We start from the raw sequence: 115,343 nt of genomic DNA on the forward strand, positions 1-115,343 counted from the left end.
CGGCAACGGTGACGAGACGAGGCAGGGCAGAGCCTGGGGAAGCCTGTTCTGGAGCAACTCCGTCAACGGTGTCGAGCAGACGACCACGCCGTCCCTCGGCGCCGTACGCGGGAAGATCGTCCTGCTCGGGTTCCGCGGACCGGCCGGCGGCATCTACGGCGGCTACGGCATCGGGCAGCTCTACCCCGCCGGCGGCTCCTACGAGGGCTACGTGCAGGACAACTTCACCGTCACCCAGGTCAGCGACATCGACGACAAGTGGGAGAGTGTTCGGACGCACCTGCGCAAGACCAACGGGGTGTGGGACGCCAACCGTGGCGAGCAGACCCGACACGACCACGAGCCGGGCTCGCTCTACATGAACTTCACCAGCGGCACGGGCGGCCTGGCCCATCCGTACACGGTCGCCGGTGGCACCCCGACGGCGACCGGGGTCAACGAGTTCCTCATCCAGTGCCTGCGGGCCAGCAACGACAGGTGCCCGGAGTTCTACCCGAACCGCGCGGGCAACTTCGGTGGACGCCAGACCATGGACCGGCTCGGCATCGTGATGATGGACTTCCCGGGCGGAAAGCTGATCGACGAGATCGTCGCCCGCAATCCCGCCGGCCGGGCCGGCGGCAGTCGCAACGGCGGGGCCGGCGACCCGATGGAGCAGCATGCCGGCGGTGACAACGGAGGCACCCGACCGGTGGTGCCGACCGACCATGCGCAGTGCCGCCCGGACGGCATGATCCCGACCGCCGGTACCACCACCCCCTACTGCCGGGTCTACCAGGGCGACGGCCGGGAGTGGCTCGGCCAGGGCCGGAGCCGCCGAGTGATCGGCTACTTCAACGGCAGCCGTACCGGGGCCGACGGCAAGCCCTCCTACCTGGTCAAGAACATGCCGTGGTCAAAACTGACCCACATCAACTACGCCTTCGCCCGGGTCGAGAACAACCGGATCTCGGTCGGCGCGGATGGCCCGAACAACCCGGCAACCGGCATGACCTGGAACGTTCCCGGCACCGAGATGGACCAGAGCCTGCCGTACCGGGGGCACTTCAACCTGTTGACCACCTACAAGCGTCAGCACCCCCGGGTGAAGACGCTGATCTCGGTGGGCGGCTGGGCGGAGAGCCGCGGCTTCTACGGCATGACCACCAACGCCGACGGTACGACCAACCAGGCCGGAATCAACACCTTCTCCGACTCGGTCGTCGACTTCCTCGGCCGGTACGGCTTCGACGGCGTCGACATCGACTTCGAGTACCCGACCGTGCTGGACGACACCGGCAACCCGAACGACTGGAGCGACGCGCGGTCCCGCCGCAAGGGACTGCCGACCTCGTACACGGCCCTGATGAAGACGCTGCGGGAGAAGCTGGACCGGGCATCCGCCACCAACGGTCGCTACTACCTGCTCACCTCCGCCACGTCGGCCTCCGGCTACCTCGTGCGGGGCATGGAGAACCAGAAGGCGCTGCGCTACCAGGACTACACCAACCTCATGGCGTACGACTACCACGGCTCCTGGAACGAGGTGGTCGGTCCGAACGCCGCCCTGCACGACGACGGCAAGGACCCGGAGCTGAGTGACCTGTACTCCACGCCGGAATATCAGAAGATCGGCTACTTCAACACCGACTGGGCCTTCCACCACCTGCGCGGTGCGATGCAGGCCGGGCGGATCAACATCGGCATCCCGTACTACACCCGGGGTTGGCGCAACGTCACCGGTGGCAGCAACGGAATGTGGGGCAGATCCGTCGGCAGCGACTGTCAGCCGGGTACCGGCCTGGTTCGTCCGTGCGGCGGCGGCGCGGTCGGCATCGACAACATCTGGCACGACCGCGACGCCAACGGTGGGGAGGTCGGCGCGGGGGTCAACCCGATGTGGCACGCCAAGAACCTGGAACGCGACCTCACCCCCCGCTACGCGAAGTCGGTCGGCCTCACGCCGGACAGCGACCCGAGCGACAGGCGCACCGGCACGTACGACCGGCACTGGGACGCGACCACCCGCACCGCCTGGTTGTGGAACCCGGAAAAGAAGACCTATCTCTCCATCCAGGACACCGAGGGCCTGGACCACGTCGTGGACTACGTCAACCGCAAGGGCGCGGGTGGCGTCATGATGTGGGAACTCTCCGGTGACTACGAGTGCCCGGCCGAGGCGACCACCGACAACCCCTGCGTGATGGGCTACACCCTGACCAACCGGTTGCACGAGCGGCTCCAGGGCGCCGCCGCGTACGGCGACAGCCGCGGCGCCGGCAGTTCGGTGCAGCGTCCGGCACTGGCCCTCGACGTGACAGTCGACCTGATCCGCTACCCGACCGACACGGCGAGTCTATGGCCGCTGACCCCGACCGTCCGGATCAGCAACAACACCGGGGTGACCATCGGTGGCGGCAGGGACAACGTCATCTCCTTCGACCTGCCGACTTCGACACCCCCGCTGATCAAGGACGGCAACTGGCAGGCCGGCGCCCAGGGCGGCCGGTGGAAGGTGCAGGCCGGGCACACCGGCCCGAATGTCGGCACCGGGCTCTCCGGCGCCTTCCACCGGGTCAGCCTCACCCTGGACTACTGCCAGATCATCCCGGCCGGGCAGAGCCTGGACGTGCCGATCATCTACTACATCCCGGCGACCGGGCCGGTGAACACCACCCTCAAGCTGGGCGGTACCACGTTCGCCTCGGTGCCGGAGCAGAACCGGGGTGCCGCGAAGGTGATCCCGGCGACCGGCGGATGCTCGGCGCCGGCCTGGGACGCCAGCAAGGTCTACAACCCGGCGACCCAGTCGGTGGAGAACATCAGCGTCAAGTACGCCGGAAAGGTCTGGCAGGCCAAGTGGTGGACCCAGGGCAACGTGCCCGGCACCGGGGCCAACTCGGACCTGGAACCCTGGCGGCTCATCGGTCCGGCCAGCTAGCGGCAGTGTGAGTGCCACCCGTCCGGGTCCGGCGAGGCCCTGGACGGGTGGCACCGTCCGGTAACGCCCGTCAGCGGTCCACGACGCCGCCCAGGCCCTCGCGCAGCGCCGCGCCCGCGATCTCCACCCGGCTGCGCATGCCGAGTTTCGCGAGGATCCGCGAGATGTGCGTCTGGGTCGTCCGGCGGGTGAGAAACAGGTTCTGCGCGATGTCCGACGTCGAACGGCCCGCCGCGACAAGCATCGCGACCTTCCGTTCGGTTGGCGTCAGCGCGGCCCAGCCATGCCCGGAGCGGTTGGCCCGGGTACCCCGTACACCCCGCCGTACCCCGCGACTGCGCAGCCTGGCCTCGGCCCGGCGGATGTCCCAGGTAGCGCCGAACCCGCCGTACAGGTCGCTCGCCTCGTGCAGGGCGACCCGCGCCTGCGCGGTGTCGCCCCGCTCGGCCAGGACGACAGCGAGATCCTCCAGCGTCCCGGCGAGCTCCACCGGCACCCCGCTCGCCCGGTAGTGCGCCACGGCGGAACGAATAGTCGCCGGGTCGCCGCTGCGCAGGCCGCGACACCGATCAGCGGACGCGGCGGCTCGCGCCGGCACCTGCTCCGCCGCCGCCTCCGCCAGGCAGGCGTGTACCCCGGCCTCCGCCGCTGACCGGTCGTCGACCGCGAGAGCGAGTCGGACGAACCGGGGCAGCCACTGGTGGGTCAGGGTCATCTCCCCTGGCCGCCGGTCGAGAAGAGCGCCCAAATGATCCAACGCCATCCGCAGATCGCCGTCCTGCTCGGCGGCGAGGGACCGCGCCACGAGCAGGAAGTCGAGGTTTTCCCGATCGGCGACGGTCACGACCGGGCGGTCGAATCCCGCGCGAAGATGGGCGGCGGCCCTGACCCGCTCGCCCCGATGGCCGGCGATGAGCGCGGACACACCGTGCCAGAGCCGCCCCGGGCCGCCGTCGCGCAGCCCACGGTATGTCGACGTCGAGGTGTCCTGCGCGACCGCGTCGAGTTCGGCCAGGGCGTCGTCCCACCGCCCCAGCCAGAACAGCAACACGGCGGCGGTCACCCCGGCGGTCGTGTCGTCCATGCGGTTGGCCGCGCGCAGAAAGTCCCGGGCTTCACGCAGCGCCGCCTCCGCGTCCGTCCACCGGCTCAGGTTCTGGAGCGAGAAGATCCGTCCGTGGAGGGCGAACGCCCTCAGGTCGACGTGGTCGGCGACGAAGCCCAGCGCCTCGATCGCCCCCTCCGCGCTGCGCAGGGCGAGCCGGTGCTGCCGTCGCACGGAGTGGCTGGCCCAGAGACCCGTCAGCGCGTACGCCGTCGCGAAAGCGTCTCCGGCCACGGCTGCCATGCGCAGCGCGTCCCGAGCGGTGGCATCCGCCGCCGCCAGGTCCCCGGAGCCCGCCCGCTGGAACATCGCCAGCGAGGCGAGCAGTCGGGCCCGCCAGGCGTCGGGTAGGTCAGCTCGGGCGAGGGCCCGGTGCAGGTGGGCCACCGCCGCGGTGTTGTGCCCGCCACTGAACAGCGCGCGGGCGAGCATCCAGTGCAGCTGCCCGCGGTCGTCCGGGTCGACGACCAACCCCAGGGTCTGCCGCACCCGTTGGGCGGCTTCCTCGTGCTCGCCTCCGTCGATGAGGACCCGCGCCAGGTTCATGCAGAGCCCCACCCGTACGTCCTCGTCACCTGGATCGTGGTCCACTTCGCGACGGAGCAGCTCGGCCGCGAGGTGCGGCGCCCAACCGGCCAGCACCGGTCCGGCCTCGGCCAGCCACCGCCGCGCCCAGCGGTCCCCGACAACACCGGAGGCGAGGAGATGCTGAGCCACACGCTGCGGTTCGACGCTGGTGGACTCCAAGGCCCGTGCCACGTCCAGGTGCAGTGCGGCGCGCAACGCGGCCGGCACCCCGTCGTACAGGGCCTGCCGGAGCAACGGATGCCGGAACCGCATCCGAGGGCCGGCCTCGACCAGGATGCCTGCCGTCACCGCCTCCTGGAGGTCGGCGGAGAAGTCGATCGCCGGACGGCCGAGCAGCGCGGCGAGTTCGGTGACCGCGAATTCGCCGCCGAGCAGCGCGGCCGTCCGCATCAGCTCGACGGTGCCGGCCGGGACGGAACTCAGCCTGCCTTCGAGGGCCGCGGCCAGCGACCTCGGGACCACGCCGACAACCGAGTCGCGCACCTCGGCCTGCGCGCCGATGTCCAGCAGGTCTTCGCGAACCAGTGACTCGACCAGTTCCCGCAGGAAGAGTGGATTGCCGACCGCCTGAGCGGCGAGCCGGACGAGTCCGCCCCCCGGTGGCACGCCCACAAGTGCGGCGAGCAGATCACGGACCGACTCCGGGGCGAGGGGACCGAGCGGGACGCGGACCACGTCCCGCCGGACAGCGATGTCGCGCAACCGCCGCGCGGTCGACCGGTGAGTGCCGGGACGGTAGGAGAGGACCAGCAGTAACGGCAGGTACGCGGCGACCGAGGCCAGCCGGCGGCACACATCGATGGACGCGTCATCGGCCCACTGCACGTCGTCGACGAGGAGCATCATCGGGCCGGCGGTGCACAATTCGTCGACCAGAGCGACGACCATGTCCACGGCCGCCGCGGCGTGACCGGCGTCGGCCAGATCGAGGACGGATCGTCTGTCGGTCAGGAACTCCGCGATCCGCGCCCGGTGGGGATCGGTCGAGCGCGGCCTGATTTCCAGGCAGTCGAGTAGCACGCCCAGGAGTGGCGGATGAGCCAGCTGGTCGGCGACACCCTCGGACACCTGGCAGCCCAGCTCTCTGCCAACGTGGGCAGCGGCCGCCACCAGGGACGACTTGCCGATCCCCGGCTCGCCCTCGATCCAGACCACGCCGCCGGTGCCGACACGCAGCCGTTGCACGGCGTCCCACAGCTCCGCGAGTTCGGGCACACGCCCGATCAGAAACCCTGGAGATGTACGGAAGTCAGCATCGTGCCTCAGATCCATCGGCTGCCCCACGCGGTCAGCCCGGTCATCGACGGCCAGCCACGTCGGCGGCGAATGCGGCAACCCAGGTCAGTGCGGAGTTCCAGTTGATGGTGATCTCGTTGACCGACCAGGCTTCGAGATTGTCGACGTAGCAGAGCTGTGGGGCGCACCCGTGTAACCAACTCGCCGAGAGCGGGTCCTGGAGGCTGGAGTTGGGCCCACCGGCAACCGATCCCACCGGCGGGTTCGGCAACCGGGCGTCGAACGATTTCGCGTACCACCGGCTGTGCTGGTTCTTCGCGTCGTTGCTGCCGTAGCCGGTGATGTAGGACTGCCCGAGGGCGTTTCGGCCCAGCAGGTAGTCGAGCCCCTCGAAGACGGCGTCGGCGTACCTGTCGTTGCCGGTGAGGTCGTGGGCGGTGGCCAGGACGACCTGGTTGTTCAGCATGGACGCGTTCGAGCCCCAGTCGTAGCGTCCCGTGGTGGGGGTGTAGGTCTGCCCGAAGCGCTCGGCCTTCTGGAACGAGATCAACCGGTCCGCGGCGGCGACCACCCATCCCTTGATCTGCTCACGGTCGCTCAACTCGGTGCCGAACCGCGCCAGATCGAGGTGGGCCAGCGCGGCCACCGAACCCCAGTAGAAACCGTTCTGGCTGAAGGCCGTACCGGCGGTGTGGAACCGGCTGGCCCGGACAGCGCTGAGGTAGGTGGCGTCCTTTGTGGTCAGGTACAGCTCGGCCGCGGCCCAGTAGAACTCGTCGGAGACGTCCCCGTCGTTGTAGGGCCCCCCGCCGCTGCGGTCCTCGTACGGCGCGAAGACCGCCGGGTTGGCCCGGGCCGCGGCGTACGCGCGTTCGGCCGCCGCGCGCAGCCGGCCGGCGTAGCCGGCGTCGTACGGCTGGTAGATCCTCGCTGCCTGAGCCGCCACGGCGGCCAGGTTCAGGGTGGCCGCTGTCGACGGGCGGTGCAGTTCCCGGGGTTTCCGGTCCTGGTGCGGCAGCATCGGCGGCCCGGTCCAGGTCTCGTCGTGAACCTTGTGGTGGACCATACCGGCCAGGGGGAGACCGTCGGGCACCTGCATCTTCAGCATGAAGTCGAGGTTCCAGCGGGCCTCGTCGAGGATGTCCGGGACACCGTTGCCACGTTCCGGCACGGCGAGGGTGCCGTCGCCGAGCGCCGCCGGCCGGTTGCGCTCCCAGGCCGACAGGAGTTGGTACGTGGCGATGCCACCGTTGACGACGTACTTGCCGTGGTCGCCGGCGTCGTACCAGCCGCCGGTGACGTCCAGTCGGTAGGAGCAGGTCCAGTTGTTCAGGAACGCTTTCGGCTGCTGGCAGGGCACCTGGGTGTCGCCACCGCCTGGTGACTCCGCGACGTGCCCGGCCGGGCGGGCGTACGCCGCCCCGGCGATGCCCCCGTCGATCGCGATGCCACTGCGGTTGGTGTAGAAGAAGCGGGTCGCGTCGGTGCGCAGCCGGTCGTACAGGTCCGCGCGGATGTCGAACGGGTGACTGGGCTTGTCGACCCAGCCGTCGTACACCAACTCGAATCGGCCGGTGGTCGTGACGTGGCTGAAGTCGATGACGTGGGTGATGGCGCTGGCCGACGCGTCGAAGCCGGTCGGGGTGGTCCGACCCGTCGCCACCGTCGCGCCGCCGCCCGCCCGGCGCAGCGTCCACGGCACCGCGTGGGACGCGCCGTACAGCAACGTCGCCCGTTTGGGCCCGTTGGGCAGGTAGCCGTGCTGGTTCACCTTGAGGTCCGGCCCGGCGTCGGCCCGGTACGCGTACTCGGCGCCGGTGAGCGTCACGTCGTCCATGCAGAACTCGTACGGCGTCGTGGACTTACCGAGCCGGAACTGGAGCTGGGCCAACCGGTACGGCTCCGGGTAGGTCGTGGTGATGCTGTACTCGTACTCCTTCCAGGCGGTGCCGGTGGTGAAGCCCTTGTTCAGGTACGTGACATTGGTCGGGTTGTCGAAGGGCGCGAGGTAGATCAGCGGGTTCGCCGCCGTGTTCGTCCGGGCGCGGAACCGCAGCGTGTACGTGGCGCCGCCGGGCAGGTAGATGCTGTTGTGGCCGACCAGGACGTCCCACGGGTTGGTGGACGCGGGCGCGGTCACGCAGAAGGTCCCGCCGTCCAGTTTCGGCGTCATTCCGGCGTTCACCCACCACGGCTTGTCCGTGCCGGTGAACGTGCTGTTCTGCAACAGCCGGCCGTCGAGCTGCGGTCGCGGTGGCCCACCGTCGTACGCCGGCAGCGTTCCCGCCGGCAGGTCCTGCCCGCCGCCCTGGCCGGGCTGTCCCGGGCCGGGATCCGCGCTGCCGTACCGGGGCAGCAGCCAACCGTCGAGACCACCCGAGACGGCGCTGACCAGGACGAAGTCGCCGATCAGGTCGGCGTCGAGGTCGGCGAACAGGCCGGTGGTGCCGGCGAACGGGCCATCGTCACGGATCGGGCCCAGCGACCGCCAGCCGGTCGTCGCGCTCCACGGAGCGCCGGTGTTCTCCCAGGCCAGCACCTTGCCGCTGGGGTAGTCGACGCGCAGCACGTCGGCCCGGCGGTCACCTGTGACATCCGAGAACGACGTCTGGTAATAGCCGTCGGCGGGGGTCGCGAAGCCGCTGACCGAGTGCCAGTCGCCCGGCACCGGCATCCGGCCCGGGGACCGGTTCTCCCAGAGGCTGGCGTTGCTCAGCCGATCCGAGTTGATCAGGTCGTCGTCTCCGTCGCCGTCGATGTCGACGAAGCGCGGGTTCTCGTAGAGCAGGTTGTTGGCGACGGTGGTGGGTGACCCCCATCGTTTCTGCGCGCCGTCGGACTCGTTGCGGGACATCCAGATGACCCGGGTCCCGCTGGGCGACTCGTCAGCGGTCAGCAACCGGAGGTAGTCGTCCCGGTCGTCGCCGTCGAGGTCGCCGAAGTGCACCGTCCCGGGCGTACCCCGGTCCGGCGGGCTGATGTCACCGAGGGCGGTCCAGGTGGATCGGGCGCCGTCGTTGCGCCACGCCGGTATCCGACCGTCGGGCTGAACGATGACGTGATCGGCGTCGCCGTCGCCGTCGAGGTCGGGGAAGTGGGTCTCCGAGCCGGCCGGGGTGGCGTCCCGGAACTCACCGATCGGGTCCCAGCGCGGGCCGATGCCGTTGCGGGGCTCCGGCCGCCACTGGTAGAAGTCCTGCCCGACCACCAGCCGCGCTCCGAGAGCGTTGGCGGAGGGTTGCAGGGAGCCGCCGAGCCCAGGCGTGAAGATCTGCCCGTCCTTGAACTGCCACCGGGACACCTCTGCCTGCTCCGAGCAGAGGGTGCTGCCGGTGCTCCGGGAGTTCGCGTCCCAGGACAGACACCGCTCGGTCGCCGGGTCGACCTGCGGCCAGGCGAGCTGGTACTGGCCTCCCGCCGTGCTGAAGCGCACCTGTAGGGCCTCGTCGAGGCTGCCGCGCGGCGTCCTGACGTGTGGTCCGATGTCGTCGCCGTCGTTCGTCTTCAACGCGATCACCGCGTGCTCTAGGTGGCGGGCGAAGAAGCGGTACGTGTCGCCGGGGACCGGGGCGTAGCAGTCCCGCTCGGCGGTCGTCCGGGGCGCGAGACCACCGCCGGAGCCGCAGCCGGCGTTCACGACATAACGGACGTACCTGTGGTCGGAGTTCCCGCCGCGAACCTCGGCGTTGATGGTGTTGTTGTTCCCGTTGCTGGCATAGGCGAAGTCCAGCTCTTCGCCGCCCTCGTGGGTGGGCTGGCCCGCCGCGACGATGTGGCTCTGCAACGCGGCAGGCATCCGTGCCGGGTCCTGGTTGAAGTCGGCGAGCACCATCCATTCGCCGGTGGGGCGGCCAGCCATGAACTGCCGCGCCGTCTCGATGATGTCGGCGGCGTCGTTGGCGCGGTTCGCACCGTTGGACAGCGCGTGGGCGGTGAAATACCAGTCGGTGCCGATCTGGACGCCCATCATCGGCCGCGAGTTGAACCGCGAATGCACCGGCAGGATCACGCCGTCGCTCACCGTCTCCCGGGTGACGATGGCCAGGCCGTTTCGTCGTTGACCGGGGTCGGCCCAGTAGATCTGCACTAAGTCCGGGCGGTCGTTCGTGCCGATGTTGTACAGATGCTCGGTGACGCCGGCCTCGGTGAACTGACGATCGGTCCACACCGCCCCGGGGGGAGGTTCGCTGCCCGCCTCCTGGAGCGCGGCGACCTGCACCCCTTCCTGGTGGAACATCTGCTGCACAGCGGCCACCCACCGGGACTCCGGACGCCCTCCGCCCCCTTGATGCTGGCCCTGCATGTTCCAGGACCCCGCGATCAGGTCCCGCGCTACCGCTACCGCCGGTGTCGGCGGTTCCAGGGCATACAGAACCGTCGACACCGTCGTCATTGCGATGATCGCGGCCAGCCGCCTGCGCACCACGCCCACGTCAAATCCTCCAGACCGACCTCGTCGCCCGCCACCGAGACCAGGGAGACGATGCGGCAGCGGAGACCCGCACCGCATCGGCAGAAATTGCCTATTCGGGCCGGGGTGGGCTGGCCAGCGTCCGATCCGCCGCTACGGATCCGGTGTCGTCAACCCAGTCGATCCAGCTTCTCGCGAGCGGCAGTGTCGGGCCGAGGCGTGAGGACCACGAGGCGCAGGTCGGTGTTCTGGGTGGTCAAAACGTTGGCGTCCAGCGGGATGGCCCCCGCGTCCGGGTGGACGGCGGTCTTGTGCGCGCTCTCGTGATGGGCCACCGCGCGGAGGGCCCAGAGGCGGCAGAACCTGTCGTTGCCGGCCATCCGCGAGATCAGTGCCGCCACGTCGGGGTCGTTCGGATAGCGGGCGCTGGTGGCGCGCAGGTCGGCCACCAACGACTGCTCGAAGTAGGCGCGCTCGGTGTCGGTCTGGCGGACTCGGGGGTTTCGGGATTCGAACTGGACGATCAAGGCGTTGCGATCGTCGGCGGTGGCGCCGGCGGGGTCGCCGAAGACGGCCGCGAACAGCCGGTTCCAGTGCAGCAGCCGCCACACGGCGTCGTAGACGGCCGCCGGGGTGTCGCCGAGGTGGTCGATGACGCGGTGCAGGCTGCTGGGGATCAGGTGGGGTATCCGGTCCGGGGCCGCGGCGAAGCCGGCGAGGCGCATCAGGTGCGCCTCCTCGTCGTCAGAGAGTCGTAACGCGCGGGCCAGGGAGGTGCACACCTGCGCCGATGGTGTGGCGGCCCGGCCCTGTTCGAGGCGTGCCACGTACTCGGGGGAGATGCCGGCCAGTGCTGCCAGCTCGCCGCGTCGTAGCCCGGCGACGCGGCGAGGTGACGCGTTCGAGAGACCGGTCGCGGCCGGGTCCGTGCGATCCCGCCAGGCCCGCAGCGCGGCTCCGAGGTCATTCATGAACCCATGATCCGCCATCGGACCTCCGGGGAGCTGGGTGGTACCAGCGGTACGCGGAAGACCTGTGCCTTCCACAGTGCTGGCTCGGCCCTTCAGGATGGGGATCATGAGCAGAGTGACCAGAATGCATCACATCGGAGTGCCAGTCAGCGATTTGGCCCGGTCGGTGAGGTGGTACGAGGACGTCCTCGGCATCGCGCCGAACGGCGTGACGATCTCGGCGACGAACCCGGCGATCGGTGCGGTTGTCGAGGTCGAGAACGCGTCGATGCGGGCATCCTTCGCGTTGGCCGGTGACAACGTCCTGCTGGAACTCATCCAGTACGACAGCCCGCAGCCGAGGCCCTTCACCGGGCGCAACTCTGACGTTGGGGTGATGCACCTGTGTTTTGAGGTCGACGACCTCGACTCGGCGCACCGCGACCTGGTGCGGCGGGGCGTGCACGTCAACGCCGACCCGGTCGTGCTCCAGGACGGTGATGGGGTTGAGGCGGGGGCACTGGCCGGGACGAAGATCCTCTATCTCCGTGACCCCGACGGCATCCAGCTGGAACTGTTCGAGTTGCCCTCGTAGGAGCGCCGACTCCGGACCGGGCGCCCGTCCCGGTCGGTGCGCTGCTCTGGATACCATCGGTGGGGCCGAACAAACGGAGGGCACTATTCGTCCGGCGACACGCAGAGGCTGATGACAGATATCAGGTCGGGATTGTTCGTCGCTCGCGAGGCGGAGTTGGGCGAGATCGCCTCGGTGACGGCAGCCGCGGCGCGGGGCCGTGGTAGGGCGATGCTCGTTCTCGGTGATGCGGGGATCGGCAAGTCGACGCTCATCGGTGCGGTCGCTTCGCGGCTCGACGGATGGCAGGTGCTGCGGGCCGGTGGTGTCGAGTTCGAGAGCGAGCTGCCCTACTCGGCCCTGCACCAGTTGTGCGCGCCCGTGCTCGACCACCGCGCTGGGCTCCCCGTACCGCAGCGGAGCGCGCTCGACGCGGTGTTCGGGCTGCACGCCGGGGTCAGGCCGACCCCGATGCTTGTCGGGCTGGCCGTCCTGGGCCTGCTGAGTGCCGTAGGCCGGCGCAGGCCGGTGTTCTGCGCTGTCGACGACGTGCAGTGGATCGACGCGGGCTCGCGGCAGGTACTGGCATTCGTCGCGGCACGCGTGGCGGTGGAGCGGGTCGCCATGGTGTTCGCTGCCCGCGACGTCGCCTCGGTGTCGGAGCTCGGTCGCCTACCCGCCCTCACTCTCACCGGGCTCTCCGATTCGGAGGCCCTCACCCTGCTGCGGTATCGGGCACCCTTTGGCCACGAGGCAGCGATCGTGCAACGGATCCTCGCCGAGGCGGCCGGCAATCCTCTCGCCCTGGTGGAGTTCGCCCGCGACGCCGGACCGCTCGGGCTACCCGGGGACGCCGGGCACCGCGCCGTCGAGCACCGGTTCGTGAGTCGGTTCCTGCGGCTGCCGGCACCCACGCGCTCGATTCTGGCGCTGGCCGCGGCGGAGCCGACAGGCGACCTCGCTTTGCTGCGGCGTGCCATGGCGATCCAGGGGCTGGATGCCGTGGACCTGGCCGCGGCCGAGGACAGCGGCCTGTTGGTGATCGGGCCCCGGGTGCACTTCCGGCATCCGTTGGCGCGTTCCGCGGTGTACCTGTCGACTGGCGCCGGGGCGCGACGGCAGGCCCATGCGGCGCTCGCCGCCGGTACGGACGTCGACGTCGATCCCGACCGTCGCGCCTGGCACCAGGCGAACGCGATCACCGGCCCGGATGAGGAGACCGCGGCGGAACTGGAGCGTTCGGCCGGACGGGCACAGCGCCGCGGCGGATTCGCGGCCGTGGCCGCGTTCCTCGAGCGCGCGGCCCGACTGACACCCGGCCGGTCGCGGCAGGCCCGCCGGTTGTTGGCCGCGGCTCGGGCGCGGTTGAGTTCGGGGGCACCCTCTGCCGCCCGGGAGTTGGTGGACGAGGCCGAGCGTCTCCAGCCGGACCCCGTCGACCGCCGCGCCGCGCGACTGCTGCGCGCGACGATCGACTATCACGTGGCGCGCAGTATCCCGGCGACGATCGCGCTCATCGAGGCGGCCGACGGCGTGGGGCCCGATGAGGTCCGCGAGACCTACCTGGAGGCGTTCGCATCGCTCATGTTCAGCGTCGACGAGCCGGGGAGGTTGCGGCGGCTCGCCCTGCACATCCGGGAACGGGTGCCCCAGCGTCAGCCGCCACGCCCGGTCGACCTGCTGCTGCGGGCGTTGGTCGAGCAGCATCTCCGCCCGGTGGACGAGGCGATGCCGCTGATGCGCCGTACGGTCGACGCCTTCCGGGACCACGCCCGCACGCCCGACGCGGATCCGTGGTGGATGGAACGTGCCTGTGTGTTGAGCGTCGACATCGGTGACAGCGATGCCATGGAGGAGATCGCCGACCGTCAGGTGGAACTCGCCCGGGCGCAGGGGGCCTACGCGATCCTTCCTCATGCGTTGCGCTTCCAGGCGGTCGCCCGGACGATCGTGGGTCGCTTCGCTGACGCGCAGATCTGCATCATCGAGGCGCGTGCGGTCGACGAGGCCGCCGGGACGTCAAACCTCGTCGGGTCCGACCTGATGCTTGCCGCCTGGAGCGGAGACGTCGACCGGTTCCGCGAGATCCGGGAAAAGCTGCGCGGCTGGGTGGGGGTGAAACCCACCGCGCTGCACTACGCGAACGGCGTGCTGTGCAACGGCAGCGGCGACCATGACGCCGCCCTCGACGCGTTGCTGCTCGTGCGGGACCAGCACCGGCGCGGCGCGTACGCGGTCACCGCCTTCCATCACGAGCTGGTCGAGGCCGCCGCGTACGTCGGACGTCCCGAAGAAGCCAAGGAATCGGCTGAATGGATCGGGGATGTCGCACGGGTCAACCCGAACGCGTGGACGACCGGTGCGCATCTACTGGCGAGTGCGCTGCTCGACCCGGGGCTCGGCGCGCAGGACCATTACCGTGCCGCGATCAGCCGGTTCGCTGGGAGCAGGATGCGAGTCCACTACGCGCGTGCCCGACTGCTCTACGGGCAGTGGCTGCGACGGGTCGGCCGTCGCGCCGAGGCGCGGGCGGAGCTGCGCGCCGCGCACGAATTGCTCTCCACCATCGGCGCGCGCGGGTTCGCCGGCCGCGCCGCCCGCGAACTGGATGCCATCGGCGAGCCGACCCTGGCCGACGACGCCGATCCGCTCGCGGGGCTGAGCGCCCGCGAACTACTCGTCGCCCGCAAGGTCGCCTCCGGCGCAGGCACCAAGGAAGTCGCCGCGCTGCTGTTCGTCAGCCCGCGAACGATCGACGCCCACCTGCGCAACCTCTACCGCAAACTGGGCATCACCTCACGCCGGCAGCTACGAGAACTACTCCGCTGACGGAGCCGGGCCGACCGAGCGACGAAAGGGCCCCGCCGGTACCAGACCGGCGGGGCCCTTGGGTCACGTCAGCGCCGGGCCCGATCACACTCCCGTTCGGCACGCGTCTTCAGCTCCGTCAGCCACGTCTCCAGACCCCCTCCGAGAGCCACGGTGGAGAAGTCGACGTCCTGCTCCACCTGGTCACCGCGCCACGTCTCCTCGGTACGCACGAGAACCCGACCGTCGACCTCGGTGAACGTCCACACGTGCACCCCCTCGTCGATGCGCAGACCCGCACCGATCGCCGGGCCGTCCCACCGAAGACACCTCTGGTGCTCCAGCTGCCGGACGGTGGACGTGACGACGAGGGTCGTGTCGGGATTCAGCGCGGTCTCGGGGACCGGTGTCGTCCACCGGAACGACGAACCGGGACGCAGTGGCCCGGGATCGAGCCGCTTGCTGGACAAGACCGGCTTCTGCCACGACGGCCAGCGCTCCACGTCGGTCTGCAACCTCCAGACGGTCCGTAGCGGAGCGTCGATCGTCGTCTCCGTCCGATAGCGAATCTTCGCCGCGGTGTCGACAGTCCTTCCCGCACATCGCACCGTCGCATGGTCGGCACCGACATCGTGCCTGACCTCGGCCCGAGCCGGCGCACCTGCGGTGCCCACGAGGCCGGCCACGACCACTGCCGTCGCGACGGCAAACACACGATTCTTCATGAGGCGGCCACCGCCTCGGCGGTGCCCTTGAGTCGTTCCAGCCACCTGGCGAGGGTCGTGTCGAGGCCCTCCTGGAACGGCCCAGGCTCGGCATCGACAGGCGGGCCCGCGAAGGACTCCTCGGTCGACACCTCCACACCGTCGCCGGCCGGAGTGAGCGCCCAGACGTGGACACCGAGGACCCCGTCCGGTCCGTCACCGTATCCCCGCCACACGAGGCGTTCCCGCGGCCGTACCTGAACGATCGTCGACTCGATCTCCATGCCCGCGGCCGACCAGCGGAACACGGAGCCCGGGGCGAGCGGACCGGGTGTCTCCACGCGTGCGTACGGGATTTCTGGCAGCCAGGTCGTCCATGCGTCGATGTCGGTGAGGATTCGCCACACGGTGTCCGCCGACGCGGTCACCGTGACGCTGTGGCGGCTGACCACCGGGGCCGACACGTCAATACCGGCCTCGTCGGTGTCCGTAGTGTTTTCCATCGTGAAGCCTCTCTGCGGTCACTGACCATCGAATCGCCGGGCATGAGAGTGAGCCGCTAGATCCACACCCGGCAGATGCGATCGTGCCAAGACGGCAACCGCTACACATCGGCAAGAACTACCTAGTTCGCGGTACGTGGGCCGGCCACGGTGAGGAGCCTTACCTCCGTGCCTGTTACCGGCCTCAGCACGTGGGTTGTCTTCGCGGTGCCTCTCGCGCACTCCGCCGGCGGTGGTGCGTTGCTCCGCCTAGGTCCCACTCGTCCTGCTGGGTACCGGCCGGTGTGGCTTTCTGTGGCCTGCCTCTTGACTTCCCTTAAAGCCGGGCGTAAACAAGGCACAAGCAAAACGAAACGGCGGTGAAACAACAACATGTACGCCGAAGAGCGACAGCAGGAGATCCTTCGCATCGCCCGGGACGTGGGTCGGGTCGAGGTGGCTGGCCTGGCCGATCAGCTCAACGTGACGTCGGAGACCATCCGCCGCGATCTCACCATCCTGGAGCGGGCCGGCGTGCTGCGCCGAGTCCATGGTGGAGCGATTCCGGTCGAACGGCTCGGGTTCGAGCCCGCGCTGGCGGCGCGTGACGCGGTGCTCATCGAGGAGAAGGAGCGCATCGCCAAGCTCGCCTTGAGCGAGGTGCCGGAGGAGGGCGCGATCATCCTCGACGCCGGCACCACGACCGCCCGGCTGGCCCAGCTGCTGCCGGTCGACCGTGAGCTGACCGTCGTGGTCAACTCGCCGGTCATCGCCACGACCCTCGGTACCTATGCCAACCTCAACGTCCTGCTGTTGGGTGGACGGGTCCGCGGGAAGACCCTGGCGACCGTCGACGACTGGGCGCTGTCGCCGCTGGCCCACCTCTACGTCGACGTCGCATTCATCGGGACCAACGGCATCTCGGTCGAGCGTGGACTGACCACCCCGGACCCGTCCGAGGCGGCGGTGAAGCGGGCGATGGTTCGTGCGGCCCGCCGCACGGTGGTGGTCGCCGATCACACCAAGCTCGGCAACGACTATTTGGCCCGGTTCGCTGAGCTGGCCGACGTCGACCTGCTCATCACCGACAGCCGTGCCGACCTCGACCTGGTCGGTGACCTGGAGTCTGCAGGCGTTCGGGTGGTACGCGCATGAGAGCGGGCCGGGCATGATCGTCACCGTCACCCTCAACCCCAGCCTCGACCGGGCCGTGGAGGTCGACTCCCTCACCCGGGGCGAGGTCATCCGGGCTGCCACCGCTCACCTTGACCCCGGCGGCAAGGGCGTCAACGTATCCCGTGCCCTGCTGGCCAACGGGGTGCCGTCGGTAGCGGTGTTGCCGTCCGGCGGTGACGAGGGCAACCAGCTCATCCGCCTACTGAAGGCGGAGGGTGTGGAGGTCCTCGCCGTGTCGATCTCCGGAAGGACCCGTTCCAACATCACCCTGGCCGAGCCCGACGGCACGGTCACCAAAATCAACGAGCCTGGCCCGACCATGTACCGCTCCGAGTTCGACGAGGTGATCGACCGTGTGCTCGCCCGTGCCAGCGGTGCCGACTGGGTCGTGCTGTGCGGCAGTGTCCCGCCCGGCCTGCCCGCCGACGCTTACGCTCAGTTGTGCCGGAAGCTGCGCGCTGCCGGCGTCAGGGTCGCCGTCGATACCAGCGGTCCTGCCCTACGCGAGGCCGCCTTGGCCGGGGCGACTCTGCTCAAGCCCAACCGCGACGAACTGGCCGAAGTGGTCGGCACCCCGCTGAAGGACCTCGGCGATGTGGTCGATGCCGCTCAGTGCCTGCGGGCATGGGGAGCCGGCACCGTCGTGGCCAGCCTCGGCGCTGACGGCGCTGTCCTGGTCGATGCCGAAGGGGTCCGCACCGGCACCTGTCCGGTCGCCCGGCCCCGGAGCACCGTCGGCGCCGGCGATGCGTTGCTCGCCGGGTTCCTCGCTGCGGGCGCGCATGGTGCCGCCGCTCTCGCTGAGGGCCTGGCCTGGGGCGCCGCCGCGGTGAGCCTGCCCGGCAGCCGAATGCCCGGTCCAGCGGACCTCCACCGCCACGACGTCACCATCCACCCCTAGCCGGACGAGCTTCTTCCCTGCGGCCGTCTGGACCGCCCCTCGATGAAGGAGATACCCCCGTGACCTCCTCTTCCTACACACCAGAGGTGAAGGGCCAGGGCCTCAGAGCCAATGTGCAACGCCTCGGCGGCTACTTGGCCGCGATGGTCATGCCCAACATCGGCGCGTTCATCGCCTGGGGCCTGATCACCGCACTGTTCATCCCGACCGGCTGGATCCCCAACAAGACCCTGGCCGAACTGGTCGGCCCGATGATCAGCATCCTGCTACCGGTGCTCATCGGCTACACCGGCGGCCGGCTGGTCCACGGCCAGCGCGGTGCCGTCGTGGGCGCGGTGGCGACCATGGGCCTCGTCGTCGGCGCGGATGTGCCGATGATCCTCGGCGCGATGATCATCGGGCCGCTCACGGCCTATGTCCTCAAGCTGTTCGACGGCCTGATCGAAAACAGGATCCGTCCCGGCTTCGAGATGCTGGTCGACAACTTCAGCGCCGGCATCATCGGCGCCGCGATGGCCATCGGCGGTGTCTACGGCATCGGCCCGGTGGTCGAATGGCTCACCAAGCAAGCCGGCTCGGGCGTCGACTGGCTCGTCGGCAAGGACCTGCTGCCGCTGACCTCGGTACTCGTCGAACCCGCCAAGGTGCTCTTCCTCAACAACGCCATCAACCACGGCGTGTTCGGCCCGCTGGGCATCGCCGAGGCGGCCGACAAGGGCAAGTCGATCCTGTTCATGATCGAGTCGAACCCCGGCCCCGGTCTCGGTCTGCTGCTCGCCTTCATGGTCTTCGGCCCACGCGCGCTGCGCCCCAGCGCCCCAGCCGCGATCATCGTGCAGTTCCTCGGCGGCATCCACGAGATCTACTTCCCGTACGTGCTGATGAAGCCGAAGCTGATCCTCGCCATGATCGCCGGGGGTGCGGCCGGCGTCGGCACCTTCGTGATCACCGGTGCGGGCCTGGTCGCCACCCCCTCGCCGGGCAGCATCTTCGCCTACCTCGCCGTCACCCCCAAAGGCGGCCACTTCGGGGTCATCCTCGGCGTCGTGATCGCCGCCGCCGTCACCTTCGCCGTCGCCTCAGCCCTGCTCGGCTTCGGGCGCGGCGAGCCCGCCGCGGACGCTCTCGGCCCCGACGAGGAGACGGCTGTCCGCCCGGACGAGGAAAGGGCCATCGACCCCGACGAGACCCTCGACAAGTCGGCAAAGCAGGAGGTCTGAACATATGTCCACCATCAACGGCACCGACATCAAGAAGGTCGTCGTCGCCTGCGACGCAGGCATGGGCAGCAGCGTGATGCTGGCCAGCCAACTTCGGCGGCAACTCGCGAAGAACGCGGTGACCGTCGAGCACACGCCGATCAACTCGATCCCGGCGGACGCGGACGTGGTCATCTGCCACCAGGGGCTCGCCGCACGGGCCCGGGTCAGCGCGCCCGACAAGGTGATCGTGCCGATCCAGGTGTTCATCGGCGACCCGGCCGTCACCAGGGTCGTGAACGCGGTGCAGCGCGGTGGTGAGCTGAGTGGCTGAGCTACTGGCCCGTGACGCGATCCGGCTCCACGAGCGGGCCGGATCGCGGGACGAGGCGATCAGCCGCTGCGGCGCGGTACTCGTCGAGGTCGGCGCGGTCGCCCCGGCGTACGTGGACGCGATGCTCGCCCGCGAGCAGAGCGTTTCCACGTACATCGGGGAGGGCGTCGCCATACCGCACGGAACGCTGAACAGCAAGGAGTCGGTCCAGCGCGACGCCCTCGCGGTGCTGCGCTTCCCGGACGGCGTCGACTGGGACGGCTTCGACGTGCGGGTCTGCGTCGCCATCGCCGCGGCCGGCGACGGGCACGTGGACATCCTGGCCCAGCTCGCCTCGGTGCTGATGGACCCGGCGCAGGCGCAGCGGCTACGAGAGTCGACGAGCGCCGATGACGTGATCACCATCCTTGAAGGGAACCCCTCGTGAAGGTTGTCCGATTCCACGCACCCGGCGACGTCCGCATCGAGGACGCGCCCGAGCCCACGCCGGGCCCCACCGACGTGAAGATCCGCGTGCGGGCATGCTCCACCTGCGGCACCGACGTGAAGATCTCCCGCTTCGGCCACCACCACATCGCCCCGCCGCGCGTCATGGGCCACGAGATCGCCGGCGAGATCGTCGAGGTCGGCGCCGACGTCACGGGCTGGCAGCCCGGCGACCGGGTCCAGGTCATCGCCGCCATCCCGTGCGGTCAGTGCGCCGAGTGCCGGCGCGGCCGGATGACCGTGTGCCCCAACCAGGTGTCGATGGGTTACCACTTCGACGGCGGGTTCGCCGAGCACATGGTCGTGCCGCACAACGTCCTCGCCGTCGACGGACTCAACCGGATCCCCGAGGGACTCAGCTTCGCCGAGGCATCCGTCGCCGAGCCTCTCGCCTGCGTCCTCAACGGCCAGAACCTCGCCGGTGTGGGGGAGGGCGACGACGTGGTCGTCGTGGGCTCCGGGCCGATCGGCTGCCTGCACGTCCGCCTGGCCCGCTCGCGCGGCGCGGCCCGGGTGTTCCTCGTCGACCTCAACCGCGAACGCCTCGACCTGGCCGCCAACCTGGTCCGGCCGGACGCGGCGATCTGCGGTGCCGAGACCGACGTCGTCGACGCGGTACTCAAGCTCACCGAGGGCCGGGGTGCCGACGTCGTCATCACCGCCACGGCCGCCGGCGTCGCCCAGGAGCAGGCGGTGCAGATGACGGCGCGGCAGGGCCGGATCAGCTTCTTCGGCGGCCTGCCGAAGGACAAGCCGGTCATCTCCCTGGACTCCAACCTCGTGCACTACCGCGAACTGACCATCGTCGGCGCCAACGGCTCCAGCCCGGAGCACAACAAGGAAGCGCTGCGACTCATCGCCGACGGCTCCGTGCCGGTCGCCGACCTCATCACCCACCGCCTGCCGCTCGACCGCGCCCTCGATGCCTTCGGCATCGTGGCGCGTGGCGAAGCGATCAAGGTGACGATCGAACCCTAGGGGGATCCGATGCCCACCAGAACAGTTCTCGTCGGCTCCGCCAGCGGGCTGCACGCCCGACCGGCGGCGCTGTTCGTCGCCGAGGCGGCGAAGCAGCCGGTGCTGGTCACCATCCGCAGCGGCGACAAGAAACCCGTGCCGGCCCGCAGCATGCTCGCCGTGCTGTCGCTCGGCGCCAAGAAGGGCACCGAGGTCACCCTGGAGGCCGACGGCGACGGCGCCCAAGCCGCCGTCGACACCCTGGCCGAACTCCTCGAACGTGATCTGGACGCCGTCGATGCGTGAACTTCGGGGGATCGGGGCCAGCCCCGGTGGTGCGGCGGGGCCGGTCTACCGGCTGGCCCCGCCGCCGGCCCTGCCGCCGCTGGTGGAGACCGTTGATCCCGAAGCCGAGAAGACCGCCGTCCGGGCTGCGGCCGTCGCCGTCGCCGCCGACCTGGCCCGTCGCGCGGACACCGCCCTGGACGCGACCGCCGCCGAGGTCCTGCGCGCGCAGGTCATGATGGCGCAGGACGAAACGCTCATTGACGCGGCCGACATCGCCATCGACGGCGGTGCGGACGCGCCGCATGCGATCACCGACGTGCTCGCCGGGCACCGGGCCGCCTTCGAAGCCGCGGGCGGGTACCTCGCCGAGCGGGTCAGCGACCTCGACGACCTGCGGGACCGCCTCGTCGCGGCGTGCCTGGGGCAGCCGATGCCGGGCGTGCCGGACCCTGGCCATCCGTACCTGCTCATCGCCCGCGACCTGGCGCCGGCCGACACCGCCGGCCTCGAGCCGGGCCTGGTGCTGGGCCTGATCACGGCCGAGGGCGGACCGACCAGCCACACCGCGATCCTGGCCCGGACACTCGGTATCCCGGCCGTGGTCCGCTGCCCGGGCATCCTGGACGTGACCGACGGCGCGCTGGCCAGTCTCGACGGCACGAACGGCGTCGTGGTGGCCGGTGTCTCCGCCGAGACGGTGACCACCGTGAACGCGGACCGGCTCGCGGAGATCGAACGCCGCGCCCGCTCCCGAGGCCCCGGGCGAACGGCGGACGGCCATCCCGTCGCGCTACTGGCCAACATCGGCTCTGCCCGCGACCTCACCGGCGAGGTTGAAGGCGTCGGCCTGTTCCGCACCGAGCTGCTCTACCTCGACCGCAGCGATCCGCCGTCGCACGAAGAGCAGGTCACCGCGTACCGCGACGTCTTCGCCGCGCTGCCCGGTCGCAAGATCGTCGTGCGCACCCTCGACGCCGGCGCCGACAAGCCGCTGCCGTTCCTGCGTCTGGCCGTTGAACCCAACCCTGCGCTGGGCATCCGCGGTCTGCGGGTCGCGCGGCAGACACCTTCCGTGCTCACCACGCAGTTGGCCGCGATCTCGGCGGCGGCTGCGGCGACGGACGCCGACGTCTGGGTGATGGCGCCGATGGTCGCCACGGCGGCGGAGGCGGCAGCGTTCACTGAGTCCTGCCGCGAGCACGGCCTGCCGACCGCCGGCGTGATGATCGAGGTGCCGGCCGCGGCCCTGCGCGCCAGCCAGGTGCTGCGCCACGCGGACTTCCTCAGCGTCGGCACCAACGACCTCAGCCAGTACACGTTCGCTGCTGACCGCATGTGCGGCGACCTTGCTGACCTGCTCGACCCGTGGCAGCCCGCGCTGATCGCTCTCCTCGCCGTCTGCGCGACAGCCGGCGTCGAGGCGGGCAAGCCAGTCGGCGTGTGTGGAGAGTCCGCAGCAGATCCCGATTTCGCCCTGGTGCTGGCAGGACTGGGCATCACCAGCCTGTCCATGGCGCCCCGCAGCATTCCGGTGGTGCGCGAGTCCCTGGCCGCGCACACCCTGCACGAGTGCCGCCAGATCGCCGAGGCGGCCCTTGCCGCCCCCAGCCCGGAAGCAGCTCGGGCGGCGGCGGTCGGTGCTTCGCGTCAGCTCCGTTCCGGCGACGGCGTGTCCGTGCGGTGAGCCGGTCACGGTCACCGGCGGCTCGTCGTTCAGATCGTCCAGCCCAGGGATAGCACAGGCCGGCCTCGATGAGCATCACCGGCCGAAGTGGTCGATGGTGGTGGCCTGCTGGACCACGACGAGCGCGTCCCCCAATGACAGCGTGGACGCGCCCGAGGCGTCAGTGACGCGGCGTCATGATCGCTGGTGACGTGGTGTCACTGTTCGTAGCTGGGTGAGCGCCGAACACTGGGGTGGTGACCGCCGCGCCGGTCGGCCCCGTATCGGACATGAAATCTGATGGAGGACACATGGTAGTGAATGTGAAGGATGCCCCCGAGGCCAAACAGTACGAGGCTCGGTTCGAGGGAGAGTCCAAGGTCGCGGGTATCGCGCAGTACATCCGCACCACGGAACTCATCGCGTTCGTGCACACCGAGGTCTCGTCGGAGTACGAGGGCAGGGGAGTTGGGGCGGCCCTGGCCCGCACCGGCCTCGACGAGGCCCGCGCCGCGGGCCTGCTGGTCCTGCCCACCTGCCCATTCTTCGCGGGGTGGATCGCCCGGCACCCCGAGTACCAGGACCTGGTGTACCAGTCCCGCAGCAGAGTCAGCGACTGAACAGCAGGGCAAGTCAGCGAGATGGAGGTCGGTATGAGCAGCGGAACCGCGAAGAAGGCATACGAGGGCGACTCCGTCGGACAGTAGATCGTGCGCGGAGAATCCCTTGACCGTCTGGCGGCGACAGGGTTTTCACTGGTGCGGCAGTCTTGAGTAGGGGAGTCAGATGCGAAAAACCTTGTCGGTCGTGCTCGTTTCGGCGGTCGCGGCGATGTCGCTGGTGTCGGTTCCGGGGGCTTCCCAAGCGACGGCGCAAAGCGGGTTGAAGTGGGGTCCGTGCCCCGCCGACAGCGCCCTTCCCGGACTGGAATGCACGACGGTCCAGGTCCCCCTGGACTATCGGAAGCCGCAGGGGCGGCAGCTCGACGTGGCGGTCTCCCGTCTGCCGAGCAAGGACCCGTCGCAGCGCCGGGGCGTGTTGGTGACCAACCCGGGCGGTCCCGGCACCGGGGGACTGATCTACCCGGGCCTGCTCGCCGGCAATCTGTCGCCGCAGCCGCTGCCGCGCAGCGTCCAGGACCAGTACGACGTGATCGGATTCGACCCGCGCGGTGTGGGCCACAGCTCGCCGGTGACCTGTGACGTGACGCCGGAGCAGATTGCGCGGCGCAACCTTTGGTACCCGGCTGACGCGGCCGGCGTACGGAAGGACGCCGAGATAGCGAAGGCGATGGCCCGGCAGTGTGCGACATCGGAGACGGCCGCGCTGCTGCCCCACATCACCACCGCGAACACCGCACGGGACATGGACCGCATTCGGGAGGCGCTGGGCGAGCCGAAGATCTCTTACCTCGGTGTGTCGTACGGCACCTACCTCGGTGCGGTCTACACGACGATGTTCCCCCAGCACAGTGACCGGTTCGTGCTCGACAGCAACCTCGGCCCCGGTGGTTACGACCTCACCGCCATGCGAAGGCTCGGCCGCGGCCTGGAGGACCGGTTCCCGGACTTCGCGAAGTTCGCCGCCGCCAATCCCCAGTACGGACTGGGCACGACGCCGAAGCAGGTGCGCGCGAAGTTCTTCGACCTCGCCGCGCGACTGGAGAAGTCACCGGTGCAGGGCGTGGACGGTTCGTTGTTCCGGGGGATCACGTTCGACCACCTCTACAGCGACGTGAGCATGCCCACCCTGGCCGCAGCGTGGAAAGCGCTCGACACGAACCAGCCGATGCCGCCCGAGCCGCCGCCCGCGAATATCGACAACGCCGTCTCCGGCCGCCTGCATGTCATCTGCGGCGACTCGAAGTGGCCGAGTTCCGTCCGCGACTACCAGCGGGCCGTCGCGGTCCACCGGGTCAAGTACCCGTTGGTCGGTGCCGCCGCGGCCAATATCGGTCCGTGCGCGTTCTGGCCGTCCCCGGTCGAGCGGCCGGTGCGCATTGGTGACCGAGGGCCTTCGAACGTGCTGATGGTACAGAACGTTCGCGACCCCGGGACCCCGCTGGTCGGCGCCCGCGAGCTCAGAAAGGCGTTCGGTGGCCGGGCGCGGATGGTGACGGTGGACCAGGGTGGTCACGGCGCCTACCTGCTCTTCGCCAAGAACATGTGCGCCAACAACACGGTGACGACCTTCCTCACCACCGGCCAGCGTCCGCGGCACGACGTCGCATGTGCGGCCGAGGCCGGCTGAAGGCTGACGCAGGCGAGTCAATCAGTCGTACGGGTTTCCCGAGCCTGGATCGGACACCGGCGTGGCCCCCGCCGCTGGAGGGAAGCGGAGGCCACGCCGGGGATCTGGGACGGCAGGCGGGCTGCTGCGCGTGGTCGAATGACCAACGCCGGCCGTGAGGTTCGGCTCCTGTCCGTTGCGTGAAGGCAGACCCGACGAAAACGTTAGCGTCACGCTGTTGAGGAATTCTTCCCTGCCAGGGAACGCGGCGGCTCCACCCAGCACGACCGCCGCTGCGGTGTCAGGCCGTGTTATCGACGATGGCGCCGAAGTGACTCGCCAGGCGGATGGCCCGAACGTTTCCCGTCCTGATCCGGGCTTGTTGAACGGGGTGGCCGTGCGCGACGGCGAGGCCGACCACGTGCCGGGCCACCGCGGTGCCGACTCCACGGCCCTGCCATGCGTCAGCGATCAACAGGGCGATCTCGGGCGGTCCGCAGTCCTGCCACAGAAGGTGGGCGAGACCGATCAGCCCTGGCCGCTGCGGACAGACGATGAGGAACGTGTAGCCGCGATCAGGGTCGACCAGATGCCGCCACTCGGCGCGGCGGATCCGGTCTCGCGACCCCTGGTAGCGAGCCCTGCGGCTCTCGGCGGAGCACTGCCAGCGGTGCAGATGGTTGGCCGCCTCGAGATCGGTGGGAGTGGCTCGGCGAAGGTGCAGTCGTAGCCCGGCAGATGTCATCACGTCCACGTTGTCGTGCTGACTCTCAACGAGGAGCCCCTGCGGCACGAATCTACTCCAAGGCTGGTAACGAAGGCTGTTCGGAGAAAGGCAGCGCCATCTTCAAGCGCACCACATACCGAGTGACCGAGACTGGGTCTCCGTACGACCGGAGGAGCGGTGAACCGCTGCGGGCCCGGACCCGTGAACTGAGCGTTCGCGCCGCCGGACCGGGAGGGGTTGGCACATCCTCCCGGTCCGGCCACGGAGATCCGTGGTGAGCTCGCCCGCGGCCCTGCGCGGCGACCGTCGACGCGGTCGGTCAGTGGGCCGACGGCCCGTTGGCGCCACCGACACTCTGGTGTCGGGCGGTCGGGGAGTGCGACCAGATGCCGATCGTGCCAACAGGATCGGCATCCGCCTCCCTCGTGGCGAAGTCGTAGGCGTTCTCGGTGTGCAGGACCTGGTCGACCCGGGTGACCTCGTCCGAACGCGTCACCCGGAAGCCGATGGTTACATCAATGGTCTTGACCAGCAACCACGTCAGGGCCAGGGAGTACGCCGCGACGGCGAAGGCGCCGATCGCCTGCTTCAGCAGCTGCCCCGCACCGGCACCGGCCACGAGGCCGTCCGTCACGTCGAAGACCCCGATGAGGAGGGTGCCGACGACACCGCCGACCGCATGCACAGCCACGACGTCCAGCGAGTCGTCGTAGCCGAACCGGTCCTTCAGGCTGACGGCCCAGGCGCAGCCGACACCAGCGATGACGCCGATGGCGATCGCACCCCAGATGTTCACGACCGCGCAGGCCGGAGTGATGGCCACCAGGCCGGCGACCGCTCCCGAGGCAGCGCCCAGCGAGGTGAAACCGCCCTTGCGGACCCGCTCCCACACCAGCCAGCCGATCATGCCGGCACCGGCCGCCACCTGCGTGTTCATGAAGGCGACACTGGCGGTACCGTTCGCGGCGAGGGCCGATCCGGCGTTGAACCCGAACCAGCCGAACCAGAGCAGGCCCGAGCCGAGCATCACGAGGGGCAGACTGTGCGCCCGCATCGACTCCCGCCGGAAGCCGACCCGATTTCCGAGGACCAGTAGCGCGCCGAGGGCGGCCATGCCGGCGTTGATGTGGACTGCCGTGCCTCCGGCGAAGTCCTTGACGCCGAGCTTGAAGATCCAACCGCCGGACTGCCAGACCCAGTGGGCCACCGGGAAGTAGACGACTGTCACCCAGAGGGCGACGAACAGCATCCACGCGCCGAACTTGGTGCGGTCAGCGATCGCTCCGCTGATCAGCGCCGGCGTGATGACGGCGAACATCATCTGGAAGACGGCGAAGGCGAGGACCGGAACGCTGCCGGTCAACGTGGTGTCCGAGATTCCACTCAGGCCCACATTGGACAGGTCACCGATGAGTCCGCGCCCACCCACGTCCTCGCCGAAGGCGAGCGAGTATCCGTAGGCCACCCAGAGAACGCTGACGATACCCAGGCTGACGAAGCTCATCAGCAGCATGTTGACCACGCTCTTCGCGCGGACCATGCCGCCGTAGAAGAACGCCAGTCCCGGGGTCATGAGCATGACCAGCGCGGCGCTGGTCAGAACGAATGCGGTGTCACCCGCGTCGAAGCCTTCTGGCATCGAGGTGCACTCCACGTCTTGAGCGCCGCCGCGTCGCGGCGGCGGCGGTGGGATTTCGTACGGGAAGGGGGGCCGGCGCCTCAGGCGAGGTCGGCGGCCTCCAGGGCGGTGCAGCAGGTGTCGACGATGAGCCGGGTGACGGTGTACGGGTCGACGTTGGCGTTGGGCCGGCGGTCTTCGATGTAACCCTTCTTGTCGATCTCCACCTGCCACGGGATGCGGACGGAGGCGCCACGGTCCGAGACGCCGTAGCTGTACTCGCTCCAGGGCGCCGTCTCGTGGGCACCGGTGAGGCGAGCCTCGACGCCGGCACCGTAGCTGCGGATGTGCTCCAGCGGCTTGTCACCCCGGCCGAGGGACTCGCAGGCCTCGATGATCGCCGCGTAGTTCTCGCGCATCGCGCTGGTGGAGAAGTTGGTGTGGGCGCCGGCGCCGTTCCAGTCACCCCGCGCGGGCTTGGGCTCCAGGGTGGCGGAGATGCCGAAGTCCTCCGCCGTGCGGTGCAGCAGCCAGCGGGCGATCCAGAGCTGGTCGGCGACCTCCAGCGGCGACAGCGGGCCGACCTGGAACTCCCACTGGCCGGGCATGACCTCGGCGTTGATGCCGGAGATGGTCAGGCCCGCGGCCAGGCAGTTGTCCAGGTGCTTCTCGACCAGGGCGCGGCCGTAGATCTCGTCCGCGCCGACACCGCAGTAGTAGCCACCCTGCGGGGCCGGGTAACCGCCGTCGGGGAAGCCCAGCGGGCGGGAGCCCTGGAAGAACGTGTACTCCTGCTCGATGCCGAACAGGGGCTGCTGGGCCGCGAACCGGTCGGCCACCGGGCGCAGCAGGGCCCGGGTGTTCGACTCGTGCGGGGTGCCGTCGATGTTGAACACCTCGCAGAGCACCAGCAGGTGCGCCCCACCGCGGATCGGGTCGGGGTAGGTGGCGACCGGCTCCAGGACCCGGTCGGAGCTGCGGCCCTCGGCCTGGCTGGTGCTGGAACCGTCGAAGCCCCACGTGCCCGGCTCGACGCCGTCGGCGACGATCTTCGTCTTCGACCGCAGCTTCGCGGTCGGCTCGGTGCCGTCGATCCAGATGTATTCAGCCTTGTACGCCATGTGTCTCTTTTCTCCTGTGCTCGGGCCGGATGGCCCGGTCGACGTAGTGATGGGACGAACGTGCGGCTCAGACCGCCGCGAGCGGCGTGTCAGTTCGCACGGGATGGGTGTTCGCTGCCGGGCCCGCAACGCCCAGCACCGACGTGAGTACCGTGGCGACCCGGTCGTGCGCGCCTCGCTCGGCGTCGTCGAGCGCGGTGCCGCCCCAGCGGTCCCGCAGAGTTGGATCGGCCCCGCGGTCCAGGAGGTACTGGACCACGTCGAGGTTTCCCTCGGAAGCGGCCAGGTGCAGCGCCGTACGTCGGTCGTAGTCGGCGGAGTTGGGATCCTCTCCCGCCGCCAGCGCGAGCCGGACGTACTCCAGATCACCGTGGCTCGCGGCCCACAGCAATCGCGTGGTCGACGCCACCTCCTCCTCGTTCCTTCCGCGCCGTGGGTCGCGCTTGCCGGAGTCCTCGCCGGTGGCCAACGTGTCGTAGACGTGGAAGTTGAACCGGTTGACGAGTTCCTTGCAGAAGGCGACCCCCCGGACGGAGTTGCCCAGGGCGTCGAGGCGCGGCGACCAGACGCAGATGCCCAGCACGCCGGGAACCACGATCATGAGTCCGCCGGAGACGCCACTCTTCGCCGGCAGACCGATCGCGAAGGCGAACTCCCCGGAGTAGTCGTACATCCCGCACGACGACATCAGGGACAGGCACTTGCGGACGGTGTCGGCGGAGAAGATCCGTTCCCTCGTCAGGGGATTGACGCCGCCGTTGGCCAGCGAGGCGGCCACGACCGACAGCGACCGTGCGTCGACCTCGATCGAGCAGCACTGGAAGTAGAACTCCAGCGTCTCGGTGAGGTCCGTCCCGTCCGGGAAGGCCCGGTGCTCGCGCATGAAGTAGCCGAGGGCGAAGTTCCGGTCGGCCGTGCGGCGTTCCGAGAGGTAGACGGCGTTGTTGAACCCGACCGCCCCGCCACCGGCCAACCTGCGCCATGTCTCGGCGACGTGGTCGAAACGGTCGGCCATCTCACAACTGGGGCGCAGCAGCGAGCAGCACATGATGGCCCCGGAATTGATCATGGGGTTGTGGGGGAGGCCCTCGTTGTTCAGCGTCAGCTCGTTGAACCCGCGACCGCTGGGCTCCCGCCCCACATGCCGGTGGACCTGCTCGGCGCCGTGCTGTTCCAGCGCGAGACAGTAGTTGATCGGTTTGCAGATCGACTGGACGCAGAAGACACTCTCCGCGTCTCCCAGCGCGAAGCGCTGCCCGTCGGTGGTGCACAACGCGATCCCGAATTTTTCCGGATCGACGCGGCCCAGTTGCGGGATGTAGTCGGCAACCTGCCCCTCGTCGACACCCCTGAGCCCCTCGTAGATCGCGAAGATCTCCGTTCGGAGCGCGGCGAAGTCCGGAATGACGAGATCCCCGCGAAGCGATTTCTCGATGACGCCGCCGCCCGCCCTGCACAGTGCGATGAAGCGGGTCAGGTCGATCCGTGCCGGCCCGTCGGCACCCAGGGCGGGACGCAGCTCGCCCCGCACCTGGGCCAGACGCGGATCCGCCTCCGAGATTCCCGCTGCGCGCAGCCGGTCGGCGAGGTCGACCAACGAGACCGTGCCCTGCGGGTCGACAGTGAAGGAGGCGAACAGCTTCCCGTATTCTCCGGCTCCGGAGTCGTCGATGGCCGACGATGTGACGGGGTTGCCCGACCACGCCTGGTCGATGCGACGCGGCGCGGTTCGGGGCTTCTTAATCGGGGGCATGACGGGCTCGACTACTCCGTAGAAAGTTGGTGTCAACGCGGCCACCGGCGCATTTACTCGCGCCTCCCGGCATTCGGCCGGCAAGCCTCGCACAGTGGAAAGGCTACGGAGGGCCAGTGCACGGTCGCTTTATTCCGACTGACCGCCGGCTGGTCACCGGGTATGCATCGCCGTCGGTGCCGAGCCCTGCCTGTCGTCAACTATTCGTCAACTGCGGCCGCCTATAACTACCAGCCTGACCGATGGCAGTGACGGGCCTCATCCTCGGCCCAGGAATGTTCACGGCGAACCAGGGCACGTAGGAGCGGACTGATGATTCAAGGAGTGGACATGACAAAGGTTCTGATGGTGTTGACCTCGCACGACCAGTTGGGCGACACCGGTCACAAGACCGGCTTCTGGCTTGAGGAACTGGCAGCGCCCTACTACCGGTTCCGCGACGCGGGGTGGGACGTGACGCTCGCCTCGCCCCGGGGCGGTCGGGCACCCCTGGACCCGAAGAGCGACGAGCCGGACTTCCAGACCGATCAGACCCGCCGTTTCACGGCGGACGCCGAAGCGCAACGTCAACTCGCGACGACGGTACGGCTCGACTCGGTGTCCGTCGACGACTTCGACACCGTCTTCTACCCGGGCGGCCACGGCCCCCTCTGGGACCTCGCCGAGGACAACGACTCCATCAAACTGATCGAGCAGGTCGTCGCGGCGGGCAAGCCGATCGCCCTGGTGTGCCACGCTCCGGGCGCCTTGCGGCACTGCGCGACGCCCGACGGCCAGCCCCTGGTCGCCGGGAAGCGGGTAACCGGGTTCACCGACAGCGAGGAGGAGTACATGGGCCTGACCAAGGTCGTGCCCTTCCTCGTCGAGGACGAGCTGGTCGCCAAGGGTGCCGAGTTCTCCAAGGCGGCCAACTTCGAGTCGTACGTGGTGAGCGACGGGCTGCTCATCACCGGCCAGAACCCGGCTTCCTCGGGTCCGGCGGCGGATCAGCTGATCTCGCTGGTGAGTCGGGCCGGCGCATAACCTCGATCATCTCCGTCCGGCGGGGCCACAGCGGTGCCCGCCAGACGGCGACATCGATCGGAGATCAGACTCAGCCGGCCCGTACGGTGTGGACTGCGGAGACTGCGGCGGCGCCTTCACCGACGGCGGTGGCCACCCGCTTGGTGGAGCCGGAGCGGATGTCGCCGACCGCGAAGACACGGGAAGCGCTGGTCTGGAACGGCAGCGGCGCCTGGTGCGTGCCGGCGGGCAGCCGGCTGTCGGTCAGCACGAAACCGTCGTCGTCCGTGGCGATGCCCGTCATCCAGTCGGACGCCGGGTCGGCGCCGATGAAGCAGAACAGCCCTCGGCAGTCCAGCTTCGCGCATTCGCCCTCCGACGTCACGACTATCGCCGCGAGGGTGTCGTCACCCTGAAGCTCACGCAGGGTGCTGCGGGTGTGGACGTGGATCTGTAGATGGGCGTGAATCCGGTCGGCCAGGTACGCCGACATCTTCGCCTCGAGGTCGGCCGAGCGCACCACCAGATGCACAGTGCAGCCGCGTGCGGCCAGGGAAAGGGCCGCCTGCCCGGCCGAGTTGGCGCCGCCCACGACCGCCACCGGCTGCGACTCGTAGCCGCGCAGGTCGAGTTCGGTCGCGGCGTACCGGATGCATCCGCTCTGCTCGAACTCCGCCCAGCGCGCGATGTCGAGGCGACGGTAACGCGCTCCGGTGGCGGCGACGACCGCGGACGTCTCGATTCGGGTGCCGTCCTCCAACTCCACGATGGGCCGCAACTCGTCAGAGACGTCGAGGCCGACCACCGCGCAGGGCGCGTAGATCTGAACGCCGAACTTCAGCGCCTGGATCATCGCCAGCCGGGCCAACTGCTCGCCGCTGACACCCGCGGGGATCCCCGATCGGGCGCAGAAATCCTCCACTCGTTGTCCACTTCTTCACGTCATCCTGGTCGAACCGCCGGCGGCGCAGCGCCCGGCCCGAGACGAAGGACAGGGAGACCTGGTGTCCAGCCTCGCATTGGTGGTGGCGGTCGGCGTCGCCATCCTGACGGGTACGGGCGCGGCCCGTCGTCTCCGGATCGCCCCACCGGTGCTGCTCCTGGTCGCCGGTGTACTTCTCGGGTTCGTGCCCGTACTGCGCGTGGTGCACCTGCCCCCCGAGGCCGTCCTACTGGTGTTCCTTCCGGTGTTGCTCTACTGGGAGGCGTTCACCTCCTCGCTGCGCGAGATCCGCAGGAACCTCCGGGTCATCGTGCTGCTGAGCACCTTCCTCGTGGTCGCGACCGCGGCGGGCGTGGCCACCGCCGCGCACGCGCTCGGGCTCGACTGGGGACCGGCGTGGGTGCTGGGCGCCGCGGTGGCGCCGACCGATGCCACGGCGGTCGGCGTCCTGGGCCGGATGCTGCCGCGCCGCATCGCGACCATGCTGCGTGCGGAGAGCCTGGTCAACGACGGTACAGCGCTGGTGATCTACACGCTCGCGGTCGGGATCACGCTCGGCGAGGAACACTTCAGCGTGGGTCGGGTGGCCGGCCTCTTCGCTCTGTCGTACCTCGGCGGCATCGCGGCCGGCGTAGCTGTCACGTTCCTCGCCCTGCAGGTCCGCCGCCGGCTGAGCGACCCGTTCCAGCACAACCTCCTGGCGCTGATGACGCCGTTGACCGCCTACCTGATCGCCGAGGCGACCGAGGTGTCCGGCGTCCTCGCGGCCGTGGTCAGCGGACTCTGGGTGGGCCGCGTCTCGCCGCGTCTGTTCCCCGGTAACGCCCGCCGGCACGTCCAGACCGTCATGGGCTTCGTGACCACGCTGGCCAACGCGGCGCTGTTCGTCCTGGTGGGGCTGGAGGCGCAGTCGGCCGTCCGCGGGCTGGACAGCACCGGGCTGGCCCACGGCCTGCTGGTCGCGGTCGTGGTCTGCGCGGTCATCATCGCGGTGCGGTTCGGCTGGCTGTTCACCAGCCCGTATCTGATCCGGGCGATCGACCGACGGCCGCAGCAACGCGAAAGGCGGCTGAGTGGTAGGCCGCGGGCGCTCATGTCGGCGGCCGGCTTCCGCGGGGCCGTGTCGATGGCGGCAGCGCTGGCCGTACCCCATGCCCTGCCGTCCGGGGCGGAGTTCCCGGACCGGGATCTGATCGTCTTCGTCACGGCCGTCGTGATCGCCGTGACCCTGCTGCTCCAGGCGCCGCTGATGCCTCGGGTGACGCGGTGGGCCGGGCTGGATGCCGACGGGGAGGCCGAGCGGGAGCGCCGTCAGGCCGAGATCGGGTCCATGGCTCACGCTCTCGCGTCGCTGCCCGAGATGGCCGCGAAGCTGGGCACGAACGATGACGTGCACAGGCAGTTGCGGACGGAGTACGACCGCCGTCTGCGCGTGCTGCGCGACGGCGACGCCGACACCGGTCCCGACGAGGCCGCTGCCACCTACGAGCAGCAGTACGCGGATCTGCATCTCGCCGTCATCGACCACCGCCACGACACCGTCGTCCGGATGCGTGACCAGGGCGAGATCGACGACGAGGTGCTTCGCCGCGTGCAGGACGGCCTCGACCTCGAACAGGTCCACATGACCCAGCGCCGCGGCAACGACACTCAGGCCCTAGCTGGACTGCTCAGGGACACTGGTCGAGTCGGGGCGGACGACCCGCGTGGCGATCTCCTGTAGGGCCGCGATGTGGGCGCTCAGAGCCACGCGACCGGCCGTGGAGAGGTTGATCCAGGTCCGCGGGCGCTTGCCCACGTAACCCTTGCGCACCTCGACGTAGCCGCCGTCGCTCAGCGCCGAGATCCGTTTGGACAGGGCCGAGTCGCTCAGCTCCACCGAATCGCGGACGAAGGCGAACTCGGCCCATTCCGTTCCCGCCAGCAGGGCCAGGATGGCCAGTCGGGTGGGATCGAGCAGCGCGGGATCCAGCTTCGGGTCGGTCAACGTGCGGTCCCTCTGGTGAGGATCCTGCGCTGCCACCACGGACCTGCGGCGGCCACCAGGACACCGCCGGCCAGTCCGCTCCACAGGGCGACGTGCGGGACCTCCATAGCCGTGGCGATCGTCGTGCCGCCGATCAGGACGGCCAGCGCCAGCAGGATCCAGAGCAGGCTCGCCGGGTCGGGCGTGATGCGCGGACGCACCGGCCGGCGGAGTAGCGAGCCGCCCAGCCGGGTGTTGCCCACCAGAGAGACACCCAGCAGCAGGAGGACGATGGCGATGCCCCAGGTGCGGACGAACTGTGGTTCACGGTCGGCGAGAACTCCGTACGCCGCGATCAGGACCCCGGCCACGATCCAGCCCCACCGGGACCGGCCTGCCGCCGCTGCGGTCTGGGTCCGTCGCCGGTCGACGTCCCGCAGAGCCGCTCGGGCTTCCTCGGGTGTAGGGGTGTTCATCAGGGGACTCCTTCGTCTCGGCAAGTACTTGCTCGTACGGAAAGCTAGCACTCACTTTCCGTACGAGCAAGTACTTGCCGAGACGTCCGTCGCCGGTGGTAACTCTCTACTCACTGGAAATCATGTGCCGCGACGTTGAATTGCCCCCGCTGGTGGTGAATCACGAGAAGGGGGCGACCATGACAGGCCAGGCAGACTGGGGTCGGGACGGGTGGGCGGTGCCGAGTTCTCCGGCGGCCCGGGAACGACGGTGATTGTGCCCCGGGGCGCCTTTCACACGTTCGTCACCCCGACCGGCGGGAAGCTGTTGTTCGTCAGCGCGCCGGCCGGCAACGAGCAACTCTTCGAGGAACTCGGCAGCCTCGGCCCGAATCCCACCCCGGAACAGCTCGCCGAGGTCGACGAACGCTTCGGCACCACGCGCCTCCCTGGTGACGAGGGCCGCCCCTGGAGTCACCTGCGCGACGCCGCACGGTAGGCGACGATCGTCCGCCCTTCGATCACTCGGGCGATGGGGTTTCCATCCGCGATACGTTGTCGCGCCGTCGCTGTGAGCGTCCACTTTTCGTCAAGAGCGGGCCGATACGGTTCCAGGGACAAATCGGAATGGACGCCGCACGGAATCAAGGAAAGAGAACCATGGCAGACAGTCGCGACATGTACCTCGTCCACAGCGCTTTCCGTCGCGAGTTTCCCGTTGCTGCGGCACTCGTCCGGACCATTACCGCCGACGACAGCGCCGCCGCCGCACGGGTCGCCGACCACGTGCTCATCCTCACCGGCCTGTTGAACCTGCACCACGCCGGTGAGGACGAGAAGGTCTGGCCGAAACTGATGCAACGGGGCCCGAGGGAGATCGCGCCGTTGGTCGAGACGATGGAACGTCAGCACGAGGGCCTGCATGAGGCACTCGTCGAGGTGGAGAGTCGGGCCGGCGCCTGGCGCCGGACCGCGACCGCGGTCGACCGCGACGCTCTCGCTGCGGCCGTCGACGCCATGGTTCCGCCGATGCTGGAGCACCTGGTCACCGAGGAGACGCACCTACTGGCGTTGATCGACAAGTACCTGACGGACAAGGAGTGGGCCGAGGTGGGCGCGGCCGCGATGGCCACGATGCCGAAGAAGCTGTTGCCCATGGCCTTCGGGATGGTGCTGCGCGACGGCACTCCCGAGCACGTCGCGGGTCTCAAGGCGGTCATCCCGGGTCCGGCCTGGTTCGTGCTCTCCCGGCTCGGGCCGGGCGCGTACACCCGATACGCCCGTCGTCTGGGCCTGGACAGGGTGCGCAGCGCCGCCTGACCGGCACTGACAGTCGAGCCGACGAAGGGCAGCCGGAAAGATCCGGCTGCCCTTCGTCGTGCGCTCGGGCGCGGCGCGCCGCCCCGGCCGGCACCTGGGCGGCCGGGGCGGCGTCGCCGGAAGCTCACTCCGGGAGCTGGTAGAGGCGATAGCGGGCGACGGTGTCGAAGCCCATCTGCCGGTACACCGGCTCGCCCTCGGCGCTCGCCTGCAGCGTGGCGATCCGCCGCCCCGACTCACTGGTGATGCGCAACGCCTCGCGGGTGAGGGCGGTCGCGATTCCACGCCGGCGGAAGTCGGGGTCGGTGGCGATGCAGTACAGGGCGCCGACGTCGGTGCCGAGCGACAGGGTGCACGTGCCGACGGTACGGCCTTCGACGGTGCCCGCGAGCCGGACCACGTCGGGGTAGGCGAAGCCGAGTTCCCGGTCGACGACCATATCGAGGTCACCGGTGATGCCGAGCGGTCCGGCGTAGGTCTCGACGTACTCCCGCATCCCGACCGGGTCGACGACGGTCCGGATCGTCAGATCGGCGGGCGCTGCGGCCTCGGCCACAGTTGTCACGTCCACCGCCATGATCGGCATGTCAGCGATCTGCTTCGCGCCCCGCTCGAGCAGGCCTTCGGCGGTGCCCTCGTCGCTGTCCGCGCCCACCCACCAGCCCCACCGCGAGCCGGTGAGGTGCTTCCTCACCTCCTCGATCGCGTCATCCAGCTGCCGACCGCGGACGCGAAGGACCCCGTTGAGCAGCGGGTGCGGGATGTCGGTGCGGTAGGTCGGCAGGTCGGTGTCGGGACGCGCGCCGGCCCAGCCGCACCAGTAACGGCGGTTGGCGGCGAGCTGCGGCTCCAGGTCATGGATGGAGTAGGTGGTCATACCCTCCAGGACCTGGTCCGGCGGCCAGAAGTTCGATTCGCCGGGGGAGTGATCTCCGGGCGGGTCGGCCGCGGGGTGTGCAGGAGGCGCACCTCACACACCAGGCCCTTCTTCTCGCGGAGCAGCCAGGTCCCGCCGGGCGGGCAGTGGAACGGATCCTCCGGCGGGTTGATGAAGGCGTTCTCCCAGATCGTGATGCCCGCACCAGCCACCACTCCGGTGATCTGGTGAGCGACGCCGGAGTCATAGTCCCGTCGCATAGCCGCGAAGACCGGTTCGCGGCCGATCGTCCGTTTGCCACTCGGCCAGCAGAAGGTCAGGTCTTCGGCCCAGCGCGCCGCCGCCTTGTGCATCGGCGCACCGTCGGACACCGCGGTCAGCACCGTCGAAGCCTCCTCGCGTCGTTCGGCCTGCAGGGACGTGGTCTCGTCGTGCCGCTCCTCGCGCAGGCGGGGCAGGACGTCGGCCAGCTGACGGCGCGCTTCGCTCAGGCGGCTGCGGACGGTGCCGATCGGGACCCCGCAGAGATCCGCGATCTGCTCGTACGAGTTGTTCTCGGTGAAGTAGCGCAGCAACGCCACCGTTTGCGCGGCCGGGGACAACTGGTGCAGTCCGTGCCAGATCCAGTCCCGCATGGCGCTGCGGTCGATGCGGGCAGCCGGATCGTCCAGCTCCGAGGCGAGCAGGTTCTCGCCGGCCACGCCGACCGGGACGGGCCGGTGCGAGCGGAGAAGCTTCCGGCAGTTGTTGCGCACGATGGCGTGCAGCCAGGGCCGCAACGCCGACGGGTCGCGCAGCTCGCCGATCCGGCAGAACGCCGTGATCGCCGCGTCCTGGCAGGCATCCTCGGCGTCGGGCCTGGCACCCAGGATGCGGTGTGCCACCGCGAGCATGCCGGCGTAGTGAAGCTCGAACAGCAGCGTGAAGCTTCGCGGATCGCCCAGCTGGGCGGCCCGGACCACCTGCTCCGCGTCGCCGGCCGACACGGGTCCCGATGTTGGTAGGAGCATCCCGGAACGCTAGCTCGGGCTAGGGAAATCTTTTTCGGCGAACCGAACTTTCTTCCTGCGGCCTGGATCTGCAGTACATGCCCATCGACACAAGCCAGGACCACGCCGTCGGCGAAAAGGCCCACGTCGTGCCCTGTTCAACCCCGACGTCCGTCTTGCCGAACGCGGCACCGTGCGATCCCGCGAGCCGGAAGAAAGGACGTTCGATTCAGTCACCGTCAAGTGAATCCTCACAAGAGCCCGTCGTCTCCGGCCGGTCACCGGAGCCGGAACCGGAGAACGCGCTGCACCTGCAGATCATGGGCCCGCTGCGGCTCTGGCGCGGTGCGGTCGAGCTGGACGCGGGCCCGCGTCAGCAACGCGGCCTGTTGGCGCTCCTCCTGGCTCGTGCGGGGCGGCCCGTCAGCACCAGCGATCTGACGCGCCTGATCTGGGGTCCGGACTCGCCGGCCAGCTCGGTGAACGTCATCCACAAGTACGTCGGAGCGCTGCGCCGTCTGCTCGAACCCGATCTACCGGCACGCGCTGCCGGCTCGTACCTGCTGCGGCACGGCAACGGATATCGCTTCGAGGCCGGGCCGGAGTCGCTCGATCTCAGCGCGTTCCGCAGCCACGTCTTGGCCGCGAAGTCCAGCCTCAGGCAGGACCGTCCCGCCGAGGCGCTCGACCACTACCTCGACGCTCTCGAACTGTGTCACGGTTCGGCCGGTGACTCCTTGATCGACAGCACGGCGGCGGCAGCGACCTTCGCCGGCATCGACAGCGAATTCTTCGACGCCGCGATCGCCGCCGCCGCGGTGGCCGTGCGCGTGCGCCAGCCCGGCCGGGTGCTGGTCCCGCTGCGGCTCGCCGCGGAGATGGGCCGGCTCAACGAGCCGGTCCACGCGTGCCTGGTGACGACGCTCGCCACGGCGGGCCATCAGGCCGAGGCACTGGCGGTCTACGGCGCGATCCGCGCCCGCCTCGACGACGAGCTGGGCATCGACCCTGGACGCGAGCTCCAGGACGCCCAGCGGCGGGCCCTCACCCAGGCGGGGATGCCGCCCTCCGGGGACCCGGATCCGATCCCCGGGACATCCCGGCCGATTCCCCTGGTGCGCCCGGCGCAGCTTCCGCCGGACCTACCCCTCTTCGTGGGCCGCGGCACCGAGCTGGCGATCTTGAATGACCTGGTCACCGGGATGCGGGCCGCCGGACGGACGAGCCCTCTGGTGGTCGCGATGAACGGCATGGGCGGCGTCGGCAAGTCGACGCTCGCGGTGCACTTCGCGCACCGGGTGTCCGGCGAGTTCAGCGACGGGCAGCTCTACCTCGATCTCCGGGGTCACCTCGGCGAGGGGGAGAGCCGGCCGGCCGGCGATGCCCTGCGCCTCCTCCTGCACGCGGTGGGTGTGCCCGCCTCCGACGTTCCAGACACGTTCGACGCGCGGATCGGGATGTACCGGAGCATGACCGCCGGCAAGCGGATCCTGATCCTGCTGGACAACGTCTGCGATGCCTCCCAGGTGCGTCCGCTGCTGCCGAACTCGGCGGAGAGTCTCGTGATCGTCACCAGCCGGCGGTCACTGGTCGGCCTGGCCGCGTTCGATGGCGCCCATCCACTCAGCGTCGATCTGCCCGACCTGCCGACGGCCCGTCGGCTGCTCGAACGCCGTCTCGCCGGCCTGCCGGCCGCCGGCACGGCGGGTGGGGAGATCACCGACGAGATCATCGAACTGTGTGGCCGGCTTCCGCTGGCGCTGGCCATCCTGGCGGCCCGGGTCGCCGTCCGCCCGCGACTGTCGCTCGCCTCCGTCGCCGCCGAGCTACGCGACGGCGCCCGCCGGCTCGGCGCGTTCCCGGGCGGGGGCGGCCTCAGTGATCCGCGTACCGCGTTCTCGTGGTCCTACCGCCAGCTCGGTCCCGGCGCCGCTCGGCTGTTCCGGCTTCTGTCGGTGGCCCTGGTGCCGGGTGTCACGGCCGCAGCCTGTGTGAGTCTCTGCGACCGCAACCCCGACGACATCCGGGCGGAGCTGGCCGAGCTGATCGAGGCGGCCCTGGTGACCGAGCACGAGGACGGCCGGCTCACCTCGCACGTACTGGTCAGGACGTACGCGGAAGAGCTCCTCCGGGCCGAGGAGCCGGCGCCGGAACGACAGGCGGCGGTCAGCCGCCTGCTGCAGTACTACCTGCACAGCAGTTTCCGCGCGCAGGTGGTGCTTGAGCCGAACCGGACGCCGATCGAGCCGCCGCCGCCCCTGCCCGGTGTCGTCGCGGAGCAGCCGGAGACGTACGACGAGGCGATCGCCTGGTTCGCGAGCCAGCGGGAGGTGCTCAAGGAGGCGGTCCGCCTGGCGGCCGACGTCGGGTACGGCATCGTGCCCTGGCAGCTCGCCATCACCATGCAGCAGTACCTGCAGTGGGCCGGGTACTTCCAGGACTGGGAAGACGTCATGAGGGTGGCGCTGCACGCGGCACGGGCGAGCCACGATGCCGTCGGGGAGGCGCACGTCCTGCGCAGCCTGGCCGGTGCGCGGTATGTGTTCGGCGCCAACGAGGAGTCGCTCCGCCTGCTCAGCGAGGCGCTGCCCATCTACCGGGCCCGGGACATGCGGCTGGAACAGGCGCTGGTGCACAACAACTTCCACCAGGTGCTCAGTGCGCTGAGCCGGCACGACCTCGCCCTCGAGCACAGCGAGAAGGCGCTGTCGCTGTCCCGCCTTCTCGGGAATCGTCGGGCCGAGATCTTCAGCCTCCTGTGCAGCGGGACGTCGCTCGCCGGCCTGGGGCGGGTCGAGGAATCAGCGCAGGCGCTGCATGAGGCCCTCGACCTCAATCAGCAGTTCGGACGCGGCCGCGAGGAGAGCGAGATCCGTTCTGCCATCGCCCACAACCTGGCCGAGTCCGGACGCGTCGACGAGGCGGTCGAGCAGCTGGAACTGTCGGCGGAGACGGCGCGACGCCTCGGGGACCGACCGTTGCAGTTCGACGCGTTGCGGCAGATGGCCGAGGTCCTGATCACCTCTGGCGAGATCCCCGCGGCGCAGCGGGTGTTCGAGCGCGCCGGCGCGGTTCTTGCCGGGTTGCAGGGCGGCGGCACCGACAGCATGCGTGCCTCTCTCATCCGTCTCGCCGAGTTGCTGTCCCCGCCGAGGTGATCGCGGCTTCCGACAAACGATGAACGTCATCAACCCTCGTAGGGAGTGTCGCTCGATGAACAATCTCGTCCCCGGAACACACACAATGATCACAAACGGCGTCCGGCAGGTCTATCACGTCGCCGGGACCGGCCCGGTGATGATCACCCAGTCGGGCGGGCCCGGCGTCGAGTACGCCTACCTGCGCTCCACCCGGTTGGAAGAGCACTTCACCATGGTCTACCCGGAGATCCCCGGCACCGGGGCGTCCGGGCCACTGCCCGAAGGGTCCACCTACGTGGACACGTACGTCGGTTTCCTGCACTCCCTCGTCGAGCATCTCGGCCAAGCTCGGGTGCACCTGCTGGGCCACTCCCACGGCGGCTTCACCGCTCAGCGGTTCGCGCTGAACCATCCCGATCGGGTCGCCGGCCTCGTTCTGTACAGCACGTCCCCGACCAACGGCGCGGAATTCTGGGCGACCGAGCAAGCCGAGGTCGACGCATACCTGTCCCGTCACGCCGGCAACCCGGAGATCGCGACGGTGGCAGCGGCGATCACCAGCTCGGTTCCTTTGCAGACCCACGCGGAGAAGACCGACCAGCTTCGGGCCTATCTGCCGATCAATTTCGCCGATTTCTGGGGTCGCCGCGCCGAATTCGATCGCCTCCGCGAGACCGTGCGGGCCTGGGTGGTACGACCGGGGAACAAGAGGTTCGACTATCGGCCGGAGTTGTCGTCGATCGGCGCTCGGACCCTGGTGATCACCGGACGGCACGACTTCATCTGCGGGCCGGTCTGGTCCGAGATGCTGCACGAGGGCATCCCCGGTTCCCGGCTGACGATCCTCGAGAACAGCGGACACTTCGGCCACCTCGAGGAGCCGACGGCATTTCACGAAGCCGTGGACTGGATCCTGACCGAGGAAGTTCTCCCGTCGCGTCACTGAACCGGCCTTCTGTTCCCCGCGGTGCACTCCGTCTCTCGGGGAATCGTGCCGTCCGTCGGAGAGGTTTGCCGTGCTGCGTCACGGGTAGCCCGAATTCTCGCTCGCGTGCTGGATCGAACGTGGGTGAACAGTCGGAGAGGAGCGCTCAATGAAGGCTGTCGTCTTCCACGGCATTGGCGATATCCGGGTCGACGACGTGCCCGAGCCCCGCATCGAGGCACCGACGGATGCCATCGTCCGCGTCACCACGGCGGCGATCTGCGGCACGGACCTGCACTTCGTGCGGGGCACGATGCCCGGGATGAAGCCGGGCAAGATTCTCGGGCACGAGGGTGTCGGGGTGGTCGAGGAGGTGGGGACGCAGATCCGCAACCTCAAGCCCGGCGACCGGGTGGTGATCTCGGCGGTGCTGGGCTGCGGATCCTGCTCCTACTGCCGCCGAGGGCTCTTCGCGCAGTGCGACAACGTCAACCCGTACGGGCCACGGGCAGGCACCGGCTCGCCTGGCTCACCCGAGGCGCAGGGCCCGTTCAACGGGCTGCAGGCGGAGTACGCGCGCGTCCCGTTCGCGCACACCAATCTGATCCGGCTGCCGGAGGCCGTCACCGAGGCGCAGGCCATCACTCTCTCCGATATCTACCCCACCGGCTACTTCGGTGCGGTGCTGGCCGACGCCAGTGACGGCAACATCGTCACCGTCTGGGGTTGCGGTCCGGTGGGCCAGTTCGCTGTTCTCTCCGCCTACCAGCGAGGCGCGTCGCGGGTGATCGCGATCGACGGACACGCCGACCGGCTGGAACACGCCCGCCAGCGAGGGGCCGAGGTCATCAACTTCAACGAGACCGATCCGGTCGAAGCGATCATGGAGTTGACGAACGGGATCGGCGCCGACTGCGCCATCGACGCGGTCGGAGTGGATGGCGAGAGCCCGAAGTCCGGCCCCGCCGCCGGTAAGGACGATGAGCGGAATCGCGAGGAGCAGCGCAAGATCTCCCCGAACCTCGACAGTGGAGGGAAAGACGGGCACTGGAAGCCGGGAGACGCGCCGAGCCAGGCGCAGACCTGGGCGGTGGAGAGCCTCGCGAAGGTGGGCACCCTGGGGATCGTGGGGGTCTATCCGCCCGCCGACCGGTTCTTTCCGATCGGCACGACCATGGCCCGCAACCTCACTGTCCGGGCCGGCAATGGCAATCACCCCAGGTACATTCCGAAGCTGGCGGACATGGTGGCGTCCGGCCAAGCCCGCCCGGAAGACGTCGTGACGGAACACGAACCGCTCACGGACGCCATCGCGGCGTACCGCGAGTTCGACATGCGTAACCCCGGCTGGCTGAAGGTCGCCCTGCAGACAACCTGAGACCGCGATGACCAGGCACCTGAACCGGTCTCGGGCATGTTCCGTGTGGATGTCGAACGGCTTCCGGACCTCCTGGAAGCCGGGTGACCGCCGGAATCCCACATGACACGCAACCACTTGACCCCACTTCTCGCCGTGCTCGCCGTCGGGGACGTGCGGATCGCTGGCGAGGATCCCGTTGCGGGTCGTCGGCCGAGCGAGCGGTCGTACCCGGAAATGGCCTCGGGCAGGCGGTATCCGAAGTGGGCGGCGGCCTCCAGCATCGCCATCGCGATGCGGTTCGCCGCGTCGCGGTGGCCGTAGCGGGCGAGCCCGGCGGCGATGATCGGGTTGTCGTGTGGCCACACGGTCCCGAGGTGGTGGGCGTTCGGGCGTCTGCGGGGTGTGGCCGCCCACCGGCACGGGGTGGGGCGTCACGCTGGAGTGACGGTTGCCCTGGTCCGGCCCAGGGTGGCGAGGAAGAGGATCAGACCTGCGGTGGTGAGGACGAACCCCGCCCACACCGTCGAGAGGGTTCCCCATCCGGCCCCGATGGTGACGGCGCCACCGATTGCGCCGAGCGAATTGGCGAGATTGAGGGCGGCCAGGTTGAGGGCGCCCATGAGGGTGGGCGCGTCCGGTGCGAATTCGGTCAGCCGTACCTGGATGGTGGGAATGGCGAACATCATTGTCGCTCCGACGCCGAACAGCGCCGGCATCAGGACCAGGATCTCACTGCCGAAGAAACCAATGGCCACGAGCAGCACCAGGACATAGCCGAAGCCGTAGATCAGCGGTCGGCTGCCGTGCCGGTCGGCGGCCCGGCCGCCGAAATAGTTCCCGAATGCCATGCCGAGGCCGAAGACGGCAAGGGCGACGGGGATGAGCGCCGGGCTCTCGTCCGCCGCGTCGGTGACGAACGGCCCGATGAACGTGTAGACGGCGAAGATGCTGGAGATGCCCAGCGCCGCGACCATGACCATGAGCCAGACATCGAGTCGTCGAAGGGCGCCGAGTTCGCGTGCCACGGAGCTGCCGTGCAGGTCGTCGGTGCGTGGCAGCCACGCCAGCAGCGCTGCGCCGGCCAGAAGACCCACCCCGATGACGGTCCAGTAGGTGGCGCGCCACCCTGCGTGCTGGCCGACGAGGGTGCCGAGCGGTGACCCGAGGATGGTGGCCACGGTCAGTCCGCCCATCACGGTCGCGAAAGCCCTTCCGCCCTTGCCCGGGCCGTAGACGTACGCGGCGACGACCGCGCCGGCGCCGAAGTAGGCGCCCTGGACACTCCCGGTGATGAAGCGGAAGACGACGAGGGTGGCGATGCTCGGGGCCAGGGCCGAGAGGACGTTGCCGACGAGGAAGAGCGCGATCAAGCCCAGCAGGAGAGTACGGCGGTTGGCTCGAGCCGCGAGGAGTGTGATCGCCGGCGACCCGATCATGACACCGAACGCGTAGGCGCTGATCGCGTACGTCGCGACCGGGATGGACGCGTCCAGATCGGCGGCGAAGAGTTGGATGATCCCGTTGCTGCCGAACTCGCCGGTGCCGATGGCGAAGGCGCCCAGGGCCAACGCGAACAGGGTCAGTCCCCTCCTGCGACCCGGCCCGGGAGCGGTATGCCGCTTCGCCTCCTGGGCGCGCTGAGATTCGTGCGGCTTGTTGTGTGTACCGGTCCGGGCCGGTCCGGGCCGGGTGTTGCTTGCTGACGCGGTCATGGAGCCCTGTCCTTGCCGAGGAATACCTTCCGGCAGATGATGACGACCGGTAGTTGACATCTTCTGGTTTTGTTCTTGAAGCAGCGCAGGACGTTGCTGTCCACAAGCGAGGCAGGCGACGGCCGAACCGAACAGAGCCGAACGACCGTGCCCGAACGCGGCAGCGCCGGCCGAACCACTCAGCTCGGCCGGGAACCTCAGCGCGCGGAGCAGGTGCCCCGATCCGTGATGAAACGGATGGGTTGGCGCTGGTACCGACAGAGCTGGTGTTTCCGCGGACTCGCCGCCGGGGGATTCCGACCTCGCCGCGCCGTCCTTCCGCCTGCGTCCGCTTCGCCCTGAGTCGTGAGCCCGTCGGTGCGGCCGGACGTAGACTTGTCGGCGTCGCGAGCAGCGGGATGTTCACGATCCGTCAAGTGGAACAGGAGATCGAATTGTCGAAATCGGCCGGTGCCCGTCACGCCGACGACGCACCACGGCCGGTCAGCGGCAGCCTGCGGTTCCAGATCCTTGGCCCCCTGCGGATCTGGCGCGACGACATCGAGCTGAGCGCCGGACCTCGCCAGCAGGGCTACCTGCTGGCGCTCCTGCTGGCGCGAGCAGAGCGACCGATCAGCGTGAGCAACCTGATCGAGCTCCTCTGGGGCGAGGACGCGCCAACCAGCGCCACCAACGTCATCCACAAGTACGTCGGCACCCTGCGACGGCTGATGGAACCCTCGCTGCCGCCGCGCGCCATCGGCTCGTACCTGCGCCGGCACGGTGGCGGTTACCTGTTCGCACCCGGTCCTGGCACCCTCGACCTGGTCAGCTTCCGTGAGCTCACCAGCGCCGCCCGGGCAAGTCTCGCCCAGCGCGACCGAGGCAAGGCGCTCGACAGTTACGTCGAGGCACTGGAGCTGTGGCGCGGGCCGGCCGGCCTGCTCGGCCCGCTCGCAGGTGCGGCGGCGAGCGCATCCGTGGCAGGAGCCCACACCGGGAAGTTCTGACAGAAGACGTTTCCGGGCCGAGGCGCTGCTTGATCGCCCAGGGAATCTCCACGCACTGCTGTAGCTATGAGACAGCCTCTAGATTCGTTGAAGTTTGAATCGCTGGTTGGTACCGGTGCCGGGCGTCCACTGGGAGATGCGGGCACCGTCGGCGGTCGAAGCCTGCCAAACGTCCATTGCCAGACCGCTTTGCCGCCCCCCTCGGACACCAAATGCAGCATTCACGCCCGAGGCAGGCGGAGCGCGGTCGAGCATCTGATCGCCGCGGCTTCGCCGACCCATGTGTGCCGCCCGCTCTCCAATGCACGGTTGGAGAGGCCGCGCGCACCAGGATCAACTTCGCTGACCGACCCTGAACCGTCCTGAGTGTCCACGCGGCGGCTTCCTGCCGGGTGGATGCGAGAGTACGGTGGGCTCTGGTGTGCCGGGAAGTCTGGTCGGCGGTCATATCCGCGTCGGCTGGTGAGGACTTCCGCCATGAACGATCTCGCGTTGCGCGCCATCAATCTGACTAAACGGTACGGCCGTTTCACGGCGCTCGACGACCTGTGCCTTGAGGTCCCCGTTGGTGAGGTGTTCGGGTTTCTCGGCCCCAACGGCGCAGGCAAGTCCACCACCATCCGCCTGCTGCTGGGACAGGTCCGTCCCACGGCGGGGCGTGCCTGGGTGTTCGACAGCGACGCGGCGGATGTCGCCCGAGCGCATCGGTCGCTGGCGTACGTGCCGGCCGATGTGGCGTTGTGGCCGCAGCTGACCGGCGCGGAGATCCTGCACCTGCAGGCGTGTACGGGGCCGGGCGTTGATCTGGCGTACCGCGATGAACTGGTGCAACGGTTCGCGCTTGATACCAGCAAGCCGGCCCGCGCCTACTCGACGGGAAACCGGCAGAAGGTGGCCCTGGTCGCGGCGTTCGCGACCCGGGCGCCGCTGCTGGTGTTGGACGAGCCGACCAGTGGCCTCGATCCGCTGATGGAACGCGAGTTCCGGCTCGCTGTCGCCGAGGCCCGTGACCGCGGGCAGACCGTGTTTCTCAGCTCGCACCAACTGGCCGAGGTCGAGGCGGTCTGTGACCGTGTCGCGATCCTGCGGGCCGGCCGGCTCGTCGAGATCGCCACCATTGAACAAATGCGGGGTCTGCATCGCGCCGAGGTGACCGTGTCGTACGTCGGCGTACCGCCGCCCGGTCTTGATCTGGTTCCTGGCGTCGAGACGGTCGAGCAGGTCAGTCCTGGGCGACTACGGTTCTCGCTCATCGGGCCGCCGGCGCCGGCGTTGCGGGCGCTCGCCGCGGCCGAGGTCACCGCGTTGGCGGTCCGCGAACCGAGCCTTGAAGAGATCTTCCTCGACTACTACGGCGCCCAGGAGAGCATCCGATGATCACCAGGACGGTCCCGTCCGCCATCGGGCTCAGCGTGCCGGCCTCCCCCGGGAAGGCCGTCACCAGGCTGGCAGTGCGCCAGCTACGCCGCAGTGGCCTGATCGTGCTGGGGCTCGTCGCTGCCCTGCCGGCACTCGTCGTGAGCACGTACAGCAGCGTCATGGCGGATCCCGCCGCGGCGGGCAGCATTGCCGCGCTCGCCGCCAACCCTGCCATTCGGACCCTGTTCGGCGAACCGATCGCCCTCGATCAGGCTGGCGGATTCGCGGTGTGGCGGGTCGGCACCTTTCTCGCTGTTCTGCTTGCCGTCTGGGCGATCCTGGCCACCACCCGCATCACCCGGGGTGAGGAGGACGCCGGCCGGTGGGACGTGCTGCTGGCGGGACGGGCGCCGCTGCGAGAGGTGGTGGCCCGCCATCTGGGCGCCGTGATGGTTGTTCCGGTCGCCGCGGGCGCCGCCGTGGCCGTGGTGTTGCTGCTGGCCGGTACCGATTCGGCCGGCGCCGCTGTGCACGGCGGCGGTGTCGGTGTGCTCGGGTTGTTCTTCGTCGCCGTCGCCGGGCTGGCCGCGCAGGTGTTCCCGAACCGGCCGGCCGCGACCGGAACCGCCGTGGCGGTGCTCGGTACCGCCCTGCTGACGCGCATGGTCGGCGACGGCCTCACCGGCTTTGGGTGGCTGCGCTGGCTGTCACCGTTCGGGCTGCTCGCCCTCAGCGAACCGTACGCGCGGAACCAGATCCTGCCGCTGCTGATTCTGCTGGCCGCCGCGGTGCTGCTGGCCGGCATCGCGGTTGCCGTCGCCGGCCGCCGTGATGTCCGCGGCGGGCTGATCGCGATCGCTGCCGGTCGCCACCCGCGGCTGATGCTGCTGAACGACGTGGGAGCGTTCGCGGCGCGGCGCATGCTGCGGCCCCTCACCGGCTGGGCTCTGGGCATCGGCGCCTACTACCTGCTCATCGGCTTTACCACGGCGTCCGTCACCGAGTTCCTGACCGACAATCCGGCTCTCGCCGAGGAGGCGGCGCGCGCCGGGTTCACCGCACTCGGTGCGGTCGAGGGGTTCGCCGCGACCCTGTTCGCGCTACTGGCTTTGCCCGTCGGCGGGTTCACGGCGGTCCGCGTGTCCGCCTTCGTCGCGGCCGAGAACAGCCGCATTCTCACGCTGCTGACCGCCCAGCCGGTCACCCGGACCCGCCTGCTCGCCGCCGAGATCACCGCCACGGCCGCAGGCGCGATAGCCCTGGTGAGTGTCGCCGGGTTCGCCGTCTGGGCGGGCATCACCGCGACCGGAGGTGATCTCAGCTTGCTCGCAGCATTGAGTGGGGCCTGGAACACGCTGCCGATCGTGCTGCTCAGTCTCGGCGCGGCCATCCTCGCCGCTGGCTGGGCGCCGCGGGCGGCAGCCTTCGCCGGAACCTTGCCCGCGACCGGCGGGTTCCTGCTCCTGGTGATCGCCGACAGCGTCGGCGCACCCGGCTGGGTTCGCGGACTCTCGCCGTTCGCCCACCTGGCGCCGGTCCCGCTGACAGCGGTCAACTGGACCAGCACGCTGATCATGATCACGCTGGGCGTTGCCCTGGGCGTGGCCGGTGTCATGGGCTATCGGCGGCGCGATCTTCAGGGCTGAGGAGAATTGCGGGTCTCGCTCAGGCTGCCCGCGGGGTGCACGGGGACATCCTGTTGGTAGACGTCCGGGATGTTGTCACGGTTGGCGTCGGCGGTCTCGGCGTCGTGGATCCGCCGGTAGGTGCGGTTACGAAGCCGCAGGATGACCGTTGCCAGCAGCGCGGCGGTCAGAGAACCGGCCAGTACGGCGACCTTGACGTGGTCGTCGCGTTCACTGCCGATCCCGAATGCCAACTCCCCGATCAGCAGCGACACGGTGAAGCCGATACCGGCGAGCACGGCCATGCCGAACACGTCGATCCAGGCGAAGCCGGTATCCATCTTCGCCCGGGTGAAACGGGTGACCAGCCAGGTCGCGGCGGTGATCCCGATCGGCTTGCCGGCGACCAACCCGACCACGATGCCGACGGCGACCGGATCGGTCAGCGCGGAGCCGAGCCCACCGAGCCCACCGACCGCGACTCCGGCGGACATGAACGCGAAGATCGGCACGGCGATGCCTGCGGAGATTGGCCGGAAGCGGTGCTCGAAGTGCTCAGCCAGACCAGGGCCCGCCTGCGGCCCGCCCGCCTTTCGGCTACGCAACACCGGGACCGCGAAGCCCAACAGAACCCCCGCGACGGTCGCGTGCACACCGGAGGCGTGCATCAGCGTCCAGGCGGCGAACGCCAGCGGCAGCAGCAGCCACCACGAACGAACCCGGCGTTGGACCAGCACGGTGAACGCGGCCAGCGGGAGCAGAGCACCCAGTAGGGGCAGCAGCGACAGACTCGCGGTGTAGAAGACGGCGATGATGGCGATGGCAAGCAGATCGTCGACGACGGCGAGGGTGAGCAGGAACGTGCGCATTGTGTGCGGCAGGCAGCGACCGATGACCGCCAGCACGGCCAGGGCGAACGCGATATCGGTGGCGGTCGGGATCGCCCAGCCCTTGCCGTCCCCCTCACCCGCGGCGAGGTTGATCACCAGGTACAGCACGGCGGGGACGATCACGCCACCCACGGCGGCGGCGATCGGGACGGCGGCGCGGCGAGGATCCCGCAGGTCGCCAGCGACGAACTCCCGCTTGAGCTCCAAGCCGGCGACGAAGAAAAAGATCGCCAGCAGCCCGTCGGCTGCCCACGTCCCTACCGACAGGTTCAGGTGCAGCGCCTCGGGGCCGAACGTGAACGAACGCACCGACTCGTAGCTGTCGGCCCACGGTGAGTTGGCCCAGACCAGAGCGGCGACGGCGCCGGCAAGCAGCAGGACTCCGCCGATGGTTTCCTTGCGGAGGACGTCAGCGATTCGGCGGGCTTCAGGCCATGAGCCACGACCGAAGACTTGCGGGCTGCGGGTAGGTGTTGGCGTCATGAACGCTCCAGTTTTCGGGGTCGGGTCGGACATTGCCGACCAGACTTCCCGGCGCACCTAAGAGTGATCTTACTGCGAGACGGTCCGAGCACGCCGAGCCGCCAGGTAGAACGTGACGAGCGCGATCGGCCTTGACGCATCGGCGACCCGCTTGCAGCGTTTTCGGCCGATTCGTCGCCGCTGTGCCCCACGCTGCCCATCGCCCATCCTGCCAAGTGGCCGGCTGGTTGCGGGAGATATCGCGCTACCGGCGTGGCCGTGGCCCCCGGCCGACTGGTTGCGGGTGATGATCGACACTTGGCCGTCAAGTCAACTCTCCTCTCACCGAAGAGTAGGGTCGGCGGCGTTGCCGAGATGTGGCGCCGCGTGCGCCCGGGCAGCGACAAGCTTCGTGAGCGAAGACGCTTCAGCGCCACGGCGACGGCTATCCGCCGCGTCCCGGCACCCCGTAGGACAAGCAGCGCGGCCCAGCCGGCGTTGCCGGTGCGTGCCTGAGCGCGTGCACGTCGAGTGGAAATGAGAGTTATGTCGTCGCAGTCAGTACGGACGCCTCGATGGTCGCGCCCGCAGTGGTTGGCCTCGCCGCGCGTGTTAGGCACCGAGGTCCTCGCCGGACTGGTCGTCGCGCTGGCGCTGATCCCCGAGGCGATCTCGTTCTCGATCCTCGCCGGTGTGGACCCGAAGGTGGGCCTGTTCGCCTCCTTCACGATGGCGGTCACCATCGCCTTCACCGGCGGCCGACCTGCCATGATCTCCGCCGCGACCGGGGCGATCGCGCTGGTCGTGGCACCCCTGGCCCGCGAACACGGACTGGGCTTCCTGGTCGCCGCGGTCATCCTCGGAGGGGTCTTCCAAATCGTCCTGGCGCTGGCCGGGGTGGCGAAGCTGATGCGGTTCATCCCCCGGAGCGTGATGGTGGGCTTCGTCAACGCCCTGGCCATCCTCATCTTCACTGCCCAGGTGCCGCACCTGCTCGGCGTGCCGTGGCTGGTGTACCCCCTGGTGGCGGTCGCGCTGGCCATCATGGTGCTCCTGCCCAAGCTCACCACCGCCGTGCCGGCGCCACTGATCGCCATCGTCCTGCTGACCGCGCTCGTCGTCGTCGTGCACCTGAACGTGCCCAACGTCGGCGACGAAGGCACCCTGCCCGACAGCCTGCCGATCCTCGGCCTGCCGGACGTGCCGTTCACGCTCGACACGCTGACCACCATCGCCCCCTACGCCCTGGCCATCGCCCTGGTCGGGCTGATGGAATCGCTGATGACCGCCAAGCTCGTCGACGACATCACCGACACCCGCTCCGACAAGACCCGCGAGTCCTGGGGGCAGGGCGTGGCCAACATCGTCACCGGCTTCTTCGGCGGCATGGGCGGCTGCGCCATGATCGGCCAGACAATGATCAACGTGAAGGCGTCCAACGCCCGCACGCGCCTGTCCACCTTCCTGGCCGGGGTTTTCCTGCTCATCCTCGTCGTGGCCCTGGGTGACGTCGTCGCGCTGATCCCGATGGCCGCGCTGGTCGCCGTCATGATCATCGTTTCGGTGGGAACCTTCGACTGGCACAGCATCGCCCCCGCCACCCTCAAGCGGATGCCGGCCGGCGAGATCATCGTTATGGTGGTCACCGTCGCCGCCACCTTGGCCACGCACAACCTCGCTATCGGTGTCGTGCTCGGCGTCATCGCCGCCATGGTGATCTTCGCCCGCCGGGTCGCGCACTTCGCGCAGGTCACCAGCGTCCTCGACCCCGAAGAGACCACCCAGATCTACCGCGTGCACGGCGAACTCTTCTTCGCCTCCAGCAACGACCTGGTCTACCAGTTCGACTACGCGCACGACCCGGACCACGTAGTGATCGACATGAGCGCCGCGCATATCTGGGACGCCTCGTCGGTCGCCGCCCTGGACGCCATCACCAGGAAGTACGAGACCCGCGGCAAGAGGGTGGACATTGTCGGGCTCAACGCCGCCAGCGCGGAGTTCCACGAGAACCTCGCCGGCAAGCTCAAGGTCGGCCACTGATGGACGCCAGGGACACTGATGCGATGAGCGCAGGGCGCATGCAGATCGGCGAAGCCGCCGAACGGGTCGGGCTGAGCATCCGCACCATCCGCCACTACGAGGACGCCGGCCTCGTCGTCCCGTCGGCGCGCAGCGAGGGAGGGTTTCGGCTCTACACCGAACCGGACCTCGACCGTCTGCGCGTCGTCAAGCGAATGAAGCCGCTCGGGTTCACCCTCGAGGAAATGCGGGATCTGCTGACCATCCTCGACGCACTGAGCACCGCCGAGGGAGAAGACCGCGCCGTCCTGCAGGACCGCCTCGCGATGTTCCACACCGCCGCGCAGAACCGCGTCGAAGCCTTACGCGAGCAACTCGCCACCGCCGAAGGCTTCGCCCAGCAAATCCAGGACCACATCCACCAACACGGCTGACCTCGAAGACGTCACTGCAAAGCAGTCATGGCCGGGAGTTGCTGGTGCTGAGACGATTCGGTGGACCGGGTGCGGCCGCGGCTTGTCGTCGTTGTCCGCCGCCTGTGGGCCCTGCGTGGAAGCCATGTAGCACGTCTGTCAGCCAGCCGTCGGCTTTTCGGAGAGGGCGGTGCTGGGCGCGGTGGCGGCCCTCGTCGGCCGTCAGGCTATTTAGTCATCGGGGGTGCATCTCATCCCTGGGCACTGCGGCGACGTGGTACGACTGCTTCAGCGACTAGCCGACGGAGCGAGCGGGCCGGGTGACGAGGAATAGAGTGGCCAATCTGCTGCGCAGGCGTGAGAGTCCGCAGCGGCCGACCTTCCTGGAACTGTTCTTCGATCTCGTGTTCGTCTTCGCGCTCACCCGGATTGTGCACGAGTTGGTGTTGGACTACACCAGGGGTCACGTCGCGGAGAGGTTGACCACCTCCCTTGCGGAGAACGGCGAGACTCTGTTGCTGCTGTTGGCGGTCTGGTGGATCTGGACCCAGACGGCATGGGTGACCAGTAGATTTGATCCGTTTCAGCCGCCGATCCAGTTCGTTGTGGTTGCGACGATGTACGGGAGCCTGCTCCTGGCGGTCGCGATTTCGGGGGCTCTCGCCGAGACTGGTCTGCTCTTCGCGAGCACCTATGTCGCGATTCAGGTGGGCCGCACCCTCTTCTTCGTAGGCGTCGTGCGAGGTCACAATCTGCGCCGCGTCAACATGCTGGCACTCATCTGGTTCGGCGCGTCGGCCGTACCGTGGCTCGCCGGAGCCTTCGCTCCCGAGGTAACGCGCAATTCGCTGTGGACGGTGGCCTTGGCGATCGACTACCTGGGGGCCAGACTCGGCTGGCCGGTACCGGGGCTGGGTCGCTCGCGGGGGTCCCCGTGGGCCGTCGCGGGCGAGCACCTGGCCGAACGCTACTGGCAGCTTGTCATTGTCGCGCTTGGTGAGACGATCCTGACCTCCGGATCGAGTCTTCTCCGCGGTCCGATCGTGGCGCAACGAACGATGGCCCTTACCTTGTCGTTCCTCACCACGGTATTGCTGTGGCGGATCTACTTCTACCGAGCCGGCCAAATCCTGGGCGAGGCCATCGCGGCATCCGCCGATCCTGCCCGGCTCGGTCGGTTGGCCGAGTTCGCGCACCTGCTCATGGTGTCCGGCATCCTCGCCAGCTCAGCCGGCTCCGAACTCGTCCTCCTAGATCCATCCGGAGACGCGAAACCCGCCTGGGTCGGGGCCATCCTCGGTGGGCCTGCGCTCTACCTCGCCGGGCGCTCGGTATTCGAGTACGTGGCCTTCGCGCGGGTGTCCTGGCCGCGGCCGATCGGGATCTTCGTCCTCGCGGCCATGGCGCCGATCATGGTCGGCCTACCGCCCCTCGGGGTTGCTGCGGCAGCTGTCGCGGTCCTGCTCGGCGTTGCCGTCTCTGACACGATCCGAGCCCATGGACGTCCACTGGAGGAGGCCTCGCCGCCCCGCTTCGGTGAGGTGAGGTAGAACCTGGTGCAGGTCTTGCCGTGCTGTTCGAGCCCGCCGGCCCGGACGAGGGCGCGTCGGTCGGGGTTGCTTGGTCGTCGGTGAGGTGGAGCGCCCGGCAAACGCGCGGGACCCGCGGGCGCACGGCCGGGAGGACAGGGGCCCGGTCCTTCCGGCCGTGCTACGCTGCGCCCCATTGTCCTCACGTATTGATGGGAGGCGGGACTGTGAACATTCATTTCGTCATGCGTTTCCGCGCCATCAGGAGGCCAGTCGGCGCCTGAGCGGAAACGACGTTCCGTTTCCAAGGGTGGGAAGTCGTTGACTCCGCTGACCAAAACATCTGACAAGCCTGCGCCGGTACTTGACAGCTCTTTCTGGAAACTGTTCTCCGCGTCGGCCACGGTTACCAGCGCCGATGGCATCGCCAGAGTGTCGCTGCCACTGCTCGCCACGTCGTTGACCACCAACCCGGTGCTCATCTCTGGCCTCACCGCGTTCTCGTTCCTGCCATGGCTAGTGTTCGGTCTACCCGGCGGCGCGCTGGCGGACCGGCTGGACCGTCGGGCAGCCATGTCGACCGTCAACTTCATGCGGGCAGCCCTGATCGGTGCTCTCGTGCTGCTCATCATCACCGGCGTGGACAGCATTCTGGTGCTCTACGTCATCGCGTTCGCGCTCGGTCTCTGCCAGGTGGTGTACGAGTCGGCGGTCCGCGCCATCCTGCCCCAGATCGTCAACCGTCGCGGTCTCGACAAGGCCAACAGCTGGTTGACCGTCGAGGAGACCGTCGGCCAGAGCTTCGTCGGTCCGCCAGTGGGTGGGTTGCTCTTCAGCTGGTTCCGCGCCGCTCCTCTGCTTGGCGCTGCGATCGGCTTCGCGGTGGCCGCCGTCCTCGTGCTCGCCGTCCCCGGTCGGTTCCGACCGAAGCGCACCGAGCCGACGACCCTGCGCGCGGACATCCGCGACGGACTGCGCTGGCTCTGGCGGCACCCTTTGCTGCGCGGGTTCACGATCCTCAGTGGGCTGATAGCTGGATTGATGTCCATGGCTACCTCGCTCTTCGTCCTGTACGCGCTGGAGACGCTGAAGCTGAGCCCGTCGGTGTACGGCATCTTGTTCATCGCCATGGGGATCGGCGGCCTCGTCGGGTCTGCTGCGGTCGGTCCGCTGACCGCCCACCTCGGACGGCCGCGAATGATCAATATCGCCGTGACGATCGCCCCGGTGATGTTTGTCCTTCTCGGCACTGTTACGAACATCTGGGCGGCCGGCGTGTGGTTCTTCGGCATCGCGGTGGGCATTACGATGTGGAACGTGCTGGCGATGTCGCTGAAGCAGGCGTTGATCCCGGACGAACTGCTCGGTCGAGTGCTCGGCGCCCACCGCGTGGTGTTGTGGAGCGGCATCCCACTTGGCGCTGTGCTTGGTGGAGTCGTGGCCGCCGAGACCAGCGTGCCGACCGCGTTCGCGGTATCCGGTCTCGCCCAGCTCGTCGTCGTGGCCCTGCTCTACCGGCTGATCAACCGGCACCAACAGATGATCGTCGAGTCCGCCGGGTCCTGATCATTCATGGCACACCACCGGGCGGTCTGGTGATCCACCGACTGCCCGGCGGTGTGCCGCCCGTGTCAGGGCATCGCCCGACTGTCTCGGGCAGCGCGGCGGTCCGCGGCGGAACGTCGCCGTCCTACCTGCCGATCGCCTACACCGGTGACGACCTGGTGGCCGGTCACCTGGTTCGCGTCCTGGCCGGCCTCACCTGGGCGGTGGTGCCCAGCCGGCCCCGGGACTGCTGGGTCGGCGTCCCGCGCGGCGACTACCATCGCGTGGCAGGGTCACGCGGAGTTGCGCCACTTGCGGCCGTTCCGGCCGATGAGCCGGTCGGCGTCGGTCGGGCCCCAGGATGCGGCCTCGTAGGTGGGGATCGGCAAGTTGTCCTTCTCCCAGTTGTCGATGATCGGGTCGACGATCCGCCAGCACTGCTGCACCTCGTCGCTGCGGATGAACAGCGACGCGTCACCGATCAACGCGTCCAGGAGCAGACGCTCGTACGCCTCCGGGGACTCCTCGACGAACGTCTGGTCGTAGGAGAACTCCATCGTGGCCGTGCGGACCCGGAAGGAGTGGCCCGGCACTTTGGCACCGAAGCGCAGCGAGATGCCCTCGTTCGGCTGGATCCGCAGGATCAGCGCGTCAGCATCGAGACCGGTGAGCTGGTCGGTCGGGATCGGCAGGTGCGGCGGCCGCTGGAACTGCAGTGCCACCTCGGTGAGCCGGGCCGGCAGGCGCTTGCCGGTGCGTACGTAGAACGGCACCCCGGCCCAGCGCCAGTTGTCCACGTTGAGCCGCATGGCGGCGTAGGTCTCGGTCCGCGACAGGGGGTCGACGCCGGCCTCCTCGCGGTAGCCGGCCATCAGCTCCTCGCGGGTGCCGCCCCTGGTGTACTGTCCCCGGACCGCGGCCTCGGCGATGTCCCGGTCGGTGGGGAGTCGGATCGCCTGCAGCAGCTTCACCTTCTCGTTGCGCAGGCCCTCAGCCTCGAATGAGGCCGGTGGCTCCATCAGTGCCAGCGCGAGGACCTGGAGCACGTGGTTCTGCACGATGTCCCGCATCGCGCCGGCGTCTTCGTAGAAGCCGCCGCGGCTGCCGACGCCGAGGGTCTCGGCGACCGTGATCTGCACGTGGTCGACCCAGGAGCGATCCCAGATGGGCTGAAAGATCGAGTTCGCGAAGCGCAGCGCCAGCACGTTCTGGACGGTGTCCTTGCCCAGATAGTGATCGATGCGAAAGACCTGGTGCTCGTCGAACGCGCTGTGCACGACGCCGTCGAGCTCGCGGGCCGTGGGCAGGTCGCGCCCGTACGGCTTCTCGATGACCAGGCGGGAGAAGGAGCCTTCGCGTGGCTGGTTGAGCCCGACACCGGCCAGTCCGTTGATTACCGGCTCGAAGGCCCCGGCCGGGGTGGACAGGTAGAAGAGCCGGTTGCCGGACGTGCCCCGCTGTGCGTCCAGCTCGTCGAGGGTCTCCACAAGCCGCTTATAGGTTTCCGGGTCGTCGTAGCCGCCGGTCACGTACCGCACGCCGCCCAGAAGCTGGCGCTTGCTGGCGAGGGTGCGTTCACCGAGGGCGCTCTCGGCGAACTGCTCGTCGGTCATCGACGTGCGCGCGACGCCGACCAGCGCGAACTGGTCCGGGAGCCGCTCGTGACGAGCCAGGCTCTCGACTGCGGGCAGCAGCTTACGCCGCGTCAGGTCACCGGAAGCACCGAAGATCACCAGCGTGGCCGGCGGGGCACTCCGCTCCTGGATGAGCTGAGATGCGTGGTCCATGGTCTGCGTTCCTCCGGGCACATGGGGTGTGGGGTTGGGGGGTGCCGTGCTGTCATGCCAGGAATTGTGCGGCTATGGCGGTAATGTGCGGGGCCACGTGGCGTGGCCCGTTGGTCGCGGAGCTTGAGCGTCGCATGCCGGGCTGACGGGTAGGTGACTCGGTGGCGATTCGGTGCGGTCTGTCGGCGTACGAGGTGGTGGTACGAATGATCGTGGCCAGGCGACCCGCGGAGGTCAACGGGCTCGCCGACGGCGGCCCGAACCACAACCGACGGTATCCGGGGCGGATTGGTGCACGACTGAGGCGTACCGCAGTGTTCGCCTGACCGACGACTCGGTGTGAGGTCTCCGCCAGGTCCATCAACATCTATATAGCCATGAGTGGACATCACCCGCACCACTGTCACCACGACCACGGATCCGACGACGACGTGCCGTACGGCCAGGTTGAGGTCCCCGCAGGCCTCGGCCGACGGGCGCTTCTGGCCGGTGCCGGCGGGACGCTGATGCTGGCCGCGCTACCGACCGCCGCCAGGGCGGCCAACACGACGATGGCCGGCGCCCCGACCGCGGCGGTCGGCGCCGGCCGGTCATCCCTGATCACCCAGGGCACGATGTTGGTCCACGCCGACATGCACAACCACACGGTCATGTCGGACGGCGACGGCAGCGCCGAGGCCGCGTTCGCCTCGATGCGCGAGGCCGGTCTGGACGTCGCCGCCCTGACCGATCACGCCACCCTCTTCGCCATTGACGGGCTCAGCTCGTCCGAGTGGCGGACCACAGGTGACCTTGCCAACGCGGCCAACGACCCGGGTCAGTTCACAGCGATCCGCGGGTTCGAGTGGTCGCATCCGTTGCAGGGGCACATCAACGTCTGGAACACCTCCGACTTCGCCGACCTGTTGCGGGCCGGCAGCCCCAGCAGCCTGTACAACTGGCTCGCCGGCCGGCCCGGGGGTCTGGCGAGCTTCAATCATCCCGGTCGGGAGGCGGGCCGGTTCAACAACTTCTCCTTCAACGCCTCGGCCCGCGATCAGCTCGTGGGGTTGGAGATGTTCAACCGGACCGACGACTTCCTCTTCGAGGGCTGGTCGTCGGGTATGGCGTCACCGCTGGTGGCCTGTCTGAACGCCGGTTGGCGGCCGGCTCTGACCGGTGTCACCGACGAGCACGGCACCACCTGGGGCTTCCACGAGGGTAAGGGCCGCAGCGGCCTGTGGGTCGCCGAGAACACCCGCGCCGCGGTGTTCGAGGCGATGGTCGCCCGCCGTTCCTTCGCCACGCGCGTCTCGGGCCTACGAGTGGACGCCACCGCCAACGGCGTACGGATGGGCGGGGTACTGAACGTGACCTCCGGCGACGTCCGGTTCCTGCTGGATCTGGACCGCGGCTCGGCCTGGGACGGCAAGCCCCTGCGGATCCAGGTCCTCCGTCCCGGCACCTCGGCGCCGACCGTCGTCGACGTCATCGACACCGTCAACGGTCAGGTCACCGACTTCACCGTGCCGCTCAACGTCACCGACGGCGACTGGGTGGTGCTCCGAATCTCCGACCCGTCACTGCCCAACGGCACCCCCGGCCCAGCCGGCCACCCGTGTAACGACTTCGCGGTGGCCTACACCAGCCCCTGGTGGCTCCGGCCCTGACCTCCAGGGTGCCGGTCCCGGCACGGCGGGCCCGCCGCGGTCGGCTGCGTCGGTCGCCCGGGACCGGCATTCGGGTTCGCGGGCGGTGCTCAGCGGGGTAGCGGGGGCAACGTCGGGCTGTCGAGCCAGGCACCGAACAGATCGTCCAGGGGCTCGCGGGCGAAGCGTTGGGCGTGCAGACGGAACTGCTCGGTCGTCACCGTCGCGTGTGGGTGTTCGGCGACCCAGGCTCGCAGGAGCGCGAAGAACGACTCGTCGCCGATCCTCCTCCGCAGGGCGTGCACCGTCAGCGCGCCACGCTTGTAGACCAGCGGGTCGAACATCCGGTCGACGCCCGGATCCGCGACGACGACGTTCCGCGGGCGAGCCGCGACCCATCCGTACCACCGCGCGGCCAGGGCGTCTGTCGACAGGTCGCCGCAGACGCCGGACCACAGCCACTCGGCGTAGGTGGCGAAGCCCTCGTTGAGCCAGATGTGCCGCCAGTCCGCCACCGTGAGGCTGTTGCCGAACCACTGGTGGGCAAGTTCGTGCACGATCAGCCGCTCGTGCGTGCGCCGCCCGTCGACGTGGTTTCGCCCGAAGACCGCCATGCCCTGCGCTTCGACCGGATCGTCGAGGTCGTCGTCGGCGACCACGACGACGTACTCCCGGAAGGGGTACGGCCCGAAGAGCCGCTGCAGCGCCGACATGATCTCACCGTGTCGGCCGAAGTCGTGAGTGACGTGCCGGCGCAGCGCGGGCGGGATCGCCGCGCGCTGCGCCACCTCACCGACAGCCAGATCAACCATCTCGTAGCGTCCGATCTGCACGCTCATCAGGTACGGCGAGGTGGGCTCGCGCCGCTCGTACACCCAGGTCGTGCTGCCCGCGCCCCGTTGCTGGAGTACGGGATCACCGGTCACCAGGACGGTGTACGGGGAGGAGGTCGTGACTGCCACCCGGAAGGTGGCCTTGGCACCGGGCTGGTCATCACACGGAAACCACGACGGCGATCCGTTCGGCTGGCTGGCCACGAGCACCCCGTCGCTGAGTTCCTCCCACCCGAGCTCGCCCCACCGGCCGGAGATGGGCACCGGCTTTCCCGCGTACCGAACCTCGACCCGGAAGGTGTCCCTGGCGCCGATCGGCCGCTCCGGTTTGATCTGCAGCTTGTCCGGCCGGTGCAGGTACTTCGCCGGGCGCCCGTTCACTCGGACGTCCTGAACGCGCAGTCGACCGAGATCGAGAGTGAACCGAGAGAGCGACTGCAAAGCCGCCGCGGTGATGTCCGCCCGGCCGGCGAGCCGGTTCGACACGACCCGGTAGTCGAGGTCGAGGTCGTAGTGCCGTACCCGGTAGCCGCCGTTGCCGTGCTCGGGCAGGTAGGAGTCGCCGGAGCGAGCGGCGCCCGGCGTTGCGCCGGTCGAGGCCGACGCCGCGTTTGGTTTCATGCCGACCGTGCCGGTGACGCCGGCCAGGTGGTGATCGGGTTACCCAACCATCGGCTGTCGCACGGCACGGCGTCGCCGCGGGTCACCAGTGAACCGGGCCCGACGGTGGTCCGTGCCCCGATGCTCGCGCCCGGCAGGACGATGCCGTGCGGGCCCAGCGCGGCTCCCGCGCCCAGTGTCACCTGGTCCATGCTCATCACACGATCATGGAACAGGTGGGTCTGCACCACACAACCGCGGTTCACCGTCGCGCCGTCGCCGAGGCGCACCAGGTCGTACTCCGGCAGCCAGTAGGTCTCCAGCCAGACGCCCCGGCCGATCTTCGCACCGAGCGTGCGCAGCCACGCCGTCAGCAGTGGCGTGCCGGTCGCGAAGCGGACCAGCCACGGCGCGGCGAGGACCTCGACGAACGTGTCGGCGAGCTCGTTGCGCCACACGAAGGAGGTCCACAGCGCGCGCTCGGCGACCCGGAAGCGCCCGACCAGCAGCCACTTCGCGGCCGTCGCGATGGCGGCGGCGACGATCGCCGCACCCAGCAGCACCGGTCCGGCGGCGAGAGCGGCCGCCCACCACCCGGCAGCTCGCCAGACGAGCGCGAGTGCGGCCAGGACGCCGATCGCCAGGGCGCCGGCGCACATCACCGGAACGATCCGGCACAGCTCGATCGCTGCGCGGGCCAGCTTCAGCCGGAGCGGCGGGTCGAAGGTGCGGCTGGTGTCGGCTGCCTCCACGGTCCGGCGCAGCGGCATCGGCGGTGCGCCGAGCCAGGACGAACCCTTCTTCGCCTTGAACGGCGCTGACGACAACACCCCGACCAGGCCCCGCTTCGGCACCGAACGTCCGGGCGCCGCCATTCCCGAGTTGCCGAGGAACGCCTGCTTACCGATGCGGGCCGGAGCGACGCGCAGCCACCCGTGACTCAGCTCGTAGGTCGCGACCATGGTGTCGTCGGCCAGGAAGGCCCCGTCGGCGACCGTGGTCATCGCCGGCAGTGCGAGCACGGTGGAGGCCTCCACCCCACGCCCCACCTTGGCGCCCAGCAGCCGCAACCACACAGGTGTGAAGAGGCTGGCGTAGAGCGGGAACAGCCCCACCCGGGCCATCCCCATCAGCCGCTCGGTCGTCCAGACCTGCCACGCCACCCGCCCCTGCACAGCGTGATAGCCGGCGCGCAGGCCGATGCTGAGCGCCCGGACGGCCACGAGCACGAGCAGCGCATAGCCCACCACGTAGGCGACGGTCGCCACCGCGACGGCGGCCAGCACCGCGCCGACAGTAGGTCGGACTGCGAGCGTCCAGCCGAGCAGGGCGAGCGCCGGCAGGGCGGCGACGACCGGGACCAGCCCCAGCAACTGAGCGGTCATCCCGTAGGCGAGCGGCCAGAGGCGTGCACCCATCCGCGATCGAGCGGGACGCTGCCCGGGCCACCCGTCCGAATCCTTGGCAACCGCGGCTGCGGCCGGCGAGCCGGCCCAGTGTTGGTTGGCCGGTACGGCGCCGGCCACCGTCGAGCCCGCGGCGACGCGGGCACCCTTGCCGATCCGAGCGCCCGGCATCAGGGTGCTGCGGGACCCGACCCGGGCGCCGACACCGACGCGGACCCTGCCGATGCGGACAACGTCGCCGTCCACCCAGTGACCGGAGAGATCGACCTCCGGCTCGATCGCCGCGCCGCGGCCCAGCTTCAGCAGGCCAGTCACCGGTGGAGCGGAGTGCAGGTCGACGTCGGCCCCGATCTGCGCGCCGAGAGCCCGGGCGTAAGTGATCATCCATGATGCTCCGGCCACGCTGGTGGCGCCGGTCAGCTCGGCGAGGCGTTCGGCGGCCCACAGCCGCAGGTGCACGCCGCCACCGCGCGGATAGCTGCCGGGGCGCACCCCGCGCAGCAGCAGTCGCGCTCCTCCGGCGGCCAGGGCGATCCGGCCCAGCGGGCTGAACAGCAGGAGCCAGCCCAACGCCACCCACCACCAGGACACGACCGGTGCCCAGGGCGCCGGAGCGACCAGGGCGAAGACGTTGCCGAGGGCAGCCAGGACGGTCAGCCAGCGCAGCCCGACCAGCGCCATTATCGGCACCATCATCGCCGCCTGGATCAGCCCGGCGCGCCTCGGCGTCGGCCGGACCTCCCGGCGCGTCGCCGCCGAACTGTCGAGCGCATCGAGCACCGCCGCGAGCCGCGACAGTTTCGGGTGGAGGTAGATGTCGGCCACCGAGACCCGCGGGTGCCGGCGCCGGATCCACGCCACCAGTTGCGCCGCGTTCAGGCTGCCGCCGCCGTGGGTGAAGAAGTCCGCGTCCGCCTCGGTGGGGCGTACGCCCAGGATCTCCGCCCAACCGCCGGCGAGCCATTCCTCCGTCGGGGTCAGCTCGCCCGCGGCGTCCTCAGCGGTCGCCAGTGGCCAGGGCAGCGCGGCCCGATCCACCTTGCCGGACGTCCGGGTCGGCAGCGCATCCACCACGGCCAGCAGCGGCACGAGCGCGGCCGGCAGTTGCTCACGGATCCGCAGCGCCGCCGTCGCCGCATCGAAGGTGACGCCGTCGTGCGGAACCACGTACCCCACCAGCAGTTGGTTGCCCGCGGCGGTGCGCTGCACCGCTGCGGCGGCACCGGCGACGTCGGGCAGCGCCTGCAGCGCGGCGTCGATCTCGCCCAGCTCGATCCGGCGTCCGCCGAGCTTCACCTGTTCGTCGCCGCGACCGACGAACAGGAGCCCTTCGGGCTCCGCCCGGACGATGTCACCGCTGCGGTACGCCCGCTGCCAGCCGAGCGTGGGCAGCGCCGCAAACTTCTCGGCGTCCTTGCCCGGATCCAGATAGCGGGCGAGCCCCACCCCGCCGATGACCAGCTCGCCGGTCTCACCCATCGCCACCGGCACGCCGGAGGCGTCGACCACGGCTAGCTCCCAGCCGGCCAGCGGTAACCCGATGCGGACGGGTCCCTCGCCGGTCATCCGCGCGGCGCACGCGACCACCGTCGCCTCGGTCGGCCCGTACGTGTTCCAGACCTCGCGACCCTCGACCGCCAAGCGCTGCACGAGCTCCGGCGGGCAGGCCTCCCCACCGAAGATCAGCAGCCGCACCTCCTCCAACGCCTCGACCGGCCACAGCGCAGCCAGCGTCGGCACCGTCGACACCACCGAGATGCGCTGCTCGGCCAACCACGGACCGAGGTCGACACCGCTGCGGACCAGCGACCGCGCGGCCGGCACCAGACACGCGCCGTGCCGCCACGCCAACCACATCTCCTCACAGGACGCGTCGAACGCCACCGACAGCCCGGCCAGCACCCGATCCTGCGGGCCGATCGCCTCGCTCGCCTCGTCGGCGAGGAACAACCGCGCCTCGGCGTCCACGAAAGCCGCCGCCGCGCCGTGGCTGACCGCCACCCCCTTCGGGGTGCCCGTCGAGCCGGAGGTGAAGATGATCCAGGCGTCGTCGTCCGGGCCGGGCCGGCCGGTCCGACCCGCGGGGGTACGACGCAGCGACACCGCCAGCCCGTCACCGAGGACCGCAACGACCCCCGCCTCGGCGAAAACGAGCTCGGCGCGTTCCTCGGGATCGTCCGCGTCGACCGGCACGTAGGCGGCGCCCGCCGCGAGAACGCCGAGGATCGCCAGGTACAGCTCAGCCGTACCGGATGAGATACGGACGCCCACGCGGTCGCCGACACCGATGCCGTGCCCGTAGAGCGACCTCCGGACGGCCTCGACCTCATCGGCCAGGTCGCGGTACGTCAATGTGGTGGCACCGCTGTCGAGCGCACCTGCGTCGGCGTGCGCGCGCACGGAGTCGTCGAGAATGTCGACAAGCGTGCGGCGGGCCGGGGCCGAAGCGGATCGGAACACCGCGGGGATCGTTGGTGTGGCTGCTGACGGCGGTAGCGCGACCACCTGGGGTTCACTCGTCACGGGCACCCGGCGTTCACCATTTTCGTCGTGCGGATCGGCGTCGACCAGGCGCGCGGCATGCGGGCCGCCCTGGGCAGCCCTCAACGCTACGTCGCACCAGGCCGCAAGCGATGGTCAAGCAACGGCATCGTGTCCACCACCACAGCGACCCGCTGCGGGAACGTCGAACGGCTGCGACACGCCACTGCGGGTTCGGTCATCACACACCTCGCACGTCGCCTTCGGTGTCTTCACGGGTAGTGCCCCGGACATCGACTCGACATTCACTCGTTTGCGCAAAGTTCACCTGCTGGAGCGGCTGGCCCGTACGGGGTGGGCGGCGGATCAGGCCACCCACCCCTGGCGTCCGGGTCAGTAGCGACGCAGGATGCGCTTGTCGGCATCCAGGCGGCGGTCCAGCTTGATCACGATGAACTCGTTGTTGTCCGCTTGGCCGGCCGTGCGGCCCGAGGAGGACGGGAAGTTGTTGTCGTTGAGGACGGCGATCGTTTGGTCGTCGAGGATCACCACGTCCTCGATGGTCTGGAACGGGAACGTGAAGGTGCTGGCGAACCCGCCGACGTGTCGCGGGTTGGCGATGTTCATCAGGTCGGCGACCAGCGTCTTGTCGAGGCGCCCGTCCCGGTTCCGGTCGCGCTTGTCGGCCAGGTAGATCCTCTTCACCTTCGCCGTCTCACCCTGACCGTTGTCCCGCTCGATGATCAGGAACCGGTCGCGGTCGACCATGATCGCGTCGCCGATCGCGTGGTCGGCAGCGTCGAGCGCGTAGGTCCAGCGCCGACCGGTGTAAGCGTTGGTCCTGACGTCGAACTCGTTGAGCCGGAGTGTGCCCGTCGGGTCGCCCGCGACCGTGCCCTCCAGCAGCGGATAGAGCGTGGCGCCGTCCGGTGACTGGGCCATGCCCTCGAAGCCCTTGCTGCTGGCGAGGTTGGCCGGGGTCGTACCGCGGGTCGGGTTCTCGGGAGCGAACACCCCCGGCAGTGGCACCGGCGCCTGCAGTAGGCGGCCCGCCCGGTCGAAGTGCAGCAGATACGGACCGAATTCGTCACCGATCCAGTAGGTGCCGTCGGCCGTCCGAGTGATCGACTCGACGTCGAAATCGGCACCGGTGAGCACCCGGTCGGCGCGGGTGAGAGCGAACGGAACCTTGCCGTACGGGTCGGTCAGGTTGATGCCGCCGACAACGTCGACGGCGCCGCCGGCGAAGCCGGGCGCGACCCGCTGGACACGCAGCAGGAAGTCGGCACTGTTGGCCTTGTTGCCGAAGCCGTTGTCCGACAACACGTCGAAGGTGCCGTCGGTGTTGCGCAGGACGCCGCTGAACCCCTGGACCGGTTGGTCGACGAACGGCGGGGTGATGCCGTTGATGGGGGCAGTGCCGAGCGACGAGCCGGACGGTTCGCTGCCGGGAACGAAGGTCGCCGCCGGCAGCATGGCGAACTTGGTCAACTCGGCCCGGTTCCACGTGCTCCGCTCGGTGGCGGACGCGGCGCCCGGCAGCGTCAGGATCAGCGCGGCCACCGCAGCACCCAGGCCCACCCGCTTGCTTACTGCCATCAGTCCTCATTTCGTCGGGAACGAAGGACCAGCTACTTCGCGGTAGTGATCCGATCGCAAGGTAGAGAGACGCGGTGAATTCGGACTGGCCAAAGGGAATCCGCGCCCGAACCGTGCGGTGACCTTCAAGGCGACCTCGGGGCGAGCGCGTGTCCGTGGTCAGCGAGGCAACAGGGGCAGCGCAACCACGACCCCACTCCCACGTCGTCGAGTTCACGCGCAGTTCATCGCAACCGTTGTGCGACAACGATGTTCCCGCAGGCGGCGGCGGCGTTGGGCGGTAGGCCGTGGCGTTCATCAGGTGAACGTGCCCGTGATCAAGGTCCTTCCGGGTGTCGGTCGGTGTTCATCCGCGAACCTCAGTTGATCCCTAGGGTCTTGCGCCGGCACGCCTTTCGCTGTCTGCGACACCCGGGAGCCCTTCATGAGTCAGGCCATTGGCATCCGCACATCACCGGTGGGGGAGGGTCCACTGTGGCGGGCGATCGTCGCGCGGGCCCACCGCCGGCCCGCGGCTACGGCGGTGGTTGACGGCGCGGGAGACCTGACCTACGCGGAGCTGGTTGCCCGCGTCGAGGAGCGGGTAGCGGAGTTGACGGTGGCCGGGGTGTCGGACGGCGACCTGGTGGGGCTGCGCATGCCGCGTAGCCGGGACGCGATCGTGGCGATGCTGGCGGTCCTGCGGGTGGGCGCGGGCTACGTGCCCATCGACCCGGCCTATCCCGCGGAACGCCAGGAGCTCATCCTCGCCGACGCGAGGCCCCGCGCGGTCATCAGCCCGGACGGCGTCGCCGCGACGGACACCCCGGTCGGAGCAGAAGCGCACGCGGCGGCTGGCACGGGAGCGGCGTACGTCGTGTACACGTCGGGGTCGACCGGGCGGCCCAAGGGCGTGGTCGTGCCGACGTCCGCGCTCGCCGCGTTCTGCGCCGCCGCCCGGCAGCGCTACGAGCTCACCGCCGCCGACCGCGTCCTGCAGTTCGCGTCGCTGAGCTTCGACGCCAGCGTCGAGGAGATCTTCCCGGCGCTGACCTGCGGGGCAGCCGTCGTGCTGCGCGATGATGACATGATCAGTCGCCCCGACCTGTTCCTGGACGGCTGCGCGGGACTCGGCATCACCGTGCTGGACCTGCCGACCGCGTACTGGCACGACCTGGTCGCCGCCCTGGACCGTGGCGAGGCGACCCTGCCCGCCACGATCCGGCTGGCGATCATCGGGGGCGAGGCCGCGCGGCCCGACGCGGTGCGCCGGTGGCAGCGTGCCGCCGGTCCCGGGGTACGACTGCTCAACACCTACGGGCCGACCGAGACCACAGTCGTCGCCACCGTCGCCGACCTGACCGACTGGGCCGGCGACGCCGTGCCGATCGGGCACCCATTGCCCGGCCTCACCTGTCGAGTACTCGCCGCGGACGGCGCCGAGGCCCCCGACGGTGAAGCCGGGGAGTTGGCGATCGGCGGAGCCCAGGTCGCCACCGGGTACCTGCGCCGGCCGGACCTGACCACCGAGCGTTTCCGGCCGGGGCCTAACGGCCGTGAGTACCGCACTGGGGACCGGGTGCGCCGCGCCGCGGACGGGTCGCTGGAGTTCCTGGGGCGCCTCGACGAGCAGATGAAGATCCGTGGCTTCCGGGTGGAGCCGGGGGAGATTGAGGCGGCCCTGCGGACCGCGCCGGGCATCGAGGACGCCGTTGTGTTGCTCGGTGAGCGGGGCGGCCAGGCGCGGCTGACCGGACACGTGGTGGCCGACCGCGGGATCGACCTGATCGCGGTTCGCGCCGCCCTGGCCGAAGTGCTCCCCGCGTACCTGGTCCCGGCTGCTCTGGTGCGCCACGACCGCCTGCCGATCACCGTGCAGGGCAAGGTCGATCGACGGGCCCTGGCCGCGGTTGTCCCGGACGGCCCGGTCGTGGACACCGACCTCACCCCAGCGCAGCGCGCGGTGGCCCGGATCTGGACGGCGGTGCTCGGTATCCCGCAGGTACGCCAGAACGACGACTTCCTCGCACTCGGCGGCGACTCGCTCGACGCCATACGCATGATCAGCGCCCTGCGGCACGAGCACGGCGTGCAGCTGACGCTGAGCCGGCTGTACGCGGCGCCCACCCTGGCGGAGGTGGCGAATCTGGTCACGAGCGTCGGAACCGGCGGGGCGACCGAGACGGTCGCCGTGGCCGAGGGCGTCCCGGTGGCGCTGAGCTCACTGCAGCGGGACTTCTGGATCGCCGAGCAGGTCTGCGCCGCCCTGCCCGCGCACACCCTGGGCATCCGCTACCGCTTCGCCGAGCGGGTCGACCCCGCCGCGCTGGCCCGAGCCCTCACTGCGCTGGCTCGTCGGCACCCACTGCTGCGCGCCCGGTTTCCCGACGACGGTGCAGAGCCGCGGATGGTGATCGGCTCCGACGCCCTGCTCGAGCTGGCGCAGGGGGAGCCGGTCAAGGCGAAGTTCGACCTCGCCGCCGGGCCGCTCGCGCGGGCGTACCTGGGCGCCGACGGCACGGAGCTGGTTCTTCTCGTGCATCATCTGGTGTTCGACGGCTGGTCCGCCACTGTCGTCGGGGAGGAGTTGGCCGCGCTGTACCGCGCCGCCCGAACCGGTGCGGAGCCCGACCTGGCCCCTGCCGTCGCGCTGCCCGATCTGGCGGCGCGGAACACGGCCGCCCGCTCCGACGCGGACCTGCGGGAGTACTGGCGGCAGCGGTTCGTCGACGCGGACCTCGACCTGGAACTGCCCGCCGACCGGCCGCGCCCGGTAGCCCGGTCCTTCGCCGCCGCGCGGCTGACCCGTCACGTCGACCCCATGCTATTGGAGCGGCTGCGCACCTACGGCCGAGGCGAGCGCGCGAGCCTGTTCATGGTGGTGCTCGCCGGGCTGCAGACGGTCCTCGCCCGCTACACCGGCCGAACCGACGTGACCGTGCTGACGCCGGTCGCCGGGCGCACCGGACCGGGCGAGGCCGCCCTGGTCGGGCCGCTGCTCAACATCCTGCCCATGCGAGGCGACGTGACCGGCGCACCGACGTTCGCCCAGCTGGTCGCACGAGTCCGCGACGCCGTCCTGGCCGACCTCGACCACCAGACACTCGCCCTTCCCGATCTGGTCGACGCGTTGGCGCGGCCCGGCAGCGGCAACCGGAACCGGGTCAGCCCGGTCATGCTCACCGTGCACAACACGCCGGCGCCGAACGACACCGCCATCCGGTACGCCGGAGAACTCCCGCCCGCCGCCACCATGGTGGACCTCGCCGTCGGCTTGGACTTCCCGACCGACGGACCGCTGCTCACCATCGACTACGCCACCGAACTGTTCGACGAGCCACGGATGGCGGCGCTGGCCGACCACCTGCTCACCCTGCTGGCCGCCGCCGCGAGCGACCCGGATACCGACGTACTACGCCTGCCGCTGCTGACCGCCGAGGAGCGGCACCGGATCCTGCGCGACTGGAACGACGTCGCGGCACCCGTTCCGGACGCGACGACGGTCCACGAGCTGTTCGAGCGGCACGCCGCAGCCACACCCGACGCGCCGGCGCTGACGTTTCGCGGCGACACGATGAGCTACGGCGACGTGAACATGCGGGCCAACCGCATCGCCCGGCGGTTACGGGCCGCAGGTGTCCAACCCGGCGACCGCGTGGCGATCTGCCTCGACCGGGGCCTCGACCTGTTCGTCGCGATGTGGGGCGTACTCAAGGCGGGAGCTGCCTACGTGCCGCTCGACCCTGCCTACCCGCGCGAACGGCTCGACTACATGCTCGCCGACAGCGGTGCCACCGTGTCGATTGACGCCGCGTACCTGCGGGACCCGCTACCAGGCGACGGCAGCGACCTGCCGCCGGCCGCCGCCGCGGACGACCCGGCATACGTCATCTACACATCCGGCTCCACTGGCATGGCCAAGGGCGTCGTCGTGACACACCGCAACCTGGTACACGCCGCCGACATGTGGCAGCGCGCCTACGATCTCCGTCCGGAGTGGACGTACCAGCAGGCGGCCAGCTTCTCCTTCGACATGTTCGTCGGGGAGACGCTGCGGGCGCACACCACCGGCGGGCGGCTGGTCGTCGTGCCCCGGGAGACGCTGCTCGACCCGGCCGACCTGTACGAGCTGATGCGCACCGAACGGGTCGAGTGCACCGAACTGGTCCCGGCCGTGCTGCGCGGGCTGCTCGCGCACGCTGACCGAACCGGCGCGGGTCTTTCCTGGCTGCGGATGCTCATCGGCGGCGGCGAGAAGTGGCACGTGCACGAGTACGAGCTGGCCCGCCGCCTGGTCGGGCCGCACGGCCGGGTGGTCAACGCGTACGGCGTGACCGAGGTGACAGTCGACAACGTATGGTTCGACGGCTCCGCGGCGCACCTGCCCTCCGAGGCGCCGCTGCCGATCGGGCGCCCGTTTCCCCGCAACCGCGTGTACGTGCTGGACGCCCACGGCGAGCCGGTACCCGCAGGTGTCGTCGGCGAGCTGTACCTGGGTGGAGCCGGTGTCGCCCCCGGATACCACCAGCGACCCGAGCTGACCGCCGAACGTTTCATCGACGACCCTTACGCCCCGGAAGCCGGGGCCCGCATGTACCGCTCCGGCGACGCCGCCCGCTTTCACGCCGACGGCACAGTCGACTTCCTCGGCCGCCTCGACGACCAGGTCAAGGTCAACGGCTACCGGATCGAACTGGGTGAGGTGGAAGCCGCGCTGGGCGCCCTGCCGGGCATCTCGTCCTGCGCGGTCGCCGTGCACACCCCGACCTCGGGTATCGCCCGGCTGATCGGATACGTGGTCACGGCGACAGGCGAGGAGGCCGACGAGGCCGTGCTCCGCGACGCGTTGGGCCGCGCCCTGCCCGTGCACATGGTCCCCGCCCGCGTGCTGACCCTGAGCGCGCTGCCGTTGACACCCAACGGCAAGCTCGACAGGCGCCGTCTGCCCGCACCGCCGCAGACCGCTGCCACACTGGCCGGCCCCGCGCCGGAGACACCACGGGAGAAGGCGATCGCCGAGGCATGGTCTGCAGTGCTCGGTGTCGCCGACATCGGTCTTGACGACAGCTTCTTCGCCCTCGGCGGGGACTCGTTCGCGGCGCTGAAGGTGGTCCGGCAGATCACGCCGGCGCCCACGCTGCTCGACCTCTACCAGCAACCGACCGTACGCCGACTCGCGGCACTGCTGGACAGCCGCGTGGAGAACCCGCCCGCCGAGCGGCGGATGCTGCACCGGCTCACCCCGCACGACGCGGACCTCGCCGCCGGTGGCGTGACCGTCGTCGGCGTCCCGTACTCGGGCGGCAGCGCGGTCGCCTACCAGCCGCTGGCGGACGCGCTGCCATCCACCTGGGCGCTACTGGCCGTCGAGCTGCCCGGACACGACTACGCCCGCCCCGACGAGCCGCTGCTGCCCTCGGCCGAGGTCGCCGAGCGGGTGCTCGCCGAGCTGCGGGAGGTCAGCGGACCGGTGCTGCTGTACGGCCACTGCCTCGGCGTCGCCGTCACCATGCAAATCGCACGGCGCGCCGAGGAGGCGGGCATCGAGCTCGCGGGTGTGGCGCTCGGCGCGGGCTTCCCGACGGCCCGGCTGCCGGGACGAGTCTTCGACTGGTTCTACCGGTTCGTGCCGACCGACGCGCTCACCTCGGACCGCGAGTACCTGGCCTACCTGCGGGGCCGCGGCGGCTTCACCGACGTGGACGACCCGCAGCAGCAGGCGTTCGTCCTACGCAACGTCCGCCACGACGCCCGCGACGCCGAGGAGTTCTTCACCACCGCCTACGGGGGGCAGACCGCCAGACTGAAGGCTCCCGTACTGGCCGTCGTGGGCTCACGCGACCGGGTGACCGAGCACTACCAGGAGCGCTTCCACGAGTGGGAGCACTTCGCCGAGGGCGGTGTGCGCCTCGCGGTCCTGCCCAAGGCCGGGCACTTCTTCGTCAAGTCGCACGCGCAGCCGCTGGCTGCCGAGCTCGTGGCGTTCGCGGGCGGCGCGACGACCGAACCGTTGCCACAGGATCAGCAGGCGGGGCCGGCGCCGAGTCTCGCGCGCTTCGCGACCGTCGCTGCCGGTCAGTTCCTCTCGATGATCGGCAGTGGGCTCAGCGCTCTCGTACTCAGCATCTGGGTCTTCCAACGCACCGGATCCCTCACCGACTTCGCCGTCGTCAACGCGATAGGTCTGCTGCCCGGCATTCTCGTCGGGCCGATCGCCGGCGCGGTCGCCGACCGTTGGGACCGGCGACGGGTGATGCTCGCCAGCGACACGGTCGCGGGCCTGTCCATGGTGACGCTGGCCGTTGCGGTGTTCGCCGGTGGCGGCCTGCAGCTCTGGCAGATCTACCTGGCGGTGTCGGTCACCTCGATGGCTGGCGCGTTCCAACGGCCCGCCTACCTCGCGGCCGTCGCCCAACTGGTGCCCAAACGGTTCCTCGGGCACGCCAACGGCATCAGCCAGCTCGGTGTCTCGGTCGGCACCGTGTTCGCCCCGCTGCTCGGCGCCGGCCTGATCGCCACCGTCGGTGTTCCCGGCGTGCTGCTCATCGACACCGCCACCTTCATCGCCGGGGTGCTGTCCCTCCTGCTCGTGCGGTTCCCGAACCTGATGTTCCATCGCCGGGAAGAGGCGTTCCGCACCGAGATCGCCAACGGCTGGCGCTACATCATCCGCCGCCCTGGCCTACGGGCCGCGTTGCGGTTCTTCATCGTCGACCATGCCTTTTACACGCTCGGCTTCGCCGTCATCACCCCGATGCTGCTCATCGAGCAGAGCCCCGCGGTGCTCGGTCTGGCCCTGGGCGCCGGGGGCGTCGGAGGGCTCGCCGGCAGTGTCGTCATGGGCGTCTGGGGCGGAACCGTCCGCCGCGCCCACGGCCTCATCCTCTTCATGGGCCTGGCGAGCATCGCGATGACCGTCGTCGGGCTCGGCGCCAGCCCGGTGTGGGTGATCGTGGGCATGTTCCTGCTGACCTTCGGCGAGTCGCTCGCCGAGGGGCACTGGATCGCCGTCGTGCAGACGAAGGTCGGCTTCGAGTTGCAGGGCCGCGTCCTGTCGATCTTCATCTCGCTGATGATGCTCACCATGCCGATCGGCTACCTGGTGGTCGGCCCACTCGCCGAACGGTACGTCCAACCACTGCTCGAACCCGGCGGCCCTCTCGCCGGCACCGTCGGCGAGGTGCTCGGCACCGGACCCGGACGCGGACTCGCGCTGCTGGTGACCGTCAGCGGCCTGCTGCAACTCGCGTGGGCCGTTCGGGGCTGGCTCGACCGCCGGCTGCGCCTGCTCGAGGACGACCTACCCGACGCCCTCCCACCCGCCGAGATCGGCTCCCGCGACGACCTGCAGCGCGCGGCCGACGCAGCCCTGTCCACCCCCCGCTGACACCCACCATCGCGAAAGGCCATCACATGTCCGTCGACACCCACCTCGAGCACCCCATCGACGCGTACGGGACCCCCCTGATCGACGCGCGGGACCTCGTACCCGGTGCCCGGATCCTCGTCAAGGACGAGACCCGGTACGCGTCCGGAAGCCACAAGGAACCGGCCGCGCGCCAGGTCGTCGCCCGGGCGATCGCCGAAGGTCGACGGCGCATCGTCATCGCCACCTGCGGTAACTACGGACGCGCGATGGCCATGGCCTGCGGCGCCATCGGCATGCCCTGCACCGTCGTGCTGCCCACCGGCTGGAGCGACGGCGGTGCCTTCATGCGCTCGGCCGGCGCGGACGTGCACCTGATCGACGGCAGCTATGAGGACGCGGTCGACGAGTCCAGGCGACTGGCCACCCTCGACGGCGCGATCGACGGCAACGTCGACGGACCCTACGTCGAGGCGGTGTTCACCGGCCACGGCACCGTCGCCCACGCCCTGCACGCCGAGCTGGACGAACCGCCGGCGGCGCTGTGGATCCCGGTCGGCAACGGCACCACAGTCATCGCCGTACACAGGGCGCTGGGTCAGCTCGGGTGGGACGTGCCGCTGCACGGCGTCGGCTCGGCCGGCAACAACCCGCTGGTGACGAGCTGGCCAGGACCGTACCGGATGCTCCACCCGGACGGCGTCACCACCACCGACCACAACCAGCCGCTTGTCAACTGGCACGCACTGCAGGGCCCCGAGGCCATCGACGCGATCAGGGCCAGCGGCGGTGCCGTGCACGCGGCCACCGACGACGAACTGCTCACCGCGCGGCACCTGCTCGCCGAGTACGGAGCCCAACCCACCGCCGCCGGCTCCGTCGCCCTGGCCGGGCTACTCGCTTACGCCCGTAGCACCGAATTGACCGGAACCCACGTCGTCCTGCTCAGCGGCCGCTGACCCCACCCACACCCGCCTCCGAGGAAACAACCATGACGCTCACCGCCGCGCCCGCGTCCATCCCTACCCCCGCGCCCACCCTGCTGTTCGCCCGCGCCCGTACCACCGGAGCCGACGAGCGCGTCTTCCTCGGCAAGCTCGGTGTCCTGGCCCTGATCACTGCGGCCGGGGTCACCCTCGCCCTGCGTCCGGAGCCGGTCGCGGTCGTCGCGGGCGTACTGCTGCTGGCCGCCATGTACACCCACGCGGTCGAGCTCCAACACCAGGTACTGCACCACTCCGCGTTTCGCAGGGCCTGGCCTCACCGCCTGGTCGGGGTGCCACTCGGCCTCCCACTGTTCGTCGTCTACAGCCACTACCGGGTACGGCACCTGCAGCACCACCGCTTTCTGGGCACCCCGCACGACACCGAGTTCTTCGGATTCGACACGCGCCAATCGCTGACGCTCGCCACGCTGCTGCGAGGATCGTTCGACTACTACCGCGTCCTGGTCGTGCTACGGGACGTCGTCCGCAGCGCGGCCGGTCGGTGGAACTACGAGTTCGGTGACATCAGCCCGAAAATGCGGCGTCACGTCGTGCAGGAGCACCTGGTTCAGGGCGCCGCAGTTCTCACCGCCACCGGTCTGACCTTCGCCGGTCTCGGTGAGTACGTGTTGCTGCTCTGGGTGCTGCCGGTCGTCGCCGCCGTGCCGATGCACTTTCTCGTGGAGCTGCCCGAGCACATTCTGTGCGACACCGAGACCACAGACGTGCTCCACAACACCCGTTCGATCCGTGGTAGCTGGTTGAGTACCTGGTACACCAACGGCAACAACCTGCACATCGAGCATCACGCCGCGATGAGTGTGCCCATCAACCAACTCCCCGCCCGGCACGAGGAAACGAGGCGGCTCGCCAGACACGTCGAGCGGACGTACATCGACTTCTACCGCACGTTATGGCAGGCGCTGCGCGCCCCGAAGTAGCTGCCGGTACACCGCGGAGAACCTCGAAGCCATGATGGGCTCACGTGTGGGGTCGCCGCGGGTTGTCGGCGAAGTCATCGGCGAGGCGGCCCGGCCACCCAAGGTGTGGATGCAGATGAGCACCGCGACGATCTATGCGCACCGCTTTGACGCGGCCAACGATGAGTACGGCGGTCTGATCGGCGGTGGAGAGCGCGGTGTGCCCGGGTACTGGGCGTACAGCGTCAAGATCGCTCAGAATTGGGAACTTGCGCAGGAGCAGGCGGCCACTCCAGATACCCGCAAGGTGGCGCTATGGTCGGCCATGGTGATGAGCCCCGACCCCGGCGGCGTGTTCGACGTGCTGAGCTGGCCGGCGCGGCTCGGACTCGGCGGACCGGTCGCGGGCCTGCCGGCCACCAGAGCGATGGCTGAGGTCGGCGCGTTCGCGATGCGCTCGGACACCGAACTGCTGCTGAAGAGCCGGCGGGTCACCCCGGGTCGGCTCTCTGACGCGGGATTCACATTCGGTCATCGCGGTGGCAGACCGCAGCCGTAGACCTGGCGTCACGGCGTCGCCGAGGCTAGCGGCTACGCGCCAAAGCCAAAGTTCCGTTGGTCTGAGCCTTGGGACATGCGGGCGTAGGCTTTTCGGGATGTGGATCGGCGAGCTGTCCAAGCGCACGGGCGTGAGTCCGCGCTCCCTGCGGTACTACGAGGAGCAGGGCCTGCTGACCAGTTCACGCTCCGACGCCGGGCAGCGCCACTATTCCGATGCCGAGGTCCAGCGGGTGTCGCTGATCCAGCAGCTGTTCGACGCGGGTATGTCCAGCCGGGTGATCGCGACTGTGCTGCCGTGTGTGGAGACCCCGAGCGACCCGGCCGTCATAGAGTCGGCGTTCGTGACGATGACGCGCGAGCGTGACCGGATCGACGCCGACATCGCGCACCTGATCGAGGCCCGGGATGCGCTCGACGTGCTGATCAGGATCAACCGCCAGCACTCGGCGGAGCTGTCCACGGCCCCGGAACCGGTGACGCGGTCGACTTGATGCTGTGACCCGCGCCTCAGGCAGTTGCCCCTCACATCGGTGTGAGAGGTGAGGATGGCTGCAGAGCCCGGAACCACCGGGTCGGTCACACGGGAGGCGACAGAGGATGGGACAGGCGTGGGGTTTCAGCAGGTATGGCGGGCCCGAGGTGCAGGAGCTCTTCGATCGTCCTGATCCAGTCCCCGGTCGCGGCGAGGTGCTGATCCGAGTCGACGTCGCAGGCGTGAATCCTCTCGACTACCTTCTGCGCCTGGGTCTGGTCCCCGGGCTCGACGGCGGGCGTCCGTTTCCGCTTGTGCTGGGCATGGAGGCAGCGGGAACCGTTCTCGCCCTGGGCGAGGGCGTCGACGGACTCGAGGTGGGTGACGCGGTCTTCGGCTTCGCACTCACCGGTGGCGGCACCTATGCCGAGACGACGGTGCTGTCCGCACCGAACACCGCGCGCGTCCCGGTGGGCCTGTCCGCGGCCGTGGCGGCAACGCTGCCAGTGGCTGGGACGACCGCGGTGGACGTGCTCGACCAACTCGGTCTCCCGGCCGGTGCCACGGTCCTGGTCAACGGGGTCGGGGGCGGGGTCGGCCTCCTCGTCGCCCGGCTGGCCGTCGAGCGCGAGTTGCGGGTGATCGGCATCGGGAGTACCACCAAGCGCGAGGCCGCCGAGGCCATCGGGGTGCGGTTCGTCGACTACACAGCCGGGGACGTCGTCGCCACGGCACGCGAGCTGGTACCGGACGGCTTCGACGGGATCGTCGACCTGGTCGGAGGCATCTCGCTGCGGACGGTCGCTCCACTGGCCAAGGATCCCCGCAACGTCATCTCCGTTGGTGACATGTCTGTGACCGAGATAGGTGGGCGCTCCGTCGAGCGTCGCCTCGACCGCGAGAACCTGGAGCGGTCCGCCCGGCTGGCCCTCGACGGAGTCCTCACACCCGTGATCACTGCGGTCCATCCACTGTCCGACGCTCCGGCCGCCCTCGCCACCGTCGAGAACGGTCACACTTCGGGCAAGGTTGTCATCAAGGTGGCATGACAAGTGCGTGGCCGACCGACGCCGGAGACCAGATGGCCTCAGCCATTTACTGAAACGGCAGTTGGTCAGACTCCGGCCGTTGTCCGTTGGGGACGGTCGCCGACAACGCCGGCGCAGTGGTCAGCGACCCACCGCCGACGATCGTGTTGACCATCCCGGCGACGAGCCCACCCTGAGCAGCGCGCCTGCCTCGCAGGGGGTCAGTCCTGGTCGTCCTTCTTGTCGCGGTCCATGGCCAGGTCGAGCGCGAGGACGCTGCCGATGATGAGCAGCGGGTCGACGTCGGCGGTGACCTGCACCGCGTAGGTGTCCCGGATCGTCAGCCACCGTTTGGAGACCGCGGCCACCTCGACCCCGTCGCGCTCGATCACGTACTCGTGGTCGAGCAGGTCACCCTTCATCTCCAGGTCGTCGGACCCCGGCACATCGATGGTGAACTTCTCCCGGAACGGCGTGAGGAGCTTCTTGCGGACCTCTGCGGCCTTCTCGCCGCCGATCCGGACCTCGTAGGTGGGACGCAGCGCCACCAGGTGCCGGTGCAGAGTGGCGACCTCATGCCCGGAAGCGTCCTCGATGACGACCTTGTTGCGAACGCTGAACACCTTGCCATCGACGTGGAAAACCTTGGTGCCGTGCTCGTCGAGCACGTCGAAGTCGTCGCCGATCGAGAAGAACCGCTCCCTGATGACAAACATGCTTCGATTCTCCCTCACCGTGCGTGGGAGCGCCCGGCCGGCCGCTCTGGACCCGGTCCTCGCCGGCTGACCCAAAGGGGCTCGCACACTCCACCCTCTACGACGACGATCAGGTCATCCGCAACATCCTGTCCGCTGTCCGAGCGTCATTTCGTAGCTGATCATCGTGGGTGCTATCGAGCAGCTAGATCGTGCCGGCGGCTGTGTGGGTGGTGGGGCGCCTGGTGGTCGACGTTGCCGGTCATGGCGTTGAGGATCGCGGGTAGTTCGGCCACGGTCTGAGCGGGCAGGCCGGTCACGGTTTCCTCTGCCAGGGCGTGCCACAGCAGCTTGACCTGGTCGGCGAGTGCCCTCCCGCTCTCGGTGAGTTCCACGATGCTGGCGCGCTTGTCGAAGGGGCCGGGTTCGCGGCGGACGTGCCCGGAGGCTCCGAGCTTGCGGGTCATGAGCGTGACGCTGGCTGCCGGGATCGGCCTAGCTATCGGCATAGTCAACCTGCTACTACCGCAACATCGGCGCGGCTGACCGACGTCCGCTCTAAGTAGCCGAATTGAGGTACATGTTGGACCACATGCGGCGACTGCGCCGGATCGTCGTCAGTGCCGGTGCCGAGTGTGGTCAGCGCCGCACGTGGCGCCGGAGGTGATCACCGGTGTCCGTTTCCAGGTGCGGCAGTCGCGCTCGGGTGATCAGTCTGCACGGTCCAGCGTGACCGTGCTGCGCTGGGGGGTGCTCGCCCACAGTGCTTGCAGAGTGGGGTAGTGCTGTAGTTCCCACTCCGCTTCACCGATCGCGTGGTCGCGGTCGGGGCCGGGTGGACTGAAGTCGAACCCGGTGTTTCCGACACTGAGTTGGTCGAGATCGGCGAGCGCGGGCGCGTCGGGGAATACCAGATCCAGGCTCACCTGCCAGTATTCTGGCTGGTACCAGTCGGTCTCGGTCCAGGTGTCCCGCACGTTGACGGCGAACTGTCGGGTGAAGCTCAGGCTTGGGAGCTGGTCGTGCCAGCTGTGCCGGCCCCACTGAACAATGAAGCCGTCGGCGTCGCTGTCCGGTCCTGGCTCTAGGCCATCGACCGGCTGGGCAAGAAACTCGCGGAACGCCTTCCACGCGGCCTCGACGTTGTCCACCCGGTCCGGAGTCAGACCGTGTCGGCGTAGTAGTCCGGCCAGTTCCTCCGGCGAATCACGCCACGCGATACCCACCGTTCGCCCTCCCCGCTCGGGACCCGACCGTCCGCTCGATCAGGTCGACATGCACACGCGCATGACCGCCGCGGCATGAAGCGTCATCCTCCCGCCGAGGGCGGGCCCGGTCCAGCCGGGTACTGAGACGAGGTTGGATTAACTGGATGTCCGGTCGAGGCAGGTTGCTTGCCCCAATCAGCACCGATGCCCAAGCCGGCCGTGAGAGTGCGGCGTCAGCGCCGTCCCGAGTCGGTGGGGCCGCTCGCCGCGATGGACGGCCGCCGTGGCCGCTTCTTCGCGCGCCGCTCAGACGTATCCGGATCTGCCGCTCCGGGAGGGCTGGCGTTCATCGTTGGTGGTGACGCACGGTGATGTATGGCTACCTCTCCTGCTTCGGCTTCCAGTGTCATACCTGCCGATCAACTTGTCGTGCGCGCCGCGGTGTCCGCCTTCTTGGGCCGCTACCGTGGGCAGGCTCGCGTGCATACCGAGTCCGACCTGCGGGTCTTCCTTCGTTGGTGCAGGGGCATGCTGGGTACCGTGAGCGATGGGTACATCCGTTTGATCCCGACCGACCGGGGGTGGCAGCCCACGCCCGAGGGCGCCGCCGCAGCAACAGCCTACGTAGCTCGGCTCTTCTCCGGCCCCGAGGACGACGTCGAGGAGGTCGAGTATGAGTTCTACGACCGGGTCACCCTGATCGATGCCGGCGAGAACACCACCCGAATCTCTTGCTCGAACTGCAACGGGGACCTCGACGTGGAGTGGCTCAACGATCTGATCGAAGAGAACGGCGAAAGCTTCGACAGCATGGACGTCTCGGTGCCCTGCTGCGGCGCGGTCGTTTCCCTGGATTCGCTACGCTACGACTGGCCGGTCGGGTTCGCCCGGTTCGAGGTGAGCGCCATGAACCCGACTCGCGCCAAATACGAACTCGACGCCGAGGAACTCGCCGACGTGACCGCACTTCTCGGTCATCCTGTCGCCCAGATACTCGCTCATTACTGATGGCCGGGCCCATGGCCAGCGCCTGTTACTAAAAGACGTGTGCCAAGCCGAACGCCACCAAGATCGGGTGCACGCATCTGCCGCCGACCGTGTGGTCGCCTTGTATGCATCCGCGGATGCCCGACGCGCCCGACCGCGAGTGTCATTGCCTCCTCTGCGAGGGCGACGGCACGCCGCGGGTTCGATGGCGGCGGGCAGAGAAGTCCTGGCCGGAGCGCGAGCGCCGCAATGCCCGGCTGGTTCGCGAGTACGGTTGGGGCGTCACCGGCGTCCTTGGCTTGACTACGCCCGACTGGGCCTACTCGATTGGTCTGTGGCACAGCTACGGCAGCGTCGAGGTGTGCGTGCTCGGCATCCCGCAGCAGCGGGCCATGGAGATCGTCAACACGGTAGGCCGCCTGATCCGCGACGGGCAGCCGCTGACTCCCGGCCGCAGGCTGACAGGCGTCATCGACGGGCACGAGCTCGCGCTCGCTCCGGTGCACGGCAGTTGGTACGGACAACTGTTCGGCGCGGCCATCGATTGTTATCAGCGTCCGCCGTTTCCGGTCGTGCAACTGCTGTGGTCGGACAAGGCCGACCGCTACCCGGGTGGCCCCGAGTTCGAAGACGGCGCGCATGAGATCCAGCCGTCGCTGTGGCTGCCGATGGACGAGCACCCGCGCAGTATGTGGACCGAACCGACGCCGCCATGGATGTACCCGAATCTTGATCCTTGCCAGGTCGTGTTCACGCTCAAGCGCATCATGGACGGAGGCCGCCCGGTCAACCGTGTGGTCCACGATCACGACGGGAGCTGGCAGTTCCTCGACGGAGACGCGATGGAACAGCCGGACGTGACCACCGCGCATCTGGTCCACCTCGTCGCCCACCACGACGTCGGCCAGTTGCTGGACCTGCCGGCGGGTTGGCGCGCTTGGCGGCAGCGGGACGGCAGCTGGCTACGCTGGACCGTCGAGCCGCAGTAAGCCTGCCAGTCCCACTGCGGGACCGGGTCCAGCAGCGAGGACGTGACCAATGAACGCCTGGTTCCAGGTCGAGCTTCCCGCAACCGACGGAGTCGGAGCAACTGCTCGCCGGTCTGTAAGGAGGGGACGCGGCATTCGATCTGACGCTGCCACATTGTCTGGAACGCTCACCGCTGCACGCTTCTGCCGCGAGGCGCGCGCTACGCAGTGTCCCGCCGAGCTGGCCTGAGTGCCGTCCGGATGTGCCGATGAGCGTTCGCTCGATCATCAAGCAACCGTGAACGGATATCTCTCCGATCACGGTCTCGATCTTGGGACAGCGGAGCGACCCGCCCAGCCGCTAGCATCGCGCTGATTCCCACTCCCCATTACGGAGACCTCCATGCGCAAACTTGCCGCCGCTGCCCTCGTGGGCATGGTCGTGGCCGTCCTCCCGGCAACGGGCGCCCTGGCCGCCGACCCCAAGCCGGATATCGCGGTGAGCTCCGCCGCCGACAAGGCCAACTACGCCGAGGGCGAGACCTTCACCATCACGGTCACGGTGAAGAACAAGAGCTCCGTCGACGCTAAGCGCGTGCACTACACCGGCGGGGACAGCGAGGGCGTCGAGGATGTCGCCTACGGTGTGCTGTCGACCGGCTTCGATCTTGCCGCCGGCGCCACCAAGACCGTTCAGCTCACCGGCAAGACCAACCGCATGGCGTGGCAGGCCGGCTACGGATTCGTCGCCTTCTCGCTTGCCGCCGACAACGGTGAGGCCAACGACGCCGACAACGTCACCAGCGTGCGGCTGCTGGTGGGGGGCGCCTTCGACGATCTCGGCGGCTACGTCTTCCAGGGTGAGTCCTCTGGCGCCGAGTGGACACCCCGGACACCTGGCGTCCCGGGTGTCAAGGTCGTCGCCACCAGTGCCGACGGCAAGACGAAGTACGCCGAGGCCATCACGGACGCCAAGGGCCTGTTCCGTTTCGCCCGCCTCCCCGTCGGCGACGTCCTGCTGACCTTCACCGCACCGGCGGGCTGGAAGATCCTGGCCGGCGAGAACGGCGAGGAGAACCACACGCTGGCGCAGGTCCGCGTCGACGACAGCGACGAGCCGCAGATCTTCGTGCCGGCGAAGAAGGTCGCCGTGAGCTCGCCGAGCACCTCGCCATCAGCGTCGCCGTCGGCATCAGCGTCGCCGTCGGCATCAGCGTCGGCGTTGCCGTCAGCGTCAGCGAGCGCCGGCCCGGGCCTGCCGGTCACCGGCGACAACACCATGCTGCTCGTCGGCGCGGCTACCGCCGCCGTCGCGGTCGGCCTCGCGCTGGTGCTCGTCGCACGGCGCCGCCGCCTACACCTGCGGGCCTGATCGACCAAGGTCGCCCCAGCGGCCGAACACCCGCAGGCTGCAGCGCCCCCTAGTCGTGCAAGGCGAAGGGCGCCGAGGCCCCAGCACCCCGCTGGAGCCTCGGCGCCGCGACTCCGGCCGCGGCAACGTCCTCAACGCGCGCTCCTCTGGTGTTCACGTTCATGGCCGTCGTCGGCCACTCGAACACCCCCGGCCTCGGGATCTTCCTGTGGGGTCTGTACGCGTTGATCAGGTTTACGCTCATGCCGCGATCCGCGCGCTACGCAGGTATACCCGACCGCTCGCGGCTCGCGGTGCGGATCTGTCGTTGTGAGTGCGTCCGGACATTCTGGGTGCCGGTGACGTGCGATCGGGCCGCAAGCAGTGACGAACCGCAACGCGGACGGACTGCGGGCCGACACCCAGCAGTCAACCCACCGAGAGCACCTCCGGAGGCATGCCTTCAGGGGAGCAGGTAGGCGGTCAGCCGGTCGGCGAGTTGCTTCGGGTGGCTGAGCGCCACCGAGTGTCCGCCGTCTGTCTCGTCGGGGGCGGTGCCGAGTCGGTCGGCGGCTACCCGGCGCTGGAAGTCTGCCGGGAAGAACTGGTCCTCGCGGGCGATGAGCACCGTCGTCGGCACGTCTGGCCAGGCGTCCAGGGGCCACGGATCGTTCCCTTCCGTGCTGACCTGGTCCCGGTTGTGTGCCGCTGCCTCCGCGACGATGTCGGCCGGCACGCCGTTGTAGAACTGCTGCTCCTCGCTGAGCCCTTCCGTGCCGTGGTAGCCGGTGTTGGCCCACCAGTCACCGGGTCTCTCACCGGGCTTGGGGACCATCGGTGTGAGCAGGACGAGCAGCCGCACCGGCCGCTTGTCGGCAATGAGCGGCGCGGTGAACGCACCGTACGAGTGCCCGACGACCACGAGGTCGCTCCGGTCGCCGATCGCGTCGAGGACCGTCTGGCAGAACTCGGCGAACCCCGCGGAGCTGTCCTCGATCGGCAGCTCCGGTACTACCACGTCGTGGCCGCGGCTGATCAGCTCGGGGACGAGGAGATGCCAGTCCCAGGCGCTGCCCCCGCCGCCGTGGATCAGAACGAAAGTCGCCATACCCCGAAGCCTCACACACCGGTACGACAGCCACCGCTCGCGGTATCGGAGGAGCCAGGGTCAGGTACGGGAGCAGCACGGCAGCGATAGGAGCCTTCACGGCGAAACGTCGGCATTGGCGCGTGGTGAACGACGGGTATCCCCGAGGGGGATCCTGCGTCGATCATTGCCCGGAGATAGATGCGAGTCACTCTCACCTCCGGGTGGAACGTCCGGGCACGGAGGGCGAGACATCGGCACCGGAAGCCGGGCGTACCGAACGCCCGACTCCGCGTCCCCGGAGGATCGCCATGCCCCGTCCCGCTCTCCGTAACCGGCTCGCGGCGTTCACCGCCGCCGTCCTGACCGCGAGCGTCCTGACGGTGACCCCGCCGTCACCCGCGCTGGCCGCCAGCACGTTCGCCACCAACGACTACTGCCTCGGCCAGTGCGCCGACATCCTGCCCCCCGGGCAGAACGGCAACGCCACGCTTGTCGCGATCCTGGCGCACCAGGCGCTCGGCACCCGCCCGGCGCACTCCAGCGACCAGCTCGACGAGTACGCGAACCTGGTCTACAACTACGCCGGGCTGACCGACGAGCAGATCGCCCACTTCTACAACGACGCCTCGTTCGGCGTCCCGGCCGCGCAGGTCGAGAGCACCGTCTCGCCGCGCGCGGACGTCACGATCGTGCGTGACAAGGCCACCGGCGTCCCGCACGTCACCGGCACCACCCGCGCCGGCACCATGTTCGGCGCCGGCTACGCCGGGGCCCAGGACCGGCTCTGGGTGATGGACCTGCTGCGGCACGTCGGCCGCGGCAACGTCACCTCGTTCGCCGGCGGCGCCCCCGGCAACCGGGAGCTGGAGCAGAGCGTCTGGGCCAACTCGCCGTACACCGAGGCGGACCTCCAGGCCCAGGTGGACGCGCTGCGCACCAAGGGCGTCCGGGGCCAGCAGCTCTACACCGACGTGGTCGACTACATCGCCGGGATCAACGCCTACATCGACAGGTCGATCGCCGAGGACAACTACCCGGGTGAGTACGTTCTCGCCGGCGCCGGTAAGCCGAAACACTTCACCATGACCGACCTGATCGCCACCGCCGGCGTGATCGGCGGGCTCTTCGGCGGGGGCGGCGGCAGCGAGATCCAGTCCGCCCTGGTCCGGGTGGCCGCCCGCGCCAAGTACGGCGCCACCGAGGGCGACCGCGTGTGGGCGGCGTTCCGCTCCCAGAACGACCCGGAGACCGTCCTCACCCTGCACGACGGGCAGAGCTTCCCGTACGGGGGGACGCCGCCCGGCGCGACCAGCGCGGTGCTCCCCGACGCCGGCTCGGTGGTCGCCGAGCCCCTCGCCTACGACGCCACCGGCGGGGCCGCCACCCGCGCCGGCGCCAGTACCGCCACCAAGGAACTGCTCGGCGGCCTGACCAACCTGCGCGCCCACGGCATGTCCAACGCGGTAGTGGTCTCCGGCCGGCACACCACCACCGGCAACCCGGTGGCCGTGTTCGGGCCGCAGACCGGCTACTTCGCGCCGCAGTTGCTGATGCTCCAGGAGTTGCAGGGGCCGGGCATCAGCGCTCGCGGTGCCGCGTTCGCCGGGCTCAACCTCTACGTGCTGCTCGGCCGAGGTCAGGACTACGCGTGGAGCGCGACCTCCGCCGCACAGGACCTCACCGACACGTACGCGGTGCCGCTGTGCACCACCGACGGCAGTGCCCCGACGCTGCGCACCAACCGCTACCTCTACCACGGGCAGTGCCTCGCCATGGAGGCGCTGGAGCAGCGCAACTCCTGGTCCCCGACGCTTGCCGACTCCACCCCGGCCGGCTCGTACACGTTGCGCGCGTTGCGCACGAAGTACGGGCTGGTGGCCCACCGGGGCCTGGTGAACGGGCAGCCGACCGCGTTCACCAAACTGCGCTCGACCTACCGGCACGAGGCGGACTCGGCGATCGGCTTCCAGGCATTCAACGACCCGTCCGCGATGGGCAGCGCGGCGGCCTTCCAGGCGTCCGCGGCCGACGTCGGGTACGCGTTCAACTGGTTCTACGTCAACTCGACCGAGGCGGCGTACGTCAACTCCGGCTCGAATCCGGTCCGTCCGGCCACCGCCGACCCGAATCTGCCCACCAAGGCCGAACCGGCGTACGAGTGGGCCGGCTGGAACCCGGACACCAACGACGCCACCTACACCCCGGCGTCGGCGCATCCGCAGTCGGTCAATCAGGACTACTACGTCAGCTGGAACAACAAGCAGGCGCGGGACTTCGGGGCCGCGGACGGCAACTTCAGCTTCGGCTCCGTACACCGGGCTCAGTTGCTCGACGGCCCGGTGCGCGCCGCGATCGCCCAGCGCAAGCTTGGTCGCGCCGACGTCGTCACGATCATGGCGGATGCGGCGGTAACCGACCTGCGCGGCCAGCAGGTTCTCGGTGACCTGCTGCGGGTGCTGGACAGCACGCCGGTCACGGATCCGGCGCTGGCCGACGCGGTCGGCAAGCTGCGCGCCTGGCAGCAGGCCGGAGCACGTCGGGTGGAGACGTCCCCCGGCTCCAAGGTCTACCAGCACGCCGACGCCATCCGGATCTTCGACGCCTGGTGGCCGCTGCTGGCCTCGGCGCAGTTCCGTCCCGGCCTCGGGCCGGACCTCTACGCCGCGCTGGTCGACGCCATCGAGGTGAACGAGGCGCCGTCGGGCGGCCAGAACGGGGGACGCGACGGCGCCGCGAGCTGGGCGTCGCAGGGGCAGGCGCACAAGGGCTCGTCGTTCCAGTACGGCTGGTGGGGCTACGTCGACAAGGACCTGCGCGCCGTCCTCGGCGACCCGGTGGCCGGTGGGCTGGGTCGCGCGTACTGCGGCAACGGCAACCTCGGCGCGTGCCGGCAGGTCCTGCTCGACACGCTCGGCCAGGCCGCCGCGGTGCCGACCACCACTGTCTACCCCGGAGACAAGTCCTGCGGGGCCGGTGATCAGTGGTGTGCCGACTCGATCGCCCAGTCCGGGCTCGGCGGCATCACCCACCCGGTGATCGCCTGGCAGAACCGCCCCACCTACCAGCAGGTCGTGTCATTCCCGGCGCGCCGGGGCGACGATGTCACCAACCTGGCGCAGGGTCGTCCGACCACCGCGTCGAGCACCCAGTTCCTGACCGGCCACACCCCGGCCAAGGCGGTCGACGGCAGCCTCGGCAGCCGGTGGGCCAGCAGCTACAACGACAACCAGTGGCTCCGGGTCGACCTCGGCGCGGCCCGCCGCGTCAGCCGGGCGGTGCTGCGCTGGGAGGCCGCCTACGGCACCTCGTACCGGATCGAGGTCTCCGGCGACGGCACCTCCTGGGCGCCGGTGTTCGCCACCACCACCGGCAACGGCGGCGTCGACAACGCCACCTTCGCCCCGGTCACCGCCCGCTACGTTTGGGTGTACGGGGTCAAGCGGGCCACCTCGTACGGGTTCTCGCTCCACGAGTTCGAGCTGTACGGACAGTGATCTCACCCGGAGGGGGCGGCGGGAACCACTCGCCGACCCCTCCGGACGTGCGCAGCGCCGGGTGGCACCTCACACGGCAGGCGCCGCCGTGGGCATGGCACCCTCGGCGAGCTTGAGTCGCGTCCAAATGTTCATGTTGATGACAACAGCGACGATCTCCAGGATCTCGTCCTCCGTGAAGTGCGCAGCCATCCTGTCGTGTGCCGCCTGGAGCCGCGTGTTGACGGTGACGTCGGCGGCCCGGGTCAACGCCTCGGCATAGGCCAGGGCGGCTTGTTCCTCTTCGGTGAACAGGTGCGTCTCCCACCACGCGCTGAGGGTCTCGACCTTGGGCGGCGGGATGTCGGCGACGCGGGCGGCGGCGTGGTGCACCAGAAGGCAGTAGCTGCAATTGTTGATCTGGGCGACGCGTAGTCGCAGGAGCTGAGCCAGGGCCTGGTCCACCTGGAGTGTGGCGGTATGGCCGAAAGCTGCGGCACCGGCGTTTGCCAGAGCCATGAGTCGTTCGTTTGTGACGTTCAGTCGGACGTTCTGAATCCTGGTATCCAAGGGGACCTCCTGCAGGTCACAACGACAGACCAGTGGTGGGGACGTCACTTTGTGCGCAGCCCCCAACATCGGGAGAAGTCCTCTGACCTCGTGTCGAGTCGCTGCGCGCGGCTCTGCCGCTCCAGAACTGGGGGGTCGGGGCGGCTCGCTCTCGCGACCTCGCTCTCATCGACCCCCGGGCTGCTCGTACCCCGCCGTGAGCAGCCTCAGCACCACTAATTGGCCCCCAGTTAAGGGGTCGGCTCAGCGGACGGTTGCACGAGGAACGATTTGATGTGTTCCAGTGCCATGTCCAGCGCGACTCCCATGGGTGCGACGTCGTGCGCGGCGTTCGCCAGCAGGTAGCCGCCCTGCAATGCGGCCATCAACCCCGTGGCCAACTTCTCCGGATCGGCGTCCTGGCGCAGTAGACCGCTGTCCCGCATGCGGTGCAGGCCGTCACTGATCAGCTTTTCCCATGCCGCAAACGTCTCCGACAGCGACGATCGAGCCTGCTCATCTTGATCGGACAGCTCAAGAGCCATCGACCCGAGGCCGCACCCGTATTTGCCGTTGTTCAGCGAGTTGGCCTGGACCAGCGCGTTACGCCACCGGACCAGCCCTGAGAATGATCGCAGTCGTTCGAGCCCTGCACGCTCACGCTGAAGCACAAGCGCGCCTCGATATTTGACCAAGGCGCGCACGAGTTCCTGCTTGTCGGCGAAGTGGTGGTAGAGCTGAGACTTGCTCGTCTGGCTTGCCTCGCGGATGTCGTCAAGGGTCGTCGCGTTCACTCCGCGCACGAGCATCAGCCGGTTCGCGGCCTCGAGGATTCGATCTCGGGTCGCGATGCCCCGTTGACTGATCCTCCGCCTATTCGTCGGCGCAGCCACCTGCTCGTCGCTCATCTGTCAAGTGTATCCAGCGCATCAGATGATCTAGCGAAAATGGGACCTTGAAGTCCATTATTGTCCCGTCGCATTCACGTGATGGTGAGCGACGGACGTCCGTGCTGTCAGTTCGATCGGCCCCGACCGGCGCGCGGACCCAGGTCCGCGCGCCGGTGGTGTCAGGCCGTCGCCCGCTTCGGAAGCTTCCACCCCGGGCGGGGGAAGTGGCAGGTGTATCCGTTGGGGTAGGTCTGCAGGTAGTTCTGGTGCTCAGGCTCGGCCTCCCAGAAGTCACTTGCTGCGGTGACCTCGGTGACGACCTTGCCAGGCCACAGGCCCGAGGCGTCGACGTCGGCGATCGTGTCCTCGGCGACCCGCTTCTGCTCGTCGCTGGTGTAGAAGATCGCCGAGCGGTAGCTCATGCCGATGTCGTTACCCTGGCGGTTCTTCGTCGACGGGTCGTGGATCTGGAAGAAGAACTCGAGCAGCGCCCGGAAGTCGGTCTGGTCGGTGTCGTAGACGACCTCGATGGACTCCGCGTGGGTGCCGTGGTTGCGGTAGGTGGCGTTCGGGACGTCGCCCCCGCTGTACCCGACACGCGTGGAAACGACGCCGGGCTGACGACGGAACAACTCCTCCATGCCCCAGAAGCAGCCGCCGGCCAGAATCGCCTTTTCGGTGTTCACATCGTCTCCTTGCCTGTCATCGTGCTGGTATTGGTGTCACTCGTGAACAGGGTGCGGTATTCGCCGTACCCTGCGTTCGCCAGGTCGTCGAGGTGGATGAACCGCAGCGACGCCGAGTTGATGCAGTAGCGCAGTCCGCCCTTCTCGGGGGGACCGTCGTTGAAGACGTGGCCGAGGTGGCTGTTCCCGTTCAACGAGCGGGCCTCAGTCCGGATCATTCCGTGGCTGGAGTCTTCGCGCTCGACGACGTTCGTCCTGGCGATCGGCTTGGTGAAGCTCGGCCAGCCGGAGTTGCTGTCGTACTTGTCGACAGATGCGAACAATGGCTCGCCGGACACGACGTCGACGTAGATGCCGGGCTCATGGTTGTCCCAGTAGGCGTTGGCGAACGGTCGCTCGGTGCCGTCCTGCTGGGTCACGCGGTACTGCTCCGGGTTGAGCCGCGAAACGGCTTCCGGGTTCTTGCGGTACTGGGTGTGCTGGTGCACAGCTCTCCCTTCATGGCCTTGCGACGCAAAGCTGCTGAGCCAGGCGGAGCGCACCTGGACACGCAGGTACAGACAATCCCCGGGTCAGCCATATTCCCGCAGCCGCTGCCTTGTATGGACTTAGAAGTCCAGGACAACGTCTGTGACCGGGGCGAACGAGGGCTCTTCTGCCGGTCTGAACTGGGATTTATGCTAATCCTGGCAGTGACCGCCTGGCCCAGTAGTGGACTTGACAGACCAGTTTTGCCGCAACTAGGTTCGGATGTCCGACGGGATGCCTCCGGTAGCGACGCGCTGCCCGACCTGCCCGCCGGTTTCGAGTTCGCAGACGTCCCCGCCACTCGGCGACATCCTCATCCTCGCGTCGCAGCCGCCACCGGTCAGCGTGGTGTGGCACGGCGCCGAGGCTTGGCGCCGCCAATGCTGGGAACGGAGTTGTGCTCCTCGTGGCAGTGCGGCGAGGACTGGATGCAGGGAGGTACTTGATGAAGGCGATCGTGGTGACGGACGAGGCTGCGGGAACGGCCGGGATGACGCTGGTGGAGCGGCCTGAGCCGGAACCGGCCATCAACGACGTCGTTGTCCAGGTTCATGCGTCGGGGTTCGTCCCGACCGAGATGGCATGGCCCTCGACCTGGACCGATCGCCTCGGCCGTGACCGGACTCCGTCGATACCCGGGCACGAGCTGGCCGGAGTGGTAAGCGCACTCGGGTATGGCACGACGGGACTGTCGGTGGGGCAGCGGGTCTTCGGCCTCACGGACTGGACCCGCGACGGCACCCTGGCGGAGTATGTGGCTGTCGAGGCGCGCAACCTCGCACCGCTGCCCGGCGACGTCGACTTCACGGTGGGCGCGAGCCTGCCGATCTCTGGTCTGACCGCTTGGCAGGGACTGTTCGAGCACGGCCGCCTTCGGGCGGGGCAGAGCGTCCTCGTGCACGGCGCGGCCGGTGCAGTCGGTTCGATGGTGACGCAGCTCGCACGCGAGTTCGGCGCCTATGTCATCGGCACCGGGCGCGCCGCCGACCGGCAGAAGGCGTTCGAATTCGGTGCGCAGGAGTTCGTCGACCTCGAGAACGACGTCCTCGAAGACGTCGGTGGAACTGATCTGGTTTTCGACGTCATCGGCGGCGACATCGGGAAACGGTCGGCAGGCCTGATTCGAGCCGGAGGAAGCCTCGTGTCCGTCGTCGGGCCGCCCGAGGTGCGGCCCGCGGACGCCCTGACCATCGATTTCGTCGTGACGTCTGACCGCGGCCAACTATGTGAAATCGTCCAACGGGTACGGGACGGGCGACTGCGGACGAACATCGGCAACGTCGCGGGCCTCGACGACGCCGTCGCCGCTCTCAACCCGACCGAGCGGAGCACCGGAAAGACGATCATCCGCGCTCGCTCGTAAGGATTCGGGGGCAGCAACCGGCCCCCGCTGTCCTTGCGGATCACCGCAGCCACCGGGGAAGCCGGCAGCGACGAGGCGTGTTCAATGCCCCCGCTCGGTTGGGTGCGACCGAGGGAACGCCGGGTCCAGCACGTCGGCAAACTCCAGATGAGCACTGACGAATGCCGCCGCGAACGGACACGTCGCACGCGCCATCGACATCAGGGGCGCCACGCCGGATCCGCCGCCGATCAGCAACGCCGGGCGCGGGTCGGCGCGGGTCGCGGCGACGGTCGCCGGCTGCCAGGTCAGTCTTCCAGGTACCGCTGCTCGCGCCATGGGTCACCGTCGTTGTGGTAGCCGGCCGTCTCCCAGAACCCGGGCTCGTCGTCGAGACGCAGCTCCAGAGCGCGCAGCCATTTCGCGCTCTTCCAGAAGTACAGGTGAGGAACGAGGAGACGAGCTGGGCCGCCGTGCACAGGAGCCAGCGGCTCGCCGTCAAACTCGTACGCCACCCAGGCCTGGCCGTCGAGAAGGCCCTCGAGCGGGATGTTCGTGGTGTAGCCGCCGTAGGAGTGGGCGACCACGTACTCGGCAGCAGTCTCGACGTCGGCCAGCAACGTGTCCACGGAGACGCCTCGCCAGCTCGTGCCGAACTTCGACCAGCGCGTGACGCAATGGATGTCCACGGTCGGTTCGTCGGCAGGAAGGGCGGTGAACTCCGCCCATGACCACGTGCTCCGCTCACCGGTCTCGGTGACGACGGCGAGCTCCCACTCGTCGAGGTCGATGCGTGGTGTCGGTCCCGCCGACAGCACCGGGAAGTCGTCCGTGCGGTACTGGCCGGGTGGGAGATCGGTGTCGTCGCGTCTGCGGCCACCGAAGCCGCGGTTGATCACTGCCATGCGTCGCGCCCCGAGTTGTGGCTGCACGGCCGCACTCTGGCGTAAGGTAACTGGACCATAACGTCCAGACTAAGCTGACGCGGTGGCTGTCGGCAACCTCGCTGGCCATCAGTAGGGGCGTCCAAGGAATCACAGCAACCTTGGGTGGTCGTGGTCAGAGCCTCCCCGGCGATCCTTTCCGGGGAGGCTCTGACAACTGCTCGCGAACTGGCTGGCTAGCTCAGAGGCGCGGGTCCTGCTGGACCTTCAGGGCGTTGAGGATCGGGTCGCTCTCGCCGTTGTCGCGGCGAAGCTCGACCTTCAGATCGCCACCGGCGTGCTCGACGGTGACGGTGTTCACGTCCGCGGTCAGCGCACCCACCTTCGCCTGCACGTCGTGGTCGTAGAGCACGACCTTGCCGCCGACCAGCACATCGAAGGTACGTTTGCCGGCCTTGACCTTCTCGATCTCCGCGAAGTCGAGGGCGATCCGGTACGTCCCGGCGGGAGCGTTCTTGAACACGTAGCTGAACGTCTTACCGGTCCGCTGGGTGCGGAACAGCGCGTCGTCCTCGGTACCGGCGATGTTGGCCTTGGTGACATGAGCCTTGCCGCCGACGTAGCCCCACTGCCGCGAGCCGAGCGCCTGGTCGGGCGCCCAGAAGAAGCCGTCGGCATCGACGTACCCCGACCCGCCCACGTCGACGCCCTTCCAGTACGCGGACGTCGCCAGGCGTACCGGCTTGAGCTGGGTCTCGCCCTTGCCGGCGTTCGACGACACGAGCACGTCTCCGACGAGCACGCCGGGCTCGATGCCGGCGTTGTCGGCCGTCACCGTCACCGTGGTGGACGTGCCGGCCGCGAGCGTGACCGTGCCGGTTGCGGCCGCACCCGCGAGGGCCAGCCAGGAAAGGTCGGCGGCCTCGTGCCCACCGTCGCTGGTGCGCCTCTGCTCGCTGACCCGCACGTCGAGCGGGGCGGAACCGGTGTTGGTGACCGTCACGTCGGCCGTCGCCTTCTGGCCCTTGTCGAGGAGCCAGTCGAGGTCACCTGCGGCGACGGTGGCGATGCCCGTGGTCAACGCCGTGTCGACGGTCTCGGCCTGATCCTTCTTGGCGATCGTCACGGGGTGGCTGGCGGTGGCGTAGTTCGGCGTGTCGACCTGCACGGTGTTCTCGCCGACCAGCGCCTGGGACTTCCACCGGCCCTTCGCGTCGGTCGTGATGACCCGCTCACCGGCCGGCCCCTTGAGCGTGACGATCGCGCCCTCGATCGGCTTGCCGTCGTTCGCGTCGGTGACCGTCCCCTCGATCGTGCCCGCGGCCGGGAGGGTGTACTCCAGTCCCAGACCGGCCTTGAGGACGGGCTGGTTGAAGGAGTACTGGCTCGCGGGGTTGCGGTCCAGGCTCTCCAGGCCCACCGTCGCCGACGACCCTCGGGTGAGGGGGTTGTCGCCGCCGACGCCGTCGCCGTACCCGATCTGGACCCGTCCGTCCGCGATCAGGGTGACCGAGAAGCTCACCCGAGCCGTCCGGTCGCTGTAGAACGCGACGCTGCGCCACTCGACCACCTGCGCCGCCAGCCCGTCGACCTCGGTCGTGCCGAAGTAGATGCCCGCCTCGTCGTCGACGATGAGGTCGTCCCAGAGCGGATAGATCGCGTCGATCGGGTACGACGACGGCAGTGCCGTGTTGTTCCCCGACGTGCTGGCGCGGTCGAAGGTCAGCGTGCCGTTCGTGGTGACGCACACCCCGTCCCAGGCCGTGTCGTAGAACGGTTGCAGGAAGCTGGAGTCGAACCACAGCGGGCCGCACAGGTCATCGCCGTGCCACCCGGACTCCTGCGTGCCCTGTCGGTAGAGCCCGTCGGTCACCTTCATCGAGTACGAGCGACCGGCGGGGGCCACCGGCACGGGTCCCGGCTCCGGCTGCTCGGGCTCCGGCTCCGGCTCCGCGGTGTCTGCGCGTGGGTCGAGCGTCACCCGCAGCGCGGCAATGCTCGGGGCCTTCAGTCCCTTCGAGCCCCGCAGTTCCACGGTCAGCGGACCGCCCTCGTGCTTCACGACGGCGGTACGCCAGTCGGCGGCGTTCGGCCCCGCGACCGCGGCCGGGTCGTACGCGTACTCCGCCAGCGAACCGTCCACGACGACGTCGAACACCCGCTTACCCTTTGCCACGTTCTCGATCTCGGCGAACCCGAGATCGATCGCGTAGGTGCCCTTGGGCGCGTCCGGGAAGCGGTAGAACAGCTGCTTGTCCGGCGTTGTGCGCTGCGACTGGAACAGGGTGTCGTCAGTCGTACCGGCGATCGCGGCTGTCGTGGCGGTGACCTTCGTCTTCCCCTCGTAGCCCCACGCCTTCTTGCCGGCGGCCTGGTCGGCGAGCCAGGTGAAGCCGGAGCCGTCGGTGAACTTCGCGCCGCCGGCGTTGACGCCGACCTGGTACTTCGTGGTCGTGAGCGTCACCGGGACGTAGCTCTTGGACTGACGTCCGGAGTCGGACCGCACCACGATGTTCGCGCCGAGGACTCCGGGCTTGGCGCCCTTCGAGGAGACCGAGACCTTCACGGTCGTCGACTGACCCGGGGCGAGGGTGCCACCGTTCGAGGAGAGCGACAGCCACGGCAGGTCGGTGAGCAGGTCATCCTCGACGTCGACAAGCACGACGTCGTCGGCGACCTGGTCCACAGCCCACAGCCCACCGGTCGAGTCGGTCTCCAGACCGCCGCCCTGGCCCGCCTTCTGACCCGGGAACCACCACGCGTTCACCAACGAGCAGTCGTCGGGGTCGACCTGCAGCAGGCGGGTGGGCCGGTTCGAGGTGAGGTCGGTGTACCAGATGGTGTCGGACGCCTGGTTGTAGGCCAGGCCCATCACCTCGGGCAGCGGCGGGGCGCAGAAGGACAGCAGCGCACCCGGGTTGTCGTGCGACGTCCCGGCGACGGTGCCGATCATGCCGTTCCGCCGGCCGCCGACGTAGAACACGTCCTCGGTCGGGTTGTAGGCGAGTCCGGTCAGCTGCAGCGTGGACCAGTCACCCTTGATCTGCCGGGTCTCCTTCCCGGTCTGCCGGTCGAAGCAGTGGATGAAGCTGGCGGGGCTGTCCTCCATCTGGCACATGTCACCGGTCTTGGTGTCGAGCGCCATGTCGAACGCCCGGTACGCGGGGTTCCACGACGCGTCGAAAACCTTCCCGGTCGGCTTGCCCGTCACTGTGTAGGCGGTGTTGGTCCGCGCGTTGTAGTCGTGGACCCAGACGTCACCGTCGTACCCGACGCCGGAGGGCTCCTTGTCCTCGATCTTACCGGGGATGGCGATCCGGGTGATGACGTCACCGCCGGAGGTGGCGCCGACCTTGCCGGCCGCCTGTGCCTCCGCTGCTGTCGCCGTCGCGGTCCTGCCGTCGACGTTCGACGGCTTCATGCCGCTCGCACCGTTCTTCCACGCGGTGAGATCGATCGAGCTGGCCGCGCCCTTCGCGGTGCGCCCGGTGGTGCCGGCGGCGTCGAGTTCGGGGTGCCGCGCGGCCTCGCCCAGGTTGTACGTGAGTGGGGCGGAACCGTTGTTGGTAAGCGTCAGCGAGCCCACGCCGTTCTGGTCGGTCCCCAACAGCGCCTGAAGGCCGTCGGCCTTGAGGTCGGCGACACCCGTGGTCAGGCGTGCGTCGATCTTCGCCTGCGCGTAGAGCTTGTCGAGGGAGAACGGGTACGACACGGTCGTGTAGTTCGGCGCGTCGACAGTCATCGTGTAGTCGCCCACCGGAAGCTGGCGATGAACGACGCCTGTCCCGTTGGTGGTGACCGTCTCGACCAGCCCGTTCTTGTTGCTGAAGGAGACCTTGGCCCCGGCGACCGGCAGCCCGTCGTTCTGGTCGACGACTGTCGCGTCGAGGTACCCGAAGTCAGGCATGTCGTAGGTGACGATCATCCCGTCGCGCAGCACCGGGGCGTGGTCGGAGAACCGGATGCCGTCGACGCCGGCCCAGCCCTGGATGCCGGTAACGGCGTGCGCGCCGGCGGTCACCGGGTCGTCGGTCCCGACGCCGTCGCCGTACCCGAAGATCATCGTGCCCGAGCGGGTGAGCGTGGCCGAGAAGTTGACCGGCTCCGTGTACTCCGTCCGGGTTGGATACGCCCAGAGCTTGGCGTTGCGGTACTCGACGACGAAGGCGTCCTCACCGTTGACCTTGGTGGCCGCCGTGAAGATGCCGCCACCGGGAGCGAACTCGACGGGGGTCTCGACGTAGAGCGGGAAGATGCCCGCACCGCCATAGCCGGGTCCGGTGGAGCCGTCCGGGGCGATCACGCCGCGCAGGCCGACGCCGAGGGTGTCGTGGCTGCCGTTGTAGAGCGCGATCGGGAACGGCAGTTTGACAGTCGCCCACACGCCACTGCCGAACGTGACCGGGTCGGTGCCGCGCAGGTATTCGCCCTCGGAGACGGCGCAGCTGTAGCCGCCCTTGTCGACGACGAGCCCGACGGGGATCTCACGTGACTCGTTCTGCGCGCCGACGGTCAGCGCGACGGTCGTGGGCGAGAAGCAGGCGTTGGGCTTGACGTTCAGCGTGTACCCGCCCTCGGGTACGGCGCTGATCGTGAACGCGCCGTTGGCATCGGTGCGTACCGGCTTCAGCGGCGTGTCCTTGACGGAGACGTCGGCGTTCGGGACGGGGCGCTTCTTGTCATCGACGACCCTGCCACTGATGTCGTGCCGCGCGGCGGCCGTGAGCGGCAGCTTGACGGAGGTGTCCTGGCCGAGGGAGATCGTCACGTTGGCGGTCGCGGTCAGGTAGCCGAAGACCTTGGTGCTGAGCTGGTAGTCGCCGACTGGGAGGTTCGTGGTGAACTTGCCGTCCTTGTCGGTTCCGATCGACCGGCTGAACGGTCCGCTGATCGTCACCTCGGCAGCGGGGACCGGGGCGCCGTCGGCGGTGACGACACCGGTGAGGGTGCCGCCCTCGCGGGGCGCGAGCTCGAGCAGCCGGAGGAGGTCGAGCCGACCCTCGCCGTACTTGTTGTTGACCTCGGCGGTGCCGCCGCACTCGGTGTCGTCGACGTCGACGGCCGACTCGGCGAGCAGGCGGCGGGTTTCGTCGACCTGCCCGATGAGAGTCGGGTCGTAGCTCCACAGTGCCGCGACCGCGCCGGCGACGTGGGGTGCGGCCATCGAGGTGCCGGACATCTCGACGTAGCTGTTGCCCGGGTACGACGAACGGACGCCGTCGCCCGGAGCGGAGATCTCGGGCTTGATCCGGCCACCTTCACCCTCGCCCTTGCGGGAGAACAACGAGAGCGTGCCGTCCGGCCGGTAGGCGCCGACGGAGTAGGCACTCTCGGCGGAGCCGGGCGAGGAGACGGTGTCGCAGGCGGCGTACGGAGTGGTGTTGCCCGATGACCAGACGCTGAAGATGCCCGCGGCGCTCCAGGCCTCGTCGATGGCCTGGAAGAAGTCGTCGAAGCTGTGCTCGATGGTCTGGCCCCATGAGTTGTTGACCACCTGGGGGCGCTTGGACGGGTCAGGGTTGTTCCCCTGGACGTCGGTCGGGGCGAGCAGCCACCAGCCGGACCGGAGCAGCGACTCGACGCCGGTGCTGTCGCAGCAGCCGTTCGTCGCGATCCACTGCGCGTCCGGGGCGACGCCGACGTGGTCGGTGCCGTCCTCGCCGACCATGGTGCCCATGGTGTGCGTGCCGTGTCCGTTGTCGTCGCACGGTGCGCCCGTGCACGTGCCCCGGGTGGCCATCCAGTTGTAGTTGTGGTCGATGGTGCCGTCGGGCTTCACGCCGCGATACTGGTGAATCAGGGCGGGGTGGTCGAACTGGACGCCCGAGTCGAGGTTGGACACCGTGATGCCCGCACCGGTGGCGCCCATGGCCCAGGCCTCGGGAGCGTGGATGGCGTCCAGACCCCACGTGGAGGTGCCTGCCTCGGCGGTGGCCTTCGGGGCAGTGGGGCGGGCAGCCTGGTCGGTGGGGATCTTCTCGTCCACAGGATCGACCAGCGCGACCTGCGGCGTCGCGTGGATCTCGGCAACCTGCACCCTCGACGCCACATTGAGGGCGAGCTTCTCGGTGCCACCCTTGACGAGCACGGCGTTGGCGATCGGGTAGGAGGTGTATTTGACGCCCGCCCGGTCGAGGTCGGTGGAGACGGATGCCAGGGAATCCTTCGCCGCCGCGGTCAGCGCGTCGTAGACGAAATGACCACGAGCGGTCCAATCGGCGAGCTTCTTCGCCGGCCCGAGGTCGGCAGTGGTCTCGAACGTGATCCAGAAGTCGGAAGCCGGAGACGTGCGGAAGCGGTCCTTCAGGCTCGACGCGATCTTGTTGGCGGGGGTGCCGGGATCCGGCTCAGCGGCAGACGCTGGTGGAGCCTGGATCATGCTCAGGCCGACCGCTGCGGCGAGCGAAGCCGCGAGGGCTTTGAGTCTCATGAGAATCCTTCGACCTACAGGGGTTGGTAGGGGTCGTGGTTCTTGTGGTCGTCGCCACCGTCAACGTCATGGGCGTCGGGGGCGCTGACGCGCGGCTCACGGGGCAGCTCGGGTGGTGGCGGGCGCTCGATGGCGGCGTCATCACCCGCGACTTCTCGCTCAGGCATGCATTGCCCAACGGCTATGAATCATGGAGTCATGCTCGGCGGGACGAGTGACAGTCGCTATCCAGCGGATACGTCAATCTTCACGACGCGTCGTGCAGGGAGTCCTCTTCGGCGAACACTCCGGCCTCCACTGCCTTGACCGCGAGCGCGGTCCGGGAGCTCACCTTCAACTTGCGCATCGCGGCACGCAACTGCTGATCCACTGTGGCCGGCGACTTGGCCAGGATCCGGCTGATCTCCCGGTTCGTCTTGCCGGCGACAACCAGTTGGACCACGTCGAGCTCGCGAGGTGAGAGCTGGTCGCCGTACCCGCGTCGGCCGCCGCGCCACAGTCGCGGAACCTCGGCGCCGTGTTCGCGAAGCCGATGTGCGACGCGGTCCGCATCGCCACGGGCTCCAAGCCTGAACAGCTGCTCGTACTGTGCCGCCAGCAGCTCTCGGCCCCGTTCGATCTGGCCCTGCGCGATGAGCGCCTCGGCTTGATGCTCGCGGGCGAGCATGGCGTCGTAGGGGCGCGGCAACGCGCTCCAGGCGCGCGCCGCCCGATCGTATGCCGTCGCCGCGCGGGCGTGGTCTCCGGCTGCGGCGAGCAGCAGGGCACGGCACACGGTGAGCGCGGCGCGAGGCGCAGGCGCCGTACGGCCACGCAGTCCTCTGGCGAACTGGTCGCCCAGGCGTGTCGCGGTCAACAGATCGCCCGCGGCGAGGTGCGCCTCGATCCGGGCGGGGACGAGGTCCGTCGCCCAGATCCAGATGCCTTTTCTCCGGACGGTGTCCATCGGCTCGTTAGTGATCTGCAGCGCCCGGCCGCTGTTTCCGTCCGTCAGCCACAGTCGGGCCAGCGCAGCGGCTGCCTCCATCGTGTCGTCGGCCGCGCCGAGACGGGCAGACTCCTCGAGGACCAGCCGGAACTGTTCCTCCGCGGCGCGCCGCCGTCCGGCTGCGGCTGCCAGCCGGGCAGCGAGGCGAATGCTGCCGAGGTAGTGCGCCGGCCGGTCCCGGTCGGCATCGGCGAGTGCCGCGCTCCGCTCCGCGAGACCCTCCCACCGGCCGGTGAGCCATGCCAGGTTGGCCTGTTCGAGTCGCACGTTGTGGTGCAACCGGGACGCCTGCTCGGCCTCGGCGAGGCGCATGGCCACGGCGAGGTGTTCCTCCGCGTCGGCGTACCGACCCCAGATCAGTGCGCCGGTCCCGACGTTTGCGTGGATGCGGGCCACGTCGAGACGCTCTGCCGCGGTCGCGCCGTCGATGGGCAGGTCGGCGACGACGTCCCAGGCCTCCTCTTCGCCGAGCATGAGCAACGCCGCGGCTCGGTTGCCGGCCAGGTTCAGCCGCTCCGCGGGAGATTCGAATTCGGCGGTGAGTTCGGCGGCGCGATCCAGCCAACGCCGATGGGTCGACGCCGGCCACGGTCCCGCATAGGCCCAGCCAAGGTAGGTCATTGCCCGAGCCGCCTCGACCGGGTCATGGTCGAGGCTGGCAACCGCCTGCTCCAGCTCGGTGAGTGCTGCCTGCGCCTCACCACCGGTGATCAGGAGTCGACCCAGGGGATTGCGGATATCGGCCTGCTGGCGGGCGGAGAGACCGGGGGTCTCCAGCACCGAGCGCAGGGTACGGATCACGCGGTGGTAGACCTCGTCGACCTGTTCACGACGGCCCAGTGCGGCAACTCCGGCGATCCGCGCGACCCGTGCCCGATCCACCGGCGCCAGCACGGCCCACGTCAACAGATCGACAAGCAGATCGACGGCCTTGGTGTGGTCGCCCGAGGCCATGGCCAGCTCGGCACTCTGCTCGGCGTACCGCGCCCAGGACTGCGTTTCGCCCGCCTCACGGAAGTGGTGGGCAAGGCGTGCCACGGGCGGCGGTTGGATGGGCTCCAAGGCCCGGCCGGCCAACAGGTGGAAGTGTCTGCGGTCGGTCAACGGGATCGCTTCGTAGACGGCCGTGGCGGCCAGCACATGTCGGAATCGCCACCGGCTGCGGTCGTCTCCGTCCAGGACACCGGCGGCGGCTGCCTCCGCGACAGCGCCTCGGCACGCGGCTGGTGACAGACCGGCGGCCATCGCGATCGTGGCCACCGATGACGGCTCAGCCAACGTAGCCGCGGCTCGTAACACCTGCTGCGCCGTCGGCGAAAGACGGCCCACCCGCTCCCGGGTGGAGTCACGCACCGTTGGCGGTACCTGTAGTTCGCGCAGTTTCAGCCGGACCCACTGCCCGTCGCGGAAGACGAGGTCGGCACGGTCGCACAGGAGGCGTACCGACTCCTCCACGGCCAGCGGAACCCCACCGGTCCGCTCGTGCATGAACGTCGTGAACTCCTGTGATATCGGGTTGCCGTCCAGCATCGAGGACACCAGCGCTGCCGTGTCGTCGGGTCGCATGGGCGCCAGCGCGATCCTCAGCTGGGTCACTCCAGCAGGCAACCGGGACGTCAGCCGCAGCAACAGCGATCCGTCGTCGACCTCCTCCGGCCGATAGGAGATCACGAGGCTGGGCCCGTGCGACTGCTGTCGGGAGGTGACGAACAGCAGGAACTCCAAGGTCACCTCGTCGGCCCAGTGAGCGTCCTCGAGCACGAGAACGTCGACACGCAGAGCCCGCAGCAGCTCGTCCAGGGCGCGGAACAGGCGATGCCGTGCCGCCTTCGCATCGTCCAGGGGCGGCAGTGCGGGCGGCAGGTCCGAGGTCCATTCCGGGAACAGGGGCCGTAACGCGCCCGCAAGCTCGGTGAGCTGCAATCGCGACACCGGACGGTCGATCCCACGGAAGGCGTCGACGATCGGCCCCAACGTCAGCGACTCGCGAAGCGGTGGGCACACGGACACCAGGGCAGTGCGCTGGTCCGGCGCGGCCAGCCACTCTCGCAGCAGTCGGCTCTTCCCGATCCCCGCTTCGCCCTCTATCAGCACGATCGCCGGTGGCCGGGCCAAGGCGCCCCGAAGCGCCGCCATCTCCCGATCACGGCCAACGAAGTGCGGCGTAGAAACGGTCGGTGAAGTCCCGTCGTCCTCGGGTGAGGGGTCGAGCATGCGTGATGATCTCGCTTTTCGCTGCTCGGGCACAAGTGCCAGCGCGGCGGGTATCAAGGGTTGTTTGCAGATCTCCTGGCCGAAGAGGTCGCCACTTGGTACCTGGGTACCACCGGCAGTCCGGAAGTGTCGACTGCGGTACCACGATCCCGGCGCTGCCCGAAATTAGCGTCGTGGGCATGATTCAAGTACGCGAAGTTACCAAGCGATACGGTGCGAAAACGGTCGTCGACCGTCTGTCGTTCACCGCGAAGCCCGGACAGGTCACCGGCTTCCTCGGCCCCAACGGCGCCGGCAAGTCGACGACCATGCGGATGATCGTCGGCCTCGACGCGCCAACCTCGGGCGACGTGCTGGTCAACGGCAAGCCGTACGCGTCGTCGAAGGCGCCACTGCGCGAGATCGGCGTGCTGCTCGAGGCCAAGGCCGCGCACCCCGGCCGGACGGCGGTCAGCCACCTACTGACCCTGGCCCGTACGCATGGCATCCCGCGTTCGCGCGTCGATGAGGTGCTCGGCCTGGCCGGCCTCTCGGCCGTCGCCCACAAGCGGGTCGGCGCGTTCTCTCTCGGCATGGGCCAACGGCTCGGCATCGCCGCCGCGCTGCTCGGTGACCCGGCCGTGGTGATGCTCGACGAGCCGGTCAACGGCCTCGACCCCGAGGGGGTCCTCTGGGTGCGCAAGCTGCTCACCGGCCTGGCCGCCGAGGGCCGCACCGTGATGTTGTCCTCGCACCTGATGAGCGAGGTCTCGCTGATCGCGGACCACCTGGTCATCGTGGGCCGGGGCAGGCTGCTGGCCGATACCACCGTGGCCGACTTCGTGACCGCCGAGGGCGTCCGGGTCGTCACTCCCGCCCCCGACGCGCTGCGCACGACGATTGCCGGCCCGGGTATCACGGTCACCTCGACCGGTGCCGAGGAACTGCTCGTCGCCGGCACCTCCGCCCGCGTGATCGGGCTGGCCGCGGCCGCTCGCGGCATTCCACTGTTCGAGCTCACCCCGCAGAACGCCTCGCTCGAAGAGGCGTTCATGGACCTGACCCGCGACGCTGTCGAATACGAGGCCTCCCGATGAAGATCACCGCTGGTGGCGTCGTTGCCGCCGAATGGACCAAGTTCTCCTCGCTGCGCTCCACCTGGATCACGACCGGCATCTCCGTCTTCCTCCTGGTCGCCTTCGGCATGATCGCCTCGGCCTCCTTCTCGGGTGAGGGCCTGACCTCGGTCGATCTGGCCCTGTCCGGCAGCGTCCTGGCCGCCCTGTCCGTGGGCGTGCTCGGCGCGCTGTTGGGTGCCGGCGAATACACCACAGGCATGATCCGGGCGACTCTCGCCGCGGTGCCGCGCCGGTTGCCGGTGCTGTGGTCGAAGAGCCTTGTGGCGGGGTCGGCCGCCTTCGTCACGATGACCGCCGGCGCGTTCGCCGCTTTCGCGGCGGGGTCGGCCGTGCTCAACGACAAGCTCGGTGCTGTGGGCCTCGGCGACGACGGTGTGTTGCGGGCCCTGCTCGGCGCCGGCCTCTATCTCGGTCTGGTAGCGGTGCTCGGCGTCGCACTCGGCATCCTCGTCCGCTCCAGCGCCGGCGCCATCGCGATCCTGGCCGCCCTGCTGCTGATCGTGCCCGGTCTGGCCGCGCTGCTGCCGGAGTCGATCTCCGAGGCCATCACCCCGTACCTGCCCAGCAACGCCGGCGGCGCCGTGATGATGCTGACTCCGGCGGACGGCGCCCTGGCGCCATGGGCCGGCCTCGCGGTCTTCGCCGGGTACGTGATCGCGACGCTCGCCGCGGCGGCGTACCGGCTCAAGACGAGCGACGCGTAGGCGCGTAAGGGGAGAATCGGCTGATGAGCACGCAGGGGTGGTTGGTGGACCGGCAGGCGCGGTTGCGTGCCTTCGACCGGCGCCACCCGTGGGTCATGGACACCCTGGTGGCCGTTCCGATCGTGCTCTTCAGCATCCCCAACATCATCGAGAAGCCACTGTCGGCGACCATCGCGACCCTGGCCCTGCTACCGCCGCTCTACTGGCGGCGGCGGTACCCGTTCCTTGCGTTCCTGGTCACCGCGACCATCGAGTTGATCGAGGGACTGCTGGACGTCGGCGTCGGCGCCGGGGTGATCCTGCTCGTGATGCTGTTCGGGGTGGCCTCCCGAGGTTCGTGGCGGGCGCTGGCCTGGTCCGCCGGGATCACCATCGCGCTGCTTGTTGCCGAGATCTACGTGCTCAACCCGGTGATCGAGAATCGCATCATCACGCTGTTTCTGGTGATCGGCACGTCGGGGGCCGCAGTCGCGTCCGGCGTCGCGGTGCGCACCCGCCGGGCGTACCTCATCGCCCTCGAGGACCGCGCCGCCCGCCTGGAAGTCGAGCGGGATCAGCGGGCTCGCCTCGCCGTCGCCGAGGAGCGAGCCCGGGTGGCCCGCGAAATGCACGACATCGTCGGCCATCACGTCTCGGTGATCGTGGGCCTGGCCGACGGCGGCGCCGCGCTTGCGACCTCGCGGGCCGAGCAGACCGCCGAACCGCTGCGGTTGATCGGTGACACCGGCCGGCAGGCGCTGTCCGAGCTGCGCCGGGTGCTGGGCGTGCTGCGCGAGGAGGCCACCGATCCGCAGCTGAGCCCCCAGCCCGGCATCGACGATCTCGACCGGCTGCTGCCGAGCGTACGGGCGGCCGGGCTGCCGGTCACCTACTCCACCTCGGGCGAGCTGCACACCCTCGGCAAGGGCGTGCAGCTCGCGGTCTACCGCATCGTTCAGGAAGCGCTCACCAACACCCTCAAACACGCGGGAGGCGGCGCGGCCGCGGACGTCACTCTCGCTGTCGCCGAAGGTGTGGTACGGGTACAGGTACGCGACAACGGCCTCGGCGGACCGGCGGCCCCGAGCCACGGCCTGCTCGGTATGCAGGAACGCGCTTCCATGTACGGCGGGGTGGCGACCGCCGGCCCGGCCGAGCGGGGCTGGCTCGTCGACGTCATCCTCAAGGAGCCCTCATGACCACCGTGCTGCTCGTGGACGACCAGCAGTTGCAACGCATGGGTTTCAAGATGCTGCTCGATGGCACCCCCGAGATGACAGTGGTTGGTGAAGCCTCGGGCGGCGCTGAGGCGGTGCGGATGGTGGAACAGACCCGCCCCGACGTGGTGTTGATGGACGTGCGCATGCCCGGCATGGACGGCATAGAGGCCACCCGCCGGATCACCGCGGCCGGCTCGCGCAGCCGCGTACTCATGCTGACCACCTTCGATCTGGACGAATACGTCTACGCCGGACTGCGAGCCGGAGCGAGCGGCTTCCTGCTCAAAGACGCCCGGCCCGAGGAGTTGATCGCCGGCATCCGCGCCGTCGCGAGCGGAGACTCGGTGGTGGCCCCCAGCCTGACCCGCAACCTGATGAACGCCTACCTGCAACATCCGACGCCGACCACACATGCCGATCCCCGCCTGAGCGTCCTGAGCGAGCGGGAGCGAGAGGTTCTCGAAGCAATCGGCCAGGGAGCCACCAACACCGAGATCGCCGAGCGCTTCACCCTCACCGAATCCACAGTGAAGAAGCATGTCGGGCGTGTCCTCGCCAAGATCGGAGCGCGAGACCGAATCCAGGCCGTGATCTTCGCGTACGACAACGGCCTGGTCCAACCACGGGCCTGAGCACCCACTGTCACAGCTCGGCGTCAGGTCGGATCCGGCTCCTTCCCACCGGCGCCTGCCCGCGCCGCTTGCTCAGCGGAGGCGGCCGGCGAGGTCACGCACCGTCTCGTCGAACGCCCGATCGGCTTCGCAAGGGCTGTGTCCTTTGATCGGTGGTGGAAAGATGTCGCCGGCCGGAGCTGTGACGCCGTTCGGGTCGCGAAGCCGTCGGTCCACCGTCGCCTGTTGGTCGGGTGCGGCGGGTGCCCCGTCGGGTCGTTGCGGCGGAAATACGCGGCCGCCGATGGGGTCGGTGTCTCGCCACAGGTTCACCCACCGCCAGTCGACCCGGTCGGCGATCTCGTGAATCACCTCGTCGTTGACGTAGGCGGGAAAGAGTCGGGCGTACAACCGTCGAAGGGGCGAGCCGTGGGTCAGCAACGCGACCCGTTCGGCGACCCGTGGCGGCAGTTGGAGCACCGTCGCGGCGAGCAGGACGGAGCCGTGGCTGTGCCCGGTGAGCACCACCGTGTTGCCGGAGTCGACGAGGTGGGTGATCCGGCAGGTCAGTTCGGGAACGGCCCGTTCGGCGTAGCAGGGTGGCGCGAACGGGTGCGCGGCTCTGGGCCAGAACGTGCCCAGGTCCCACAGCACGCCCACGTACCGGCGAAATCCAGGGGTGCGGTAGGCGAAGATCCCGCCGATGACGAGGCCGACGATGATGGCGGCGATCAGGTAGCTGCCGACACCGATGCCGAAGTCGACGAAGCTGGCCGGCAGCCCCACGTACCGCTGGATCAGTTCGCCCGGTGGCGTCGGCAGCAGGCCGAGCGCGACCATCGTCATGCCGATTCCGGCAAGGCAGGCGTAGAGCACCGCGAGCGGCACCAGTCTCTCGGTGAACCGGGCGTGGGCGATGGCCTTGCGCACCTGCCGCAGCCGTGGCGTGGCATCGGCCGGCGCGTCCGGGAAGTCACGAGCAAGGATTGCCGACGCGGCACGGATCCGTCCCGGTCGTGACGCCAGCGAATCGATGCCAGCGACGACAAGTGTCACCAGCACCGCCAGCGTGAAGCCGAGGATCACCCAGATGCAGGCGCGCGGAGGGCTGGTGATCAGCGCCTCCGCGGTCGGTGCGCCCCGGTTCAGGACGTCGGACACCCGGTAGGCCAGTTCGGCGGAGAACGTCAGTGCCAGACTGATCGCCGCGACGGAGGCCGCCAGGGCGCCGAACCCGAGCGAGGGCGCGGCGTCCGACTGTCGGTCCCGGTGCCAGAACAACACCGCACCCAGGGCAGCCAGCAGCACCGCCTGACCGATGAACAGACCGACGACTGTCAGGTTGTAGCCGGGCAGCCCGTTGCGCTCCGGCCAGGAGGCGGAACTGGTCAGAACGTGGATCCAGACCAGCACGGTCAGGCCGAGGGTGACCGCGCGCAGCGCGCTGACCAACCGGTCGAGCCGTCCTTCGGTGGGCGCGGTCAGGGGTGGAGTGCAGAGCAGAACCGCACAGGTGACCAGCAGAAGTCCGGCAACTGTCGTCAGCGCTACGGTGCCGATCGACAAGCCCTGTGCGGCCCGAGCACCGAGCAGGCTGAGGTCCAGCGTGGCGAACGCCGCCGCGACGTGAATCGAGCGCATTCGACCGACCAGCGGCTCGTTGTCCCACCGGCCGACGGCGGTGAGCCGGTGCGCCGCAAGAGGCTGGTCGGCCGCGCGGAACACGTGGAAGGGGAGTGCCGGCCGCGCGCTGAGCCCCCACACCAGGCTGATGGCCGCAACTGGCGCAAGCGCGAGCACCGCCAGGCGCAGTCCGGCCGGACGGCCCCCGAGCCAGGAGAGCCAACTGCGTCCGGCCAGGCACTCGGGCGAGGACATGCACTTCCACGCGATCACATCCAGCGCGATGCCCACCATGCTCAGCACGTACATCCCGGTCAGGGTGAGCGCCAACAACCGGCACAGGGCCTTGATCACCGGGTCGGAGCCGGCTCCGGCCGGACGCATCCAGATGGCGAGGTTGATCAGCATGAACGGCAACAGGATCACCATCGCCAGCGTTCGCAGCGCGTTGCCCGCGGGCAGGTTGTTCCAGCGGTAGGCCTCCAGCGTCACTCCATCGGTCTCGCCGCCCTCGTGGTTTCCCGGCCGGACTCGGTAGAAGCCGCCCCGGTGGTCACCTGCCACCTGCTGCACATCCGGCCGATCCAGCAGGTCCTCCGGCCCAATGGCGGACACCCCGTGCACCCGCAACTGCACGACGCCGTCAGGCCCAGCGCGCCCGGCCGCCTCTCGCTGATCCATCCGGTACCGGCCCCCCGGCGTGTACGCGGCTCACACCGACCCGCTCGGCTGATCCGACGGCGCCAGCGTGGCGCAGCGGGCGTACCCCAAGAAGGGAGAAACAACCGTGAGCTGCGGGTGGTGGGTGGGCCCGCGAAGGTTGTCTGGTCCGGGGGCATTCTTCGGGTATCGACTCGACGATCTGCCCGGCGTGGTACCAATACCCGGATAGGCGAAGCCGGCAGAGATGGGCAGCCCATGTCGACAAGGGCAGCAGCGCTACTTCGAAAGCCGGGGCAACCGCAGCGACCCAGCCTTCTGGAACTCTTCTTCGACCTGGTGTTCGTCTTTGCTCTCAATCGGGTCTCACAGCGGCTGGTCGAGGAGCTCACCGAGCGGCGGATCGTTTTCGTCGAGGCGGGGGAGACGCTGCTGTTGCTGCTGGCCTTCATGGTGCTGTGGTTCGTCACGGCGTGGGTCACCGACCTCTACGATCCGCAGAGGCCCCAACTGCAGTTGCTGGTCTACACGGCCATGCTCGGCGCGCTGGTGATGGCGGTCGCCGTGCCGCAAGCATTCGGTGACAGAGGTCTGGCCTTTGCCGGCGCGTACGTCGCCGTCCACATCATTCGTGGGCTGATCATCGTGCCGATCCTGCGCGGCCACGAAGCGCAGCGCCGAGCGGCTGGGGTGTTCTTCTGGTTCAGCTTGTCAGCCGTGCCGTGGATCGCCGGAGCGGTCGTGACGGATCTGGCCCGCGGGCTGTTGTGGACGCTCGCGATCGCCATCGACTGCGCGGCACTGCTGCTGTTCTATCCCGCGCCGTGGTCCCGCCCCACCCAACAGCAGTGGCCCGTTCTGGCCGAATATCTGTCCGAGCGCTACCGACAATTCTTCATCATCGCCCTCGGTGAACTGATTCTGACGACCGGCTCGGCCTACAGCGACACTTCCTTTCGGCACGTTGGCCCCGCGACTGCCTTCGCTGTCGCATTCGTCACCACGGTGCTGCTGTTTCGCGTCTACCTCTTCCGGGCGGGCCAACTGTTGCCCGAGGCGATCAGAGCCGCTGCTGAGCCCCCGCACCTCATCCGGGAGGCTTTCCTCGCGCACGTACTCATGGTCGTGGGGATCGTCGCCGTCGCCGTCGGGTACGAAATCGTGATCGTACATCCGTTCGGGCACACCAACACGGCGTGGATTGTCGTCGTCCTCGGCGGACCAATGCTGTTCCTGATCGGGCGGGCCCTGGTGGAACATGCCGTATTCGACCGGGTGTCCCACTCTCGGGTCATCGGCGCTCTGACGCTCGCCGGCGCCTCGCCGTTCATGATCCTTCTGCCGCCGCTGGCCGTGGCCGTCACCGCCGTCGTGGTCCTCGGCGGCATCGCCGCTTCCGACGCCGTCCATGCCAGGGGAAAACCGCCCGAACGGCCGCACCCGCCCAATTCCTAGCTTCGAGGAAGCACGGTGATGGCCACGATGGCGCTGTTGACGACGGTGGCCGTCACGGTGCGGGTCACGGCTGCCGCCGCGGCGTCGGCACCCCAGTCGCCCCGTTCGAGTTCCTTGGCTCGCTTGATCACCTCTGACGTCCACGGGATCTCGTTGTGGAACTGCGGGAGCGTCCCGCTCGCCGAGAGCAGCGCCGCGAGCGCGGCGACACGGGCTTGTGGCTCCGCGCCGTCCACGAGGACCCGCCGAACGTCGGCGAGCAGGCGGGACCGTCGTTCGGTTCTGCCGTCCCGCAGGGCCGTCGTCCGGAACAGGCCGAGCACCTTACGGGGCTCCTGAACGATGTCGCCTCGCGCGATGAGCCGCTCCAACACCGGCTTGCGCAGGGCGGGACCGACCGCGGCCAGCGCCGTCTGCACCCCCCGCGGTTTCTCCGCGAGGTAGTCCCACGCCGGGCGTAGAAGGCCATCCGACGGTGGGTGACCCGCCACGCTTTTGAGCCGCCCCCGGTCCGCCGTGGTCAGGTGATCGCCGAGGGCGAGGTCCGCGAGAACGGCTCCGCCGAGGACGTAGAAGAGGGTGCCCTCTCCCGCGATGGTCCCGGACCTGGGTTGGAACAGCAGCAGTAGGAGATCTTCCACCAGGGTCGGGGCGTCCGACCGGGGTTCGATGGTCATCGGCGGGGCTCCCAGCGGAAGAGTCGAGTGGCGAGGGCGACGGCGATGACGACCCAGCCGAGCGTGGGCGCGAGCAGGAGCAGGGAGTCGGTTACGGCGACGCCGCCGTTCCAGGCGTTCATGGTCAGTTCGGTGGCCGCGCCGCCGGGCAGCAGCCGCTTGAGCCAGGCGAGGTTCTCGGTGCCGGAGATGCCCACCCAGGTGGTCACGGCGATCACCCCGAGTGTGACGGGCAGGGTGGTGACCTGGGCGTGTTCGGGGGAGTTCGTCAGCCCGGCGGTGGCCAGCGCGAGGCCGATCAGCATGGCCAGGGCCGCGATGGTCGCCACCACGAGCAGGGCGACGTTCGCCGGTCCGCCGGCGACCACGGCCAGGGCGGTCAGGATCGCGGTCACCTGCACCACGGCGAGCACGACCACGGGCAGCAGCAGGCCGGCGAGGATGCTCGTGTCGCTTGCGGCGGTGGAGCGCAGCCGCTTGAGGAAGAGATTCTGCCGCCGGGAGGCCAGGGTGGTGACGGCGGTGGCGTAGAGCCCGAACGCGGCGATCGTGAACATGACGATCGCGGCGATGTAGCCGAGGCTCCCGATGTCCGCGAAGGTCTCGTGCTGACGGACGAAGTACGCGCTGACGACTACCGGGATGATGAGGCTGGTGATCAGCACCAGTCGGTTGCGGAAGAGTTGGATCAGTTCGCTAGACGCGATGGACAACACGGTGAGGCTCCTCGCGGAAGATCGAATCAACTGTTGATGGCGCGGAAGACGTCGTCGAGCCGGGTCGGCCCTGCCGCCAGGTCTCGCAGCTCCACGGCGTGGTCCTGTGCCCAGCCGAGCAGGAGGTGCAGGTCCTTCTGCAGCTCGAAGGTCTCGACCATGACCTTCCCGTCCGCGTCGACGGCGGCCCGCACCGGCAGCGTCGGCGCCGATGCCGGGAGGGAGAAGCGGATGACCGCGGGCAGGGTGCGGGTCAGCTCGGAGACGGTGCCCTCCCGGTGGAAGGCGCCCTCGTGCATCAGCCCGATCCGGTCCGCGCGCTGTTGTGCCTCCTCCAGGTAGTGGGTGGTGAGCACGATGGTCGCGCCGTTCTCCCGGAGCCGGTCCACCGTCGCCCAGACGGCATCGCGGGACTGAATGTCGAGGCCGGTGGTCGGCTCGTCCAGGAAGATCAGTTCCGGGGTGCCGTAGACCGCTGTGGCGAAGTCCAGCCGTCGCTTCTCCCCGCCGGACAGCTGCGACACCTTGCGGCCGGCCCGGCCGGTGAGGTCGACCAGGTCGAGCACCCGGCCGACGTCGTCGGTGCGTCGGGTGAGCCGACCGACCAGACCGACGGACTCACGGACGGTGAGGTCCGGGGAGAATCCACTCTCCTGGAGCATGACGCCCATTCGGGGACGTACCGCCCGCCGGTCGTCGGGGCCGTGCCCGAAGACGCGTACGGTGCCCGAGGTTGGCTTCCGGTGTCCCTCGACAACCTCCAGGGTCGAGGTCTTCCCGGCCCCGTTGGTGCCCAGCAGTGCGTAGAGCTCCCCGGGCCGTACCTCGAAGGAGAGGTCCTTCACGGCGTGGAAGTCGCCGTAGGTGAGGTTCAGCCGTTCGACTTCGATGACGGGTGTGGTGGACATGCACCCATGACAGCGCGGGCGCGGCCGACCCGTCAGTGGCACCACGTCATCACCGCATGTGACGTGGTGTCACTGGTCAGGCCCCCTGGCTGCCGGATACTGGGGTGGTGACCGCGAGATCGCCGCGCTTCACCGAGTCGACGCAGGGAAGGCTGCGCCGGCTCAACCTCGCCACGTCACTGCCGCCGGTGGTGTTCGCCGCTGTGGTCCTGCTCTGGACCGACGCGCGTACCTGGTGGCACATTGTCGTCCTGGCGCCGGGGGCCGTGGCGGCCGTGGTGGCCTTCGAACGGTGGACGGCCAACGACCTCGCCAGGGTCGCGCTGCCCTGCCTGGTCGTAGCGGCAGCGGTCTGGCCGCTCGGGGTCCTGGTGACCGGCAGCCCCAACGCCTACTGGGGTGTCTGCGCCGTAGGTTCGCTTTCCCTGCGCGAAGTGCGACGGCATCGAGCCCTGACAATGGCTGGGCTGTTCACCTATGTCGCCGCCGTCGGCGCGGCGCGGTTGCTGGTGCAGCGGGACGACATCGGTCACGTCCTGCTCACCTACGTCCTCATCCCGACCGTCCTCACCATCGTCGTGACGGTCTTCACAGTGGTGGGCGAGCGGTTCTACGACCTCATCCGGGAGCTCGAACAGACCCGGGAACGCGAGGCGGAGTTGGCCGTGGTCCGGGAGCGCGTGCGGTTCGCCAGCGACCTGCACGACATCCAGGGCCACACCCTGCACGTGGTCAAGCTGAAGATCGCCCTGGCCCAGCGACTGCTGCTCCGCGACACCACTCGGGCAGAGAAGGAGCTACGGGAGACGTACGCGCTGGTCAGCGACACCATCGCGCAGACCAAGGAACTCGCCTACGCGCAACGGCGCCTCAACCTGACCGCGGAGATCGAGAACGCGAAGAACCTGTTCGAGGCCGCCGGCATCCGGGTCCGGGTGACGCGGGAGGCCGAGGTCGATGCCCGCGCCAGCGAACTGCTCGGGCAGGTGCTGCGGGAAACGACCACCAACATCCTGCGGCACGCACAGGCCACCCACGTGCAGATCACGCTCAACGGGTCGGGCATCACCATCGTCAACGACGGGGTGACCGCCACCTCACCCCCGGAGTTGCGAGGGCTGGCGGCACTCCGGCAACGGGTGGCGGGCGACGGAGGTGAGCTGACCGTGGAACAGCAGCAGGGACGCTTTCGGACGGCGGCGACGTTCCCGGCCGTGCGTGCCGGCACGGAGCGGGGAGACCGCCGATGACCACCATCGTGCTCGCCGACGACGAGGCGCTGCTGCGTACGGCCCTGGCCGCGCTGCTGCCGATGGAGGGCGACATCACCGTCGTCGCCGAGGCGCAGGACGGCCAGACGGCGATCGCCGCCACCCTGCGGCACCGGCCCGATGTGCTGGTCATCGACCTGGAGATGCCGGGCGTGGACGGCCTGGGCGCGGTCGCCGAGATCCGCCGCGAGCGGCCGGAGCAGGTGATCCTCATGCTGACCCGGCACGCCCGCCCCGGCGTGCTGCGCAAGGCGCTGAAGCTCGGCGTCCAGGGCTTCGTCAGCAAGTCCGCCGAGCCGGCCCACATCACCTCGGTCATCGCCACCCTGCACGACGGAAAACGCTGGATCGACCCGGACGTGTCCGCGCTCGCCGTCACCGAGGACAACCCCCTCACCGACCGGGAAGCCGACGTCCTGCGGGTCACCGGCGAGGGCTACTCGGTCACCGACATCGCCGCTCGGCTCCACCTGGCCCCGGGCACCGTCCGCAACTACCTCTCCAACGCCATGCGCAAGACCCAGACCCGGACCCGCCACGAAGCGGCCCGCTACGCCCGCGAACACGACTGGCTGTAGAGGCGCTGACGAGCGGCGGATGCCCGATCGTGTCGGACCAGACCCAGGAATCCTTGTCGTTCCAGGGGACTACTGGATGATTTCGATGAGGCCGGTGAGGTCGGGAATCTCGTATTCGACGGGCGAATCGTCCGGCAGGGTATGCCCGCGGTGGTTGATCCACGCCGCCCGGATGCCGGCCGCGTGTGCCCCGTGCACGTCGGCGGTGGTCGAGTCGCCCACGTGCAGCACCTCGTCCGCACCCAGGTCCAGGGCGGCGAGCGCCCGGGCAAACATGGCCCGGTCCGGTTTGTAGGCGCGGACGTCCTCGCTGGTCACTACGGCGGTGAAGGCCAGGCCATGATGTGCCATAGCCGCGTCCAGGTCGGCGCGGTCGACGTCGGACACCACGCAGATGGGCACCGTGACCCGGGAGAGGAACTCCCGGGTACCTGGACGCAACGGCGGCGACTGCCAGTACGTGAACTGCGCCGTGCACAGGTTGGCCGCGTCACCGGGGCAGCCCACCTCAGCCATTACCGTGGCCAGGCTGCGCATCGCGCAGTCTCGTAGCGTCCGGAACTGCGGGCCGGCGGCGACCGCCTCGTACTGCCGCGCCCAGGCATCCATGACGTCGCCTCCAGAGACGGATGTCGAGGCGCCGGCGGCTACCTGTTCAGCTATCGCCTGCATGATCGCGTCGTCGTCTTCGACCACCGTGCCGTAGAAGTCCAGCAGCAGTCCCTTGATCACGTTCGCAGCGTAGTCGTCGCCGCAGCCGGAGGGGTTCGCGAGGTCAGTGGCTGCTGGTGGCGAGCCGGATCCCGAATCCGGTAATCACGGTCCCGGTGACGCGGTCCAACAGCCGGCGAGCCGTGGGACGTTGCAACACCGTGCGCAGCCGACGTGCCAGGACGACCAGCACGGCCGACCAGGCAGTGCCCAAAAGGATATGCACGCAGGCAAGGAGCACACCGAAGGCAAACGGGGAAGCGCCGGAGGGGATGAACTGTGGTAGGAGCGCGACGTAGAACACGCCCATCTTCGGGTTCAGCAGGTTTGTCAGTGCGCCGCGACGCCACCCTGGGTAGAAGCCGTCGCCGGCCGTCGCGGGCTCGTCGAGCGGTTGGTTCGATTTGTCTGGCCGACGGTGGCGGGTGGCCCACAGCATGCTCAGGCCCATCCCGATCAGATAGCAGGCGCCGGCCCATCGCAGCACCTCGTAGGCCAGGTGCGAAGCCGTCAGCAACACGGTGACACCAGCGGAGGTGAGCGCACCCCAGGCCAGGGTTCCAGTTTGGATGCCGAGAACGACTCCCCAGGCACGGCGGGTTTCTCCGACGGCTGCGGTGCGCAGGATGAGGGCGGTGTCCATCCCGGGAGTCATGGTGAGCAGCCCCACGACGATGACAAAAGACCACAGAGCGCTGAGGGCTGTCACGATGATCAACCTATCGTGGGTGGCTGTCGTGGTCAGGGTCGCAGGTGATCCAGAGCCTCGGCGTAAGCGTGACTGTTCAGTTCGCAGACGTGGCCTCTGACTGTGCTGCCCGGAGGAATGCCGCCACGTCTCGACAGCCTGACCAAGAATCTGCAGGCCATCGACGCGTACCTGGACGCCGGGGCCCAGAGGTAGCTCAGCCCAGGTCGTCGAGGCAGCAGCACTCGTGGCCGCGTCCCGCGGCGAATGCCTACAGCACCGCCTTGCGGAAGTGTCTGATCAACCAGACGGGGCCATGCTGCCCTCGTCGACCCCCGGCAACCGGCGCTGCCGCTTGCGAACGAAATGAGGCCCGAACCTCCCGGTCCGATCTCGCGGCACGTCGATGGGGAGTCACGACCTGACGTTGTTCCCGTCCAGCATCGCGAGGGCACCGGCGGTCGCGTTGTCGGCAGAGGACTGCCGTCCGGTGGCTCGCGCGACGACAAACGCGCCCTCGACGACGGCCAGGAGAGCGGCGGCGGTCTTCGCCGGATCCAACTTCGGCGATAGAGAGCCGTCGACCTGAGCTTCTCGAACGACGTTCTCGAGAAGGTCGGCCAGTTCGGTGAACGCGGCACCGAGTGCCTCCCGCAAGCCGGCTTCGGCAAGAACCCCTGCGTCGTACGCGAAACCGCCGATCTGGCATCCGCCGAGCGCGTCGCCGGCCGACGTCAGGAAT

The 115,343-nt window shown here is 69.3% G+C and carries 87 protein-coding genes (2 of these 87 running past the window's edge); 47 read left to right on the forward strand and 40 right to left on the reverse strand.

Going from position 1 to position 115,343, the window contains the following annotated elements; all coding sequences use genetic code 11:
* Positions 1-2,920: the 3' portion of a phosphatidylinositol-specific phospholipase C domain-containing protein gene (locus tag IW248_RS03830; RefSeq protein WP_196925671.1), read on the forward strand. The gene continues 680 nt to the left of window position 1, outside the view; the window shows 2,920 of its 3,600 coding nt (coding positions 681-3,600); the start codon falls outside the window, past its left edge; its stop codon occupies positions 2,918-2,920.
* Between the two features lie 70 nt (positions 2,921-2,990).
* Here the strand turns inward: IW248_RS03830 and IW248_RS03835 are convergent, their stop codons facing one another.
* The 3 genes from IW248_RS03835 to IW248_RS03845 all read right to left on the reverse strand — a co-directional run bounded on the left by IW248_RS03835 (position 2,991) and on the right by IW248_RS03845 (position 11,231).
* Entirely contained in the window at positions 2,991-5,828 is a 2,838-nt protein-coding gene (locus IW248_RS03835) for an ATP-binding protein (protein WP_196925672.1), read from the reverse strand.
* A gap of 82 nt (positions 5,829-5,910) precedes the next feature.
* The gene (locus IW248_RS03840; protein ID WP_196925673.1) at positions 5,911-10,104 is read right to left on the reverse strand and encodes a glycoside hydrolase family 9 protein; all 4,194 of its coding nucleotides are present in this window, start codon (positions 10,102-10,104) and stop codon (positions 5,911-5,913) included.
* Between the two features lie 326 nt (positions 10,105-10,430).
* A complete protein-coding gene (locus tag IW248_RS03845) occupies positions 10,431-11,231 on the reverse strand; it encodes a helix-turn-helix transcriptional regulator (RefSeq protein ID WP_196925674.1) in 801 nt (266 codons plus the stop codon).
* A gap of 124 nt (positions 11,232-11,355) precedes the next feature.
* Here IW248_RS03845 and IW248_RS03850 point away from each other — a divergent pair, with 124 nt between their 5' ends.
* Together IW248_RS03850 and IW248_RS03855 are read left to right on the forward strand one after the other, a co-directional pair.
* Positions 11,356-11,805 (forward strand): VOC family protein, encoded by a 450-nt coding sequence (locus tag IW248_RS03850; RefSeq protein ID WP_231396707.1) that lies wholly within the window; start codon positions 11,356-11,358, stop codon positions 11,803-11,805.
* Between the two features lie 111 nt (positions 11,806-11,916).
* Positions 11,917-14,613 carry an AAA family ATPase gene (locus tag IW248_RS03855; RefSeq protein ID WP_196925676.1) on the forward strand — a complete coding sequence of 899 codons (2,697 nt, stop codon included), beginning with the start codon at positions 11,917-11,919 and terminating at the stop codon, positions 14,611-14,613.
* A gap of 68 nt (positions 14,614-14,681) precedes the next feature.
* Here the strand turns inward: IW248_RS03855 and IW248_RS03860 are convergent, their stop codons facing one another.
* Both IW248_RS03860 and IW248_RS03865 read right to left on the reverse strand, forming a co-directional pair.
* Positions 14,682-15,317: an SRPBCC family protein gene (locus IW248_RS03860; protein WP_196925677.1), complete on the reverse strand. Its 636-nt coding sequence runs from the start codon at positions 15,315-15,317 to the stop codon at positions 14,682-14,684.
* On the reverse strand, positions 15,314-15,799 hold the full coding sequence (locus IW248_RS03865; RefSeq protein WP_196925678.1) for an SRPBCC family protein: 486 nt from the start codon (positions 15,797-15,799) through the stop codon (positions 15,314-15,316). Before IW248_RS03865 ends, IW248_RS03860 begins: the two co-directional genes overlap by 4 nt.
* 372 nt (positions 15,800-16,171) lie before the next feature.
* On the opposite strand from IW248_RS03865, the gene IW248_RS03870 reads away from it, so the two are divergent.
* From IW248_RS03870 to IW248_RS03915, 10 genes are all read left to right on the forward strand, one after another.
* Positions 16,172-16,933 carry a DeoR/GlpR family DNA-binding transcription regulator gene (locus IW248_RS03870; RefSeq protein ID WP_196925679.1) on the forward strand — a complete coding sequence of 254 codons (762 nt, stop codon included), beginning with the start codon at positions 16,172-16,174 and terminating at the stop codon, positions 16,931-16,933.
* Positions 16,934-16,946: 13 nt separating this feature from the next.
* Entirely contained in the window at positions 16,947-17,855 is a 909-nt protein-coding gene (gene pfkB / locus IW248_RS03875; RefSeq protein ID WP_196930030.1) for a 1-phosphofructokinase, read from the forward strand.
* A gap of 59 nt (positions 17,856-17,914) precedes the next feature.
* A complete protein-coding gene (mtlA, locus tag IW248_RS03880; RefSeq protein WP_196925680.1) occupies positions 17,915-19,075 on the forward strand; it encodes a mannitol-specific PTS transporter subunit IIC in 1,161 nt (386 codons plus the stop codon).
* 4 nt (positions 19,076-19,079) lie between these two features.
* Positions 19,080-19,388 (forward strand): PTS sugar transporter subunit IIBC family protein, encoded by a 309-nt coding sequence (locus IW248_RS03885; protein WP_196925681.1) that lies wholly within the window; start codon positions 19,080-19,082, stop codon positions 19,386-19,388.
* Positions 19,381-19,815, forward strand: coding sequence for a PTS mannitol transporter subunit IIA (locus tag IW248_RS03890; protein WP_196925682.1), 435 nt, complete (start codon positions 19,381-19,383; stop codon positions 19,813-19,815). The genes IW248_RS03885 and IW248_RS03890 overlap by 8 nt, the downstream gene beginning before the upstream one ends.
* Entirely contained in the window at positions 19,812-20,852 is a 1,041-nt protein-coding gene (locus IW248_RS03895) for a zinc-dependent dehydrogenase (RefSeq protein ID WP_196925683.1), read from the forward strand. Before IW248_RS03890 ends, IW248_RS03895 begins: the two co-directional genes overlap by 4 nt.
* A gap of 9 nt (positions 20,853-20,861) precedes the next feature.
* On the forward strand, positions 20,862-21,137 hold the full coding sequence (locus IW248_RS03900; protein WP_196925684.1) for an HPr family phosphocarrier protein: 276 nt from the start codon (positions 20,862-20,864) through the stop codon (positions 21,135-21,137).
* On the forward strand, positions 21,130-22,803 hold the full coding sequence (gene ptsP / locus IW248_RS03905; protein WP_196925685.1) for a phosphoenolpyruvate--protein phosphotransferase: 1,674 nt from the start codon (positions 21,130-21,132) through the stop codon (positions 22,801-22,803). The genes IW248_RS03900 and ptsP overlap by 8 nt, the downstream gene beginning before the upstream one ends.
* Before the next feature lie 290 nt (positions 22,804-23,093).
* A complete protein-coding gene (locus IW248_RS03910) occupies positions 23,094-23,402 on the forward strand; it encodes a GNAT family N-acetyltransferase (RefSeq protein ID WP_196925686.1) in 309 nt (102 codons plus the stop codon).
* A 367-nt stretch (positions 23,403-23,769) separates the two neighbouring features.
* A complete protein-coding gene (locus IW248_RS03915) occupies positions 23,770-25,032 on the forward strand; it encodes an alpha/beta hydrolase (RefSeq protein ID WP_307787703.1) in 1,263 nt (420 codons plus the stop codon).
* A gap of 280 nt (positions 25,033-25,312) precedes the next feature.
* On the opposite strand, the gene IW248_RS03920 is transcribed toward IW248_RS03915, so the two are convergent.
* The 4 genes from IW248_RS03920 to glsA form a co-directional block, all read right to left on the reverse strand.
* Positions 25,313-25,804, reverse strand: coding sequence for a GNAT family N-acetyltransferase (locus tag IW248_RS03920; protein ID WP_196925688.1), 492 nt, complete (start codon positions 25,802-25,804; stop codon positions 25,313-25,315).
* Between the two features lie 253 nt (positions 25,805-26,057).
* Positions 26,058-27,377 (reverse strand): ammonium transporter, encoded by a 1,320-nt coding sequence (locus IW248_RS03925; protein ID WP_196925689.1) that lies wholly within the window; start codon positions 27,375-27,377, stop codon positions 26,058-26,060.
* 80 nt (positions 27,378-27,457) lie between these two features.
* Entirely contained in the window at positions 27,458-28,477 is a 1,020-nt protein-coding gene (gene glnII / locus IW248_RS03930; RefSeq protein ID WP_196925690.1) for a glutamine synthetase, read from the reverse strand.
* A gap of 67 nt (positions 28,478-28,544) precedes the next feature.
* On the reverse strand, positions 28,545-30,323 hold the full coding sequence (glsA, locus tag IW248_RS03935; protein ID WP_307787705.1) for a glutaminase A: 1,779 nt from the start codon (positions 30,321-30,323) through the stop codon (positions 28,545-28,547).
* Positions 30,324-30,560: 237 nt separating this feature from the next.
* Here glsA and IW248_RS03940 point away from each other — a divergent pair, with 237 nt between their 5' ends.
* Complete coding sequence (locus IW248_RS03940; RefSeq protein WP_231396167.1) at positions 30,561-31,253, forward strand: type 1 glutamine amidotransferase domain-containing protein; 693 nt, start codon at positions 30,561-30,563, stop codon at positions 31,251-31,253.
* A gap of 70 nt (positions 31,254-31,323) precedes the next feature.
* Here the strand turns inward: IW248_RS03940 and IW248_RS03945 are convergent, their stop codons facing one another.
* Positions 31,324-32,154: an NAD(P)/FAD-dependent oxidoreductase gene (locus IW248_RS03945; RefSeq protein ID WP_196925692.1), complete on the reverse strand. Its 831-nt coding sequence runs from the start codon at positions 32,152-32,154 to the stop codon at positions 31,324-31,326.
* A gap of 82 nt (positions 32,155-32,236) precedes the next feature.
* On the opposite strand from IW248_RS03945, the gene IW248_RS03950 reads away from it, so the two are divergent.
* Positions 32,237-33,898 (forward strand): Na+/H+ antiporter, encoded by a 1,662-nt coding sequence (locus IW248_RS03950; RefSeq protein WP_196925693.1) that lies wholly within the window; start codon positions 32,237-32,239, stop codon positions 33,896-33,898.
* Here the strand turns inward: IW248_RS03950 and IW248_RS03955 are convergent.
* Entirely contained in the window at positions 33,833-34,162 is a 330-nt protein-coding gene (locus IW248_RS03955) for a winged helix-turn-helix domain-containing protein (RefSeq protein WP_196925694.1), read from the reverse strand. The two genes, IW248_RS03950 and IW248_RS03955, sit on opposite strands and share 66 nt — an antisense overlap.
* A complete protein-coding gene (locus IW248_RS03960) occupies positions 34,159-34,617 on the reverse strand; it encodes a hypothetical protein (protein WP_196925695.1) in 459 nt (152 codons plus the stop codon). The genes IW248_RS03955 and IW248_RS03960 overlap by 4 nt, the downstream gene beginning before the upstream one ends.
* Before the next feature lie 250 nt (positions 34,618-34,867).
* On the opposite strand from IW248_RS03960, the gene IW248_RS03965 reads away from it, so the two are divergent.
* Both IW248_RS03965 and IW248_RS03970 read left to right on the forward strand, forming a co-directional pair.
* A complete protein-coding gene (locus tag IW248_RS03965) occupies positions 34,868-35,095 on the forward strand; it encodes a hypothetical protein (RefSeq protein ID WP_196925696.1) in 228 nt (75 codons plus the stop codon).
* 161 nt (positions 35,096-35,256) lie between these two features.
* Positions 35,257-35,916, forward strand: coding sequence for a hemerythrin domain-containing protein (locus IW248_RS03970; protein WP_196925697.1), 660 nt, complete (start codon positions 35,257-35,259; stop codon positions 35,914-35,916).
* 124 nt (positions 35,917-36,040) lie between these two features.
* Here the strand turns inward: IW248_RS03970 and IW248_RS03975 are convergent, their stop codons facing one another.
* Positions 36,041-36,793 (reverse strand): GNAT family N-acetyltransferase, encoded by a 753-nt coding sequence (locus tag IW248_RS03975; protein ID WP_196925698.1) that lies wholly within the window; start codon positions 36,791-36,793, stop codon positions 36,041-36,043.
* The gene (locus tag IW248_RS03980) at positions 36,790-37,803 is read right to left on the reverse strand and encodes an RNA polymerase sigma factor (protein ID WP_196925699.1); all 1,014 of its coding nucleotides are present in this window, start codon (positions 37,801-37,803) and stop codon (positions 36,790-36,792) included. Before IW248_RS03980 ends, IW248_RS03975 begins: the two co-directional genes overlap by 4 nt.
* A 299-nt stretch (positions 37,804-38,102) precedes the next feature.
* Between IW248_RS03980 and IW248_RS03985 the strand changes: the two genes are divergently transcribed.
* The 4 genes from IW248_RS03985 to IW248_RS04000 all read left to right on the forward strand — a co-directional run bounded on the left by IW248_RS03985 (position 38,103) and on the right by IW248_RS04000 (position 43,528).
* The gene (locus IW248_RS03985; protein WP_196925700.1) at positions 38,103-40,940 is read left to right on the forward strand and encodes an AfsR/SARP family transcriptional regulator; all 2,838 of its coding nucleotides are present in this window, start codon (positions 38,103-38,105) and stop codon (positions 40,938-40,940) included.
* 85 nt (positions 40,941-41,025) lie between these two features.
* Positions 41,026-41,868, forward strand: a complete 843-nt coding sequence (locus IW248_RS03990) for an alpha/beta fold hydrolase (protein WP_231396168.1) — start codon at positions 41,026-41,028, stop codon at positions 41,866-41,868.
* A 148-nt stretch (positions 41,869-42,016) separates the two neighbouring features.
* On the forward strand, positions 42,017-43,225 hold the full coding sequence (locus tag IW248_RS03995; RefSeq protein ID WP_196925702.1) for an alcohol dehydrogenase catalytic domain-containing protein: 1,209 nt from the start codon (positions 42,017-42,019) through the stop codon (positions 43,223-43,225).
* A gap of 102 nt (positions 43,226-43,327) precedes the next feature.
* Positions 43,328-43,528, forward strand: coding sequence for a hypothetical protein (locus tag IW248_RS04000; protein ID WP_196925703.1), 201 nt, complete (start codon positions 43,328-43,330; stop codon positions 43,526-43,528).
* Positions 43,529-43,638: 110 nt separating this feature from the next.
* On the opposite strand, the gene IW248_RS04005 is transcribed toward IW248_RS04000, so the two are convergent.
* A complete protein-coding gene (locus IW248_RS04005) occupies positions 43,639-44,919 on the reverse strand; it encodes an MFS transporter (protein WP_196925704.1) in 1,281 nt (426 codons plus the stop codon).
* 416 nt (positions 44,920-45,335) lie between these two features.
* On the opposite strand from IW248_RS04005, the gene IW248_RS04010 reads away from it, so the two are divergent.
* Entirely contained in the window at positions 45,336-45,908 is a 573-nt protein-coding gene (locus tag IW248_RS04010) for an AfsR/SARP family transcriptional regulator (RefSeq protein WP_307787709.1), read from the forward strand.
* Between the two features lie 78 nt (positions 45,909-45,986).
* Here IW248_RS04010 and IW248_RS33845 read toward each other — a convergent pair whose 3' ends face one another.
* Entirely contained in the window at positions 45,987-46,190 is a 204-nt protein-coding gene (locus IW248_RS33845) for an RICIN domain-containing protein (RefSeq protein WP_372431822.1), read from the reverse strand.
* Between the two features lie 195 nt (positions 46,191-46,385).
* On the opposite strand from IW248_RS33845, the gene IW248_RS04020 reads away from it, so the two are divergent.
* Complete coding sequence (locus IW248_RS04020; protein WP_196925707.1) at positions 46,386-47,285, forward strand: ABC transporter ATP-binding protein; 900 nt, start codon at positions 46,386-46,388, stop codon at positions 47,283-47,285.
* The gene (locus IW248_RS04025; protein ID WP_196925708.1) at positions 47,282-48,913 is read left to right on the forward strand and encodes an efflux permease Rv1217c-related protein; all 1,632 of its coding nucleotides are present in this window, start codon (positions 47,282-47,284) and stop codon (positions 48,911-48,913) included. The genes IW248_RS04020 and IW248_RS04025 overlap by 4 nt, the downstream gene beginning before the upstream one ends.
* Here the strand turns inward: IW248_RS04025 and nhaA are convergent.
* Positions 48,904-50,265 (reverse strand): Na+/H+ antiporter NhaA, encoded by a 1,362-nt coding sequence (nhaA, locus tag IW248_RS04030; protein WP_196925709.1) that lies wholly within the window; start codon positions 50,263-50,265, stop codon positions 48,904-48,906. The genes IW248_RS04025 and nhaA overlap by 10 nt on opposite strands.
* Positions 50,266-50,790: 525 nt before the next feature.
* Between nhaA and IW248_RS04035 the strand changes: the two genes are divergently transcribed.
* The 4 genes from IW248_RS04035 (at position 50,791) to IW248_RS04050 (ending at position 55,774) form a co-directional block, all read left to right on the forward strand.
* Entirely contained in the window at positions 50,791-52,287 is a 1,497-nt protein-coding gene (locus IW248_RS04035) for a SulP family inorganic anion transporter (RefSeq protein ID WP_196925710.1), read from the forward strand.
* A 23-nt stretch (positions 52,288-52,310) separates the two neighbouring features.
* A complete protein-coding gene (locus IW248_RS04040; RefSeq protein WP_231396169.1) occupies positions 52,311-52,700 on the forward strand; it encodes a MerR family transcriptional regulator in 390 nt (129 codons plus the stop codon).
* Between the two features lie 314 nt (positions 52,701-53,014).
* Positions 53,015-54,229 (forward strand): low temperature requirement protein A, encoded by a 1,215-nt coding sequence (locus IW248_RS04045; RefSeq protein WP_240639246.1) that lies wholly within the window; start codon positions 53,015-53,017, stop codon positions 54,227-54,229.
* A 300-nt stretch (positions 54,230-54,529) separates the two neighbouring features.
* Complete coding sequence (locus tag IW248_RS04050) at positions 54,530-55,774, forward strand: MFS transporter (RefSeq protein ID WP_196925711.1); 1,245 nt, start codon at positions 54,530-54,532, stop codon at positions 55,772-55,774.
* Between the two features lie 272 nt (positions 55,775-56,046).
* Here IW248_RS04050 and zwf read toward each other — a convergent pair whose 3' ends face one another.
* On the reverse strand, positions 56,047-57,540 hold the full coding sequence (gene zwf / locus IW248_RS04055) for a glucose-6-phosphate dehydrogenase (RefSeq protein ID WP_124820825.1): 1,494 nt from the start codon (positions 57,538-57,540) through the stop codon (positions 56,047-56,049).
* A 377-nt stretch (positions 57,541-57,917) separates the two neighbouring features.
* On the opposite strand from zwf, the gene IW248_RS04060 reads away from it, so the two are divergent.
* The gene (locus IW248_RS04060; protein WP_231396170.1) at positions 57,918-59,189 is read left to right on the forward strand and encodes a CehA/McbA family metallohydrolase; all 1,272 of its coding nucleotides are present in this window, start codon (positions 57,918-57,920) and stop codon (positions 59,187-59,189) included.
* A gap of 89 nt (positions 59,190-59,278) precedes the next feature.
* Here IW248_RS04060 and IW248_RS04065 read toward each other — a convergent pair whose 3' ends face one another.
* From IW248_RS04065 to IW248_RS04075, 3 genes are all read right to left on the reverse strand, one after another.
* A complete protein-coding gene (locus IW248_RS04065) occupies positions 59,279-60,622 on the reverse strand; it encodes a M1 family metallopeptidase (RefSeq protein ID WP_196925712.1) in 1,344 nt (447 codons plus the stop codon).
* Positions 60,619-64,530 (reverse strand): Pls/PosA family non-ribosomal peptide synthetase, encoded by a 3,912-nt coding sequence (locus tag IW248_RS04070; protein WP_372432754.1) that lies wholly within the window; start codon positions 64,528-64,530, stop codon positions 60,619-60,621. The genes IW248_RS04065 and IW248_RS04070 overlap by 4 nt, the downstream gene beginning before the upstream one ends.
* A 351-nt stretch (positions 64,531-64,881) precedes the next feature.
* A complete protein-coding gene (locus IW248_RS04075) occupies positions 64,882-66,087 on the reverse strand; it encodes an esterase-like activity of phytase family protein (RefSeq protein ID WP_196925714.1) in 1,206 nt (401 codons plus the stop codon).
* A 424-nt stretch (positions 66,088-66,511) separates the two neighbouring features.
* Between IW248_RS04075 and IW248_RS04080 the strand changes: the two genes are divergently transcribed.
* From IW248_RS04080 to IW248_RS04105, 6 genes are all read left to right on the forward strand, one after another.
* Complete coding sequence (locus IW248_RS04080) at positions 66,512-73,453, forward strand: non-ribosomal peptide synthetase/MFS transporter (protein ID WP_196925715.1); 6,942 nt, start codon at positions 66,512-66,514, stop codon at positions 73,451-73,453.
* A gap of 26 nt (positions 73,454-73,479) precedes the next feature.
* Positions 73,480-74,391: a pyridoxal-phosphate dependent enzyme gene (locus IW248_RS04085; protein WP_196925716.1), complete on the forward strand. Its 912-nt coding sequence runs from the start codon at positions 73,480-73,482 to the stop codon at positions 74,389-74,391.
* Between the two features lie 32 nt (positions 74,392-74,423).
* Positions 74,424-75,359, forward strand: coding sequence for a fatty acid desaturase family protein (locus IW248_RS04090; protein WP_196925717.1), 936 nt, complete (start codon positions 74,424-74,426; stop codon positions 75,357-75,359).
* Positions 75,360-75,474: 115 nt separating this feature from the next.
* Positions 75,475-75,897: a Rossmann-fold NAD(P)-binding domain-containing protein gene (locus tag IW248_RS04095; protein WP_231396171.1), complete on the forward strand. Its 423-nt coding sequence runs from the start codon at positions 75,475-75,477 to the stop codon at positions 75,895-75,897.
* Positions 75,898-75,994: 97 nt separating this feature from the next.
* Positions 75,995-76,390, forward strand: coding sequence for a MerR family transcriptional regulator (locus tag IW248_RS04100; protein ID WP_196925718.1), 396 nt, complete (start codon positions 75,995-75,997; stop codon positions 76,388-76,390).
* A gap of 106 nt (positions 76,391-76,496) precedes the next feature.
* Positions 76,497-77,420 carry an NADP-dependent oxidoreductase gene (locus tag IW248_RS04105; RefSeq protein WP_196925719.1) on the forward strand — a complete coding sequence of 308 codons (924 nt, stop codon included), beginning with the start codon at positions 76,497-76,499 and terminating at the stop codon, positions 77,418-77,420.
* Positions 77,421-77,620: 200 nt separating this feature from the next.
* Here IW248_RS04105 and IW248_RS04110 read toward each other — a convergent pair whose 3' ends face one another.
* The 3 genes from IW248_RS04110 to IW248_RS04120 form a co-directional block, all read right to left on the reverse strand.
* On the reverse strand, positions 77,621-78,115 hold the full coding sequence (locus IW248_RS04110) for an LURP-one-related family protein (protein ID WP_196925720.1): 495 nt from the start codon (positions 78,113-78,115) through the stop codon (positions 77,621-77,623).
* Between the two features lie 173 nt (positions 78,116-78,288).
* Positions 78,289-78,561, reverse strand: a complete 273-nt coding sequence (locus IW248_RS04115) for a MarR family winged helix-turn-helix transcriptional regulator (RefSeq protein ID WP_196925721.1) — start codon at positions 78,559-78,561, stop codon at positions 78,289-78,291.
* Between the two features lie 243 nt (positions 78,562-78,804).
* Entirely contained in the window at positions 78,805-79,245 is a 441-nt protein-coding gene (locus tag IW248_RS04120; protein WP_196925722.1) for a hypothetical protein, read from the reverse strand.
* 597 nt (positions 79,246-79,842) lie between these two features.
* Here IW248_RS04120 and IW248_RS04125 point away from each other — a divergent pair.
* The 3 genes from IW248_RS04125 to IW248_RS04135 all read left to right on the forward strand — a co-directional run bounded on the left by IW248_RS04125 (position 79,843) and on the right by IW248_RS04135 (position 82,629).
* Positions 79,843-80,310 carry a hypothetical protein gene (locus IW248_RS04125; RefSeq protein WP_196925723.1) on the forward strand — a complete coding sequence of 156 codons (468 nt, stop codon included), beginning with the start codon at positions 79,843-79,845 and terminating at the stop codon, positions 80,308-80,310.
* A gap of 116 nt (positions 80,311-80,426) precedes the next feature.
* Positions 80,427-81,278: a DUF4262 domain-containing protein gene (locus IW248_RS04130; protein ID WP_196925724.1), complete on the forward strand. Its 852-nt coding sequence runs from the start codon at positions 80,427-80,429 to the stop codon at positions 81,276-81,278.
* Between the two features lie 382 nt (positions 81,279-81,660).
* Entirely contained in the window at positions 81,661-82,629 is a 969-nt protein-coding gene (locus IW248_RS04135) for an SdrD B-like domain-containing protein (RefSeq protein WP_196925725.1), read from the forward strand.
* Positions 82,630-83,071: 442 nt separating this feature from the next.
* Here the strand turns inward: IW248_RS04135 and IW248_RS04140 are convergent, their stop codons facing one another.
* A complete protein-coding gene (locus tag IW248_RS04140) occupies positions 83,072-83,716 on the reverse strand; it encodes an alpha/beta fold hydrolase (RefSeq protein ID WP_196925726.1) in 645 nt (214 codons plus the stop codon).
* A 290-nt stretch (positions 83,717-84,006) separates the two neighbouring features.
* On the opposite strand from IW248_RS04140, the gene IW248_RS04145 reads away from it, so the two are divergent.
* Positions 84,007-87,192 carry a penicillin acylase family protein gene (locus tag IW248_RS04145; protein WP_196925727.1) on the forward strand — a complete coding sequence of 1,062 codons (3,186 nt, stop codon included), beginning with the start codon at positions 84,007-84,009 and terminating at the stop codon, positions 87,190-87,192.
* 69 nt (positions 87,193-87,261) lie between these two features.
* Here IW248_RS04145 and IW248_RS04150 read toward each other — a convergent pair whose 3' ends face one another.
* From IW248_RS04150 to msrB, 4 genes are all read right to left on the reverse strand, one after another.
* On the reverse strand, positions 87,262-87,690 hold the full coding sequence (locus tag IW248_RS04150) for a carboxymuconolactone decarboxylase family protein (RefSeq protein WP_196925728.1): 429 nt from the start codon (positions 87,688-87,690) through the stop codon (positions 87,262-87,264).
* Positions 87,691-87,971: 281 nt separating this feature from the next.
* Positions 87,972-88,628 (reverse strand): TetR/AcrR family transcriptional regulator, encoded by a 657-nt coding sequence (locus tag IW248_RS04155; protein ID WP_196925729.1) that lies wholly within the window; start codon positions 88,626-88,628, stop codon positions 87,972-87,974.
* A gap of 161 nt (positions 88,629-88,789) precedes the next feature.
* Positions 88,790-89,296, reverse strand: a complete 507-nt coding sequence (msrA, locus tag IW248_RS04160; protein WP_196925730.1) for a peptide-methionine (S)-S-oxide reductase MsrA — start codon at positions 89,294-89,296, stop codon at positions 88,790-88,792.
* Complete coding sequence (gene msrB, locus IW248_RS04165; RefSeq protein WP_196925731.1) at positions 89,293-89,784, reverse strand: peptide-methionine (R)-S-oxide reductase MsrB; 492 nt, start codon at positions 89,782-89,784, stop codon at positions 89,293-89,295. The genes msrA and msrB overlap by 4 nt, the downstream gene beginning before the upstream one ends.
* A 485-nt stretch (positions 89,785-90,269) precedes the next feature.
* Here msrB and IW248_RS04170 point away from each other — a divergent pair, with 485 nt between their 5' ends.
* The gene (locus IW248_RS04170; RefSeq protein WP_196925732.1) at positions 90,270-91,187 is read left to right on the forward strand and encodes an NADP-dependent oxidoreductase; all 918 of its coding nucleotides are present in this window, start codon (positions 90,270-90,272) and stop codon (positions 91,185-91,187) included.
* Positions 91,188-91,474: 287 nt separating this feature from the next.
* Here IW248_RS04170 and IW248_RS04175 read toward each other — a convergent pair whose 3' ends face one another.
* The 4 genes from IW248_RS04175 to IW248_RS04190 all read right to left on the reverse strand — a co-directional run bounded on the left by IW248_RS04175 (position 91,475) and on the right by IW248_RS04190 (position 101,682).
* The gene (locus IW248_RS04175; RefSeq protein ID WP_196925733.1) at positions 91,475-92,071 is read right to left on the reverse strand and encodes a sulfite oxidase-like oxidoreductase; all 597 of its coding nucleotides are present in this window, start codon (positions 92,069-92,071) and stop codon (positions 91,475-91,477) included.
* Between the two features lie 220 nt (positions 92,072-92,291).
* Positions 92,292-98,480: a S8 family serine peptidase gene (locus IW248_RS04180; RefSeq protein ID WP_196925734.1), complete on the reverse strand. Its 6,189-nt coding sequence runs from the start codon at positions 98,478-98,480 to the stop codon at positions 92,292-92,294.
* 14 nt (positions 98,481-98,494) lie between these two features.
* Positions 98,495-98,647, reverse strand: coding sequence for a hypothetical protein (locus IW248_RS04185; RefSeq protein WP_167493055.1), 153 nt, complete (start codon positions 98,645-98,647; stop codon positions 98,495-98,497).
* Between the two features lie 80 nt (positions 98,648-98,727).
* Complete coding sequence (locus IW248_RS04190) at positions 98,728-101,682, reverse strand: ATP-binding protein (RefSeq protein WP_196925735.1); 2,955 nt, start codon at positions 101,680-101,682, stop codon at positions 98,728-98,730.
* 179 nt (positions 101,683-101,861) lie between these two features.
* On the opposite strand from IW248_RS04190, the gene IW248_RS04195 reads away from it, so the two are divergent.
* Genes IW248_RS04195 through IW248_RS04210 form a run of 4 tightly spaced genes read left to right on the forward strand, consistent with a single transcriptional unit; the run spans position 101,862 to position 105,335 of the window.
* The gene (locus IW248_RS04195; protein ID WP_196925736.1) at positions 101,862-102,758 is read left to right on the forward strand and encodes an ABC transporter ATP-binding protein; all 897 of its coding nucleotides are present in this window, start codon (positions 101,862-101,864) and stop codon (positions 102,756-102,758) included.
* Positions 102,755-103,504, forward strand: coding sequence for an ABC transporter permease (locus IW248_RS04200; protein WP_196925737.1), 750 nt, complete (start codon positions 102,755-102,757; stop codon positions 103,502-103,504). Before IW248_RS04195 ends, IW248_RS04200 begins: the two co-directional genes overlap by 4 nt.
* Before the next feature lie 23 nt (positions 103,505-103,527).
* A complete protein-coding gene (locus IW248_RS04205; RefSeq protein WP_196925738.1) occupies positions 103,528-104,682 on the forward strand; it encodes a sensor histidine kinase in 1,155 nt (384 codons plus the stop codon).
* Complete coding sequence (locus IW248_RS04210) at positions 104,679-105,335, forward strand: response regulator (protein ID WP_196925739.1); 657 nt, start codon at positions 104,679-104,681, stop codon at positions 105,333-105,335. Before IW248_RS04205 ends, IW248_RS04210 begins: the two co-directional genes overlap by 4 nt.
* A 72-nt stretch (positions 105,336-105,407) precedes the next feature.
* Here the strand turns inward: IW248_RS04210 and IW248_RS04215 are convergent, their stop codons facing one another.
* On the reverse strand, positions 105,408-107,618 hold the full coding sequence (locus IW248_RS04215; protein WP_196925740.1) for a hypothetical protein: 2,211 nt from the start codon (positions 107,616-107,618) through the stop codon (positions 105,408-105,410).
* Between the two features lie 237 nt (positions 107,619-107,855).
* Between IW248_RS04215 and IW248_RS04220 the strand changes: the two genes are divergently transcribed.
* Positions 107,856-109,052, forward strand: coding sequence for a low temperature requirement protein A (locus IW248_RS04220; RefSeq protein WP_196925741.1), 1,197 nt, complete (start codon positions 107,856-107,858; stop codon positions 109,050-109,052).
* Here the strand turns inward: IW248_RS04220 and IW248_RS04225 are convergent.
* The 3 genes from IW248_RS04225 to IW248_RS04235 are packed head-to-tail and all read right to left on the reverse strand — an operon-like array spanning position 109,049 to position 111,353.
* On the reverse strand, positions 109,049-109,729 hold the full coding sequence (locus IW248_RS04225) for a GOLPH3/VPS74 family protein (protein ID WP_196925742.1): 681 nt from the start codon (positions 109,727-109,729) through the stop codon (positions 109,049-109,051). The genes IW248_RS04220 and IW248_RS04225 overlap by 4 nt on opposite strands.
* Positions 109,726-110,445: an ABC transporter permease gene (locus tag IW248_RS04230; protein WP_196925743.1), complete on the reverse strand. Its 720-nt coding sequence runs from the start codon at positions 110,443-110,445 to the stop codon at positions 109,726-109,728. Before IW248_RS04230 ends, IW248_RS04225 begins: the two co-directional genes overlap by 4 nt.
* A gap of 26 nt (positions 110,446-110,471) precedes the next feature.
* Positions 110,472-111,353 carry an ABC transporter ATP-binding protein gene (locus tag IW248_RS04235; protein ID WP_196925744.1) on the reverse strand — a complete coding sequence of 294 codons (882 nt, stop codon included), beginning with the start codon at positions 111,351-111,353 and terminating at the stop codon, positions 110,472-110,474.
* Between the two features lie 107 nt (positions 111,354-111,460).
* On the opposite strand from IW248_RS04235, the gene IW248_RS04240 reads away from it, so the two are divergent.
* Positions 111,461-112,603 (forward strand): sensor histidine kinase, encoded by a 1,143-nt coding sequence (locus tag IW248_RS04240; RefSeq protein ID WP_196925745.1) that lies wholly within the window; start codon positions 111,461-111,463, stop codon positions 112,601-112,603.
* Positions 112,600-113,202: a response regulator transcription factor gene (locus tag IW248_RS04245; protein ID WP_124820797.1), complete on the forward strand. Its 603-nt coding sequence runs from the start codon at positions 112,600-112,602 to the stop codon at positions 113,200-113,202. The genes IW248_RS04240 and IW248_RS04245 overlap by 4 nt, the downstream gene beginning before the upstream one ends.
* A gap of 69 nt (positions 113,203-113,271) precedes the next feature.
* Here the strand turns inward: IW248_RS04245 and IW248_RS04250 are convergent, their stop codons facing one another.
* The 3 genes from IW248_RS04250 to IW248_RS04260 form a co-directional block, all read right to left on the reverse strand.
* Positions 113,272-113,934 carry an HAD family hydrolase gene (locus tag IW248_RS04250; RefSeq protein ID WP_196925746.1) on the reverse strand — a complete coding sequence of 221 codons (663 nt, stop codon included), beginning with the start codon at positions 113,932-113,934 and terminating at the stop codon, positions 113,272-113,274.
* Positions 113,935-113,977: 43 nt separating this feature from the next.
* Complete coding sequence (locus IW248_RS04255) at positions 113,978-114,622, reverse strand: LysE family translocator (protein ID WP_196925747.1); 645 nt, start codon at positions 114,620-114,622, stop codon at positions 113,978-113,980.
* Between the two features lie 393 nt (positions 114,623-115,015).
* On the reverse strand, positions 115,016-115,343 hold the 3' portion of the coding sequence (locus tag IW248_RS04260; protein ID WP_196925748.1) for a TetR/AcrR family transcriptional regulator. The gene runs 242 nt beyond the window's last position; the window shows 328 of its 570 coding nt (coding positions 243-570); its start codon lies off the right edge, out of view — the gene reads right to left on this strand; it ends in the stop codon at positions 115,016-115,018.

It is taken from the genome of Micromonospora ureilytica (assembly GCF_015751765.1).
In the GTDB taxonomy this organism is placed as follows: domain Bacteria; phylum Actinomycetota; class Actinomycetes; order Mycobacteriales; family Micromonosporaceae; genus Micromonospora; species Micromonospora ureilytica.

Excerpts from the sequence above, each read along its gene's own strand:
- IW248_RS04000 (WP_196925703.1), top strand. The coding sequence starts at position 43,328 with ATGACACGCAACCACTTGACCCCACTTCTCGCCGTGCTCGCCGTCGGG.
- IW248_RS04135 (WP_196925725.1), top strand. The coding sequence starts at position 81,661 with ATGCGCAAACTTGCCGCCGCTGCCCTCGTGGGCATGGTCGTGGCCGTC.
- IW248_RS04040 (WP_231396169.1), top strand. The coding sequence starts at position 52,311 with ATGAGCGCAGGGCGCATGCAGATCGGCGAAGCCGCCGAACGGGTCGGG.
- IW248_RS04220 (WP_196925741.1), top strand. The coding sequence starts at position 107,856 with ATGTCGACAAGGGCAGCAGCGCTACTTCGAAAGCCGGGGCAACCGCAG.
- IW248_RS04195 (WP_196925736.1), top strand. The coding sequence starts at position 101,862 with ATGATTCAAGTACGCGAAGTTACCAAGCGATACGGTGCGAAAACGGTC.
- IW248_RS03845 (WP_196925674.1), bottom strand. The coding sequence starts at position 11,231 with ATGAATGACCTCGGAGCCGCGCTGCGGGCCTGGCGGGATCGCACGGAC.
- IW248_RS04245 (WP_124820797.1), top strand. The coding sequence starts at position 112,600 with ATGACCACCATCGTGCTCGCCGACGACGAGGCGCTGCTGCGTACGGCC.
- IW248_RS04205 (WP_196925738.1), top strand. The coding sequence starts at position 103,528 with ATGAGCACGCAGGGGTGGTTGGTGGACCGGCAGGCGCGGTTGCGTGCC.
- IW248_RS04080 (WP_196925715.1), top strand. The coding sequence starts at position 66,512 with ATGAGTCAGGCCATTGGCATCCGCACATCACCGGTGGGGGAGGGTCCA.
- IW248_RS03855 (WP_196925676.1), top strand. The coding sequence starts at position 11,917 with ATGACAGATATCAGGTCGGGATTGTTCGTCGCTCGCGAGGCGGAGTTG.
- IW248_RS03870 (WP_196925679.1), top strand. The coding sequence starts at position 16,172 with ATGTACGCCGAAGAGCGACAGCAGGAGATCCTTCGCATCGCCCGGGAC.
- IW248_RS04065 (WP_196925712.1), bottom strand. The coding sequence starts at position 60,622 with ATGAAACCAAACGCGGCGTCGGCCTCGACCGGCGCAACGCCGGGCGCC.
- IW248_RS04110 (WP_196925720.1), bottom strand. The coding sequence starts at position 78,115 with ATGTTTGTCATCAGGGAGCGGTTCTTCTCGATCGGCGACGACTTCGAC.
- IW248_RS04090 (WP_196925717.1), top strand. The coding sequence starts at position 74,424 with ATGACGCTCACCGCCGCGCCCGCGTCCATCCCTACCCCCGCGCCCACC.
- IW248_RS04145 (WP_196925727.1), top strand. The coding sequence starts at position 84,007 with ATGCCCCGTCCCGCTCTCCGTAACCGGCTCGCGGCGTTCACCGCCGCC.
- IW248_RS04085 (WP_196925716.1), top strand. The coding sequence starts at position 73,480 with ATGTCCGTCGACACCCACCTCGAGCACCCCATCGACGCGTACGGGACC.
- IW248_RS04005 (WP_196925704.1), bottom strand. The coding sequence starts at position 44,919 with ATGACCGCGTCAGCAAGCAACACCCGGCCCGGACCGGCCCGGACCGGT.
- ptsP (WP_196925685.1), top strand. The coding sequence starts at position 21,130 with ATGCGTGAACTTCGGGGGATCGGGGCCAGCCCCGGTGGTGCGGCGGGG.
- nhaA (WP_196925709.1), bottom strand. The coding sequence starts at position 50,265 with ATGACGCCAACACCTACCCGCAGCCCGCAAGTCTTCGGTCGTGGCTCA.
- IW248_RS03995 (WP_196925702.1), top strand. The coding sequence starts at position 42,017 with ATGAAGGCTGTCGTCTTCCACGGCATTGGCGATATCCGGGTCGACGAC.
- IW248_RS04225 (WP_196925742.1), bottom strand. The coding sequence starts at position 109,729 with ATGACCATCGAACCCCGGTCGGACGCCCCGACCCTGGTGGAAGATCTC.
- IW248_RS03910 (WP_196925686.1), top strand. The coding sequence starts at position 23,094 with ATGGTAGTGAATGTGAAGGATGCCCCCGAGGCCAAACAGTACGAGGCT.
- glnII (WP_196925690.1), bottom strand. The coding sequence starts at position 28,477 with ATGGCGTACAAGGCTGAATACATCTGGATCGACGGCACCGAGCCGACC.
- IW248_RS04185 (WP_167493055.1), bottom strand. The coding sequence starts at position 98,647 with ATGCCTGAGCGAGAAGTCGCGGGTGATGACGCCGCCATCGAGCGCCCG.
- IW248_RS04215 (WP_196925740.1), bottom strand. The coding sequence starts at position 107,618 with ATGGATCAGCGAGAGGCGGCCGGGCGCGCTGGGCCTGACGGCGTCGTG.
- IW248_RS04060 (WP_231396170.1), top strand. The coding sequence starts at position 57,918 with ATGAGTGGACATCACCCGCACCACTGTCACCACGACCACGGATCCGAC.
- IW248_RS04100 (WP_196925718.1), top strand. The coding sequence starts at position 75,995 with ATGTGGATCGGCGAGCTGTCCAAGCGCACGGGCGTGAGTCCGCGCTCC.
- IW248_RS03885 (WP_196925681.1), top strand. The coding sequence starts at position 19,080 with ATGTCCACCATCAACGGCACCGACATCAAGAAGGTCGTCGTCGCCTGC.
- IW248_RS04140 (WP_196925726.1), bottom strand. The coding sequence starts at position 83,716 with ATGGCGACTTTCGTTCTGATCCACGGCGGCGGGGGCAGCGCCTGGGAC.
- IW248_RS03980 (WP_196925699.1), bottom strand. The coding sequence starts at position 37,803 with ATGCTCCTACCAACATCGGGACCCGTGTCGGCCGGCGACGCGGAGCAG.
- IW248_RS04155 (WP_196925729.1), bottom strand. The coding sequence starts at position 88,628 with ATGAGCGACGAGCAGGTGGCTGCGCCGACGAATAGGCGGAGGATCAGT.
- IW248_RS04130 (WP_196925724.1), top strand. The coding sequence starts at position 80,427 with ATGCCCGACGCGCCCGACCGCGAGTGTCATTGCCTCCTCTGCGAGGGC.
- IW248_RS04150 (WP_196925728.1), bottom strand. The coding sequence starts at position 87,690 with ATGGCTCTGGCAAACGCCGGTGCCGCAGCTTTCGGCCATACCGCCACA.
- IW248_RS03990 (WP_231396168.1), top strand. The coding sequence starts at position 41,026 with ATGATCACAAACGGCGTCCGGCAGGTCTATCACGTCGCCGGGACCGGC.
- IW248_RS04115 (WP_196925721.1), bottom strand. The coding sequence starts at position 78,561 with ATGACCCGCAAGCTCGGAGCCTCCGGGCACGTCCGCCGCGAACCCGGC.
- IW248_RS03925 (WP_196925689.1), bottom strand. The coding sequence starts at position 27,377 with ATGCCAGAAGGCTTCGACGCGGGTGACACCGCATTCGTTCTGACCAGC.
- IW248_RS04180 (WP_196925734.1), bottom strand. The coding sequence starts at position 98,480 with ATGAGACTCAAAGCCCTCGCGGCTTCGCTCGCCGCAGCGGTCGGCCTG.
- IW248_RS04210 (WP_196925739.1), top strand. The coding sequence starts at position 104,679 with ATGACCACCGTGCTGCTCGTGGACGACCAGCAGTTGCAACGCATGGGT.
- IW248_RS03850 (WP_231396707.1), top strand. The coding sequence starts at position 11,356 with ATGCATCACATCGGAGTGCCAGTCAGCGATTTGGCCCGGTCGGTGAGG.
- IW248_RS04035 (WP_196925710.1), top strand. The coding sequence starts at position 50,791 with ATGTCGTCGCAGTCAGTACGGACGCCTCGATGGTCGCGCCCGCAGTGG.
- IW248_RS33845 (WP_372431822.1), bottom strand. The coding sequence starts at position 46,190 with ATGGGTCGGCGAAGCCGCGGCGATCAGATGCTCGACCGCGCTCCGCCT.
- IW248_RS03940 (WP_231396167.1), top strand. The coding sequence starts at position 30,561 with ATGACAAAGGTTCTGATGGTGTTGACCTCGCACGACCAGTTGGGCGAC.
- IW248_RS03900 (WP_196925684.1), top strand. The coding sequence starts at position 20,862 with ATGCCCACCAGAACAGTTCTCGTCGGCTCCGCCAGCGGGCTGCACGCC.
- IW248_RS04025 (WP_196925708.1), top strand. The coding sequence starts at position 47,282 with ATGATCACCAGGACGGTCCCGTCCGCCATCGGGCTCAGCGTGCCGGCC.
- IW248_RS04175 (WP_196925733.1), bottom strand. The coding sequence starts at position 92,071 with ATGGCAGTGATCAACCGCGGCTTCGGTGGCCGCAGACGCGACGACACC.
- zwf (WP_124820825.1), bottom strand. The coding sequence starts at position 57,540 with ATGGACCACGCATCTCAGCTCATCCAGGAGCGGAGTGCCCCGCCGGCC.
- IW248_RS04200 (WP_196925737.1), top strand. The coding sequence starts at position 102,755 with ATGAAGATCACCGCTGGTGGCGTCGTTGCCGCCGAATGGACCAAGTTC.
- pfkB (WP_196930030.1), top strand. The coding sequence starts at position 16,947 with ATGATCGTCACCGTCACCCTCAACCCCAGCCTCGACCGGGCCGTGGAG.
- IW248_RS04095 (WP_231396171.1), top strand. The coding sequence starts at position 75,475 with ATGAGCACCGCGACGATCTATGCGCACCGCTTTGACGCGGCCAACGAT.
- IW248_RS04075 (WP_196925714.1), bottom strand. The coding sequence starts at position 66,087 with ATGGCAGTAAGCAAGCGGGTGGGCCTGGGTGCTGCGGTGGCCGCGCTG.
- IW248_RS03860 (WP_196925677.1), bottom strand. The coding sequence starts at position 15,317 with ATGAAGAATCGTGTGTTTGCCGTCGCGACGGCAGTGGTCGTGGCCGGC.
- IW248_RS04235 (WP_196925744.1), bottom strand. The coding sequence starts at position 111,353 with ATGTCCACCACACCCGTCATCGAAGTCGAACGGCTGAACCTCACCTAC.
- IW248_RS04020 (WP_196925707.1), top strand. The coding sequence starts at position 46,386 with ATGAACGATCTCGCGTTGCGCGCCATCAATCTGACTAAACGGTACGGC.
- IW248_RS03960 (WP_196925695.1), bottom strand. The coding sequence starts at position 34,617 with ATGAACACCCCTACACCCGAGGAAGCCCGAGCGGCTCTGCGGGACGTC.
- IW248_RS03985 (WP_196925700.1), top strand. The coding sequence starts at position 38,103 with ATGGGCCCGCTGCGGCTCTGGCGCGGTGCGGTCGAGCTGGACGCGGGC.
- IW248_RS03975 (WP_196925698.1), bottom strand. The coding sequence starts at position 36,793 with ATGACCACCTACTCCATCCATGACCTGGAGCCGCAGCTCGCCGCCAAC.
- IW248_RS03970 (WP_196925697.1), top strand. The coding sequence starts at position 35,257 with ATGGCAGACAGTCGCGACATGTACCTCGTCCACAGCGCTTTCCGTCGC.
- IW248_RS04190 (WP_196925735.1), bottom strand. The coding sequence starts at position 101,682 with ATGCTCGACCCCTCACCCGAGGACGACGGGACTTCACCGACCGTTTCT.
- IW248_RS04170 (WP_196925732.1), top strand. The coding sequence starts at position 90,270 with ATGAAGGCGATCGTGGTGACGGACGAGGCTGCGGGAACGGCCGGGATG.
- IW248_RS03865 (WP_196925678.1), bottom strand. The coding sequence starts at position 15,799 with ATGGAAAACACTACGGACACCGACGAGGCCGGTATTGACGTGTCGGCC.
- IW248_RS04105 (WP_196925719.1), top strand. The coding sequence starts at position 76,497 with ATGGGACAGGCGTGGGGTTTCAGCAGGTATGGCGGGCCCGAGGTGCAG.